The sequence below is a fragment of the Avibacterium paragallinarum genome, assembly GCF_011765605.1.
Taxonomy (GTDB): domain Bacteria; phylum Pseudomonadota; class Gammaproteobacteria; order Enterobacterales; family Pasteurellaceae; genus Avibacterium; species Avibacterium paragallinarum.
The window spans coordinates 510,475-625,817 of record NZ_CP050316.1 but is presented as its reverse complement, the minus strand read 5'-3'; the positions used below and the strand labels follow the sequence as shown (position 1 = coordinate 625,817).

General features: G+C 41.4%; 98 protein-coding genes, 1 tRNA gene, 3 pseudogenes and 3 riboswitches (1 of these 105 running past the window's edge). Of the genes and pseudogenes, 40 read left to right on the top strand and 62 right to left on the bottom strand.

The genetic code is table 11. The features are described 5' to 3' along the window. Positions 1 to 19: 19 nt before the first annotated feature. From HBL79_RS03140 to HBL79_RS03085, 12 genes are all read right to left on the bottom strand, one after another. The gene (locus HBL79_RS03140) at positions 20 to 1,153 is read right to left on the bottom strand and encodes an HlyD family secretion protein (protein WP_035685689.1); all 1,134 of its coding nucleotides are present in this window, start codon (positions 1,151 to 1,153) and stop codon (positions 20 to 22) included. 2 nt (positions 1,154 to 1,155) lie between these two features. Next, positions 1,156 to 1,560, bottom strand: coding sequence for a DUF3302 domain-containing protein (locus HBL79_RS03135; RefSeq protein ID WP_367646199.1), 405 nt, complete (start codon positions 1,558 to 1,560; stop codon positions 1,156 to 1,158). Positions 1,561 to 1,669: 109 nt separating this feature from the next. Next, positions 1,670 to 4,189: a translation initiation factor IF-2 gene (infB, locus tag HBL79_RS03130; RefSeq protein ID WP_035685692.1), complete on the bottom strand. Its 2,520-nt coding sequence runs from the start codon at positions 4,187 to 4,189 to the stop codon at positions 1,670 to 1,672. Between the two features lie 16 nt (positions 4,190 to 4,205). Next, entirely contained in the window at positions 4,206 to 5,705 is a 1,500-nt protein-coding gene (gene nusA / locus HBL79_RS03125) for a transcription termination factor NusA (RefSeq protein ID WP_035685694.1), read from the bottom strand. Between the two features lie 23 nt (positions 5,706 to 5,728). After that, positions 5,729 to 6,184 carry a ribosome maturation factor RimP gene (rimP, locus tag HBL79_RS03120; RefSeq protein WP_035685696.1) on the bottom strand — a complete coding sequence of 152 codons (456 nt, stop codon included), beginning with the start codon at positions 6,182 to 6,184 and terminating at the stop codon, positions 5,729 to 5,731. 122 nt (positions 6,185 to 6,306) lie between these two features. Beyond that, positions 6,307 to 6,383 (bottom strand) — tRNA-Met (locus HBL79_RS03115). 117 nt (positions 6,384 to 6,500) lie between these two features. Continuing rightward, positions 6,501 to 7,232, bottom strand: a complete 732-nt coding sequence (locus HBL79_RS03110) for a BUD32 family EKC/KEOPS complex subunit (RefSeq protein ID WP_035685699.1) — start codon at positions 7,230 to 7,232, stop codon at positions 6,501 to 6,503. A gap of 21 nt (positions 7,233 to 7,253) precedes the next feature. Continuing rightward, positions 7,254 to 8,696: an alanine/glycine:cation symporter family protein gene (locus HBL79_RS03105; RefSeq protein WP_035685701.1), complete on the bottom strand. Its 1,443-nt coding sequence runs from the start codon at positions 8,694 to 8,696 to the stop codon at positions 7,254 to 7,256. 309 nt (positions 8,697 to 9,005) lie between these two features. After that, positions 9,006 to 10,118, bottom strand: a complete 1,113-nt coding sequence (locus tag HBL79_RS03100) for an SEL1-like repeat protein (protein WP_082082231.1) — start codon at positions 10,116 to 10,118, stop codon at positions 9,006 to 9,008. A gap of 43 nt (positions 10,119 to 10,161) precedes the next feature. After that, positions 10,162 to 10,932, bottom strand: a complete 771-nt coding sequence (locus HBL79_RS03095; protein ID WP_035685703.1) for a tetratricopeptide repeat protein — start codon at positions 10,930 to 10,932, stop codon at positions 10,162 to 10,164. 375 nt (positions 10,933 to 11,307) lie between these two features. After that, positions 11,308 to 12,222 (bottom strand): N-acetylglucosamine kinase, encoded by a 915-nt coding sequence (gene nagK / locus HBL79_RS03090; protein ID WP_035685706.1) that lies wholly within the window; start codon positions 12,220 to 12,222, stop codon positions 11,308 to 11,310. A 68-nt stretch (positions 12,223 to 12,290) separates the two neighbouring features. Further along, complete coding sequence (locus HBL79_RS03085; RefSeq protein WP_035685708.1) at positions 12,291 to 13,019, bottom strand: phosphatase PAP2 family protein; 729 nt, start codon at positions 13,017 to 13,019, stop codon at positions 12,291 to 12,293. Between the two features lie 70 nt (positions 13,020 to 13,089). Between HBL79_RS03085 and ribA the strand changes: the two genes are divergently transcribed. The 4 genes from ribA (at position 13,090) to accA (ending at position 15,582) form a co-directional block, all read left to right on the top strand. Next, on the top strand, positions 13,090 to 13,746 hold the full coding sequence (gene ribA, locus HBL79_RS03080; protein ID WP_035685711.1) for a GTP cyclohydrolase II: 657 nt from the start codon (positions 13,090 to 13,092) through the stop codon (positions 13,744 to 13,746). A 145-nt stretch (positions 13,747 to 13,891) separates the two neighbouring features. Then, positions 13,892 to 14,047 (top strand): hypothetical protein, encoded by a 156-nt coding sequence (locus tag HBL79_RS03075; protein WP_156127771.1) that lies wholly within the window; start codon positions 13,892 to 13,894, stop codon positions 14,045 to 14,047. 64 nt (positions 14,048 to 14,111) lie between these two features. Beyond that, positions 14,112 to 14,339, top strand: coding sequence for a hypothetical protein (locus HBL79_RS03070; protein ID WP_035685713.1), 228 nt, complete (start codon positions 14,112 to 14,114; stop codon positions 14,337 to 14,339). Between the two features lie 289 nt (positions 14,340 to 14,628). After that, a complete protein-coding gene (gene accA / locus HBL79_RS03065; RefSeq protein ID WP_035685716.1) occupies positions 14,629 to 15,582 on the top strand; it encodes an acetyl-CoA carboxylase carboxyl transferase subunit alpha in 954 nt (317 codons plus the stop codon). 53 nt (positions 15,583 to 15,635) lie between these two features. On the opposite strand, the gene HBL79_RS03060 is transcribed toward accA, so the two are convergent. Further along, complete coding sequence (locus HBL79_RS03060; RefSeq protein ID WP_035685719.1) at positions 15,636 to 16,595, bottom strand: AEC family transporter; 960 nt, start codon at positions 16,593 to 16,595, stop codon at positions 15,636 to 15,638. Positions 16,596 to 16,660: 65 nt separating this feature from the next. Then, entirely contained in the window at positions 16,661 to 17,278 is a 618-nt protein-coding gene (locus HBL79_RS03055; protein WP_035685722.1) for a riboflavin synthase, read from the bottom strand. An 82-nt stretch (positions 17,279 to 17,360) separates the two neighbouring features. Here HBL79_RS03055 and HBL79_RS03050 point away from each other — a divergent pair, with 82 nt between their 5' ends. Beyond that, on the top strand, positions 17,361 to 18,755 hold the full coding sequence (locus tag HBL79_RS03050; RefSeq protein ID WP_035685725.1) for an MATE family efflux transporter: 1,395 nt from the start codon (positions 17,361 to 17,363) through the stop codon (positions 18,753 to 18,755). 9 nt (positions 18,756 to 18,764) lie between these two features. Beyond that, positions 18,765 to 19,808 carry a Gfo/Idh/MocA family oxidoreductase gene (locus HBL79_RS03045; RefSeq protein WP_046097412.1) on the top strand — a complete coding sequence of 348 codons (1,044 nt, stop codon included), beginning with the start codon at positions 18,765 to 18,767 and terminating at the stop codon, positions 19,806 to 19,808. A gap of 446 nt (positions 19,809 to 20,254) precedes the next feature. On the opposite strand, the gene rplY is transcribed toward HBL79_RS03045, so the two are convergent. After that, positions 20,255 to 20,542: a 50S ribosomal protein L25 gene (rplY, locus tag HBL79_RS03040; protein ID WP_017805712.1), complete on the bottom strand. Its 288-nt coding sequence runs from the start codon at positions 20,540 to 20,542 to the stop codon at positions 20,255 to 20,257. A 240-nt stretch (positions 20,543 to 20,782) separates the two neighbouring features. On the opposite strand from rplY, the gene HBL79_RS03035 reads away from it, so the two are divergent. Then, positions 20,783 to 21,391, top strand: a complete 609-nt coding sequence (locus HBL79_RS03035) for a DedA family protein (RefSeq protein ID WP_017805714.1) — start codon at positions 20,783 to 20,785, stop codon at positions 21,389 to 21,391. A 48-nt stretch (positions 21,392 to 21,439) separates the two neighbouring features. Here HBL79_RS03035 and uvrC read toward each other — a convergent pair whose 3' ends face one another. After that, the gene (uvrC, locus tag HBL79_RS03030; RefSeq protein WP_035685730.1) at positions 21,440 to 23,272 is read right to left on the bottom strand and encodes an excinuclease ABC subunit UvrC; all 1,833 of its coding nucleotides are present in this window, start codon (positions 23,270 to 23,272) and stop codon (positions 21,440 to 21,442) included. Positions 23,273 to 23,430: 158 nt separating this feature from the next. Further along, positions 23,431 to 23,519: riboswitch (TPP riboswitch) on the top strand. A gap of 76 nt (positions 23,520 to 23,595) precedes the next feature. Between uvrC and HBL79_RS03025 the strand changes: the two genes are divergently transcribed. The 3 genes from HBL79_RS03025 to HBL79_RS03015 are packed head-to-tail and all read left to right on the top strand — an operon-like array spanning position 23,596 to position 26,017. Further along, a complete protein-coding gene (locus HBL79_RS03025) occupies positions 23,596 to 24,309 on the top strand; it encodes an ABC transporter ATP-binding protein (RefSeq protein WP_035686008.1) in 714 nt (237 codons plus the stop codon). Beyond that, positions 24,309 to 25,064 (top strand): ABC transporter permease, encoded by a 756-nt coding sequence (locus HBL79_RS03020; RefSeq protein WP_046097413.1) that lies wholly within the window; start codon positions 24,309 to 24,311, stop codon positions 25,062 to 25,064. The genes HBL79_RS03025 and HBL79_RS03020 overlap by 1 nt, the downstream gene beginning before the upstream one ends. Before the next feature lie 8 nt (positions 25,065 to 25,072). After that, a complete protein-coding gene (locus HBL79_RS03015; RefSeq protein WP_035685733.1) occupies positions 25,073 to 26,017 on the top strand; it encodes an ABC transporter substrate-binding protein in 945 nt (314 codons plus the stop codon). A 289-nt stretch (positions 26,018 to 26,306) separates the two neighbouring features. Here HBL79_RS03015 and kdsB read toward each other — a convergent pair whose 3' ends face one another. From kdsB to HBL79_RS12590, 6 genes and pseudogenes are all read right to left on the bottom strand, one after another. Beyond that, positions 26,307 to 27,089, bottom strand: a complete 783-nt coding sequence (gene kdsB, locus HBL79_RS03010) for a 3-deoxy-manno-octulosonate cytidylyltransferase (protein ID WP_035685736.1) — start codon at positions 27,087 to 27,089, stop codon at positions 26,307 to 26,309. Beyond that, the gene (locus tag HBL79_RS03005) at positions 27,086 to 27,268 is read right to left on the bottom strand and encodes a Trm112 family protein (protein ID WP_035685738.1); all 183 of its coding nucleotides are present in this window, start codon (positions 27,266 to 27,268) and stop codon (positions 27,086 to 27,088) included. The genes kdsB and HBL79_RS03005 overlap by 4 nt, the downstream gene beginning before the upstream one ends. Positions 27,269 to 27,430: 162 nt before the next feature. Continuing rightward, positions 27,431 to 28,441: a tetraacyldisaccharide 4'-kinase gene (gene lpxK, locus HBL79_RS03000; RefSeq protein ID WP_035685740.1), complete on the bottom strand. Its 1,011-nt coding sequence runs from the start codon at positions 28,439 to 28,441 to the stop codon at positions 27,431 to 27,433. A 15-nt stretch (positions 28,442 to 28,456) separates the two neighbouring features. Then, entirely contained in the window at positions 28,457 to 30,205 is a 1,749-nt protein-coding gene (gene msbA, locus HBL79_RS02995; RefSeq protein ID WP_035685742.1) for a lipid A ABC transporter ATP-binding protein/permease MsbA, read from the bottom strand. A gap of 218 nt (positions 30,206 to 30,423) precedes the next feature. Then, positions 30,424 to 32,354 (bottom strand): annotated as a pseudogene (locus HBL79_RS12595) (DNA internalization-related competence protein ComEC/Rec2). A 45-nt stretch (positions 32,355 to 32,399) separates the two neighbouring features. Then, a pseudogene (locus tag HBL79_RS12590) lies at positions 32,400 to 32,888 on the bottom strand (DUF4131 domain-containing protein); the annotation flags it as partial. 177 nt (positions 32,889 to 33,065) lie between these two features. Further along, a riboswitch (TPP riboswitch) is annotated at positions 33,066 to 33,163 on the top strand. A gap of 208 nt (positions 33,164 to 33,371) precedes the next feature. On the opposite strand from HBL79_RS12590, the gene thiM reads away from it, so the two are divergent. From thiM to HBL79_RS02970, 4 genes are read left to right on the top strand one after another with little or no spacing between them, the layout of a single operon-like run. Continuing rightward, on the top strand, positions 33,372 to 34,175 hold the full coding sequence (thiM, locus tag HBL79_RS02985; protein ID WP_035685744.1) for a hydroxyethylthiazole kinase: 804 nt from the start codon (positions 33,372 to 33,374) through the stop codon (positions 34,173 to 34,175). An 11-nt stretch (positions 34,176 to 34,186) separates the two neighbouring features. Beyond that, positions 34,187 to 35,005 carry a bifunctional hydroxymethylpyrimidine kinase/phosphomethylpyrimidine kinase gene (gene thiD / locus HBL79_RS02980; RefSeq protein WP_035685746.1) on the top strand — a complete coding sequence of 273 codons (819 nt, stop codon included), beginning with the start codon at positions 34,187 to 34,189 and terminating at the stop codon, positions 35,003 to 35,005. Continuing rightward, complete coding sequence (gene thiE / locus HBL79_RS02975) at positions 34,998 to 35,660, top strand: thiamine phosphate synthase (RefSeq protein ID WP_035685748.1); 663 nt, start codon at positions 34,998 to 35,000, stop codon at positions 35,658 to 35,660. The genes thiD and thiE overlap by 8 nt, the downstream gene beginning before the upstream one ends. Next, positions 35,661 to 36,881 (top strand): NRAMP family divalent metal transporter, encoded by a 1,221-nt coding sequence (locus HBL79_RS02970; protein ID WP_035685750.1) that lies wholly within the window; start codon positions 35,661 to 35,663, stop codon positions 36,879 to 36,881. It abuts the gene before it with no gap. A gap of 108 nt (positions 36,882 to 36,989) precedes the next feature. Here HBL79_RS02970 and HBL79_RS02965 read toward each other — a convergent pair whose 3' ends face one another. The 3 genes from HBL79_RS02965 to HBL79_RS02955 all read right to left on the bottom strand — a co-directional run bounded on the left by HBL79_RS02965 (position 36,990) and on the right by HBL79_RS02955 (position 43,432). Beyond that, entirely contained in the window at positions 36,990 to 40,895 is a 3,906-nt protein-coding gene (locus tag HBL79_RS02965) for a S6 family peptidase (RefSeq protein WP_035685752.1), read from the bottom strand. Between the two features lie 79 nt (positions 40,896 to 40,974). Beyond that, positions 40,975 to 42,348 (bottom strand): DNA repair protein RadA, encoded by a 1,374-nt coding sequence (gene radA, locus HBL79_RS02960; RefSeq protein WP_035685755.1) that lies wholly within the window; start codon positions 42,346 to 42,348, stop codon positions 40,975 to 40,977. Continuing rightward, positions 42,341 to 43,432: a CYTH domain-containing protein gene (locus HBL79_RS02955; RefSeq protein WP_035685759.1), complete on the bottom strand. Its 1,092-nt coding sequence runs from the start codon at positions 43,430 to 43,432 to the stop codon at positions 42,341 to 42,343. The genes radA and HBL79_RS02955 overlap by 8 nt, the downstream gene beginning before the upstream one ends. Before the next feature lie 155 nt (positions 43,433 to 43,587). Here HBL79_RS02955 and HBL79_RS02950 point away from each other — a divergent pair, with 155 nt between their 5' ends. From HBL79_RS02950 to HBL79_RS02930, 5 genes are all read left to right on the top strand, one after another. Continuing rightward, the gene (locus HBL79_RS02950) at positions 43,588 to 44,268 is read left to right on the top strand and encodes a TIGR00153 family protein (protein ID WP_035685763.1); all 681 of its coding nucleotides are present in this window, start codon (positions 43,588 to 43,590) and stop codon (positions 44,266 to 44,268) included. A gap of 29 nt (positions 44,269 to 44,297) precedes the next feature. Continuing rightward, the gene (locus HBL79_RS02945) at positions 44,298 to 45,560 is read left to right on the top strand and encodes an inorganic phosphate transporter (protein WP_035685767.1); all 1,263 of its coding nucleotides are present in this window, start codon (positions 44,298 to 44,300) and stop codon (positions 45,558 to 45,560) included. Between the two features lie 69 nt (positions 45,561 to 45,629). Further along, on the top strand, positions 45,630 to 46,328 hold the full coding sequence (gene can / locus HBL79_RS02940; protein ID WP_017805734.1) for a carbonate dehydratase: 699 nt from the start codon (positions 45,630 to 45,632) through the stop codon (positions 46,326 to 46,328). 53 nt (positions 46,329 to 46,381) lie between these two features. After that, positions 46,382 to 47,479, top strand: coding sequence for a 5-(carboxyamino)imidazole ribonucleotide synthase (gene purK, locus HBL79_RS02935; protein WP_035685770.1), 1,098 nt, complete (start codon positions 46,382 to 46,384; stop codon positions 47,477 to 47,479). Between the two features lie 170 nt (positions 47,480 to 47,649). Further along, complete coding sequence (locus tag HBL79_RS02930) at positions 47,650 to 48,840, top strand: amino acid aminotransferase (protein WP_035685773.1); 1,191 nt, start codon at positions 47,650 to 47,652, stop codon at positions 48,838 to 48,840. A gap of 115 nt (positions 48,841 to 48,955) precedes the next feature. On the opposite strand, the gene rpsO is transcribed toward HBL79_RS02930, so the two are convergent. Continuing rightward, positions 48,956 to 49,225, bottom strand: coding sequence for a 30S ribosomal protein S15 (rpsO, locus tag HBL79_RS02925; RefSeq protein WP_017805737.1), 270 nt, complete (start codon positions 49,223 to 49,225; stop codon positions 48,956 to 48,958). Positions 49,226 to 49,398: 173 nt separating this feature from the next. Here rpsO and HBL79_RS02920 point away from each other — a divergent pair, with 173 nt between their 5' ends. The 3 genes from HBL79_RS02920 (at position 49,399) to HBL79_RS02910 (ending at position 53,142) form a co-directional block, all read left to right on the top strand. After that, entirely contained in the window at positions 49,399 to 50,493 is a 1,095-nt protein-coding gene (locus tag HBL79_RS02920; protein ID WP_035685775.1) for a sugar diacid recognition domain-containing protein, read from the top strand. 123 nt (positions 50,494 to 50,616) lie between these two features. Continuing rightward, complete coding sequence (locus tag HBL79_RS02915; protein WP_035685778.1) at positions 50,617 to 51,993, top strand: GntP family permease; 1,377 nt, start codon at positions 50,617 to 50,619, stop codon at positions 51,991 to 51,993. A gap of 12 nt (positions 51,994 to 52,005) precedes the next feature. Then, positions 52,006 to 53,142 (top strand): glycerate kinase, encoded by a 1,137-nt coding sequence (locus HBL79_RS02910; RefSeq protein WP_046097414.1) that lies wholly within the window; start codon positions 52,006 to 52,008, stop codon positions 53,140 to 53,142. A gap of 185 nt (positions 53,143 to 53,327) precedes the next feature. Here the strand turns inward: HBL79_RS02910 and ruvB are convergent, their stop codons facing one another. The 8 genes from ruvB to HBL79_RS02870 form a co-directional block, all read right to left on the bottom strand. Continuing rightward, complete coding sequence (ruvB, locus tag HBL79_RS02905) at positions 53,328 to 54,335, bottom strand: Holliday junction branch migration DNA helicase RuvB (RefSeq protein ID WP_035685781.1); 1,008 nt, start codon at positions 54,333 to 54,335, stop codon at positions 53,328 to 53,330. Between the two features lie 13 nt (positions 54,336 to 54,348). Further along, entirely contained in the window at positions 54,349 to 54,963 is a 615-nt protein-coding gene (gene ruvA / locus HBL79_RS02900) for a Holliday junction branch migration protein RuvA (protein WP_046097415.1), read from the bottom strand. A gap of 87 nt (positions 54,964 to 55,050) precedes the next feature. Next, the gene (ruvC, locus tag HBL79_RS02895; RefSeq protein WP_035685784.1) at positions 55,051 to 55,611 is read right to left on the bottom strand and encodes a crossover junction endodeoxyribonuclease RuvC; all 561 of its coding nucleotides are present in this window, start codon (positions 55,609 to 55,611) and stop codon (positions 55,051 to 55,053) included. Between the two features lie 75 nt (positions 55,612 to 55,686). Continuing rightward, positions 55,687 to 56,427: a YebC/PmpR family DNA-binding transcriptional regulator gene (locus tag HBL79_RS02890; protein ID WP_035685786.1), complete on the bottom strand. Its 741-nt coding sequence runs from the start codon at positions 56,425 to 56,427 to the stop codon at positions 55,687 to 55,689. Between the two features lie 453 nt (positions 56,428 to 56,880). Then, positions 56,881 to 57,324: a dihydroneopterin triphosphate diphosphatase gene (gene nudB / locus HBL79_RS02885; protein WP_035685789.1), complete on the bottom strand. Its 444-nt coding sequence runs from the start codon at positions 57,322 to 57,324 to the stop codon at positions 56,881 to 56,883. A gap of 125 nt (positions 57,325 to 57,449) precedes the next feature. After that, complete coding sequence (gene aspS / locus HBL79_RS02880; protein ID WP_035685792.1) at positions 57,450 to 59,228, bottom strand: aspartate--tRNA ligase; 1,779 nt, start codon at positions 59,226 to 59,228, stop codon at positions 57,450 to 57,452. An 88-nt stretch (positions 59,229 to 59,316) separates the two neighbouring features. Beyond that, positions 59,317 to 59,613 carry a type II toxin-antitoxin system RelE/ParE family toxin gene (locus HBL79_RS02875; RefSeq protein ID WP_017805749.1) on the bottom strand — a complete coding sequence of 99 codons (297 nt, stop codon included), beginning with the start codon at positions 59,611 to 59,613 and terminating at the stop codon, positions 59,317 to 59,319. Further along, positions 59,614 to 59,904 (bottom strand): type II toxin-antitoxin system RelB/DinJ family antitoxin, encoded by a 291-nt coding sequence (locus HBL79_RS02870; RefSeq protein ID WP_035686016.1) that lies wholly within the window; start codon positions 59,902 to 59,904, stop codon positions 59,614 to 59,616. Between the two features lie 191 nt (positions 59,905 to 60,095). On the opposite strand from HBL79_RS02870, the gene cmoA reads away from it, so the two are divergent. Beyond that, positions 60,096 to 60,821: a carboxy-S-adenosyl-L-methionine synthase CmoA gene (gene cmoA / locus HBL79_RS02865; RefSeq protein ID WP_035685795.1), complete on the top strand. Its 726-nt coding sequence runs from the start codon at positions 60,096 to 60,098 to the stop codon at positions 60,819 to 60,821. A 120-nt stretch (positions 60,822 to 60,941) separates the two neighbouring features. Here cmoA and HBL79_RS02860 read toward each other — a convergent pair whose 3' ends face one another. From HBL79_RS02860 to sstT, 5 genes are all read right to left on the bottom strand, one after another. After that, complete coding sequence (locus HBL79_RS02860; RefSeq protein WP_124994836.1) at positions 60,942 to 61,895, bottom strand: porin; 954 nt, start codon at positions 61,893 to 61,895, stop codon at positions 60,942 to 60,944. Then, on the bottom strand, positions 61,840 to 62,022 hold the full coding sequence (locus HBL79_RS02855; protein WP_124994837.1) for a hypothetical protein: 183 nt from the start codon (positions 62,020 to 62,022) through the stop codon (positions 61,840 to 61,842). Before HBL79_RS02855 ends, HBL79_RS02860 begins: the two co-directional genes overlap by 56 nt. Before the next feature lie 222 nt (positions 62,023 to 62,244). Next, positions 62,245 to 63,312 carry a porin gene (locus HBL79_RS02850; RefSeq protein ID WP_046097416.1) on the bottom strand — a complete coding sequence of 356 codons (1,068 nt, stop codon included), beginning with the start codon at positions 63,310 to 63,312 and terminating at the stop codon, positions 62,245 to 62,247. Positions 63,313 to 63,584: 272 nt separating this feature from the next. After that, positions 63,585 to 64,697: a porin gene (locus HBL79_RS02845; protein WP_035685801.1), complete on the bottom strand. Its 1,113-nt coding sequence runs from the start codon at positions 64,695 to 64,697 to the stop codon at positions 63,585 to 63,587. 533 nt (positions 64,698 to 65,230) lie between these two features. Continuing rightward, the gene (gene sstT / locus HBL79_RS02840; RefSeq protein WP_017805756.1) at positions 65,231 to 66,475 is read right to left on the bottom strand and encodes a serine/threonine transporter SstT; all 1,245 of its coding nucleotides are present in this window, start codon (positions 66,473 to 66,475) and stop codon (positions 65,231 to 65,233) included. Between the two features lie 326 nt (positions 66,476 to 66,801). On the opposite strand from sstT, the gene HBL79_RS02835 reads away from it, so the two are divergent. Next, complete coding sequence (locus HBL79_RS02835) at positions 66,802 to 67,236, top strand: LexA family protein (RefSeq protein ID WP_017805757.1); 435 nt, start codon at positions 66,802 to 66,804, stop codon at positions 67,234 to 67,236. 146 nt (positions 67,237 to 67,382) lie between these two features. Beyond that, a complete protein-coding gene (locus HBL79_RS02830) occupies positions 67,383 to 67,637 on the top strand; it encodes a DinI-like family protein (protein ID WP_017805758.1) in 255 nt (84 codons plus the stop codon). A gap of 180 nt (positions 67,638 to 67,817) precedes the next feature. Here the strand turns inward: HBL79_RS02830 and pgi are convergent, their stop codons facing one another. From pgi to HBL79_RS02810, 4 genes are all read right to left on the bottom strand, one after another. Continuing rightward, positions 67,818 to 69,464, bottom strand: coding sequence for a glucose-6-phosphate isomerase (gene pgi / locus HBL79_RS02825; RefSeq protein ID WP_035685804.1), 1,647 nt, complete (start codon positions 69,462 to 69,464; stop codon positions 67,818 to 67,820). Positions 69,465 to 69,747: 283 nt separating this feature from the next. Beyond that, the gene (gene alr, locus HBL79_RS02820) at positions 69,748 to 70,830 is read right to left on the bottom strand and encodes an alanine racemase (protein ID WP_035685807.1); all 1,083 of its coding nucleotides are present in this window, start codon (positions 70,828 to 70,830) and stop codon (positions 69,748 to 69,750) included. Positions 70,831 to 70,834: 4 nt separating this feature from the next. Further along, positions 70,835 to 72,250 carry a replicative DNA helicase gene (locus tag HBL79_RS02815; RefSeq protein WP_017805761.1) on the bottom strand — a complete coding sequence of 472 codons (1,416 nt, stop codon included), beginning with the start codon at positions 72,248 to 72,250 and terminating at the stop codon, positions 70,835 to 70,837. Between the two features lie 224 nt (positions 72,251 to 72,474). Continuing rightward, positions 72,475 to 73,062 (bottom strand): VOC family protein, encoded by a 588-nt coding sequence (locus HBL79_RS02810; protein ID WP_035685810.1) that lies wholly within the window; start codon positions 73,060 to 73,062, stop codon positions 72,475 to 72,477. A gap of 90 nt (positions 73,063 to 73,152) precedes the next feature. Between HBL79_RS02810 and argS the strand changes: the two genes are divergently transcribed. Then, positions 73,153 to 74,886 carry an arginine--tRNA ligase gene (argS, locus tag HBL79_RS02805; RefSeq protein ID WP_035685813.1) on the top strand — a complete coding sequence of 578 codons (1,734 nt, stop codon included), beginning with the start codon at positions 73,153 to 73,155 and terminating at the stop codon, positions 74,884 to 74,886. Positions 74,887 to 75,103: 217 nt separating this feature from the next. Here argS and modC read toward each other — a convergent pair. The 3 genes and pseudogenes from modC to modA form a co-directional block, all read right to left on the bottom strand. Next, a pseudogene (modC, locus tag HBL79_RS02800) lies at positions 75,104 to 75,784 on the bottom strand (molybdenum ABC transporter ATP-binding protein); the annotation flags it as partial. After that, positions 75,771 to 76,493, bottom strand: a complete 723-nt coding sequence (modB, locus tag HBL79_RS02795; RefSeq protein ID WP_035685819.1) for a molybdate ABC transporter permease subunit — start codon at positions 76,491 to 76,493, stop codon at positions 75,771 to 75,773. The gene modB and the pseudogene modC, both read right to left, overlap by 14 nt. A 29-nt stretch (positions 76,494 to 76,522) precedes the next feature. Beyond that, positions 76,523 to 77,287 (bottom strand): molybdate ABC transporter substrate-binding protein, encoded by a 765-nt coding sequence (gene modA / locus HBL79_RS02790; protein ID WP_035685822.1) that lies wholly within the window; start codon positions 77,285 to 77,287, stop codon positions 76,523 to 76,525. A 195-nt stretch (positions 77,288 to 77,482) separates the two neighbouring features. Between modA and HBL79_RS02785 the strand changes: the two genes are divergently transcribed. Both HBL79_RS02785 and gltS read left to right on the top strand, forming a co-directional pair. Then, positions 77,483 to 78,271, top strand: coding sequence for a TOBE domain-containing protein (locus HBL79_RS02785; RefSeq protein ID WP_035685825.1), 789 nt, complete (start codon positions 77,483 to 77,485; stop codon positions 78,269 to 78,271). Positions 78,272 to 78,459: 188 nt separating this feature from the next. Further along, positions 78,460 to 79,665 carry a sodium/glutamate symporter gene (gene gltS, locus HBL79_RS02780; protein WP_035685828.1) on the top strand — a complete coding sequence of 402 codons (1,206 nt, stop codon included), beginning with the start codon at positions 78,460 to 78,462 and terminating at the stop codon, positions 79,663 to 79,665. 82 nt (positions 79,666 to 79,747) lie between these two features. On the opposite strand, the gene HBL79_RS02775 is transcribed toward gltS, so the two are convergent. Together HBL79_RS02775 and HBL79_RS02770 are read right to left on the bottom strand one after the other, a co-directional pair. Continuing rightward, entirely contained in the window at positions 79,748 to 82,753 is a 3,006-nt protein-coding gene (locus HBL79_RS02775) for a chondroitinase family polysaccharide lyase (protein ID WP_035685831.1), read from the bottom strand. Positions 82,754 to 82,766: 13 nt separating this feature from the next. Beyond that, positions 82,767 to 83,831 carry a porin gene (locus HBL79_RS02770; protein ID WP_035685833.1) on the bottom strand — a complete coding sequence of 355 codons (1,065 nt, stop codon included), beginning with the start codon at positions 83,829 to 83,831 and terminating at the stop codon, positions 82,767 to 82,769. Positions 83,832 to 84,129: 298 nt separating this feature from the next. Between HBL79_RS02770 and HBL79_RS02765 the strand changes: the two genes are divergently transcribed. Together HBL79_RS02765 and HBL79_RS02760 are read left to right on the top strand one after the other, a co-directional pair. Continuing rightward, positions 84,130 to 84,936, top strand: a complete 807-nt coding sequence (locus HBL79_RS02765) for a sulfite exporter TauE/SafE family protein (protein WP_035685835.1) — start codon at positions 84,130 to 84,132, stop codon at positions 84,934 to 84,936. A gap of 11 nt (positions 84,937 to 84,947) precedes the next feature. Then, a complete protein-coding gene (locus tag HBL79_RS02760; RefSeq protein ID WP_035685837.1) occupies positions 84,948 to 85,496 on the top strand; it encodes a Crp/Fnr family transcriptional regulator in 549 nt (182 codons plus the stop codon). A gap of 43 nt (positions 85,497 to 85,539) precedes the next feature. On the opposite strand, the gene bioB is transcribed toward HBL79_RS02760, so the two are convergent. The 4 genes from bioB to thiB form a co-directional block, all read right to left on the bottom strand. Beyond that, the gene (gene bioB / locus HBL79_RS02755) at positions 85,540 to 86,553 is read right to left on the bottom strand and encodes a biotin synthase BioB (protein WP_035685839.1); all 1,014 of its coding nucleotides are present in this window, start codon (positions 86,551 to 86,553) and stop codon (positions 85,540 to 85,542) included. A 51-nt stretch (positions 86,554 to 86,604) separates the two neighbouring features. Next, entirely contained in the window at positions 86,605 to 87,246 is a 642-nt protein-coding gene (gene thiQ, locus HBL79_RS02750) for a thiamine ABC transporter ATP-binding protein (protein ID WP_035685841.1), read from the bottom strand. 110 nt (positions 87,247 to 87,356) lie between these two features. Further along, positions 87,357 to 89,009: a thiamine/thiamine pyrophosphate ABC transporter permease ThiP gene (gene thiP, locus HBL79_RS02745; RefSeq protein ID WP_233570688.1), complete on the bottom strand. Its 1,653-nt coding sequence runs from the start codon at positions 89,007 to 89,009 to the stop codon at positions 87,357 to 87,359. Then, positions 88,973 to 89,977, bottom strand: coding sequence for a thiamine ABC transporter substrate binding subunit (gene thiB / locus HBL79_RS02740; RefSeq protein ID WP_035685843.1), 1,005 nt, complete (start codon positions 89,975 to 89,977; stop codon positions 88,973 to 88,975). The genes thiP and thiB overlap by 37 nt, the downstream gene beginning before the upstream one ends. A gap of 48 nt (positions 89,978 to 90,025) precedes the next feature. Beyond that, positions 90,026 to 90,115, bottom strand: a riboswitch (TPP riboswitch). Between the two features lie 625 nt (positions 90,116 to 90,740). Here thiB and glnE point away from each other — a divergent pair. Beyond that, on the top strand, positions 90,741 to 93,695 hold the full coding sequence (glnE, locus tag HBL79_RS02735; protein ID WP_035685845.1) for a bifunctional [glutamate--ammonia ligase]-adenylyl-L-tyrosine phosphorylase/[glutamate--ammonia-ligase] adenylyltransferase: 2,955 nt from the start codon (positions 90,741 to 90,743) through the stop codon (positions 93,693 to 93,695). Here glnE and pepT read toward each other — a convergent pair. Further along, entirely contained in the window at positions 93,692 to 94,948 is a 1,257-nt protein-coding gene (gene pepT, locus HBL79_RS02730) for a peptidase T (protein ID WP_035685852.1), read from the bottom strand. The two genes, glnE and pepT, sit on opposite strands and share 4 nt — an antisense overlap. 200 nt (positions 94,949 to 95,148) lie before the next feature. On the opposite strand from pepT, the gene potA reads away from it, so the two are divergent. From potA to HBL79_RS02690, 7 genes are all read left to right on the top strand, one after another. After that, positions 95,149 to 96,264, top strand: a complete 1,116-nt coding sequence (potA, locus tag HBL79_RS02725) for a spermidine/putrescine ABC transporter ATP-binding protein PotA (protein ID WP_035686021.1) — start codon at positions 95,149 to 95,151, stop codon at positions 96,262 to 96,264. Beyond that, positions 96,251 to 97,111 (top strand): spermidine/putrescine ABC transporter permease PotB, encoded by an 861-nt coding sequence (gene potB, locus HBL79_RS02720; protein WP_035685855.1) that lies wholly within the window; start codon positions 96,251 to 96,253, stop codon positions 97,109 to 97,111. Before potA ends, potB begins: the two co-directional genes overlap by 14 nt. Further along, complete coding sequence (gene potC / locus HBL79_RS02715; RefSeq protein ID WP_035685858.1) at positions 97,111 to 97,884, top strand: spermidine/putrescine ABC transporter permease PotC; 774 nt, start codon at positions 97,111 to 97,113, stop codon at positions 97,882 to 97,884. Before potB ends, potC begins: the two co-directional genes overlap by 1 nt. A gap of 132 nt (positions 97,885 to 98,016) precedes the next feature. Then, positions 98,017 to 99,093, top strand: coding sequence for an extracellular solute-binding protein (locus HBL79_RS02710; RefSeq protein WP_035685860.1), 1,077 nt, complete (start codon positions 98,017 to 98,019; stop codon positions 99,091 to 99,093). A gap of 381 nt (positions 99,094 to 99,474) precedes the next feature. After that, positions 99,475 to 99,798: a winged helix-turn-helix transcriptional regulator gene (locus HBL79_RS02700; RefSeq protein WP_035685863.1), complete on the top strand. Its 324-nt coding sequence runs from the start codon at positions 99,475 to 99,477 to the stop codon at positions 99,796 to 99,798. Positions 99,799 to 100,289: 491 nt separating this feature from the next. Then, complete coding sequence (locus tag HBL79_RS02695) at positions 100,290 to 101,927, top strand: NAD-dependent malic enzyme (protein WP_035685866.1); 1,638 nt, start codon at positions 100,290 to 100,292, stop codon at positions 101,925 to 101,927. Positions 101,928 to 102,026: 99 nt separating this feature from the next. Further along, positions 102,027 to 102,986: an AEC family transporter gene (locus tag HBL79_RS02690; RefSeq protein ID WP_035685871.1), complete on the top strand. Its 960-nt coding sequence runs from the start codon at positions 102,027 to 102,029 to the stop codon at positions 102,984 to 102,986. Positions 102,987 to 103,046: 60 nt separating this feature from the next. On the opposite strand, the gene HBL79_RS02685 is transcribed toward HBL79_RS02690, so the two are convergent. The 5 genes from HBL79_RS02685 to HBL79_RS02665 all read right to left on the bottom strand — a co-directional run bounded on the left by HBL79_RS02685 (position 103,047) and on the right by HBL79_RS02665 (position 108,545). After that, positions 103,047 to 104,156 carry a Gfo/Idh/MocA family protein gene (locus HBL79_RS02685; RefSeq protein ID WP_035685874.1) on the bottom strand — a complete coding sequence of 370 codons (1,110 nt, stop codon included), beginning with the start codon at positions 104,154 to 104,156 and terminating at the stop codon, positions 103,047 to 103,049. A gap of 20 nt (positions 104,157 to 104,176) precedes the next feature. Continuing rightward, positions 104,177 to 105,010 carry a carbohydrate ABC transporter permease gene (locus HBL79_RS02680; RefSeq protein WP_035685878.1) on the bottom strand — a complete coding sequence of 278 codons (834 nt, stop codon included), beginning with the start codon at positions 105,008 to 105,010 and terminating at the stop codon, positions 104,177 to 104,179. Position 105,011: 1 nt separating this feature from the next. After that, entirely contained in the window at positions 105,012 to 105,890 is an 879-nt protein-coding gene (locus tag HBL79_RS02675) for a carbohydrate ABC transporter permease (protein WP_035685882.1), read from the bottom strand. Between the two features lie 178 nt (positions 105,891 to 106,068). Continuing rightward, positions 106,069 to 107,415, bottom strand: coding sequence for an ABC transporter substrate-binding protein (locus tag HBL79_RS02670; protein ID WP_035685886.1), 1,347 nt, complete (start codon positions 107,413 to 107,415; stop codon positions 106,069 to 106,071). Between the two features lie 29 nt (positions 107,416 to 107,444). Next, positions 107,445 to 108,545 (bottom strand): ABC transporter ATP-binding protein, encoded by a 1,101-nt coding sequence (locus HBL79_RS02665; RefSeq protein WP_035685889.1) that lies wholly within the window; start codon positions 108,543 to 108,545, stop codon positions 107,445 to 107,447. Positions 108,546 to 108,701: 156 nt separating this feature from the next. Here HBL79_RS02665 and HBL79_RS02660 point away from each other — a divergent pair, with 156 nt between their 5' ends. Together HBL79_RS02660 and HBL79_RS02655 are read left to right on the top strand one after the other, a co-directional pair. After that, entirely contained in the window at positions 108,702 to 109,418 is a 717-nt protein-coding gene (locus HBL79_RS02660) for a FadR/GntR family transcriptional regulator (protein WP_035685892.1), read from the top strand. Next, entirely contained in the window at positions 109,405 to 110,472 is a 1,068-nt protein-coding gene (locus HBL79_RS02655; protein WP_035685896.1) for a Gfo/Idh/MocA family protein, read from the top strand. The genes HBL79_RS02660 and HBL79_RS02655 overlap by 14 nt, the downstream gene beginning before the upstream one ends. Before the next feature lie 64 nt (positions 110,473 to 110,536). Here HBL79_RS02655 and HBL79_RS02650 read toward each other — a convergent pair whose 3' ends face one another. The 4 genes from HBL79_RS02650 to lpxM form a co-directional block, all read right to left on the bottom strand. Further along, the gene (locus tag HBL79_RS02650; RefSeq protein ID WP_035685899.1) at positions 110,537 to 112,024 is read right to left on the bottom strand and encodes a carbon starvation CstA family protein; all 1,488 of its coding nucleotides are present in this window, start codon (positions 112,022 to 112,024) and stop codon (positions 110,537 to 110,539) included. Between the two features lie 170 nt (positions 112,025 to 112,194). Then, on the bottom strand, positions 112,195 to 114,381 hold the full coding sequence (gene dnaX / locus HBL79_RS02645; RefSeq protein WP_046097417.1) for a DNA polymerase III subunit gamma/tau: 2,187 nt from the start codon (positions 114,379 to 114,381) through the stop codon (positions 112,195 to 112,197). A 37-nt stretch (positions 114,382 to 114,418) separates the two neighbouring features. Then, positions 114,419 to 114,961: an adenine phosphoribosyltransferase gene (apt, locus tag HBL79_RS02640; protein ID WP_035685904.1), complete on the bottom strand. Its 543-nt coding sequence runs from the start codon at positions 114,959 to 114,961 to the stop codon at positions 114,419 to 114,421. 82 nt (positions 114,962 to 115,043) lie between these two features. Continuing rightward, positions 115,044 to 115,343 carry the final stretch of a lauroyl-Kdo(2)-lipid IV(A) myristoyltransferase gene (gene lpxM, locus HBL79_RS02635; protein WP_035685907.1) on the bottom strand. It continues 654 nt past the right edge of the window, so the window shows 300 of its 954 coding nt (coding positions 655–954); the start codon falls outside the window, past its right edge — the gene reads right to left on this strand; the stop codon is at positions 115,044 to 115,046.

Sequence of the window (115,343 nt, the reverse complement as noted above, 5' to 3'; positions counted from 1 at the left end):
TTTTCTCTTAATTAAGTGGTTAATGATCGAGGTATAAATAGTTTTTCCAACTATTCATTCTCAATAAAATTTTTCGCATCATTGCTAAATGATGTGCGTGTTCCGTATAAACGGCAACTTCAGCACTCACGCCATAAGGGAGGGAATAGGCGGACATATCGCTTTTCATTTTAAGTAAAACGAGAGCTTTGGCTTCTTCTTTGATAAAAGATTCCGTATATAACGTGCCATTTGCTTGAAGCTCGTGTTCCCCAATGGCAGGCAAAACAGAAACAACTTCAGCTTGAAAAGTTTTCCCCGGAATAGCTGGGAAAACAATTTCAGCCTCGTCACCAACGGATAATCGCAACAGTGAATTTTGTCTAAATGCAGCCACATACATTCGATCTTGATGATGCGTAAAGGTCATTACGGGACGAATGGGCAACGTTGTTGCGGTCATTCCAACTTTTAAGAGGTTTTGAGCAATAAAGCCGTCCGTTGGTGCAACAACGACGGTAGAATCAAGGTTAAATTGTGCTTGTTTCAGTGCAGCTTGAGCTTTTGCGATATTCGCGTTCTCATTTTCATATTTTGTCGCAAAGGCATTTTCAACCTTTGTTAAATTTGCTAAAGAAACCGAATAATCCGCCTTGGCGGTGTAATATTCTTTACGTTTCAGATCCAGTTCTGACTGGCTTGCTGCTTTGGATTTGATTAACTGTTGATAGCGTTCAAACTCTCGCTTTTTTTGTTCCATTGTGGCTTTTAAGGCTTCAACGGTTGCTTGTGCTGCCTGTTTTTCCGCCGCTAAATTACTCACAGTTTGAACCGCTAATGCCAACTCCGCACTACGTTGATCCACCATAGCTTGGTAAGGGGTAGGATCGATTTTAAATAGTACTTCCCCTTTCTTAACAAGTTGGTTTGCGTTTACAGGGTTCACTTCAATCACCTTGCCGCCAACGTTAGGTATGATAGGCGTAGAAATATAATATTGCGTCGCTAATTTGGTATGCGGGTGGTTATAATTCATCACCAATAACATTGATAATAAAAGGATAACGCCGCCAAGCACCGCAGTTGGAACGCTCCATTTATTGAGGGGAATTTTAAATAATTTAAAAATCCCTACACACAGAGAGGCATAAATAACTAGAATCAAAAGTTCCATAATTAAGCGTTCTCCTCAAATTTCAATGTTGAAGAAGCTGAAGCCATTTTTTCTAGTTCGTTACGCAACTGCATTACGTCCTGCTCTAATTGGGCATTTTTAACCTCTAAATCAGTCAGTTGTTTATACACTTCGTTATTAAAGGTTTCTTGGATTTTGGCATCTTTTTGATGATTGCCATTCCCCCAGCCTTTTTCTTCGTCCCATAGCGTTGCCCAGATCCAAAGGAAGGGCCAAATAATATGAAGTGTAAATAAACTGACCCACCCAGCATAATGCAAGGCTTCTAAATGAGGGTGATTGCGTTTTTTCGCGATTTCATAGGGAATATCGTGAATGACAATAATTCCATAAAAAATGGCGATACAAGCAAAAATGAGAAAAAATAAGGCAATATAGTCCAACATTATTTCTACTCCACTGGTTAAACTCACAAGAAAGCTGCTCTTTGTCTAAACAAAGAACAGCTTCCATACTCAGCTAGCAATCACTGCCGTCAATAAAGTTGTGAAGAAATTAAATTGAACGTTTAATTTCAACCACTTCAAAGACTTCGATTTGGTCGCCAACTTTGACATCGTTGTAGTTTTTCACACCAATACCACATTCCATACCACTACGCACTTCGGCTACATCATCTTTAAAGCGGCGGAGCGATTCCAATTCGCCTTCAAAGATTACCACGTTGTCGCGTAATACACGGATTGGGTTATTACGTTTCACGACCCCTTCGGTTACCATACAACCTGCGATTGCTCCAAATTTCGGATGGCGGAAGACATCACGCACTTCAGCAAGCCCGATAATTTCTTGTTTAAATTCAGGTTGTAACATTCCGCTCATTGCCGCTTTGATTTCGTTAAGTAGTTCATAAATAATTGAATAATAACGTAAATCAATGTTTTCGTTTTCAATAATACGGCGTGCTGACGCATCGGCACGAACGTTAAAGCCGACAATAATCGCGTTTGAAGCCGCCGCAAGAGTGGCATCAGTTTCGGTGATTCCGCCCACACCTGAGCCAACCACGTTCACTTTCACTTCTGGTGTTGAAAGCTCTTGGAGAGCTTGAACGATCGCTTCAACCGAGCCTTGAACATCGGCTTTTACAATCACGTTCAATTCTGCCACATCACCCTCAGCCATATTGCTAAACATATTTTCCAGTTTCGCTTTTTGCTGACGAGCGAGTTTCACTTCGCGGAATTTACCTTGACGATACAATGCCACTTCACGGGCTTTTTTCTCATCACGCACCACCGTGGCTTCATCACCCGCTGACGGCACGCCCGATAAGCCTAGCACTTCCACAGGAATTGATGGGCCTGCTTCTGAAATTTCTTTACCGTTTTCATCACGCATTGCACGCACACGACCATATTCAAAGCCACAAAGTACAATGTCGCCTCGGCGTAATGTGCCTGATTGAACCAAAATGGTAGCAACTGGCCCACGACCTTTATCGAGGTAAGATTCGATCACCACGCCCGTTGCCATTCCGTCTTTCACCGCACTGAGTTCTAATACTTCAGATTGCAATAAAATTGCATCAAGCAATTCATCAACGCCCGTTCCTTTTTTCGCTGAAACGTAAACGAACTGCGTATCGCCCCCGAACTTCTCGGCGATCACTTCGTGTTGCAATAATTCTTGCTCTACGCGATCTGGGTTGGCTTCAGGTTTATCAATTTTGTTCACTGCCACCACAATTGGCACGCCTGCTGCTTTTGCGTGTTGGATCGCTTCGATAGTTTGTGGCATCACACCGTCATCAGCGGCAACAACAAGCACTACGATGTCTGTTGCTTTCGCTCCACGCGCACGCATTGAGGTAAATGCCGCGTGTCCTGGGGTATCTAAGAAAGTGATCATTTTGCCGTCATCAGTTTCAACGTGGTATGCACCAATGTGCTGGGTAATTCCCCCCGCTTCGCCCGCTGCCACTTTGGCTTTACGAATGTAGTCAAGTAAAGAGGTTTTACCGTGGTCAACGTGTCCCATAATGGTAACTACTGGTGCACGGGTAACTTTCTCCGCATTGACATCGCGATCGCCTAATACGGATTCTTCAAGCTCGTTTTCTTTACGCAGGATTACTTTATGTCCCATTTCTTCGGCGACAAGCTGTGCGGTTTCTTGGTCGATCACTTGGTTGATGGTGACCATTTCGCCCATTTTCATCATTGTTTTGATGATTTCAGTAGCTTTCACTGCCATTTTATTGGCAAGCTCTGCCACCGTAATGGTTTCTCCAATCACCACATCACGGTTTACTGGTGCGGCTGGTTTGGTGAAGCCTTGTTGTAGGCTGCTACCTTTTTTACCTTGTTTACCTTTCGCACCTTTACCCGCTTTAAAATCTTTGCCATTTTTGCGGTTAGCTTCACGATCGTTTTTGCTGCTTTCTTCTTCACGTCCGCCTTTTTTCGCTTTGGCAACTTTATTTTTACCTCGTCCACGATTTTCATTACGGCGGATTTCTTCGTCTTCCGCTTCACGGGCATAGCTTGAGGTTAAATGTTCATCAGTATAATCATCAGCCGTATTTTCGCTGCTTTCCTCTGCGTCAGCCAAATCTGCATAACGTTTTGCTTCTTCTGCTGCTTTGCGAGCTTGCTCTTCCGCTTTTTGACGAGCAAGTTCATCAGCTTTACGGCGTAATTCCGCTTCTTCCGCTTTCAGACGTTCTTTTTCTTTGTCTTCTGCTTTCGTTGCTACTTTTTGCTCTTTTTTTGCATTTTCAGTAGCTTTTGCTTTTTCCGCTGCTGCCTTTTCTGCGGCAGCTTTTTCTTCCGCCGCTTTTCTTTCTGCTTCTTTCTTCTCAGCTTCTTTGCGTTCCGCCTCTTGCTGAGCTTTTAAGCGAGCCTCTTCTTCAGCACGCTTTGCCGCTTCCGTTGGAACAGTGCGTTTTTTACGCACTTCCACTTGAACAGCTTTACTTTTTCCGCTACTAGTTGTTGCACTCACCGTCGTTTTTGTACGACGCTGTAGACTTAATTTTTTCGGTGTATCCGATTTTTTTACTTCATCTACCATAATTTTACACCTCTACTTATGCTTCTTCACTGAACCAACAAATTTCACGTGCCGCCATAATTAACGCTGCGGCTTGATCGGCATCGATTTCTTCAATATCCGTTAAATCATCGACACTTTGTTCAGCAAGATCTTCTAATGTGGTAATTTGTTTTTCAGCCAATTTCACTGCGATATGACGATTCATACCCTCGAGTTCTAACAATCTATCTTCAATTTTGGCTTGTTTTAATGCTTCTTCTTCCGCCAATGCCATTGCGGTCATTACATTTTTCGCTCGGGTTTGCAATTCTTCAACCAGATCTTCATCTTCCAAACCGTCAATCGCGGTGAGTTCGTTCACTGGCACATAAGCCAATTCTTCTAAATTAGAGAAGCCTTCTTCAATCAGAATATGGGCGAACTCTTCATCGATCTCCAACGCCTCCATAAATAATTTCAGCACTTTATTATCTTCGGCTTGGTGCTTCTCATTTAACGCGGCAGTTGTCATCACATTTAGTGTCCACCCTGTTAATTGAATGGCTAAACGCACATTTTGCCCATTGCGTCCAATGGCTTGTGGTAAGTTTTCTTCTTCAACAGCAATATCCATTGAATGATTATCCTCATCAACCACAATCGAAGTTACGTCCGCTGGTGCCATTGCGTTAATCACAAACTGAGCTGGATTATCGTCCCATAACACAATATCCACACGCTCCCCACCAAGTTCATTGGTGATGGCTTGCACACGTGAACCACGCATTCCCACACAAGCCCCCACAGGGTCAATGCGTTTATCATTGCTTTTCACCGCAATTTTTGCTCTCGCCCCTGGATCACGAGCCGCACCTTTAATTTCGATCAGCTCTTCACCAATTTCAGGCACTTCAAGGCGGAACAGTTCAATTAACATTTCAGGTTTAGCACGGGTAACGAAAAGCTGAGCACCTTTGCTTTCAGGGCTCACTTTATATAGCACGCCACGCACGCGATCGCCTGGTCGGAAATTCTCACGCGGTAACATATCTTCACGCAAAATCACCGCTTCCGCTGATTGCCCTTCTTGTTTCAACTCTAAAATGATGTTATCACGGTTTACTTTTTTCACTGTACCCGTAACAATTTCACCTTCATTAGCACGGAACTGCTCAACCACTTTATTACGCTCTGCTTCGCGAATTTTGCTGCTGATAACTTGGCGTGCGGTTTGCATTGTGATGCGATCAAAAGCTACAGATTCAATTTGATCTTCAACATAATCACCAAGTTGAATCGCTGGATCTTCAAATTGTGCCGCTTCTAAAGTAATTTCTTTGGTTGGATTGGTTACGTCTTCCACCACTAACCAGCGGCGGAAAGTATCAAACTCGCCCGTTTTTGGATCAATCACAACGCGAACATCGATCTCTTGCTCATATTTTTTCTTGGTAGAAAGGGCAATGGCACTTTCTAAGGCTTCAAAAATTTTCTCACGCGGTAATAATTTTTCATTTGAAACTGCTTCAGCAGCCAATAAAATTTCTTTACTCATTCGTTTTTTCTTCCTGTTTCATCTTAAAATTTAGGAACAACGTTGGCTTTTTGGATATTGCCAAACACTAACACTTGTGGCTGACCTTCAACAATCAACGTCAGCATATCATTATCAATTTTCTCTAAAACGCCCTGCCATTTACGGCGATCCAACACTGGCATTCTGAGATGCACGAGGATCTCTTGCCCAATAAAACGTGCATATTGGTTTAAGGTAAATAATGGGCGATCTAACCCCGGCGATGACACTTCAAGGTTATATTTATCGGCGATCGGGTCTTCCACGTCTAAAATGGCACTCACTTGACGGCTCACGTCTGCACAATCATCAACGCTCACGCCACCTTCTTTGTCAATATAAAGACGCACAGTTAAAAAACGCCCCATTCTTTGACATTCGATCCCCCACAGCTCACAGCCGAGATCTTCCACTGAATCTTGCAGTAAATCGCGTAATTTTTCTTCTAACGTTGCCAAAACAACCTCCTAATACAAAATCAAGACGTAAAAAAAGGGCTAATCAGCCCAGTTCTACATCTAAATTGCTCGTACAAAAAAACCCCAAAATTGGGGTTCTTTTTACTGAACTTTCTATGAATTGGTTGCGGGGGCTGGATTTGAACCAACGACCTTCGGGTTATGAGCCCGACGAGCTACCAAGCTGCTCCACCCCGCGTCCGAAATATGTGGCGTATTATACGGATAAAAAGAAAAATAGCAAGGCTTTTCTCTAAAAGAATATGAAAAGGAACAACGCGAAAAAATCCCCCTCAAAAAGCACCGCACTTTTCCTTTAGGCTTTCGCCAACATTACATCAAACAAGCGATAAATAGCGATCAAATCCATTCTTGCCACAGGCTTAAACGGCAACAGCAAATAATACAACCAGCGATTTTTTTGGATAAACGACAAGGTATGCTGCCATACTTCTGGATCACAATATTGCTGATATTTATCCACCACAAAATACATTTCTTCTTGATCGATCACATCAGAACGCCCAAGGCTGTGAATAAAAACGAGGCTATCACGCACTTTTTTACACATTAAATTGGTCGTTTTTGAACGGGCTTCAAAATCAATAAAACGCACACGCCCTTGCTCCCACGTCATATCGCGTAAGGCGGGGCGACCGTGGACTAAATTCTGCCGATGTAAATCTGCCAAGGCTTTTGCCCCATCAGCCAAAATCGCCAATTTTTGCTGTGCGGTTACGCTTTCCTCTTCTGCCCATTGGCTCAAGGTTTTCCCCGCATCTTGCAACACAAAAAAATCTTCCCCCGCTAGCACAACCTTTGGCACGGGAGCATTTTGTGCCATTAAATCTTGCAATGCGGCTAATTCATTAGCGAAAGCCCGCTTAGGCTGTGGCTTTAAAAATCGCCACACGCCTTTGACTTGTTCAGGTTGTTTCAGCCAGTAGTGCTGATTTGCATAATCAAAACACCGGATACGCTGACCTTTATGCTGTTGCAAAAGATCTTGCACATATTGCACAAAATCCGCTTCTACGAAATCTGTCATTACCCTGCCTCAACCACAAAATTAACGCCAAACATCAGGATTTACACCACGTTTAATCAATTCTGGATATTGCTCAATTTTAAATTCAGGCTCTTTCACGCCCGCTTTAATTTGACGCTGATAATCTTTCAGCAATGTCCAAACGATTGGCGAAAGCAACACGATAGACACCAAATTGATTAATGCCATTATCGCCATCACCGTATCCGCAAAGTTCCAAACCACATTGCCAGAATTGACCGCACCGAAATAAACGAAAAATAGCACGATTAAGCGGAAAATTAGCACCACCAACGGGCGATTTTTCAGGAAGCGGATATTGCTTTCAGCATAGGCATAGTTCCCAATAATAGAAGAAAAAGCGAACAGTAATAAAATGAACGCAAGGAAATGCAAGCCAAATTCCCCAACGTGATATTGCAAGGCATTTTGCGTTAAAGAAATGCTTTTGAGCGATTCGCCACCGTAATTATCCGATAATAAAATGATGATCGCCGTACAAGAACACACCACGATAGTATCCACAAACACGCCGAGCATTTGAATAAGCCCTTGACTGACGGGATGTTTCACATCGGCAGAAGCCGCCGCATTCGGGGCGGAACCCATACCCGCTTCATTCGAGAATAACCCACGTTTAATCCCCATTAGCATTGCTTTCGAGAAAATCGTGCCGAACATTCCGCCAGCCATCGCATCAAAAGAGAAAGCACTATGGATAATATTGCTAATTACGGTTGGGATCATTTCAATATTCATTCCCATAATGATCACAGCCATAATTAAATAAAACAATGCCATTACTGGGACAACACGTGCTGATACTTTACCGATCCGCTTCACCCCACCAAAAATAATTGAGGCTGTTAAAATCACTAAGCCAATTCCTACATAGCTTGGTGTCCATTTCCACGCATTGCCTGTGGCTTCTACAATCGCATTAGATTGCACTGCATTAAAGGCAAAACCAAAAGTAAAAATTAACGCAATGGCAAAGCACGCCGCCAAGCTGCGAGAGCGTAGCCCCTGTACAATATAATAAGCTGGGCCGCCGCGACTTAAACCGTCTTTATCTTTCAGTTTGAAAAGCTGAGCGAGGGAAGATTCTGCAAAAGCACTCGACATTCCAATCAATGCCGTTACCCACATCCAGAACACTGCACCTTCGCCACCAATGGCGATCGCCGTCGCTACACCGCCAATATTCCCCACCCCAACACGGCTCGCCAGCCCTGTTGCAAAGGCTTGGAATGGCGTTAAAGATTGCCCGTCAGAAGAGCGTCCAAACCACATTTCACGCAAACTTTGCGGAAACAAACGTAGCTGCACAAGCCCTGTAGTCAGCGTAAAGAAAATCCCCACACCGAGCAATGTAATCACCGTAATATCCCATAACGGCCCGTCAAAATGTTCTACAAACCAGGTTAGCCCAGCTTCCACGTTACTAATAAGTTGATCAAACATCACTTCTCTCCTTATATCTTAGAAAGTACGCATTCTAATAGATTTTATATAAAGAGAGAACAATTAGGATAAAAAAGAGGATAAAAATTTAAAAAATAACAAAATGATAAAAACGCCTCTAGAAAACACCGCACTTTGTTAGATCATATTTAATCACATCACAAAAATGAAGTAGCGTGGAAAGAAAAAAGCAAGGTCACCACCTTGCTTTATATCTCATTATTAACGCTTATTTTTCTTCTAGCTCCATTTGCATGTCACACCCCATATCTAATCCCGCTTCGCAGATAAGGCTAATTTTGCTCGCATTTATTTTCCCTCATTTAACATATGATACACATTACACCCTTTTTGTTCTCCATTCTCACAAGCTTTGCCCGCCCACATTTTGGCAAGATTTAAATCTTGTTTAACGCCTTCCCCTAAGGCATACATTATCCCCAAATTAAGTTGAGCATCTGCATATCCCTGCTCTGCCGCTTTTTGATTCCATTTCACAGCTTGGAAATCATCTTGTTTTACCCCTTCTCCTTTATGATACATCACCCCCAAATTATATTGAGCCTGTGCATCTCCCTGCTCTGCTACTTTTTGATACCATTTAAACGCTTGGAAATAATCTTGTTTTACCCCATGTCCGTTGTCATACATCACCCCCAAATTATATTGAGCCTGTGCATCTCCCTGCTCTGCTGCTTTTTGATACCATTTAAACGCTTGGAAATAATCTTGTTTTACCCCTTGCCCAGTGCGATACATCTGCCCCAAATCATATTGAGCTTTTATGTGTCCCTGCTCTGCCGCCTTTTGATACCATTTGAACGCTTGGAAATCATCTTGTTTTACCCCTTGTCCAGTGCGATACATCTGCCCCAAATTATATTGAGCTTTTATGTGTCCCTGCTCTGCCGCCTTTTGATACCATTTGAACGCTTGGAAATAATCTTGCTTTACCCCTTGTCCAGTGCGATACATCTGCCCCAAATTATATTGAGCTTTTATGTGTCCCTGCTCTGCCGCCTTTTGATACCATTTGAACGCTTGGAAATAATCTTGCTTTACCCCTTGTCCGTTGTCATACATCAACGCCAAATAAAATTGAGCCCTTGCATATCCCTGCTCTGCTGCTTTTTGATACCATTTAAACGCTTGGAAATATTCTTCTCTACTTTCGTATGCTAGAGCCAAAGCACTCTGTGCCATCACATTCCCTTGCTCTGCTAATGGTTGAGCCAAAGAAATAGCCGTATCAAATTCGTTCTTTTTAATAGCCTCCACTACTCGCAGTAATTGTTCTCCACCCGATAAAATAGCTTGCTGAACAAGCTCAGCATCATTGGTTTTCGCATACCCCATTTGCGAGATACTAAATACAGAAAATGAAAAAAGAGCGGTGGTTAATAATGTTTTTGTGAATTTCATTGTATTTTTTCCCTTAAAACTATATTAAATTCAATACAAAATATTAATCTATTTTATTTAGTTCACGATACACATTGCATCCTTTCTGAAAACCATTAGAACAAGCTTTACTTGCCCACATTCTGGCAACCTCCAAATCTTGTTTCACTCCTTGTCCAGCACCATATATTACAGCCAACATTGCTTGGGCAGGGGCATATCTTTGTTCAGCAGCTTTTTGATACCATTCAAATGCTTGAGTATAGTTCTGTTGCACTCCTTGTCCATCATAATATATATTTCCCAAAGAAAATTGAGCTACTGAATATCCTTGTTCTGCCGCTTTTTGAATCCATTTAAACGCTTGAAAATCATTTTGTTTTACTCCTCGACCATAGTGGTACATAAATCCCAAATTTAACTGCGCTTGTGCATTCCCCTGATCTGCCGCACGTTGAAACCATTTAAGTGCTTGGAAGTAATCCTGTTTTATCTCTCCTTTCCCTTTTTTATATATTAATCCTAAATTTAATTGAGCTGGCATTACTCCTTGCTCTGCCGCTTTTTGATACCATTTAAACGCTTGAAAATAATCTTTCCGAACTCCTCGTCCATTTTCATACATTACCCCCAAATTGTATTGAGCTTGAGCATCTCCCTGCTCGGCTAAAGGTTTCCATAATTGAAATGCGGTAGTAAAATCACCACGTTCAGCTGCCTCAAAGCCTTGTTGGAACTGTGTTTTTGGATCTGAAACCGCATATGCCATTGGCGAGGCACTTAATACAGAAAATGAAAAAAGAGCGGTGGTTAATAACGTTTTTGTGAATTTCATTGTGTTTTCCTTATAAAGTGATTTAAACCAATGATTGAAACGACAAGGCAAAGAGAAAGGTTTTCACAAAGAAAAAAGCAGTGAGAATATTCCCTTCTCTCTGTTGTACATATTTCAATCGAAGTAACAAGATTTTTTCCTTTCAGCAAAGGGTTTTGTTCTCTCTGTAAAGAGAGAACAACAGGGAGTATACTCCCTTGAAATTGTTGAATATTCAGCCTAATTGTAAGAGAGGGAGATGATGAAAAATGGCTTAAAAAACCACCGCACTTTTAAGAGAAAATGCCTGTTTTATAAGCTGATAAGAAAACGAAAAAAACCGAGCGAGGTTTTGCCCCGTTCAGTTAAATTTGCTGAAAAAGTGAGGGGTTATCTTTAACGAGAAAGAAACAACGCCGCTGCCCCACGCACGCCGCCTGAATCGCCGTATTTGGCTTTTTTAATTGCTGGCACTTTGGCACTTCGCATTAAGTGGTTGGGGAGGGCTTTGGGTAAGGCTTGGTAGAGATAATCAAAGTTCGACAAGCCGCCGCCTAGCACGATGAGATGGGGATCAAGGGCGGTGATGATGTTGCCGATGGAAATAGCAGCGAGTTCCACAAACATTGCCACAAAATCCACCGCACTTTGCTCTTGGGCGTAAAAACGTTGAATAATTTCTTTGGCAGATAGGCTTTCCCCTTTGAGATCGTGGTAAAGCATTTCAAAGCCTCGCCCTGAAAGATAGGTGTCTAAACAGGCGGAATTGCCACAGCCACATTGGTAAATCGGGGCGTTATCCCAGCCGAGCAATTTTAATGCGTGGTAGTTGAGCTGCATATGCCCTAGCTCGCCTGCCATTCCAATTTGCCCTGAATAGATTTTGCCGTCAATCACTAACCCGCCGCCAAAGCCTGTGCCAAGAATGAGCCCTAGCACGCTAGAATATTGCTGATTTTCCTCCGCCCACGCCTCAGATAACGCGAAGCAATTTGCGTCATTTTCCGCCCGCACTTCACGTTCTAAACGCTGGCTTAAATCTTGTAAAATGGGTTTGTTGTCTGCTACGCGAATGTTGGTTATTTCTGCCAAGCCCGTATCCTGATTCACAAACCCCGGCAAGCCTAAGCCCACCGAGCCTTGCGAACCAAATTTTTCATCGGCTTTTTTCACCAAATTCACAATGGTATCAAGCCATTGTTCGTAGCTTTCTTTTGGTGTATCCACCCGTTCGGAATAGTGCTTTTCTAATTTTTCATCGAAAACAGCCAGCTCAATTTTCGTGCCGCCAATGTCGAAACCGTATAACATTTTCTCCTCCAGATAAAAACTTTCTCAAAATCCTACCGCACTTTATATTTTATGCGAATCACTGCCGTTTACTGATTTTTCGGCTGAAAAATACGCCAACGAGGTAGCAAGACGAACAGCACGCAATGGAAAAGCCACGCGATCAACACCGAAACCAGTACATCAACAGGATAGTGCATTCCTAAACGCAAACGGCTAATCAGCATTAACACTGCCCACAGGGTGATGCCTGCGGTGAGCCATCGCATTCCTTTATTGTTACGTCCAAGCAACTGCCCAAAGCCTACGGCGAGCATTAACCAAGTGGCAGCGAAAATGCTGTGTCCAGAGGGGAAAGAATAGCCTGTTTCTTTGCTACGGTGATGTACTAAATACATATCAATTTGTTTATCTGCATAATAATCTAAGACGATTTGTTCACGCACTTTGCGAGGTTGATCGTAAAAATATTCAGGGCTGATACTTGATTTTTCCGCCAATTGCACAATAAAAGGACGAGGTTCTGCAAACACCGTTTTGAGCACCGATTTCACCCCTTGGGTTACCCCAACAGAAATCGCCATCACTGCAATCACCGCAAGGGCTTGTTTTTTATCCGCAATACAGAAAAAATACGCAACAGCAAACACGCAACAAGTGATAATGGCATAAGGCTGGCTTCCTGTTTCTGTTAAAAAATAAAGAAACGTATCAAAAGCTGTGTTATGTTCATCCCCTTGCCAATGCCAATTTATTAGCCACATAAAAAAAGGCACAAGGCAAAGCAATAAGGTATATAATGAAAGGCGTTTTAACATTTTAATCACTCCATAAATTTGAGTGCATAGTTTAGCATTATTCAATAAAAAAAGAATGAAGGATTTAGCGATGACAAAAATTCAACGCGTTACCGAAGCCAATTTACCGACCGAATTTGGGATTTTTCGCATTGTGGGCTTTGAGTTTCCCGACACTAAAAAAGAACACGTTGCCTTAGTAATGGGCGATATTTCAAACCCTGATGAACCTGTTTTAGCCCGCATTCACTCCGAATGTTTAACGGGCGATGCGTTGCATAGCCTGAAATGCGATTGCGGTTTTCAGCTTGCCACCGCACTACGTCAAATTAGCGAAGAAGGCCGTGGCGTGCTGATTTATCACCGCGAAGAGGGGCGTGGCATTGGCTTAATTAACAAGATCCGAGCTTATTCCTTACAAGATCAAGGAATGGATACCATTGAAGCTAACCTTGCTTTGGGCTTTGCCGCAGATGAGCGTAATTTTGAAGTTTGTGCGGATATTTTTGATCTACTCGGTGTAAAGCAAGTTCGCCTGCTCACCAACAACCCTAACAAAATTGATACAATGAAAAAAGCTGGGATCAACGTGGTGGAACGCGTTCCGTTAAACGTAGGCGAAAACCGTTACAATACGGAATATTTAGACACCAAAGCAAAAAAAATGGGGCATTTCATCGTGCATAACAATCAAAAACACTTGATGACTTGCCCACATTGTCAGGAAGAAATTCCACAAAAAAAATGACCGCACTTTAGGCTATGAAGTAAATGGCTCAGTATTCTGAGCCATTTTTGCGATCACTATCGCAAATTTTACATACGCCAATTCACAACATAATATCGTCTCGTTAGTCTATTCTCATTTTTAAGTCGATACCGTTTTAAACATAATGCAAATTCAGTTTTTAGAAAGCACATTTGAAAATATTCGACACACCAGTTTACCAAAATCTGGACTAGTTTTTGTAACGAAAGAAAGTGCTGAAGCAATGGCTAAATCCCTACTTAATTATAAAGTGGAAGTGAAAAATGAGTGGGTAGATTAGAACTAACGAAACACAGCCAGAAATTGATTCTGAAATCTTAATTATTCACCATAGAAACTAAAAAATGTTCAATATTTTCAAAAAACCTTATGAAAAAGGGACATTAGAAGCGTGGGCGAAAATGTGTGATGACATAGCAAAAGTTGCTATTTTAGCCGTACCTGTGATACTTTATAACAACGATCCCTTTTTGCAAAAAGTCATTAACCTCATTGCACTCGCCATTAGTGCATACAGTACAATATGGAGTGCAAGAATTTGTCGTAAACTCACAGAAAACAAGGAGGACTAAATGGGATTAACCGTCGGATTAATTATTCTTGCCATTGCAAGCCTTACCTTTGCAATTAAAATGAATAATCAACTTAAAACCAAATAAGCCAAAGCTCGCAATAGCGGGCTTTTTAATTAAGGGGAATTTTCCTTAATTAAAAAATTTTACAAGTCATCAAACCAGCTAAACACAAAAAACACTACTTTTTTGCTGAAAAATACATAAAATAGACGGCACATTTGCACCCTGAATAAAATATTGTTAAAGTGCGTGGCAAATTTTGCCGAAATAAAACTAGGAAGAATGAATGAGCCAAGAATATTTAGATTTTGAACTCCCGATCGCCGAATTAGAAGCGAAAATTGAATCCTTGCGTGCGGTTGCGGGGCAAGACAGCGAAATCAATCTTGATGATGAAATCGCTCGCTTACAGAAAAAAAGCGAAGAATTAACCAAAAAAACCTTTGCCAATTTAGATGCGTGGCAAGTTTCGCGTATGGCACGCCACCCAAATCGCCCTTATACCTTAGATTATATCGAACAAATCTTCACCGAATTTGAAGAGCTAGCGGGCGATCGTGCCTTTGCAGACGATAAAGCCATTGTGGGTGGTTTAGCCCGTTTAGACGGTAAACCCGTTATGGTAATTGGACACCAAAAAGGACGCAGCGTAAAAGACAAAGTTAAACGCAACTTCGGTATGCCTGCACCCGAAGGTTATCGCAAAGCCTTGCGTTTAATGGAAATGGCGGAGCGTTTTAAACTCCCGATCATCACCTTTATTGACACACCAGGGGCATACCCTGGGGTCGGTGCAGAAGAACGTGGTCAATCCGAAGCCATCGCTCGCAATTTGCGTGAAATGTCGATGCTTAAAGTGCCAATTATTTGTACGGTGATTGGTGAAGGTGGCTCAGGCGGTGCATTAGCCATTGGCGTGGGCGATAAAGTGAATATGTTGCAATACAGTACTTATTCCGTGATTTCCCCTGAAGGCTGTGCTTCCATTTTATGGAAAAGTGCCGACAAAGCCTCCACTGCTGCCGAAGTGATGGGACTCACTGCACCACGCCTACAAGAGCTAAAACTTATCGATAGCATCATACCAGAGCCATTAGGCGGTGCACATCGTGATTATGAACAAATGGCACAAAATCTAAAACAGCGTTTACTGGCTGATTTGGCTGATTTAGAAATTCTTGATCCAGATACCCTACTCGAACGCCGTTATCAACACTTAATGAGTTACGGATATTGCTAATACAAAAAAGTGCGGTTTTATCACCGCACTTTTCTTTATTTCAACTTTTACCATTATACCCAACCAATTTGATGTAAAATCACCAAACCTATCGCTGAAATAAACATTGAGGCAAAGCTAGTGATACCAATAATATTGGCTGCTGTGTTTGCATTTCCCCCCATTCCTCTCACCATTGCATAAGCAGCCGCTGCCATTGGTGTCGCATTCATTAAAAATATAACACCTAGATTCACTCCACTAAATCCGCATAATTTTCCTAACCATACCATAAAGATTGGAGCAATAATCAATCTCCCAACACTTGCCCATAAAGAAATACCCGAAATTCGATATAACGCTTTAAGTTCAATATTTACCCCTGCACAAATTAAGGCTAAAGGTAAGGTCATACTCGCTAAATACTGTGTTGTGGTTAAAATAAATTTAGGTATGGTGAATTTTAAATAACTGGCTATAAAGCCCAACAATATGCTAATAATCAATGGATTTTTCACAACATTTATGATCATTTGTTGAACATTTACTTTGCCATTAGATAAGGATCTGCTCAAAGTAATTACTCCGAGTATATTATATGCTATTGCTGTGGTCGCCGCATAAATGGTCGCGGGAACTAATGCTGCCTCACCATAGGCATTCAGGCAAAAAGCAAGACCTAAAATACTACAATTTCCACGATACACGCCTTGTACAAAAGTACCACGCTCTCTTTTATCTGCCACAAATTTTTCTGCAAAAATTTCAGCTAGAAGGAAAAGTAATAACGTGCCGAATACACATACCCAGATCATCATTAACTGCTCATTTAAATGCTTAATCGGGTTCTGAAAAACATTCAAAAATAATAACGCAGGTAAGGTAATTTTGAACACGATTCCCGTAGCCTGCTGACTAAACCTATCATCAATAACGTTACGTTTTCGCAAAAATATTCCAAGAATTAACAAAAATAAAGTGGGTAACGTTACACTAATGGAAAATAATATTGATCCCCAGAAATCATTCTGCATTTTGCACTCCTAAAAAGTGCGGTGAAAAATAACTATATTTTTCACCGCACTTCACTTTTTCTATATCATTGCTTTTCTCTATAGCGTAAATAACGCTCCACCGTATCGACAATAGCTTGTGTTTGTGGGTCGATTTCAATATTGACGAAATCCCCCACTTCACGCTTACCAATGAATGTACGATGAAGTGTTTCAGGAATAAGGTTCACACAAAATGCATTGCCTTTCACTTCCCCTATGGTCAGGCTGATCCCGTCAATGGCAATAAACCCTTTGGTGAGAATGTATTTCATCAAGCTAGGCTCAGGCAACTCGAACCAAATTTGCAGGTTATTCTCTGAAACAATACGCTGAGAAACCTTAGCTGTGGTGTAAACGTGGCCAGATAAAATATGCCCCCCAATTTCATCACCCATCTTCATAGCACGTTCAATATTCACAAAATCACCTGCTTGTAACCGCCCCAAATTGGTGATACGGAGCGTTTCCGTCATTAAGTCAAAACTCACTAACGGGCCTTCAATTTTCGTTACGGTTAAACATACACCGTTATTTGCCACTGAAGCACCGATTTCTAGATTTTCCATCAATTCCTGTGGCATTTTTACGGTCTGTGTTCTAAAATGCGATTTTTCGTCAATAGAATGAATTTGGGCAATGCCCTGCACAATTCCTGTAAACATAATTAACTCTCTTATTCTTAAATAATCATCGCCGATCATTCGGTTAAAACTTGCAATAGTATATAACAAATTCGGATATTTTATGTTATTTCGTTTTATTCAACGCCATCAATTAGAAATACAAAAATTATTAGCTATCGCCTTTCCTATTTTACTTGCTCAATTTGCCCAAAATTCAATGGGCATTGTCGATACCATTATGGCAGGGCGTGTCAGTGCGGCGGATATGGCTGCCGTTTCTGTGGCTGGATCAATTTGGTTTCCGTTAGTTTTAATGGGGCACGGCTTACTGCTTGCATTACCGCCCATTATTTCTTATCTCAACGGCTCAGGACAACGTCATCGTATCGCTCATTATGTACACCAAGGCTTGTGGGTGGTGGTATTAAGCTGTCTTCCTATTGGCTTAATTATTTATTTTAGCGATTATGTCATTAGCCATATGGGAATGGATCCGAAATTAGCACAGATTACCATTGATTATTTGCATATTATGCTTTGGGGCTTACCCGGCTATTTATTAATGATTAATTTTCGTTGCCTCAATGATGGCATTGCCAAAACTAAACCTGCAATGGTGATTACCTTTGCGGGATTACTCCTCAATATTCCGCTCAATTATATTTTCATTTATGGCAAATTCGGTATTCCCGCTTTTGGAGCGGTGGGCTGCGGGATCGCAAGTGCAATCGTCAATTGGGCGATGTGTTTGATGATGATCGCCTATTCTCATCAAGCAAGAAATCAACGAGATCTAAAAGTTTTTCAAGGGCTTATTGAGAAACCGAATATCACCACATTAAAAAAAGTGCTAGGTTTAGGCTTTCCTATCGGCATTGCATTATTTTGTGAAGTGGCATTATTTGCCCTTTCCTCGCTTTTGCTCTCCCCTCTGGGTACGGAAGTGGTGGCAAGTCATCAAATTGCTTTGACCACAAGTTCCTTTATTTTTATGCTACCGATGTCTTTGGGAATGGCAACCACAATTTTGGTCGGGCAACGTTTAGGCGAGGGGTTGTTAAAACAAGCCAAAGCCGTTTTTTATTCAGCCCTAATCGTTGGGTTAAGTTTGGCTTGTATCACAGCATTAATTATTGTGCTATTTAATCAACAGATCCCAAGAATTTATGTTTCCGATCAGCACGTTATTTTAATGGCGAGCCATTTGCTCTTAATCTCCGCCCTTTATCAATTTTCTGATACCATTCAGGTCATTACCGCAGGTGCATTGCGTGGCTATAAAGACACGAAATCTATTTTATACATCACGATGTTTTGTTATTGGGGGATTGGTATGCCACTAGGTTACCTTTTATCTCGTACGAATTGGCTAATTCCAAGCATAGGTGCGGCGGGATTTTGGGTTGGATTTGTGGTTAGCTTAACCGTTGCTGCTGCATTGCTTATACAGCGTATAAGCAAAATCCAGTCATTACCCGAACAACGTATTTTGGAAAAATTAACAGAAATACAATAGGAAATTAAAATGCAAAAAATTCATATCGCTATTGCTGGCTTTGGAATGTCTGCCAAAACGTTCCATATGCCATTTTTAGATCTCGATCCTCGCTTTCAGGTTTGTAAAGTGTTTGAGCGTCAAATGGAAAATGCCAAAAAAGCCTACCCTTATCTTGAGGTGGTACATCACTTTGACCAATTACTCACTCCAGACATTGATTTAGTGATTATTACAACGCCAAATCTCACCCATTATGAAATGGCAAAAAAAGCCATTCTCGTGGGAAAACACGTGATTGTAGAAAAACCCCTTGCTATTTATGCCAAGCAAGCAGAGGAACTTGATTTACTCGCCAAACAACATAATGTAATGCTTTCGGTTTATCAAAACCGCCGTTGGGATAACGGTGCATTAACAGTGAAAAAATTGCTGAAGCATAAGATGCTTGGCGACATTGTTCGTTATGAAATGCGTTATGAACGTTTTAGTCAAAAACCTAACAGCAAAGCGTGGAAAGAAACGGGCGAATTTGGTACGGGATTAGTTTACGATCTGGGCGTGCATTTAATCGATCATTGTGTGGATTTATTCGGAATTCCTACCGCACTTTATGCGGATATGACCGCTCAACGTCCCGATGCAAAGTCAGAAGATAATTTTGACATTATCTTTTATTATCCCGATAAAAAAGTTGTACTCTCCGCTACAAAATGTGCAAGAGAACCCGCCCCCTATATTATTCTACAAGGCACGCAAGGTAGCTATATCAAACCAACAATCGACAATCAAGAAGCCTTATTATTAAAAGGCATTAAGCCTCAAGGTCATTGGAATGCTGAACCAGAAAAAGATTGGGGGTTATTGCATACCGAAGTGAATGGAATGATTATTCGTAGCTCAATAGAGAGCGAACGCGGTAACTACCAAGCCTATTATGACAATATTTATACAGCACTCACAGAAAAAGCCCCGTTACAAGTTACCGCTCAACAAGCAATTCAAGTCTTAAAACTGATTGAGCTTATTTATCAAAGTGCAGAAGAGAAAACAAGAATAAATATCACAAAATAAATAATAACAATTCTCATTAATTAAAACATAGAGTTTCTCTATAATTTTCTCACATCTCACTAAATATCAGCAAAAGCCAAACTAGAGGCGATTAAAGTGACAAGTTTAAGTTTTTTCATTGAAAAATCCTCTTAAATGAAAGAAATAAGTAAAAAGGAATGCCATTTATACCAATTTAGGGGGGGCAAGAGATTTTTATGTTTTTTTGCGATAAAGAAGGGATTTTTATAAAAAATGTCAGTTTTTATACAAAAGAAAATAGCTTAACTCATTAAAAATAACTTCATTTTCACCAAATCGCCGTGATTGGTAAAGCTAAAATAGCCCCATATTACTTCTGATAATTTAATGAAAATTAAATAAAAAAAATCTGCATCTTAGTTAAGAAAATAAATTCAGCCTAAGATGCAGACAAATTAAATATAATTTAATTCTGATACCAAAAATTATACGCGTTTGAAATCAACGTGAACCAATTTTGGTTTGAATGGGTGGCGTTGCATTGCTTGCACTTTTACTGCCACTTCTTTTCCATCGATCACAAGAGTAATTACCTCAGAATAAAAAGTCTCGTGAACTTGTGCATTATTCACCTCATCGTGTCTTAAGGTGATTGAAATAGGTTCTTCTTTCCCACCATAAACAATCGCAGGAATTTGCCCATTATGACGCAGGCGGCGGCTCGCACCCTTACCTTGCGTAGTACGCACTTCAGCGTTAAATTTGAATGACATAATTGTATTCTCTTAATATAAAAGTTAATCGAAAAAATTGCAGGCGACCCAGCAATTCCACAAAATCAAGCTTAAAGAAAACTTTAAGACGGTGAATTATAATAAATATGTCAATATAAGGCAAATGGAAATCCCTTTGTTTCTATACTTATATATTTTTAATGGCTATTTTCACAAAAAAAGTTACAATAATCAGAATGTTGAACTTCAATTCTCTAACAAAATCAATGCGGATTTGATATGGAATTTTTAATTAACTTTTTTACTGACTATGGTTATTTAGCTGTTTTATTTGTTTTAATTATCTGTGGCTTTGGTGTGCCAATCCCCGAGGATATCACGCTTGTTTCAGGAGGGGTAATTTCTGGTTTAGGCTACACAAATCCACATATTATGCTGATAGTCAGTATGTTTGGCGTATTACTTGGTGATAGCACGATGTATTGGTTGGGGCGTATTTATGGCGTAAAAATTCTACGTTTCCGTCCAATCCGCAAAATCCTCACATTAAAGCGTCTGCAAATGGTGCGTTCCCAGTTTGATAAATATGGCAACCGTGTTCTATTCACGGCACGTTTTTTGCCTGGACTTAGAGCACCTATTTATATGGTTTCAGGCATTACCCGTCGTGTCAGTTTTATCCGCTTTGTGTTTATTGATTTCTGTGCAGCAATTATTTCTGTCCCCATTTGGGTTTACCTTGGGCATTTTGGTGCGAGTAATTTAGAGTGGTTACACGCCCAAATTCAAAAAGGGCAACTCGTTATTTATCTCATCATTGCAAGTATTGCACTATTTCTCTTTTGGAAATGGAAAAAAAGTCGAACCAAAAAGACAGCGCAAGAATAATCTCAATATTACCGCTTTATAGAGCGGTAATACTATGATGAAAATTTTTTAATCCCCTCGCATTGTTTCAAAAATTTTTTCTGCAAGAGATTGAGAAATGCCAGGAACAGATGCAATTTCATCAAGGCTCGCTTTTTTCACGCCTTGCATTCCACCAAGGTATTTCAATAGGGCTTGACGACGTTTTGCGCCAACGCCTTCGATAGTTTCTAATCCGCTTTGGGTGAAGGCTTTTTGGCGTTTTTTGCGGTGTCCGCTGATGGCGTGGTTATGGCTTTCATCACGGATATGTTGGATTAGGTGCAAGGCAAGGCTGTCTGGCGGCAAGTTGATTTCGCGATCTTGCTTGCTGATGATGAGCGTTTCCAAGCCTGCACGGCGATCCACACCTTTCGCCACACCAATTAAGTGCGGTCGTTTTTTGTCCCATTTTACCTTGAGCTGTTGGAACACTTGTAAGGCTCGGTTAAGCTGTCCTTTGCCACCGTCAATAAAGATTACATCAGGAATTTTTTCTGCGTCCAGATCTTTATCATAGCGTTTCAATAAGGCTTGCTCCATTGCGGCATAATCATCACCGCCTGTAATGCCGGTGATATTAAAACGGCGATAATCAGATTTCAGCGGCCCATCTTGATTAAACACCACGCAAGAAGCGATGGTTTGTTCGCCCATTGTGTGGCTGATGTCAAAACATTCCATTCGTTGGATTTTTTCAATGCCAAGCAAATCTTGCAACGCTTGATAACGTTCGTTAATCAGCGTGGATTGTTTCAGTTGGGTAACCAACGCCGCTTGGGCATTCATTTGTGCCAGTTGCAAATATTTGCTTTTTTCCCCTTTGGCACTGTCTTGAATCTGCACTTTTCGCCCCGCTTGCTCTGATAACAGGCTTTCTAGCTGGGCTTTTTCCGCGAGTTTGTGATCCACAATAATGCTGTTCGGCACGCTTCGCCCTTGATGAGCCTGTAAATAAAACTGTCCGACAAAGGTGGCGGTGAGTTCGGATAAATCCGTATTGGCTGGCACTTTTGGAAAATAACTACGGTTGCCCAAAATCTTGCCTTGTCGAATAAACAGCACTTGTACGCAAGCGATGCCCAGTTGGTAGGCAATGGCGATAATATCAATGTCATCAAGGCGATCATTGCTGACGAATTGTTTTTCGATTACCGCTCGCACCGCTTGAATTTGATCACGAATGCGTGCTGCTTCTTCAAAATTTAACCCTTGGCTCGCTTGTTCCATTTTGGCGACAAGGTGATCCAGCACTTGCTGATCCTTGCCTTGCAAAAAAAGGCGAGCGAAATTCACTTGCTGTTGGTAATCCTCATCAGAAATATAGCCCGCTACACAAGGGGCGGAGCAACGCTCAATTTGATATTGCAAACAAGGGCGTGAGCGGTTGCGATACACCGAGTTTTCACATTGTCGCACGGGGAATAATTTTTGTAATAATGATAGGGTTTCCCGCACCGCCCCCACATTGGGATAAGGTCCAAAATATTCCCCCTGAATTTTCTTACTACCACGGTAAGCGGTAATTCTAGGGTGGCGTTCTTTGGTGAGAAGAATGTAGGGGTAAGATTTATCATCACGCAACAATACGTTATAACGCGGCTGGTAGGTTTTGATGTAGTTATGCTCGAGTAGCAAGGCTTCTGTTTCGCTTGAAGTGATGGTGGTTTCAATGCGATGAATGGCTGCCACTAAAGCTTCCGTTTTTTTACTCGACACATTGCGACGAAAATAGCTCGACAGGCGTTTTTTTAAATCTTTCGCTTTGCCCACATAGATCACCTGATCCTTCGCATCATACATTCGATAAACACCAGGCGATTGCGGTACATTAGCCAGAAATTGTTTAGGGTTAAAAGTCATTTTTCTTTGCGTAGCGTTCAATAATGGCGGCTAACATACACCATTTCAGCGGGATTTTCATCAATTTCATTTTTTCATTCGCGAAAACCAATGTTCAAAACTGTGATCGCAATCACGGTTTTATTTTTGCATTGCAAACGTTTTTTTTATACACTGAAGAACATTAGTCGGGGTGCTGTTAAGCTGAGATGATACCCGTGAACCTGATACAGTTAATACTGACGTAGGAAACTAACAATGCAAAATACTTATTCTTTTTTCTCCATTATTCCCTCACCATTTCCTCGTTGTGTTCCCTTTTTTAACCTTGTGCGTTAAAAATGATGAATGCGATTGAAATTCGTGATCTCAGGTTGCATTTCGATAATCAACCGCTGTTTGAGCATTTCCATTTTTCCGTGGAACAAGGGGAATGGGTGGCATTATTGGGTGCGTCGGGCATCGGGAAATCCACCTTATTGCGAGCCATTGCAGGGCTAGAAACCCAAGCCATTTCGGCGGGTCGTATTCAGTGTCAAGGTAAAGTCGCGTGGCTCGCTCAGCAAGATAGCCTTTATCCTTGGCTGTCCATTTTGGATAATGTGCAGCTCTACCAACATTTAACCCAATGCAAAACAAAAAATAGCGAAAAAAAAGCCCGCACTTTATTAAGTGCGGTCAAAATGGAAGCACATTTACACAAACCTTGCTACCAACTTTCTGGCGGGCAACGCCAGCGTGTCGCCTTGGCTCGCACCCTAATGCAAGAGGCGGACATTATTTTAATGGACGAGCCATTCTCCGCCCTAGATGCGGTAACTCGCTTGCAATTACAACAACTTTCTCACCAACTGTTGGGCGATAAAACCGTGCTGCTGATTACGCACGATCCGCAAGAAGCCCTGTTTTTAGCGGATAAAATTTATATTTTACATCAGCAACCCGTGCAACTTTCTCCGCCAATTATCCCGCAAGGTCAGCCACCAAGACACTTTGAACAACAAGCCCTTTGGCAATTACAACAATCTTTATTCGAACAATTAATGGAGCGTGATTAATGTTTTGTTACAAAGATCTTGTGCGATTTTTCGCAATCACTCTTTGCTTTGCTCTTTGCTGGCAAGGGGCGATTACCCTTTTTCACATTCCGCATTATTTGCTCCCCGATCCCATTTCAGTAACGCAAGAATTGACTTCGCAATGGGCATTATTATTTTTGCACGCCAAAGTTACCCTGTGGGAAATAGTATTAGGCTTAGTGCTAGGCTTTCTCTTTGGGTTAAGTTCCGCCCTTTTGCTGGCCTCCTCCGCCACCCTATCCGCCTTTTTATTGCCGATCTTCATCGCCTCACAAGCTATTCCTGTGTTCGCCATCGCCCCGTTGCTCGTTTTATGGTTCGGCTATGGCATTGCGTCAAAAATCGCAATGACCATTTTGATTATTTACTTTCCCGTTACCGCTGCCTGTTACGACGGCTTACGCAACACGCCGAAACAATGGCTGGAGCAAGCACAATCTTTCGGGATCAGCTCTTGGCAACAGCTCTTCCGCGTACGCTTACCCGCCGCTCTGCCTGCTCTCGCTTCAGGCTTACGCATCGCCGTTACCGTTGCACCGATTGGAGCGATTGTGGGGGAATGGGTCGGCTCATCGCAAGGCTTGGGCTATTTAATGTTACAAGCCAATGCACGCGTTCAAATTAGTTTAATGTTTGCGGCGTTATTTATTCTGATCGCCATCGCATTATTGTTGTATTTCGCGGTAGATCGATTTTTACGCCGTGCTATCCCTTGGGCATCGCATTTACGTTAGGAGAAAAAATGAAAAAACTATGCCATTTACTCAGCTTTATTTTAGCTTTCACCCTCAGTGCAACCGCACAGAGCAAAGAAAAACTGACCTTATTGCTTGATTGGTTTGTCAATCCCGATCACGCTGCCATTATCGTAGCACAGCAAAAAGGCTTTTTTGCTGCCAATGATTTAGAGGTGGAAATCGTTGAACCAGCCGATCCCTCAATGCCGCCGAAGCTCATCGCCGCGGGGCAAGCGGATTTAGCCGTAGATTATCAGCCGCAATTACAAGTGCAAGTCGCCGAAGGGTTGCCTTTAGTGCGTGTCGGCACGCTGATTTCCACCCCACTCAATAGCCTTGTGGTGCTAGAAAGTAGCAATATTCAGCAACTCAGCGATCTGAAAGGCAAAAAAATCGGCTATTCCGTCAGTGGCTTTGAAGATGCCTTGTTGAAAGCAATGCTCCATTCGGTGCAACTTTCTTTGTCTGATGTGGAATTGGTGAATGTAAATTGGTCTTTATCGCCCGCTTTATTTAGCGGTCAAGTAGACGCGGTGATCGGGGCTTTCCGCAATTTTGAGCTTAATCAAATGGATATGGAGAAAAAACCAGGACGTGCTTTTTACCCCGAAGAACACGGCGTGCCGTTGTATGACGAGTTAATTCTCATCGCCAATAAAAACCGCCTTTCACCGCAAAAACTGCGTGCTTTTTTGACCGCACTTGAACAGGCAACGGTATATGTGTTAAATCACCCAGAGCAAAGCTGGCAAGCCTTTATCAGCTACAAACCTAAAGATTTGGATAACGAACTCAACCGCTTAGCTTGGCGAGATACCCTGCCTCGCTTAGCCTTACGCCCAAGTGCGTTGGATAATGTTCGCTATGAAAAAATGGCAACATTTATGCAACAACAAGGCTTAATCAAACAAGTGCCCAAATTAGCAGACTACGCCATTCAAGTGGAGTAAACAAAAAACAGGCGAAAAAACCACCGCACTTTTATTGCCTTGCACGGGGGACGGGGGTTATTAGCCCCATTCAGTTAAAGCAGAAAATCGCAACGAGGCTCAGAGAAATAAACGCCATATAATCCATATGGCGTATTTTGACTATTTCATTTTACTAAACCGTGCGAGGCGAATTTATCCCAAACTCTGCGAGAACAAAAAGAGCTACAAAGTGGCTCTGATAAATAAACGCCATACTGCTCATTTGGCATTGCATAACGCTATACAGATTATTCAGCGTAACATACTGCTACGCAGAAAAATCTGTCGCGAAAATTGACCGCACTTTTTCTAAATCTTCTGGTGTATCCACGCCTACTGCAGGCACTTCTTTGGCTAAATCAATATGAATTTTTTCGCCATACCACAACACGCGAAGTTGCTCTAAAGATTCGATATTTTCCAACGCGGTAGGCTGCCATTGGGTATATTGTTTGATAAACCCTGCTCGGTAGGCATAGATCCCAATATGGCGTAAATACGGAGTTTGCAAGGTCAGTTGCGTTTTTTGTGCGTCCGATAAGCCCGCAAACTGGTCGCGATTCCAAGGGATCGCCGCTCGGGAAAAATACAGCACGCTGCCCGTTTTATCCGCCACCACTTTCACCACGTTCGGGTTAAACAACTCTTCCGCCTCATTTAACGGCACGGCAAGGGTTGCCATTTTTACCCCATTATTTGCCAGATTATCTGCCACTTGTTGCACGATCACAGGTGGGATCAACGGCTCATCACCTTGAATATTCACCACAATTTCATCATCGGACAGGGCTAATTTTTCCATCACTTCCGCTAAACGCTCAGTCCCTGAGTTGTGGCTAGCAGAGGTCATACAAACTTCACCACCAAAGGCACGCACGGCATCAGCAACCACGTTATTATCCGTTGCCACCACTACACGATTTGCCCCCGATTGCTTCGCTCGTTGCCAAACGTGAGCAATCATCGGCTTGCCCGCAATCTCCGCCAAAGGCTTGCCAGGTAAACGGCTAGAAGCAAAGCGGGCGGGAATAATTACACTAAATGCGGTCATTGTGCGTTCTCCGTAGGGTTTAAGGGAATGGCTCGCTCGGCTAATAAAACGGGAATGCCGTTTTCGATGGGATATGCCACTTGTTCAAAAGTGCAAATTAACTGGTTGTTTTCTTTATGATATTTCAAGCGACCTTGACAAATTGGGCAGGCTAAAATATCAAGTAATTTTTCATTCATTATTCTTTCCTTTTCGCTATTTTTCCTTTTCACAATTTTCACCGAAGCAATCGGCAATGTGAAAGTGCGGTCTGTTTTTCTTGCGTTTTTTATGCATTACCGCCGTTTAAATTTAAAATAAGGCGAGGCTTTAATGCGAAATAACGCCATATTATTTTGAGATCAAAGGGCGATATTTTGCTGATTTTCTTTTATTCGCTGTATTAAATCTGCGATAAACCCTTGGCTCTCATCAGAAGCAATCTCCGCGTCCACTGGCACATACCACCAATTAGGTTGTGCGAAAGCTTGGCATTTCACTGCGTCTTTTTCCGTCATAAAGAGCGGTCGGTTTTTATCGAATTTTTCAAATAGATCCAATGTGTAGGCTTGGTGATCCTGAAAAGCGTGGCTCTCTGCCACCACAATATTTAACCCTTGCAACATTGTAAAAAATCGTTGTGGATTGCCAATTCCTGCCACGGCGGTGATCCCTTGCTGTGCAAAATCTGCCAAAAGACGCGTTTCCCCTGTTTGCAAATGAATGGCATATTTAGGCATTAAGGTCATTACACTTAAGCTAAAAGGCGTTGCCCCGCCGTTATTGATGATCCAATCCACTGAATTTAAGCGACTTGGCGGTTCTCGCAATGGGCCTGCGGGCAGAACACAACCGTTGCCGAACTGGCGTTGTGCGTCAATCACCACAATTTCTTTATCGCGTTGCAATTTATAATGCTGTAAGCCGTCATCGCTGATAATGACATCACAAGGGAAATGCTTGAGTAAATGTTCAATCGCCTGCTGACGGTTCGGCGAAACGCACACGGGAGCATTAGTGCGTTTGGCAATTAATAAGGGTTCATCGCCCGTTTCAATGGGGTTATCTTGCACGGCAACTAAACGCGGGTAATGGGTGGCTTTACTGCCGTAGCCGCGAGAAATCACGCCCACCTTCACTCCTTGTTGCTGTAACTGCTGTACTAGCCAAATCACCACTGGGGTCTTTCCATTACCGCCTACAGACAAATTCCCCACGATCACTACAGGCACAGGGGCTTTGTAAGAAGCCAAGATTCCCCGTTGATAAAGGGCTTTCCTCAGCTTTGTGATCAGCCAAAAAAGTAAGGCAAAAGGCGACAATACCCCTTTGAGCAACACCGCTTTTATATCGGATTGATACCAAAAATTCATTATCGCCTCGTTGTGTTAATGGTTAAACTGCATTTGGTGTAGCTGTTTATACGCCCCATTCAATGCCAATAATTCTTGGTGCGAGCCTCGCTCTTTGATTTCACCGTGTTCGATCACCAAAATTTCATCGGCTTTTTCAATGGTGGATAAACGGTGAGCAATAACTAAAACCGTGCGTTCTTTTTGCAATTCTTCCAGCGCTGCTTGGATTGCTCGCTCTGATTCCGTATCCAACGCCGAAGTCGCTTCATCTAAAATCAGTACAGGGGAATTGCGTAACAAAGCACGGGCAATGGCTAAACGCTGGCGTTGTCCGCCCGATAAACTCGCCCCGTTTTCCCCGATCACGGTATCCAACCCTTGATCTAATTTTTCAATAAATTCCATTGCGTGAGCGGCTTTAGCCGCTTTAATGATGTCCTCACGGCTGTATTTATCCGCTGCGGCATAGGCAATATTATTGGCAATGGTGTCATTAAATAAATGCACCTGTTGCGACACCACCGCACAATTTTCACGCAAGTTATTTAGGCGATAATCCTGAATATTTACGCCGTCTAAGGTAATTTCGCCTTGCTGAATATCATAAAAACGGGTAACGAGATTAGCAATGGTAGATTTCCCAGAGCCAGAACGCCCCACCAATGCCACTGTTTTGCCTTGCGGAATGTCAAAAGAAATATGATTTAACGCGGGGTGTTCTCTGCCTTGATAGCTGAACGTAACCTCTTTGAAAGAAATATTTCCTTTGGCTTTTTCCACTTCATAAGTGCCGTTATCCTTTTCTGTTTCCATATCTAAAATGGAAAACAAGGTTTGACAGGCTGCCATTCCGCGTTGAAATTGTGCGTTCACATTGGTGAGGGATTTCAACGGTCGCATCATCGCCAACATTGAAGAAAACACCACCGTGAACGAGCCTGCGGTTAAATTTTGGCTCATAATTTCAGGCACTGTGGCTAAATACAGCACCGCCGATAAAGCAAATGAAGCGATAATTTGCACCACGGGATCGGAAATGGCATCAGCCACCATCACTTTCATTCCCTTGCGACGCATATCGTTACTCACTTTATTAAAGCGTTCTTCTTCCAATTTTTGCCCGCCGAAAGACAACACGACGCGATGCCCTTTCAACATTTGTTCCGCGGCGGAGGTGAGTTCGCCCATTGAATTTTGCATATTTTTGCCTAATTCACGGAATTTTTTCGACACCATACGAATCAGCACCGCAATGATCGGCCCAATGATAAATAGCACGAGGGAAAGTTGCCAACTGGTATAAATCATCACCCCAAGCAAAGAAATAATGTATGCCCCCTCACGCACAATGGTAACCAGTGAACCAGAAGAGGAATTTGCCACCTGTTCGCTGTCGTAGGTGATACGAGAAAGCAATTTTCCTGATGAGTTTTGGTCAAAAAATGGCACGGGCATATACATTAAATGGCGGAATAAGCGGCGGCGAATGGTCATCACCACTTTGCCCGAAACCCAGCCTAAGCAATAGGTTGAAACAAAACTGGTTACGCCACGCACCATTATCAGCAACACCACGATAATAGACATCATTCGTAAAAAGCCCACATCGGCTTTTCCGAAGCCGTCATCAAGCAACGGTTTAAGCATTTGAATTAATGCCGCGTCCGCCAACGCATTGAAAACCAATGTAGCGGCAGCGGCAATCAGCCCCGCTTTGAAAGGGGCGATAATCGGCCATAAACGTTTGAAGGTTTGTAGCGTAGTTAAATCTTTATCTTGCATAATTGAAGTTATTTAAATTAAAAAAACCTCGCCATTCTACCCTTATTTTTCCTACAAGCCAATTATCATCATTTGATTTAACCTTGCGAGGCACGACAACGCGTTACCTCATTTCCCCTATTTCAATGAAAAATAGAGCAAGACAACAATCCAAATCGTACTTTGATACAGAATAACGTCCTGTGATTTGAAATCAAACCACGGTAACACTTGCACGGCTACAATAATTCCCGATACCAAGGGGAAAACGTTCCCCGTGCGGTGTCAATGCTGATATTTTCAGGCGGTGGTTTCTTGGCTGAAAAAGAAAGGAGAATTTGTCCAAAATCTGCCGTATTTAACACCGCACTTTGCTGTGCTTGCAAACGTGCTAACACCGCGTAATGCGGGAAATGCCAAGGGTTTCCCCGTCCACTAGAAATCAACGCAATGCTAGGTTGCAAGGTTTTCACCAATGCCTCGCTGGTAGAGGTTTTGCTGCCGTGATGTCCGACCTGTAACACGTCAATTTTCCCTGCCTTGTAAATAAACTGTGGTTCAATTTGGCTTTCCGCGTCGCCTGTGAGCAACACTTTATGCCGCCCATCATCGATCAACAGCACGCACGAATCATTATTTTCCGCTCGTTTCACCACCTTTTGCGGTGAAAGGGCTGAAATCTGCAACCCTTGCCACTGCCATTGCGTTCCCGCGAAACAAGAAGTGCGGTGCGTTTTTCGCTCGATTTTTTCCGATGACGTAATGAGCGTCGCATTGGGATAAGCCCGCAACACCGCTTCAGCCCCGCCTGCGTGATCATTGTCGTCGTGGCTTAAAATAAGGTAATCCAGCACAATACCCTGCCGCCGTAAATAAGGCAAAATTTCTAATTCTGCCATACTTCCGCCACGCCAGGCTGCGCCCGTATCATATAAAATGCCACGCTGATTTTTCACGATCAAGGTGGCAAGCCCCTGCCCCACATCAAGGGTTTCAAGCCGCCAAGCGGGTTGCCGAAAATGGGTTACCAACAAATTTCCGCCATTGACGAGAAAAATAAGCACCAGTACAACACCTAGCTTTTTTAAGCATAATACTGAGGGGATTTTGTCAGGGTTTAACCTCCATTTCCATTTTGCCAAAGTGCGATCCTGAACGAACGGAATGGATTTTTGCCTATTCAGCGAGTGATTTTTCTGTACCTGCCATAAGCCAAAAACATAGCTCAGCCCCAATGCACACAGCCCAAGCCCGATCCATTGCGATTGCGTTTGGGAAAGATCGATCCATTTATGTTGCCAATTTGACAGAAAAACGGTGATCTTTTCTGCCAATTCATTTGCTCCTTGCCAAGAAGAAAATGTGCCGTTACTGAGTACCGCAAATAGCACGAGCGGAACAAGAAAAAAGCTGAACAACGGTACAGCAAAAACATTCGCGATCATTCCCGCTAAAGAAAAACCGTGAAAAAGTAAAGCTGAACGGGGGTAAACACTAACAATAAGCCCAGTTGCAAATGCAACAATGCTACGCACCAGCGTAGTATGAGCTTACCGATTATTGCCCCTAAAGAGAACGGGCGATCCTGCCTGACTAAATCAGTTCGTGGCTGAAACAAATCCAACGGCACATATTGATACCATAAAATCAAACTTGCTACCGCCCCTACTGATAGCCAAAAACTCACCGATAGCACCATTAACGGCTGGCAGAAAATCAGCACTGCTACCACCCGCTGAAAATATTGCCAAGGGGTGTGATAAAAACGCAACCCTCGCACTAAACACACTAGCCCCAATGCTACCAACGCCCGCAGGGTGGGAATAGAAAATCCCGCTAAATAGGCATAAATCAACGCGATTATTGCCCCAATAAAAAGCGGAAACATCGGCGTGATCCAATAGGTCGGCAAGCAAAATTGTATCCCTCGAGCAATGCCAACGCCAAGCAACATTGCCAAGCCAATATGTAGCCCTGAAATAGCGATAAGATGAGCGGTATTGGTTTTTTGGTAGATTTGCCAATGAGTTGGCTGCAACCACGCCCGTTCACCAAATCCTAACGCCAGCAATAGCCCTTGCATTGAGAGGGCTTGAGTGTGCTGAAATGCGGTTTGTAACCTTGCTTCCCGCCAAGAAAAATCTTCCGAAATTTTGACCGCACTTTTCACCCTTGCATAGGCGGTAATCCCCTTTGAAAAATACCATTTTTGCCGATCAAATCCCCCCTCATTTAGCCGACTAGACAATGGACGTAGGGATAATTCCGCTCGCCAACGCTGTCCGACAGCCACTTTTTCCGCCCTTTGCCATTGCACATAAAGGCGTTGTTCAGGCAGGGTTTCATCAAGCTGAGCGGTGGCGATAAGGGTTTGATAATCTTGCTGATGTAGTACTTCGACAATGCGAATTTCCCGCTCAATGCGTTTTTCAAGCCCCGCAACGGCGTGAGCCTGCTGTAAGAGCTGCTGTGCCTGATAATGAAAATCCGCAAGGCATAGCACAAATATCGCACCATAGGCGAAAAATTTCGCTAGTCCTTGACGCTTAATCCAATAGGCAACGCCACAGCCCACCACCGTAATCCCCGCCAGCCACGCACTTTGCTTTGGCTCAAGCAAAAAAGATTGCGGCACAAAAAGCAAGGTTAAGCCCGCGGCGATCACAAGCCATAACAGGGTATCGAGCCTCAGGCCAATGTTCATCGCGTTCAGCCATTTCCACTTTGACATAAAAACACTATGAAAAAAGCACCGCACTTTGACAAGGTGGCAATTTCATTTTTGCGATCTAGCTCGCAAAATTAAAAAATACTTGGCAAATTTGCGAGAAATTGTGTGTGTATTCATTGTATTCATTGCCATTTCTTTGTAGAGTAAGGGAATTAATAGTCGGGGTGCTACTTAAAAAAGTGGCTGAGATGATACCCGTTGAACCTGATCCAGTTAGCACTGACGTAGGAAACTAATGATGAAAACAAGCCTAAATTTATACCGCACTTTATTTCTCTCTTTTTTATTTTTCGCCATTTCGTATTTGTCTTTCACCGTTGTTCAATAACGCAAAGGGGGACGTGTTTATTTTCACTACGTTTCACATAATGCGATCACCTTGTCGCCTTGTTGTGCAAGCAACGGCTCATCGTGCTACCCTATTTTTATTTCAAATCATCTTCACAGGAGAACAAAATGGACTTTAATTTAATCGCAAAAATTCGTAAGCAGAACCCACTTATCCATAACATCACCAATATTGTGGTCGCCAATTATGTGGCAAATGGCTTGCTCGCACTGGGGGCTTCGCCGATTATGGCGGACGCGGAAGAAGAAATGGCAGATTTGGCTAAATTTAGCTCCGTTCTAGTCATTAATATTGGCACGCTGGATTCTTACAAAGTGAAAGCGATGCTAGCAGCGGGGAAAGCGGCAAACCAAGCGGGCATTCCCGTGGTGTTAGATCCCGTTGGCGTAGGGGCAACTGCCTATCGTAAAGCGGTGGTGGCTCAACTGCTTTCGCACATTAAATTCACTGCCATTCGTGGCAACGCGGGGGAAATCGCCCAACTGGCTGGCATTCATTGGTCGGCGAAAGGGGTTGATGCGGGGCAAGGTGAAAGCGATGTGGCAGAGATCGCCAAAGTTGCCGCTCAACAATATCAATGCGTTGTGGCAGTGAGCGGTGAAGTAGATTATCTTAGCGATGGAAAACAGCTCGCTACCATTCACAACGGCACGGCAATGTTCCCGAAAATTACGGGATCAGGCTGTTTGCTTGGGGCGGTGATTGGGGCGTTCTTAGCGGTTCAGCCTGATCAACCATTTAATGCTACCGTGCAAGCTTGTACTGCCTATGCGGTGGCGGGAGAATTGGCAGCCGAGCCATTAGGAGCGAAAAAATATGGTCAATTTTATACCGCACTTTTAGATCAGCTTGGTGAGCTTGAAGATCAGCAAGTGGCTCAATATGCCAAGGTTTATTACACGGATATTTAGGAGGAGGCACAATGACGAAAATAGCCCAAGCCCTGACGATTGCGGGGTCTGACAGTGGTGGCGGAGCGGGCATTCAAGCGGATCTGAAAACCTTTCAAATGCAAAAGGTGTTTGGAATGAGCGTGATCACCGCCGTTACCGCACAAAATACTCTTGGTGTAACCGATATTCACCTCGTGCCAACACAGAGTATTCAAGCCCAGTTGCAAGCCATCGTGGCGGATTTTTCCCCTAATGCAGTGAAAATTGGAATGCTTGGCACGGCAGAAATTATCACGACCGTAGCGACCTTTCTAAAACAGCATTCATTGCCTAATGTGGTGCTCGATCCCGTGATGATCGCCAAAGGTGGGGCGAGCTTGTTGGAACAATCTGCCATTCAAGCAATGCGAGAGCAACTCTTGCCACTCGCTGATGTGCTTACCCCAAATTTGCCTGAAGCGGAAGCCTTAACAGGGCTGAAAGCGGAGGATTCAGCCAGCCTGCAACGCATTGCCGAAACCCTACAAAAAATGGGGGCAAAAACCGTGATCATTAAAGGCGGCCATCAGCAAAATTCGCAAAGTGCGGTGTGTAAAGATGTGATTTTTACCCCAACTTACGCTTTTGAGCTGGAAAGCCCTCGCTTCAACACGCCACACACGCACGGCACGGGTTGCACCTTTTCCGCCTGTTTAACAGCAGAACTTGCCAAAGGGCAATCGCTAGAGCAAGCCTGCAAAACGGCGAAAGCCTTTATCACCAGTGCGATTACGCACCCATTACATATCGGACAGGGCCACGGCCCAACCAACCATTGGGCATATTCACAGGAGCAACAAAATGGATAAATCAATTTTACGTTGTTATTTAGTGGCAGGCACGCAAGATTGCCGCCATTTCCCCACTTATGCAAGCAATCCGCAACAGGCATTATTAACCCGTTTAGAACAAGCCTTACAAGCGGGCATTACCTGTTATCAATTTCGTGAGAAAGGGCAATTTTCCCTGCAAGATCCGCAACAAATTGAGCAATTAGCCCGCCAATGCCAAGCCTTGTGCCAACAATATAACGTGCCATTTATTATGAATAACGATGTGGCATTAGCGGAAAAATTAAACGCCGATGGCATTCACGTTGGGCAAAAAGACACCGCTGTAGAGCAATTAGCCCAGCGACTTCAAGGCAAAATGTTAATCGGCTTATCGGTAAACACCTTAGCACAAGCACAACGCCATAATGATTTTAACGGCGTGGATTATTATGGGTGCGGTCCAATTTTCCCGACCTTTTCTAAAGCAGACGCTTCCCCCGATGTTGGCATTGATTTCGTGCATTACCTACGCCAACAGGGAATAAACAAGCCATTAGTCGCTATTGGCGGCATTAAAACCGAACACGTTGCCCCATTATTACAAGCTGGTGCAGACGGTGTGGCGGTGATTTCGACAATTATGCAATCAAAAAATCTCATCTCAACAGTACAAAAAATTTTAGGAGAATAAATGATCGCCAAATTTCCTTCATTACGCCGTTTAGGTCCTGGAATGATCATGGCGTGTTCCTGTGTGGGCGGCTCTCATATTATCGCCTCCACACAAGCGGGGGCATATTATGGTTATCAATTAGCGGTACTGATCGTGTTAGTCAATATACTAAAATATCCATTCTTTCGTTTTGCCTTTGATTATAGTGCGACACAAAATAAAAGTGTGTTGCAAGGCTATGCGGAAAAAGGCAAAAGCTATTTATTGCTTTTTCTCTGTTTTAATCTATTTGCCACAGTGGTGAATATTGCTGGCGGAACGCTTTTATCCGCAGTGTTGCTCGCAATGTTACTGCCTTTTAAGATGGATCTTAACTGGCTCAATATTATTGTTCTGCTCAGTTTCTTGGTCGTTTTATTTTATCGCCAATATCAGCGATTAGATAAGGTATCGAAAAGCATTATGCTACTGCTTTCGGTGATTACTACCGTTGCGTTATTTCTTGCTTTAAACAAATCGCCAACGGTTATAGATAGCAAGTTTGTTGCTCCCAATGCTTGGAGTTTCTCAGCCATTCCTTTTTTGATTGCCTTAATGGGCTGGATGCCAGCACCAATGGAACTGAGTATTGCCAGTTCATTATGGGTGGTACAAAAAAATCGGCAAGATCCTAACTATCGGAAAAATCATAGCATTGATTTCAATACAGGTTATATCACAACCATTATTCTCGCATTAATGTTTATGGCATTAGGAGCATCAGTGCAATATGGACAATCTCTTGCCCCTTTAAGTGGGGGAAAATTTATTCATCAATTTGTTGAAATGTATGCAATTAGTATTGGCGAATGGACACGCTGGTTTATCGCCTTAATAGCTTTTATTTGTATTTATGGCACAACTATTGTTGCTGTTGATGGCTATTCGCGTTGCAACTTACAAAGCGTTCAATTACTTTATTCAGGAGCAAACGCCGATGTCAATAATGAAAAAGGCTTACGCTATTTTATGCTATTTGCTTGCTTGGTTAGCTTTATCATTATTCAATTTTTTAGTAGCTCCATAGGAAAAATGATCCCCTTTGCGATGACAGCCTCTTTTATCTCTGCTCCGATTTTTGCTTGGCTCAATCTAAGCTTAGCCCGCCAACTCGTCCCAAAATCTAGCTTATTATTCCTCGCAAGGCTTGGTTTGGTCTATTTACTGGTGATGATTATAGTGTATTTTTGGGCTACATAATATATTGTCATATGAATGTAGAACACACCGTAAATGCTCAATCATATTTTAAAATTAAACATATAAATAACCCCATAACAAATTATGGGGTTATAAATGACTGAGGATTTAAAAAATATAACCTACATTTAGGCTAAGTTCTTTGGCACTAGAAGACTCACGCCCCCTTTCATAGGTCAATGCAGTTCTTACATACCATAGCCCCAAATTCATATTTAGCCCAGCTTGATATTGAATACTACGGTTAAATTGTTGCTGTAATCCGTTATTATTCACCAACGCTGCATTATTAAATACTTTACGGTTTGCATCAAAATAATGAACTGCAATACTTGGTGTAATGAAAAATTCATTCCACAACCAAGTTTTCGATAATTCCGCTCCCATCTGGTAATTAACTAAATTTAAAGACCTAGTGCGAATTTCGGCGCCCTTCAATTCATAATTCACCGAACTCAAATGGTGATAATGTAATCCCGCAATAGTTTTGAAATCTACATACCCTAAAGCCCATTTTTTACCTATCACCGACCCTACACTAACGATATTACGTTTAAAATTAGCCGTTTTGTCGTCTAACGTAATAGTGTTATTTGAACGACCATAGCCCAGATCTAAGGCTACAAATAATCCTTGTGTATTTTGCACTGTTGCATAAACGGTCGCTTGTGAATAGACTGTTTTACCCCTTGCATTTTCATACTCAATACTTGATCGCGTTTGTGATACCACACCACCAAGACGAATTCCCTGCTCATTCATTGCACTTTCTGCACCCAACTCTGTATAAGTGCTGCGTTGCTCATAAGCACGGTAATTATCCGATTGATAATTCGCTTTCTGTACATCTAAATTCGTCCATACTTGGGCTTGACTCCCCCTTTCTTGAAGATAATGTTGATTTAAACGCTGATCATTTTTTAATGCCACATTCACTTGAGCCGAAAGCTCCGACAATGCAGTGTTTGATATACGGCTAATTAACTCAGATTGCGTTAAATTTGCTGCCTCAGCCTTTTTACGCTCTTCTTCTTGACGCTTCGCCTCTTCCGCTGCTTTACGTTCTTCTTCCTGACGCTTCGCTTCTTCTGCTGCTTTACGTTCTTCTTCCTCAATTTCTTTTTCTACAATAGGGTTATATAGACGAAATGTCCCCCCATCCTGAATCAAGTTATAACGGTAAGCACCAATATCCGCATAACTATTTTGCAATGTTACGGTTAAATTTTCAGATGAATTAGCTGTTATTAAGGTTAGGCGATCTTTGCTACGCTGTGGTTCATTGCCAATATCATTCACTACAAGTAGATGATTACCTGATGCTTTTCCGTTTACCACAACTTTATCGCTGTTTAATGTAGAAAAGTTAGTGCGGTAATAAAATTTTCCATTTCCGCTTAAATCACCATTAACGGTTAAGGTATTAAATGGTTTGTCATTCTGACTAAGTGTGATTTGTGAATTCTGGTCTAAATGTAAATTTCCTACCGTACTATCACCCGTTAATGTCCAATGTGCTTCGGGAGATAACGAAGTTCGACTCGAATTCTCTCCTTGAATTGAACCAACAAAATCCGTTTTCCCTAAGTTTAACTGACTTTGTTGCGTTAAAGTAATATCCCCTGTTAATGCCATTCTTGGAATCGTTGCCAAAGTCTTTTCATTATAATTTGGGGAATCACAACTGACACTTCCTGTATAATCAGAACGTAAACAAACTTTTTGCCCCGATTGATAACCCAAATTCAATATCGCATTATCGGTTGCACTAATATTTGCATCTAGGGAAGAAACACTTCGCCCTACAGTGAGTGTAGAATTATTGGCAACAGAAATATTTTTCGCTGAGAAATCACGATTAATCCAATCATCTTCAAAAATCACCTCACGATTATTCAACACATCACGAGCGTGCGGGGTTGGTATGCCTTCTAAGATAACCTTTCCACCTTTGATAGAAAGGTCACCATTAAGATTCATTCCGCCAGATAATAAGAGTACCGAATCATCTCGTGCTGGCTGGTAGTTCACATTAAGCACACCGTTTGGTTTATCCGCTGATTTTTCTCCTAAATATCCACTAAATGCTGTAAACAATAGTTGCTGATTTTTGCGTTCTAAAATCGTTTCTACTGCACTAGCACGATCACTGCCTAAATATTCCCAACTATCTGAACTAGCTTGGTTTGTAGGGTAATAACTTCCGGCTTTGCCACCTGATTTTAAAGCGAAATAATCCTTTCGCCCGCTTATAGCATATTCATAAATGTCAGAGCCAGCTTTTCCCCAATTTCCCCAAGTTAAATCTTGTTCGGAAACCGTTACACCTGTTAAGGTTAAATTCGATGATTTATCCGTGCGATGATTAACAACTGTCGCACCATCATCAGAATGCTGGATACGTTTAAAGCTGAGATCATTACCATTTAAATCTAAACGTCCGCCACGAAAACCAAAATACAATTTATTCGGATCAATTTGATCCGCACTTTGTAAAATCAAGGTCGGACGCCCACTTACCACACCAACCTGATTAAATGCCTGTTTTCGACCTTGCTCATCTTCCTGCTGATCTAAAATGACAGTTCCATCACCGATACTAATGTCTCCTAGGTTATTTCCCACACCTTGAACCAATAAAGTTCCTGTCCCTAACTTTGAAAGACGATCGCCTTCAGGATTAGCTATTTTCCAAGTTACTGTTTTATCCTTAGCAACCAAAACGCCACCACCTAACCACGTTTGGTTCGTTTCAGGCTTCACAGTAAAATTTGTATTGAAATAGAGTGCTCCAGCTCCCGCATTAATGTTGTCTTTAACTAATAAAACACCCCCATCTACACCATCAAAAATCACACTTTTCCCATAATCTAATGATGGACGTTCTTTATCTGTATCTTGTGATTTTAAAGATTCATTTCTTAAAGGCACAGCCAATGCGGTGCTTTCTCCCGCTTTAATACTACTGGTTTCAGGGTGAAGAGCATCAACACTCCATTCCCAAACTTGATTTTGTTGCGTATTCTGAATAGTCCCCGCCTTGGCTCTTTCTTGTACAGCATTAACATAAGAAGGGCGTGACAATGACCAAATGTTCCCATAACCATAATCAGATTTTAGAACACCTACAATCACCCACTTTTTCTTTTGAGCATCATACCCTAGTAATGCAGAACCACTATCACCACTTCGTCCATAACTTACCATTGGCCCATAAATAGAACCAAATAAGGTTATTGGCTTATCCGTGATCCGTTTCCCTTCTGGCGTGATCGTTCCATTTGCCACAACATTAGTCGCATTAGCTTCACTCATTGTGTGAGTGACACCACCTATAACATACTTATATGCACTACTCAAACTGATCGTTTTGCTATTATCTTCCGCACTTTCTTGAACCTCTTGTTTTCCTGAACCCACTCGTATATAAAGAGGAAAACGCGTTAAATCCGTCAAAATTTTTGTATTTTCTTTTCCATTTGGCGTTAATACATCGGTCAGTTCTGCGGGAGCTACCTCCGTTACCATTTTATGTAAACGAGGGATATGATAATCTTTATCTTGCGAGTTTGAATAAGTGACCCCATCCCATTCATCGGGAAAATTGTTTCGATTAACCAAAAGGTAAGAAAAATGGTGAGAATCTGGGTTTGTATCTTCTCCACCAAATAAAACTTGAGAATATCCGACATTATGCCGAACACTAGTTATAAAGGAAGGATCGATTAAATTGGCAAATGCCCCATTCTTATTTGCTGTTTTGAGATCAGGCATAGGAATATTATCTTTCAACATAATGCCTACATCTTGACCGTTTTTGTCAAAAATATGAATGTTTGTCGCACCGATTGAAAAGAGACCTTTATTTTCACCAAAATCACGAAAATATTGGTAATCAACATCTCCCCTTACTCGAGATGCCTCCGCGTTCAACGCCACAATAGCTAAACTAATGCCTAATTTAATTGGATTAGAAAAAGATTTAAATAAAAGATTAGATTTCTTAAAGTTCATTGAATTTTAATTAGTTATAAGCAATCTTGCATTATAACTAATTAAATCGCAAAATACCCCCCTCAGAAAGAGGTATATTCTATATATTATCTAAAATATTTAACGCATCAATCAATTTTTTCACGGTAAAAACCTGCATATTTTTGACCGCACTTTTCGGTTTATTGGCAAACGGGACGATAGCACGGGTGAAGCCGTGTTTGGCTGCTTCGGAAATTCGTTCTTGTCCGCTTGGTACGGGGCGGATTTCCCCCGCTAGCCCCACTTCGCCGAACACCACCAGATCTTTTGGTAATGGACGATTTCGGAAGCTAGAAATCAATGCCAGTAATAAGGCCAAGTCTGCACTGGTTTCACTCACTTTTACGCCACCTACCACATTGACAAACACGTCTTGATCAGACATTTGCAAGCCACCGTGACGATGTAGCACCGCTAATAATAAAGCGAGGCGATTTTGCTCCAATCCCACCGCGACCCGTCTGGGATTAGCCAGCATTGAGTGATCCACCAAGGCTTGAATTTCCACCAACAGCGGGCGTGTTCCCTCCCATAGCACCATTACAGAACTTCCCGCCGTTTCTTCTTCGCCACGGCTTAAAAAAATAGCAGAAGGGTTTTTCACTTCTCGCAAGCCCTGTTCCGTCATCGCAAAAATGCCCAATTCATTCACTGCACCAAAGCGATTTTTGTGGCTACGCAAGGTGCGAAAGCGGCTATCCGACTCTCCCTCTAATAATAACGAGCAGTCAATAGCGTGTTCTAACACCTTAGGTCCTGCCAGCGTGCCGTCTTTGGTAACGTGTCCAACCATAATGATGGCGACTTGGCGAGTTTTCGCATAACGGGTCAAAAAAGAAGCACATTCCCGCACTTGGGAAACGCTCCCAGGTGAAGATTGAATATCCGAAAGGTGCATTACTTGAATGGAATCCACCACGATGATTTGCGGTTTAAGCTGATCGGCCAAATGGCAAATTTGCTCTACGGAGGTTTCTGAAAGCATATTTAAACGATCAGTTGGCAAGCCAAGACGGTTGGCACGCATTGCCACCTGTTGCAAGGATTCCTCGCCCGTAACATAAAGTGCGGTCATATTTTGAGCCAAACCACACATCACTTGCAATAACAGGGTACTTTTCCCCGCCCCAGGGTGTCCGCCGATTAAAATAGCACTGCCCGGCACGATCCCCCCGCCTAGTACACGATCAAGCTCATAAAACCCACTGTGAAAACGTGGCACTTCTTGCAAACTGATGTCGGCGAGGGTTTGAATTTTCGCCTGCGTTTCCCCCGCATAACCGCTAAAACGATCAGCACGGTTTGATTTAGCAGGGGCAAGACGTACTTCCGTAATCGTATTCCAAGATTTACAGGCGTTACACTGCCCTTGCCAGCGGACATATTCCGCACCACAATCGCTACACACATAGGCGGTTTTCGCTTTAGCCATTTTGTTCCTCCTCATTATTGGAATAAGTCAGTGAAAGCAAATCGAGCATTCGGTACAGATAAAAAACCGATTGCAATAAAGTGAATAATTCTGCGATTACTTGGGCGTTATTTTTGCTTTCACTGTGCAAGGTGATCAAAGCTTTACATTCCGCTAAACATTGCTGACTACTTGCCACCAAATTCAGCCAATGCCCCTTTAATTCCTCGCTCAGCCCTTGTTGATTAAAGGCATTTTCTAGGGCTTGGGCGTTTTCAGTATAAAAATGATAAAGATTGAAAAACGCCCCGATACGTTCCACCGTGCGTAAAAAATCCTCAGTGAAATAGGCTTGTCCTAAGGCGAAGGTTTCCTCAATTAAGGCTTGCTCAAGATGAAAAAGTGCGGTCAGTTTTTGCGTGAATTTTTCTGTGCCTTGGGCAAAATCCAGAAAATCCCGCCATTTGTCTAGCCAATTTTGTGCTTTAACAAGGCGGTTTTCTGCAAGCTGATAACCACGTTGGGCTTTACTCACCGCACTCAGGCGTATCCCATTATCTAACGGCAAGGCTCGCACAAAAGCAAGCAAATCAGCCACTTCGCCTTGCTTTAATTCAAACTCCACCTCGTGAATTTCCGCTTGTTTCTCCCCCGCGATGATTTTGCCTTGATCTATCGCCACTTCAATTAGCGTGGAAACAGGGGAAAGTGCGGTATGAATTTGCAGGGTTTTTCGTGCGAAATCCGTCGCAAAAATGGGCTGTAATTGCAAGGCTTTCCACGCAGGATCGAGGTGATATTTTTCCACTAACAATGCCAAATCAGGCGTTTCATTGGCTAATGACACATTATATTCAGGGCGAATATGCAAGCCCCCCATTGTGCGTCCTTCCGTTTTTAAAGTGAGGGTAAATTGTTGATTTTCTTTACGAACTCGCAACCCCATTTTGTTCTGAGCAAAAAATCTATCCGCAGTATCATAATAGGTATTGCCGAGGAAAAGCGTGTTTTGCTCTTGCACATTGCTTTGTGATAATAATGCTTTTTCCACAGACGCCATCGCGGAATGGGCGATTAATAGTTTTAATTCAATTTCTGTACTCATTTTGAGTATTCCTTCTAAACATCAGCAAATTTTTTCATATTATCTAATAATTTGCTTGTTTTTTCGATCAAATATAGTGTATTTTTACGCCGCATAGGTTAATCCTAGCCATATGCACAAAAAATTATCAACCTAACCCCTAGAAGGAGTTATCTATGGCAGTAAATAATATCTTAGGATTATTTGCTCATTCCCCTTTAAAACCATTGGCTCGTCATTCAGCAAAAGTTACTGATTGTTGTAAATATCTCATTCCTTTCTTTGAATACACCTTTCAAGGTGATTGGGAAAATGCAGAGAAATTACGCCAAAAAATTTCTGAAACAGAACGCCAAGCCGACAGCTTAAAACGAGAAATTCGTTTAAAATTACCTCGTGGGCTGTTTATGCCAATTGAACGCACGGATTTATTAGAATTGGTTACCCAACAAGATAAGTTAGCAAATTATGCCAAAGATATTGCGGGTAGAATGGTAGGGCGTCAATGCTCTTTCCCAAGCAAAATGCAAGAAGATTTTATGAAATATGTCGCTCGCAGTATTGACGCAGCAGAGCAAGCTCATTTGGTGATTGATGAAATGGACGGTTTACTTGAAACGGGTTTCAAAGGCCGTGAAGTCCAATTTGTGAATCGAATGATCCAAACCTTAGATGAAATTGAAGATGATACAGATCAAATGCAAATTAAATTACGCCTAATGTTACGCTCAATGGAAAATGAATTTAACCCAATTGATGCAATGTTTTTATACAAAATCCTTGAGTGGATTGGCGTACTTGCTGATCAAGCCCAACGTGTGGGTTCGCGAATTGAGTTAATGCTGGCTCGTTCATAATTGCTACTAATAAACATAGGAAAAAAACTATGGAAATTATTCAACAATATGGCTCTTTATTAGTGATTATCACGGCGGTTTTTGGCTTCTTTATGGCATTTGGCGTTGGTGCGAATGACGTTTCAAATGCAATGGGAACCTCTGTGGGTTCAGGCACAATCACCGCCAAACAAGCAATTATTATTGCAATGATCTTTGAATCAGCTGGAGCTTACCTTGCTGGTGGTGAAGTAGCCGAAACCATTAAAAGTGGAGTAATTAATACCGTTGAATTCGTTTCAAGTCCTGAAATATTAGCACTTGGGATGATGGCATCCTTATTTTCGGCTGGACTTTGGTTATTACTCGCATCAAGAATGGGGTGGCCAGTATCCACAACTCACACAATTATCGGAGCAATTATTGGCTTTGGCTGTATTACAATCGGACCACAAGCAGTTGATTGGGGAGAAGTCAAAAAAATTGTTGGTAGCTGGTTTATTACCCCAGCGATCGCAGGCGTTATCGCTTATGGCATCTTCTTTAGTATTCAAAAACTTATTTTTGATACAGAAAATCCGCTCAACAATGCAAAAAAATATGGTCCTTATTATATCGGCGTAACAATTTTTATCCTTGTTATCGTAACAATGATTAAAGGGTTAAAACACGTTGGGCTACACCTTTCAACCTTTGAAACCACGGTTATTTCTCTTGCTATCAGCGGTGTCGCGGTGATAATCAGCCATTTTTACTTCCGTAGCGAACGGTTTAGTCAAACCGTAAGCACTGGCTCTTTCGGCACTGTGGAAAAAGTATTCAGCATTTTAATGCTACTCACCGCTTGTGCAATGGCATTTGCTCACGGTTCAAATGATGTTGCCAATGCTATCGGGCCACTTTCTGCCGTGGTGTCGATTGTCGATAATCACGGGCAGATCTTAGCGAAATCGCCATTGGCTTGGTGGGTGCTTCCACTTGGTGCTGGCGGAATCGCCTTAGGGCTTGTGGTAATGGGCTATAAAGTTATGGCGACTATTGGTACAGGGATCACCGATCTCACTCCTAGTCGTGGCTTTGCCGCACAATTTGCAACCGCAACTACTGTGGTATTAGCTTCAGGCACGGGCTTACCGATTTCCACCACACAAACCCTTGTGGGTGCGATTTTAGGAATCGGCTTTGCACGCGGTATCGCAGCGTTAAACCTCACGGTAATCCGCAACATTGTCGCATCTTGGGTAATTACATTACCTGCTGGGGCATTCTTTGCCATTATTATTTACTACATACTTCAAAGTATTTTCATCTAACAAAATTAAGTGCGGTAAAATAATACCGCACATTCTTAACACATTATAAAAAAGACCGAATCCCAATTAATGAAAAAAATTGAACAACTTTTTGCCAATAACTATAGCTGGGCAACACGAATGAAAGAGGAAAATTCCGATTATTTTCGTGAACTTGCCGATCACCAAACCCCAAGCTATTTGTGGATAGGCTGTTCGGATAGCCGTGTTCCAGCTGAGAAGCTCACGAATCTTGGACCAGGTGAGCTTTTTGTACATCGCAATGTGGGTAACCAAGTGATTCACACGGATTTAAATTGTCTTTCTGTAGTGCAATATGCCGTTGATGTACTTGATATTGAACACATTATTATTTGCGGACACACCAACTGCGGTGGGATTAGAGCTGCAATGGCTGAACAAGATTTGGGGCTGATTAATAATTGGCTGTTGCATATTCGCGATATTTGGTTCAAACACAGCCATTTGCTGGGTAAATTGCCGCCTGAAAAGCGTGCGGATATGCTTACGAAACTGAATGTGGCGGAACAAGTTTATAATCTTGGGCGTTGTTCAATTGTACAATCGGCGTGGAAGCGTGGCAAAAAATTGTCGCTACACGGCTGGGTTTATGACGTAAACGATGGTTATTTGATTGATCAAGGGGTGATGGCAACCAGCCGTGAAACCCTTGAAATTTCTTATTTGAGTGCAATTTCACGTTTGTTAAAAGAAAATGACAATGACGTTGCACATTCAGAAAAGTCCGAAGACAATACAGAAAAATAGGTGAAAAACACACCGCACTTTGATTTTTACACAACATCATCAAGGATTTCACAATGCAAAAAAGTGCTTTATATCCAACGGTTTATGTTTTAGGCAATGGGCAACTTGGGCGAATGCTCCGCTATGCAGGTGCACCTTTAGATATTGAGGTTAAACCTCTTGCATTCGATACCCCCTTGTTTGAACTAGAAGAAAATAGCCTAATTACCGCTGAAATTGAACGTTGGGAAACCACACCACTGACAGAAAAACTCGCCCGCCATTCGCAATTTATTAATCGTGCTGTTTTTGGTTTAACAGCCGATCGCCTTTCGCAAAAATCCTTACTTGATGAATTAAACCTGCCTACTTCGCCTTGGTGCATCGTAGAAAGTGCGGTGCAATGGGAGGACATTTTTCAGCATATTGGTGAGAAGGTGGTCGTCAAACGCCGTACGGGGGGCTATGATGGGCGTGGGCAGTGGATTATCACGCCTGAAAACAAAAACATCATCACCGAAGACTTATTCGGGCAAGTGATCGCAGAAAAATTTATTCCCTTTGACGGCGAAATTTCCTTAGTCGGTGTAAGATTTAAAAACGGAGAAACCCGTTTTTATCCCGTAACCCATAATTTGCAACAAAACGGCATTTTACGTTATAGCGTTGCCGATCCTTCGCTTCCGCAGCAATCCCTTTTTCAACAACAGGCAGAAGCAATGTTGGCAAAAATTATGCACAAGCTGAATTATATCGGCGTGATGGCGATGGAATGTTTTATTATCGGCGAAAAATTATTGATTAATGAACTTGCCCCTCGCGTGCATAATAGTGGACATTGGACGCAACTTGGCTGTTCCATTAGCCAATTTGAGCTACATTTACGAGCGTTGTTGAATTTGCCAACGCCAGAATTGATTAGCACAATGCCCACGGTGATGATTAATCTAATCGGCACGGCACATAATCCACAATGGCTAAATCAACCATTTAGTCAGCTTCATTGGTATGGCAAAGAAGTGCGAGCGGGGCGTAAGGTGGGGCATATCAATTTAGCTCATTGCGATAAAAACCAGCTTTGTGAATTGTTAGATCGCTTTGCTCAAACCTTACCTGAGGATTATCAATCTGGCTTACATTGGACAAAGAAAAAATTGAAATCCTCTAATTAATTTGAGGAATTTTTGAAAAATAATCGGCTTTATCAGGTTAAAAGAAGATTCATTTTAATAAATACTTGCGAACTACTCATATTCTCAAGTATAACATTGCAATAGCTGTTTTTTTGTTTCTCAAAAAACGTCTAATTATGTACAACACAACTTCAAGAAGGATATTCACGATGTTTGAAAATATAAATGCAGCACCAGCCGATCCTATTCTAGGATTGGGCGAAGCATTCAAAGCTGATAACCGTTCAAATAAAATTAATTTAGGCATTGGCGTTTATAAAGATGCTAAAGGCAACACGCCAATTATGAAAGCTGTTAAAGCGGCAGAGCAACGTTTGCTTGATGTAGAAACCAGTAAAAATTACCTCGCGATTGATGGCGTGGCTGATTTTAATGCTCGCACTCAAGTTCTACTTTTCGGTGAAAGCTCGCCTATCATTAAAAATCAACGTGCTAAAACCGTACAAAGCCTAGGTGGCACAGGGGCATTACGCATCGCCGCCGAATTTATTAAACGGCAAACCAAAGCACAAAATGTGTGGATTAGCACGCCAACTTGGCCAAATCACAATGCAATTTTTAATGCTGTTGGCATTACCATTCGCGAATATCGCTATTATGACGCTGAACGCAAAGCCTTAGATTGGGACAATCTCATCGCAGATTTAAGTAATGCAGGCGAAGGCGATGTGGTGTTATTACACGGTTGCTGCCATAACCCAACGGGCATTGATCCAACCCCAGAACAATGGCAACAACTAGCTGAAATGTCGGCGAAAAACGGCTGGCTACCGCTCTTTGATTTTGCTTATCAAGGCTTTGCCAATGGCTTAGAAGAAGATGCTTTCGGCTTGCGTACTTTTGCGGCAAACCATAAAGAATTACTGGTAGCAAGTTCTTATTCGAAAAATTTCGGGCTTTATAATGAACGCGTTGGAGCATTTACCTTAGTTGCAGAAAATAAAGAGATCGCCGCTACTGCCTTAACCCAAGTAAAATCCATCATTCGTACCCTCTACTCTAATCCAGCTTCGCACGGTGCTTCAACTGTTGCATTAGTCTTGGCAGATCCCACATTACGAGAAGAATGGACAAACGAATTAACCGAAATGCGTGATCGCATTAAAGCAATGCGTCATCAATTCGTTGAATTACTAAAAGAATATGGTGCAAAACAAGATTTCAGCTTCATTGAGGAGCAAAATGGAATGTTCTCATTCAGTGGCTTAACGCCTGAGCAAGTAGATCGTCTAAAAGAAGAATTTGCGATTTATGCGGTTCGTTCAGGGCGGATTAATGTTGCGGGAATTACTGAAGAAAACATTCGTACCTTATGTGAAAGTATTGTAAAAGTGCTTTAAAAAATACCGCACTTTATAAATAAATTAAACCCTGTATTATACAGGGTTTAATTTATTCTCAGCCTACATAAAAAATGCTCAATAAATTGAGCGTTTTCTTGTTCTAATTTGGAAATTAGCGACGTAAACCTAAACGAGCGATTGTTTCGCTGTATTTAGCTAAATCAGTACGTTTTAAGTAGTCTAATAATTTACGACGACGAGAAACCATACGTAATAAACCACGGCGACCGTGATGGTCTTTTTTATGCACTGCAAAGTGTGCTTGTAAGTGGTTGATTTGTGCAGTTAATAATGCAATTTGAACTTCAGATGAACCAGTATCTTTTGCATCACGACCAAATTCAGCAACGATAGCTGCTTTTTTTTCTGTGCTTAGAGACATATTAAAATCCTCAATAGTAGGGTTAGTCATACATCAAACGCCGATCTCTAATTCAGCGCCGACAAGGAGCAACAATTGTAGCGATTAAGAGAAAAAATGCAATAAATATCTTGGGTAAATAAGCATTTTAATTATATGATTTAGCCAAGTTTGATTTCATTTTCAGGTGGATTATGGAACTTGATCAGCAAGTTGCACAGAAAATTGTGCAACGGGCAATGAATATTATTCCAAACAGCGTCAATGTAATGGATAAAAACGGGGTGATTATTGCTTCTGGCGATACTTCCCGTTTAAAGCAAAAACATACGGAGGCGGTGATTGCAATTCGAGAAAATCGGGTTGTGGAAGTTGATGAGTTTCTTTCGCAAAAATGGAATCAAGAAGCCAAGCCTGGTATCAATATTCCGATTAATTATCTCGGTAATATTTTTGGTGTTGTGGGGGTATCAGGCAAGCCAGAGGAAGTACGTCCTTATGCTGAATTAGTAAAAATGACGGCGGAATTAATTGTTGAACAGCACATTTTAATTGAGCAAGAACGTTGGTCGCATCGTTATAAAGAAGAATTTATTTTACAGTTAGTCAATCATTCACAGAAATACCCCCAGCTTGCTCAACAGGCAAATTTCTTTGGCATTGATTTATCCCTTGATTATGTGGCAACGCTGATTAATTTGTGCCATTCCAATCAAACTCAATTACAAGAATTAGTCAGCTACTTGCAACAGCAAAATGTGCTTTTTGCTATTCATTCTTTGGATTCCATCTTGATATTATTACCCGCAAATGAACGTCAAAATAAAATGTTGTTGAAAACCTTTGTGCCAGCACATTGGAGTCCTCATCAATATAAGATTGTGGTGGGCGGTTTTTTAGGTGGAAATGAAAGGTTGGAGCTTTCTTATAAAACAGCATTAAGTACGCTAAGTTATGGATTAAAATTTTTCCCGAAAAAATCGATTTATTTTTTTGAACAATACCAGCTGCCTGTTTTATTAGATGATTTAACCGATTCTTGGCAAGCAAAAGAATTGTTAAAACCTATTAATAAACTTTATGCGCAAGATACCAATCAACAATTACGCAAAACGCTGCAACAATATTTTTTATCAAATTGTGATCTCACTCTCACCGCACAAAATTTATTCATTCATATTAATACACTGCGTTATCGGCTTAACAAAATTGAGCAAATAACCTCTTTGTCTTTCAATAAGATAGATGATCTATTTGTGTTTTATTTAAGCATATTGTTTAAAAAGTAATTTGTATTTTTCTATAAATTATTATGGGTTTTCACCCTAATTTTTGTATTTTAAGATAAAGCATTTTCGCAGAGAAAAAACAATAATGTAATCGATGATTAATCATATAAAAGGAGAAATGATATGACGGGCATCGCACTCATTGTTAGCTTTATCCTTGCTATCCTTATTATGATTTTTATGATAGCGAAATTAAAAGTTCACCCTTTCCTCGCATTAATGAGCATTTCCCTTGCTTTAGCGCTTATTGCGGGCATTCCTCTCACTAAAATTCCAGCAATGGTTGGAGCTGGTTTTAGTAGCACATTTAAGAGCATCGGTATTGTGATTATTTTCGGTGCGATTATCGGTATGGTGCTAGAAAAAACAGGCGCAGCCTTAAAATTAGCAGATATGGTTGTTAAACTGGTTGGACAAAAACGACCAGAACTGGCTATGCTTATTATGGGCTGGGTTGTTGGTATTCCAGTGTTCTGTGATAGTGGCTTTGTTGTGTTAAACCCAATTCGTGAAGCAATTCAGAAAAAAATCGCCGCTAATCCCGTTGGTACTGCGGTTGCACTGAGTGCAGGGCTTTATGCCGCACACGTTTTTATTCCGCCAACACCAGGGCCAATTGCTGTGGCAGGTGGATTAGGTTTAGAGCATAATTTATTATTGGTCATTCTTATGGGGATTGCAGTATCCATTCCTGTTTTGATTGCAAGTTATCTTTTTGCCAAATTTATTGGTAAGCGAGTTATTTTGCAAGATGATGCTAATGATGAACTGATTGCTCAAGGTTATGAGGCCTTATTGAAAAAATATGGCACTTTACCTAATGGCTTTTTAAGTCTTGCGCCGATTTTTGTTCCTATCATTTTAATGGCACTAGGTTCAATCACTAAAATTTCAGGTGTAACAGGGGATATTGCTAATTTCATTTTATTCTTAGGCAATCCGATTATTGCCTTAGGAATTGGATTAATCTTTGCCATCATTCTTATTTTTCAATGTGGCAAAATCAGTGAGTTTGAAACCTTAACCAACGACACTCTAAAACTCGTTGGCCCAATTCTGTTTATTACAGCAGCTGGTGGCGTATTAGGCAAAGTGATTGTTGAAGCAGGGTTCGTAGAATATATTAAAGAAAATGCGCATATTATTAGTAGTGCGGGTATTTTCTTTCCATTTATTATCTCAGCGATTTTGAAAACCGCACAAGGCAGCTCTACCGTGGCAATGATCACCACTGCGGCAATTATGGGAATGTTCAATGTTGATGATTCTCTAATGAGCGCATTAGGCTTAACCAGTGAAATTGCTGCGGCGCTGACCGTAATGGCGATTGCAGCAGGGGCAATGTGCGTTTCTCACGCGAATGACAGTTACTACTGGGTGGTAACAAACTTTAGTAAAATGACACCACAACAAGGCTATCGCACACAAACCACATTAACTTTTATTATGGGAATTGTGGGGATTAGCACAGTTTATGTCCTTTCCTTGGTTTTACTTTAATAGGAATTAACAATGAAAATACTCATTGCACCGGATTCATTCAAAGAAAGTTTGACCGCACTTGAAGTGGCGGAGGCGATTGAAATTGGGTTTCGCAAGATTTTTCCGCACGCACAATATTGTAAAATCCCAATGGCTGACGGTGGTGAAGGCACGGTGCAATCTTTGGTGGACGCGACGCAAGGCAAGCTTATCCAATGTACGGTTACCGCCCCTTTGGGCAATAAGATTGACGCATTTTGGGGGCTTTCTGGTGATGGCGAAACTGCATTCATTGAAATGGCGGCAGCTTCGGGGTTGCATCTTGTACCAATGGAAGTGCGTAATCCATTGAAAACCACCAGTTTTGGCACGGGAGAATTGATTTTGAACGCCTTAAATTATGGGGTGAAAAAAATTATTCTCGGCATTGGTGGGAGTGCAACCAATGATGCTGGCGTGGGAATGTTGCAAGCCTTGGGTGCGCGCTTTCTCAATGCTGAAAATCAATCTTTGGGCTATGGCGGCGAACAGCTAATTCACACCGCTCATATTGATTTAAGCCAGCTTGATTCACGTTTAGCACGAGTACAAATTGAAGTGGCTTGTGATGTGAATAATCCATTATGTGGTGAAACTGGCGCATCTGCCGTGTTCGGGCCGCAAAAAGGGGCAACCGTGCAAATGGTGCAACAACTTGATGCAGCACTTGCTCATTTCGCCGAGAAAGTACAGCAACAGCTTGGTATTAATATCGCCAATCAATCTGGTGCAGGAGCGGCTGGCGGAATGGGCGGTGGATTATTGCTGCTACCTAAAGTGCGGTTGAAAAAAGGCGTAAATATTGTGTTAGAAACCTTAAATTTTAGCGTTCAAGTGCAAGATGCCGATTTGGTGATTACGGGCGAAGGGCGAATGGACGGACAAAGTGCTTACGGAAAAACGCCAATTGGTGTCGCCAAAACTGCTAAGCAATTTGGCAAACCTGTGATTGCTATCGTAGGCTGCCTGCGGGAAGATTATGAAGTGGTGTATGAGCAGGGCATTGATGCGGTCTTTCCGATCATTCGTCAGCTTGATAGTTTGGAAAACACCTTGCGTTCAGGGAAAGAGAATCTGATTTCAACAGCGCAAAATATCGCCAGATTTTATCAGTTAGCGATGAAATAACAGAATAGTGAAAAGACAAGTGCGGTGTAAAATTTCAGATTTTTCACCGCACTTTATTTTTGGGCATAAGATACGTTTTTCTACCAACTTTTCTACATTAACGTCCTGTAACTTACTACTTTATTATCTCGATAAAGCTTACGAAAAAACGGAGCACTTCCCTACTCCATCGTCTTTTTTCTTCCCTAATCAGTCAGCTTATCAATTCCCAAATGACGATAGGTTCGCAATGTGGCGATACGTCCTCTTGGGGTGCGTTGTAAAAAGCCTTGTTGGATTAAATAAGGCTCAAGCACATCTTCAATGGTTTCACGTTCTTCACCAATGGCGGCGGCAAGGTTGTCTAAGCCCACAGGGCCACCGTCAAAACGTTCAATAATGGCGCTTAATAATTTGCGATCCATAAAGTCGAAACCTGCGGGATCAACATCTAACATTGAAAGGGCGGATTTGGCAATTTGTGCGGAAATTTGCCCTGCATTTTTAACATCGGCGTAATCTCTCACACGGCGTAATAAACGGTTGGCAATACGCGGTGTACCACGAGAACGACAGGCAATTTCTTGCGCCGCATCTTGTTCAATGGCTAAGTTTAAACATTGCGCACTGCGTGCCACAATGGACGTGAGATCTTCTACGGAATAAAATTCTAAGCGTTGCACAATGCCAAAGCGATCACGCAAAGGGGAAGTGAGCGAGCCAGCTTTGGTGGTTGCGCCAATTAATGTAAAAGGGGGCAAATCCAGTTTAATTGAGCGTGCCGCTGGACCTTCACCAATCATAATATCGAGCTGATAATCTTCCATTGCGGGATACAGCACTTCTTCAATGGCTGGGGAAAGGCGGTGAATTTCGTCAATAAATAGCACATCGTGCGGTTCAAGATTGGTCAGCATTGCCGCTAAATCGCCTGCTTTTTCAAGCACTGGCCCTGAAGTGGTGCGGATATTTACTCCCATTTCATTCGCCACAATATTGGCAAGGGTGGTTTTCCCTAACCCCGGTGGGCCGAAAATCAATAGGTGATCGAGTGCATCTTGACGTAGTTTGGCGGCTTGGATAAAGATTTCCATTTGTTCGCAAACTTGCGGTTGCCCCACATAATCGGTGAGTAATTTAGGGCGAATAGCACGGTCAATAACTTCTTCATCGAATTTTTCTGTTGCACTTACAATTCTATCTACTTCAATCATTACAATGCCTTATTTATAACGATGCCTTTAGTGCTTCACGAATTAACTGCTCACTATTGAGATCTGGGTTTGCGACTTTCTTCACCATTTTTTCAGCTTCACTCGCTTTATAACCTAGTGCAACTAATGCGGCAATTGCATCATCAATTTGAACATTTTCTTTACTTGATGATTTTTCTGCCACTGGTAAATGGGTGCTTTCAATAAAGAAATCACCTTGTGGTAAATCCTTAAATTTTCCTTTTAATTCAACTAATAAACGTTCTGCTGTTTTTTTTCCTACCCCTGGAATTTTAACTAATTTAGATAATTCCTCTCGCTCAATCGCATAAGCAAATTCATTAACTGACATTGCGGATAAAATTGCCAACGCTAGTTTTGGTCCAACGCCATTAGTTTTAATTAATTCACGAAATAAAGTGCGGTCTTGCTTGTGGGAAAATCCAAACAGCAAATGTGCATCTTCTCGCACGACTAAATGGGTAAATAAGGTTGTTTGTTGCCCTGTTTCTGGCAAGTTATAAAAGCTTGTCATTGGCAATAAAAGCTCATAGCCCACACCTTGTACATCAAGCAAAATTTCTGGTGGTTGCTTTTCGACTAATAATCCTGTTAAACGGCCTATCATAATTTTCCCTTAAAAAAGATTTGTCATAGGATAAAGTAAAACTGGATAAATATCCAGTTTTAAACGATAAATTTTCACGCTTAACTATTATAAACGGAAACGCCCACGACTATATCTTGGACGCAAAAGTGCGGTGTTTTTTCCCGCTGTTTTTTGCATATTCTGATTAATTTGCGATAAATGGGCGAAAGAGTGAGCGTGTGTAATCGCAATCGCTAAGGCATCGGCGGCATCGGCTTGCGGTTTCGCAGAAAGGTTTAAAATACGCGTAACCATTTCTTGCACTTGAGTTTTATCGGCTGCCCCTGTGCCAACCACCGTTTGCTTAACTAAGCGTGCGGCGTATTCAAACACAGGTAAATCGTGGTTCACTGCAGCGACAATCGCCACACCGCGAGCTTGTCCAAGTTTTAATGCAGAATTGGCATTTTTCGCCAAAAACACTTCTTCAATGGCAAACATTGTGGGCTGAAATTGCGTGATAATTTCGCTTACTCCCGCATAAATGCGTTTCAGACGTGTAGGCATATCTTCTGCTTGAGTGCGAATCACTCCGCTGCCTAAATATTCCAATTTAAGCCCCATTTGGCGAATCACCCCATAGCCGGTTAAACGAGAACCAGGGTCGATACCTAAAATAATTGCCATCTTTTTTCCTAAATGAAAAAGGTGCTGAAGATCACGCACCTTTTAACTTATCGCTGATCAAATCAATGTGAGAAATTAAAGCAATGCTGCCACTTCATCACTGATTTCACCGTTGTGATACACATTTTGCACATCATCACAATCTTCTAGCATTTCAATTAAACGCAATAATTTTGGTGCAGTTTCCGCATCAAGATTTACCGTAGTTGATGGGATCATTGTAACTTCCGCTTCTTGAATTTTAAATCCAGCCGTTTCAATGGCTTCACGCACGGCACTTAAATCTTCCCACGCGGTGTAGATTTCAAAACTGCCGTCTTCTTGTGGTTGAATATCGTCAGCGCCCGCTTCGATCGCCGCTTCAGTTAAAGCATCTTCATCAGCTTCTGCGATCAAAATCAAGCCTTTTTTGCTGAATAAATAACCTACCGAGCCTTCTGTCCCTAAGTTCCCGCCACATTTGGTAAAACTTGGACGAACCTGTGAAATGGTGCGATTTGCGTTATCACTTAAACATTCTACCATTACCGCTGTACCACCTGGACCATAGCCCTCATAAACTTTGGTTTCCATATTGGTGTCATCACCACCGCCCACACCACGATCAATCGCACGGTTGATGGTATCACGCGTCATATTATTAGAAAGGGCTTTATCCACCGCCGCACGCAAACGCGGGTTAGCACTGGTATCGCCACCACCTAATTTTGCAGCGGTAACTAATTCACGGATTAATTTAGTAAAGATTTTGCCACGTTGAGCATCTTGGGCGGCTTTACGGTGTTTAATATTCGCCCACTTACTATGTCCTGCCATTTTGTTTCCTTCTGTTTTTGTGATCTTTTTGATCTTGAGTTTAATTAAATTTGTTTGTTTTTATAAATCGGGTTTCGCCGTTAGCGACTTATGTTCACCGCAATAGGCGTTATATCATTTAGTGCGTAGTTATTGCTACTATCAAATCTCGCCCTACCCCCTCTTTGCTAAAGAGGGGGGGATATGAGCGTATTATTAACGCATTTTGAGCTATAACTACTAAATTCCCCTCTTTAGCAAAGAGGGGGCTAGGGGAGATTTGGCAGAAGTCATTCCAGCCAAATAATCAATCAGCCCTTATTTAACAAATAACCAGCTATCAACAGTGATTATATTTATTCTAATTTTGAAGTGCGGTCAAAAATACTCTTATTTTTTCACCGCACTGTTCCCCTCTTTAACAAAGAGGGGTTAGGGGAGATTTGGCAGAATTTATTCCAGCCTAATAATCAATCAGCCCTTATTTACCAAATATTTCTCAATCGCTGTGGCGTTATTCGGCGATTTTGTCATTTGCACGGCCTGCTGTGGGGAAACCCATTTAAAAGCCAAATGCTCGCTTAATTGCGGTTCAAATTCCTCTTCCACCGCACACAAAAACCAATGTTCGCGACAGTGGGTGATATTCGGTGCGTATTTATAGCGGAAATGGGGAAAAATTTCAAATTCTACCCATTCATTACAATCAAAAAGTGCGGTGGAATTTTCAGAAATTTTTAACCGCACTTCTTCCCAAAGCTCGCGAATAGCCGTTTGCCTCGGCGTTTCGCCATTTTCCATTGATCCCGTTACTGATTGCCAAAATTCGGGATCGTCTTTGCGTTGCAACATCAGTACGCGATGCGTATTTTTAGCATAGATAACAACAAGAATGCTATGGGGATTTTTGTAGCTCATCTATTCCTATTTCTCCATAACACTGTTATCTAATTCAATACCTATCTAAATTGTTTCGTATTTTTGGGGCGTATGCGATACGCCCCTGCGTCCATTTCAAAAATAATTTTATAGGTTATAAAAATTTATTTTGCTTTTTCTTCTTTTACCATTACCGCAATGTCTAATTCCTGCAATGCCTGCGGGTTCGCATAGCTTGGGGCTTCGGTCATTAAGCACGCGGCGGCGGTGGTTTTCGGGAAGGCGATAACATCACGAATGTTGTCGGTTCCGGTTAAAAGCATCACTAAACGATCTAAACCAAAGGCTAAACCTGCGTGTGGTGGTGTGCCGTATTTTAAGGCATCAAGCAAGAAGCCGAATTTTTCTTGTTGTTCTGCTTCGTTAATGCCAAGAATGCGGAATACAGTTTGTTGCATCACAGGATCGAAAATACGCACAGAGCCGCCGCCCACTTCGTAGCCGTTAATCACCATATCGTAAGCATTTGCCACGGCTGCCGTTGGATCTTGCTCTAATTGGCTCGGGCTGAAATCTTTTGGTGAGGTGAACGGGTGGTGCATTGCGGCAAGGTTGCCCTCTTCATCACGTTCAAACATTGGGAAATCTATCACCCAAAGCGGTTTCCATTCGTCCAAGCGGGTTAAACCTAAATCACGCCCTAATTTTAAGCGTAACGCCCCCATTGCGTCAGTGGCAACGTTCCATTTGTCTGCACCGAAGAAAAGAATATCGCCGTTTTGTGCTTGCACACGGGTTAATAGGGCATTTAGCACGTCTTCAGAGAGGAATTTTGCGATTGGGCTTTGCACGCCTTCTAAGCCTTTTTCAAGCTCATTAACTTTCAACCAAGCTAAGCCTTTTGCACCATAAATGCCAACAAATTGGGTGTATTCGTCAATTTGTTTACGGGTAATGCTTGCACCATTTGGCACGCGGATCACGGTTACGCGCCCATTTGGATCATTTGCAGGGCCACTGAATACTTTGAAATCCACGTCTTTGACTAAATCTGCCACGTCCACCATTTCTAATGGGTTACGCAAATCAGGCTTATCTGAACCGAAACGTTGCATTGCTTCCGCCCAAGTCATCATTGGGAATTTACCGAGATCTACGCCTAAAATGTCTAACCATAATCCGTGGATCATTTGTTCCATAATTGCACGCACTTCAGGGGCGGTTAAGAATGAAGTTTCCACATCAATTTGGGTAAACTCAGGCTGACGATCCGCACGCAAATCTTCATCACGGAAACATTTTACAATTTGATAGTAGCGGTCAAAGCCAGACATCATCAATAATTGCTTAAATAATTGTGGCGATTGTGGCAAGGCGTAAAATTTACCTTTATGCACACGGCTTGGCACTAAATAATCTCGTGCCCCTTCTGGCGTGGCTTTGGTGAGCATTGGGGTTTCAATATCAAGGAAACCGTGATCGTCCATAAAACGGCGAACAAAGCTGGTGATTTTCGCACGGGTTTTCAAACGCTGTGCCATTTCAGGGCGGCGTAAATCTAAATAGCGATATTTTAAACGTTGCTCTTCCGTATTATTTTGATTGAAATCCAACGGCAACACATCAGAGGCATTGTAAACAGCAAGGGATTTCGCCAACACTTCCACTTCACCCGTTGCCATATTTTTATTGATTTGATTTTCAGGGCGGGCAATCACTTCCCCTTTAATTTGTACGCAGAACTCATTACGCAAGCCTGCCGCAGCAGTGAGTGCTTCTTGATATTTCGGGTCAAAGCAGACTTGTACAATGCCTTCACGATCACGCAGATCGATAAAAATCAAGCCCCCTAAATCACGGCGTTTATTCACCCAACCACTTAATGTTACTTCTTGCCCAATGTTTTCACGGTTTAACGCCCCGCAATAATGAGTTCGCATCATAATATTTTTCCTTATTGAAATCTTAAAAAAGTGATAACCGCAAGATTATAGCGGAAATCTTGGGGGGATAGAATTGTTAATTAAGAAGTTATGCAAAAACTTCTGAATGTGTATTTAGCCGAACTAATTTTAGGCATTGCTGTTCAATTTTATAAATTAGCACGAGATCATTGAGAATGTGGCAATCCATATAACCTTTCAAATTGTTTTTAAGCGGATGATTTTTATATTCGGCGGGTAAAGTCAGTCCATTTGTTAAGCAGTGCATCACTTCCAAATAGCGGGGATGAACAAATAAGTGCGGTGCTTTTTTGGCTAGTTGTACCAAATCGCGCTTAAATTCTTTCGCCATTTCAATTTCCTTAATTGGCAACGGCTGGTTCATTTATTTTTTCTCTTCTGCTATTTGTTGCAATAAGGTGGCAAGATCGGTTTTATCATCAAGAGAGAAACGCTCAGCCGTTCCACTTTCAATTTCATTCATTGCCGCTAAAGTTTTTGCATTAGGTTGTAAATAATTCAAACTCAAAGGAATTGCTTTGGTGGTAGCAATTTCAGTTAAAAACATATTAAACACTTGTGATGGAGTAAGGCCATATTGAGCAATCACTTCAAATGCTTCTGTTTTTAAATGTTGTGGTAAACGAAAATTCACCACGGCATTATTGTTCGTCATTGTAGTCATAATCAATCTCTCACTGGTTAAATTGATTGCATTATATTGCATATACAACGTCATTACAAATTAAGATTAATACATTTCCATTTGTGAGAACCGCAGTCTTGCTCTAAAATGCAGGCAAAATAAAGTGCGGTAAAAATTTTGTGAATTTTCACCGCACTTTGCTAACCCATTTAGGATAAATAATGAGTAAAGATACCATTTTTTCTGCCCCGATTAAGAATTTGGGCGATTTTACTTTTGATGAAAATGTGGCGGAAGTGTTCCCTGATATGATCCAGCGTTCCGTGCCGGGCTATTCTAATATCATCACGGCTATCGGAATGTTGGCGAGCCGTTTTGTAACGCCAAATTCTAATGTGTATGATTTAGGTTGTTCTCGTGGTGCGGCAACCCTTTCGGCAAGACGCAACATTCATCAGCCCAATGTGAAGATTATTGGGGTGGATAATTCGTTGCCGATGGTGGAACGTTGTCGCCAGCATATTCAGGCTTATCATAGCGATGTTCCTGTTGAAATTTTGTGCGATGATATTCGTAACATTGAAATCAGCAATGCCTCAATGGTGATTTTAAATTTCACTTTACAATTTTTGCCTCCGCAAGATCGCACCGCGTTGTTAGAAAAAATTTATCAAGGGCTAAATCCGAATGGGGTGTTAGTGCTGTCGGAAAAATTTCGTTTTAATGATGAAAAAATCGATGAATTATTGATTGATTTACACCACGAATTTAAACGTGCCAATGGTTACAGCGAGCTAGAAGTGAGCCAAAAACGCACCGCACTTGAAAATGTGATGCGTACTGATGATATTGAAACGCACAAAGTGCGGTTAAAATCCGTGGGATTTTCTCATATTGAATTGTGGTTTCAATGCTTTAATTTTGGGTCTATGGTGGCGATAAAATAAGGAATATATTTTATTTTTGAATAAAAAAATCTGCACCTTAACCAGTTAGTTGTTTAGTCCAACTTTTGAGGTGCAGACATTAGCGTAGCTTTTTTATATGTTAAGTGATCGATTCCGCAATTAGAAGTAAACGCGTAAACCTACACCATAACGGTTGTCTTTGGTTTTGGTTCTACCGTTAGCTGTAGCCACTGTACCTTTTGCTTGTGCGAATTGTACGTAAGATACAACATTTTTAGATAACTCATAGTCTGCACCAACAATATAGGTATTACTTAACACTTTTCCATAGGTGCCAGTTAAGGATTTTGCTGCATTACGTTGCCATTGTGCAAACACTTTTGATTCTGGTAGCACTTGATACTCCGATGCAACTAAAAGATAACGAGCTTTTGCAGAAATATTTGCATCTTTATGTTTAATATGGGTTTGTCCATATTCAACACCAAATTTTGCATCACCAAAGCCTAACTGGGTCGCTAGACGCCAAGATTTATTTTGGAGACCTGTTGCATTAGCATTGCTCGCTGTTGCTTCTGAATTATCATATTTTGCTACAGTATAACCTGCATTCACATCTAAGGTTACGCCACTGAAATCAGCCCCATAGAATGCACTTACACCATAACCATTTTTTAGATCAGTTGAATTTGTATTTTTCTTCGCTTCACCAAAAACATAATCTGCACCAAAGCCTAATGTTTGTCCTTCAGCAATTTGGAAATCTGCAGAACGGAAAGACACAACTTTATCTCCACTGTCAAGCAAGTTGTTATTTCCACTTAAGAAATAAGCGTTATCATTTAATTGAACTTCATCGCCTATCGTGTTTTGTTTACCAAAAGAAACGCGACCTACCCCTTCTTTTTCGAGGGCTAACCATAATTTGTCCGTTACTGGATTATCAAAAGTACTTCCAGTATTTCCGCCATCTTCAAAGGCATCATCGTTATCAAAACGTAAACGTGCATAACCTAAGGCTTTCAAACCGTCACCTAAATCTTGTTGTGCGGTGAAGTTAATGCGAGATGCGAGATTCGTTATTACGTAAGTCTGTACGTTGGTCTTTGCCAAATTTACCTAATACTACATCAAAGTAACCGCCCACACCAACTTGTGTGCCTTCATTACTGTACACTGTTGCAGCACTTGCTGAAGTTGCAACTGCAGCAACTGCTAATGCCAATAATGTCTTTTTCATAACTAAATCCTCTTTAAACTTATAACATTGTTATAACAAAGTTAAAATCAAACTAAAATTAAAAAATAAAAACACCACTCCTTTCGGAGTGGCGGCACATTCTAACAAAAAAAGCCACAGATGTTAAAGGAAATTTACAGTACATAAAATTCAAAATAATGCGGCATAAAAAAACCACGTATTTAAACGTGGTTTTTCTGTAAGTTAAGGTTGATTTCGCAATTAGAAGTAAACGCGTAAACCTACACCATAACGGTTGTCTTTGGTTTTTGTTCTACTTCTACTGTCAGCGTCTGTATCTCTTGCTTGTGCAAATTGTACGTAAGATACAACGTTTTTAGAGAACTCATAATCTGCACCAACAATGTATACATTTTGTAGTTTTTTGTCATATGCACCAGTAAGTCCTTTTTTTGCATTACGTTGCCATTGTACAAACACTTTTGATACTGGTAACACTTGATACTCAGCAGCAACTAAAAGACGACGATATTTTGCAGTATCTGCTAAATTTTTAGCGTGACTTTGACCATATTCAACACCAAATTTTGCATCACCCAAACCTAGTTGAGTTGCTAAACGCCAAGATTTTCTAGGGTTAGCATAGTCGTCTGGATTATCTTGATATGTGTTATCATATTTTTCAACAGTGTAACCTGCATTCACGTTCAAGGTTACACCACCAAAATCCGCCCCATAGAATGCACTTACACCATAACCATTTTTAAGAGCAACCGCATTCTGATGTTTCTTCGCTTCACCAAAGACATAATCTGCACCAAAGCCTAATGTGTGCCCTTCAGCAATTTGGAAATCTGCAGAACGGAAAGAAACTGCTTTTTTACCACCAGTAAGGAGATTATTATTTCCACCTAAGAAATAAGCATTATCATTTAATTGAACAGCGTCACCAGTCGTATCTTGTCTACCAAAAGAAACACGACCTACCCCTTCTTTTTCAAGAGCTAACCATAATTTGTTTGCTACTGGATTACCAAAAGTATTTGTCGCTGCATTTGAGTCTTCAAATACACCCTCTTTAAAATCATCAAAACGTAAACGAGCATAACCTAAGGCTTTGAAACCATCACCTAAATCTTGTTGTGCGGTGAAGTTAATGCGAGATTCGTTATTACGTAAGTCAGTGCGTTGTTGTTTACTAAATTTACCTAATACTACATCAAAGTAACCACCCACACCAACTTGTGTGCCTTCATTGCTGTACACTGTTGCTGCGCTTGCTGAAGTTGCAACTGCGGCAACTGCTAATGCTAATAATGTCTTTTTCATAATTGAATCCTTTTCAGAATTATAAAGTTGTTATAACAAATTTAGAACCAAGTTGAAACTTTAAAGAAAATAAAATATCCAACTTCACTTCTTTCGAAGTTGGCAACATCTTAACAAAAAATATGCAGGTGTCAAAGAAAATTCCTAAAAAGCTCATTTCATTTAGTGATCAAGATCACAATTTTAAATAAAAAATTTCCTCTACTTACTTCTTTATGCAAAAGAACCCCATTCACAACAATCTTGCGAACGGGGTCATAAATAACGTTAAATTAGAAAAGCATACGAACACCTAAGCCAACAAGACGGTTTGATTTCCCGTTCTTGTTAAGTATTTTTCCATCTTTATCTGTGACTTTTCCTTTTCCTCCTTCAAGATAAACAGCAACGGTGTTAGTAAAACGATGATCAACCCCTAAAGCCCAACCTGTCATTTTGACCACATCGCCATTTGCTTTCTTTCCTTTTCCAAAATAGTATTCACCATACACGGCATTTTGTTTAGTGGCATCAACTTTCACGCCAACCAAGAATCGATCATTTTTATTTAATGCTAAACCGCCTACACTGCCTCCAATTTTTTGGAAGCCAATCCGAGAACTTTCTGCTTTTTGATTTCCTTTTTTCCCTGCTTTTGCAAATGCCCAGTCAATACCAAAGGTTACAATGGAATGTTTCACATCTATCCCTAAACCACCACGTTTGAGTTTAAACTCATCTTCTTTTTTACCTGTTGAACTATGGGTTACTTCTGTATAAGCTGATCCTGCACGAACATTTAATCCATTAAACTTGCCATCATAAAATACGCCGAAACCGTAGCCTTTTCCTTCATCTGCTTTTGTTTCACCACTCGCCCCTGAGATTGCACTTGATTTCGAACTATCTGCATTCCCAAAATAATAATCTGCAGACACCCTCACACCATTAAATGGTACAGAAATAAAATGTGCTACTTTACTATGTGCATCAAAAAAAGAGTTCGCCCCTAAATCATAAGAATAATTTGCTTTCGGGACAAGATCACCTAAATGGAGTTGTTTACCGAAAGTTAATTCCCCTATGTCTTTTTGTTTAATTCCTGCAAAAAAGCGGTGGGCTCTTAAGTCAGATCCAATACTTTGTTCTGAGCCATCTTTCTTAGAAAAACGAAACTCAACAGCCCCATAGGTAGAAAAGCCATTGCCAATTTCTTGAAAAGCTCTTACGCGGACACGAGAGCCTGCATCTTGCAAATCAGAACGTTTACCTGAATCATTACGTAATTCAAAATGCATACGACCATCAATATCAATTTTCGTACCTTCTTTTTCATAAATGACCGCAGCATTTGCTGCACTTGAAAACATTGTTATTACAGCTAAAGCGATAAGTGTCTTTTTCATAATAAATTTCCTTTTAATTGAGCTATATATAAAGAAAAATAAATTTTTCTTATCTGATATTTTACTAAATAACATATCAGATGTTCGGAAATATAAACGATATCATTCTGTCTGTCAAAATTATGTCCCACCGCCCAAATAGACAAATAATAATATAAAAATCAATTAGTTATAATATTTTTCATTAAATATTAATGATGTATATAAAGAGAATACTTTCAGTTTAAATACTCACTTTTGCTTTAACTATTTTATAACCTTATGAATTATAAGTATTTTCTTTATTTCTAACTAAAAAAGGAAAGTTGCATAAAAATCTGCTCACAAGCTGGTACTTTTTTTAATTCCGTGATAAATATCACATTTTATCAAATTCAAAACAGCAAATTTTCTCTAATTGTATCAAAAAGCTACCTTATACATTGCTTACTTTTTAAGAGGTGATAAAAATAAACCTACGATAAAAATCGTAGGTTCTTTGAAATGTTTATCATAAACAGTGAAAGACAAGTTGTTTTGTAATTAAAAATCACTTACCCTTGTTTTGCATTTTCTTCTGCGATGCAAGCTGCCGCAGTAAATACAACATCCGTTGAGGAATTTAATGCGGTTTCTGCTGAATCTTGTAGCACCCCAATAATAAAGCCCACGCCCATTACCTGTGCTGCAATGTCGTTAGAAATACCGAAAAGACTACAAGCAAGCGGAATAAGCAACAATGAGCCACCTGCAACACCAGAAGCTCCGCAAGCACAAACACTAGCTACTACGCTTAATAGTACGGCAGTTGGGATAGATACTTCTACACCTAAAGTATTCACTGCTGCTAACGTTAATACGGTAATGGTTATCGCAGCACCAGCCATATTGATAGTTGCCCCTAATGGAATCGAAACAGAATAAGTTTCTTCTTTTAAATTCAAACGTTTCGCCAATGCCATATTCACTGGAATATTAGCAGCTGAACTACGCGTAAAGAATGCCGTTAATCCACTTTCGCGTACGCAAGTCCAGATAAGTGGATATGGATTACGTCGGATTTTCCAATAAACTAAAATTGGGTTCACCACAAATGCAGTAAAAAGCATAGCTCCAATTAATACAAACAATAATTGGATATAGTTCAATAATGCCCCTAAGCCTTTATCCGCAAGGGTTTCAGCCACCAAGCCAAATACTCCAATTGGTGCAAAGCTAATGATGAAGTAAACAATTTTTGAAACACCTTCAGAAAGATCGTTCATCACATTTTTGGTCGTATCAGAAGCGTGACGTAATACCACCCCTAAACCAATCGCCCAAGAGAGAATTCCAATAAAGTTAGCATTAAATAAGGCATTAATTGGGTTATCCACCACATTTAACACTAATGTGCCTAAAACTTGCGAAACCTCACTTGGTGGTGTTAACGAATTATCTTGAGTTTGCAAAGCAATCTCTGTTGGAAATGCAAAGCTAAATAACACCGCAGTTAATGCAGCAAGAAATGTACCTAATAAATATAAAATCACCACAGATTTCATATTACTTTGTGCCCCAATACGTTTGTTGGCAATCGCAGAAATTACCAATAAGAAAACTAAAATCGGTGCAACAGCACGCAATGAACGGACAAAAACTTTACCTAAAAAGCCAACTTTTTCCGCTATACTGAAACCTAATACGCCTTGCAAGCTGGGCGAAATTAATGCGATAAGCAAGCCTAACAGTAAACCAATAGAAATACGTTTGACTAAGCTTCCTTGAAAAAATAGTGAATATAAACGAGATGTGTTCATAATAATTTACAATGTTGTGTCTAAACTGAGAATGCTAACGGATATTGCAATCGCAGATTATTGTTAATATTTGGATCTAATTCAGCTCCCCCTAGCGTTATAAAGATAGCCTAAATTTTTATGAAAGAAAATATAAAATCGGAAATTTCCCCCTATTATTCACATAAATAATGAAATTTTTTCTAAAAAATTAAATAAAACATATTCCCTTCTAAAATGTTTCTTTTATATATAGAAAAAATTTTTACTTTCCCCTATTGACCAACTGTACAAAACAACAGTATCATAGAGCTGTATAAACAACCAGTAAACTTTGGAGAACTACGATGAATTCTTTCACCCAACAAGTTCAGCTATCTTATCAGCCAATGCCATTCCTAACAGACAATGGTTCCTTTGCCTCTACATCAAATAGAAAACTTGATCTAAACCTTTACTGTATTAAACACCCACAAAAAACTTGTTTTATCCAAGTGACTAACCCCCATATGCTCGCTTGGGGAATTGAAATCGGTGATATGCTTGTTGTTGAGAAAAGTGAACACCTAAGCATAGGAGATTTAGTGGTAATGGAACAAGATCATAAATTCTGCATCTATGAGTTTGTTGCCTATAGTGGGAAAGAATTCATTTTCCTCCCTCTTGATGCGAAAATGAATAGCATAAAATGCGATAAATGGGCAACACTTCCTATTATTGGGATAATTACTAATACTATTCATCAAATAAAATCTAACAAGAAAACAAGATTTGCAGCTTAGCTTATAAATAAAGTGCGGTGTAAATTTTTAGCATTTTTACTAATATTTTCGTTTAAATTTAAAAGGTCGTAAAAAGTAAACATCGTACAGTAAAGCAAGCTGAGATCATTTCAAAATTAAATAACCATAAAACAAGAGAGGATACAATGAAACAATTAGATATTCGTTTTATGAAAGAAAATGACAAAGCACGCCAAGAATACCAACTAAAAATCATTGCTAAATTGCAAGAAATTTTACCCAAAAAAATTAGTGAAAAATTTGACGACGTTCAAATTCGTATTCGCTTTTCTAGTGCAGCTGGCGTAGAGATTTCTGGCTTTAAAAATAAAGAAGAAAAAGAACGCCTAATGGAATATTTAGAAGAATTGTGGAATGATAATTACCTATTGGAAGACTAGCATTTAATAAATTCATCTACATAATACCTCTCGTAAACGCTTCCCCAAATACGAGAAAAATGATATTTATCACAATATCACTATTTAGTAATGAAAAAACTGCTTTTAATGCAATATTAAAAGCAGTTTTCTATGATGATTAAATGTGATTAATTTTCACACACCTTAGGTAACACCATTTTAACGCCACGCCTTATACTGATTGATCAACCCATTAGTTGAACTATCGTGGCTGGTAATTTCGTTGTTATTTTCAAGCTCTGGTAAAATGCGGTTGGCGAGCTGTTTACCAAGCTCTACGCCCCATTGGTCAAAGCTGAAAATGTTGAAAATTACACCTTGCGTGAAGATTTTGTGTTCGTACATTGCAATGAGTGCGCCCAAGCTAAATGGGGTGATTTTTTGCAATAAGATTGAGTTGGTTGGTTTGTTACCCGTGAACACTTTAAACGGCACGATGTCTTTCACTTCTTCAAGGGTTTTGCCCGCTTTGACAAATTCCGCTTCCACTTCTTCTTTGGTTTTGCCGAAAGCAAGGGCTTCAGTTTGGGCGAAGAAGTTAGACAATAATTTCAGATGATGATCTGAAAGTGGGTTGTGGGTTTGCGCTGGAGCAATGAAATCACAAGGAATTAAAATTTTACCTTGGTGAATTAATTGATAGAACGCGTGTTGTCCGTTTGTCCCAGGTTCGCCCCAGATAATTGGGCCTGTTTGATAATCCACCACTTTGCCATCACGTCCCACATATTTTCCGTTTGATTCCATATTGCCTTGTTGGAAATAAGCAGCGAAACGGTGTAAATATTGGTCGTATGGTAAAATCGCTTCGGTTTGTGCACCAAGGAAATTGGTATTCCACAAGCCCACTAAGGCAAGGGTGGCTGGAATATTTTGTGATAATGGCGTGTTGCGGAAATGTTTATCCATTTCGTGTGCACCCGATAATAACGCTTCAAAATTTTCAAAGCCAATAGAAAGGGCAATAGATAAGCCAATGGCTGACCATAAGGAATAGCGTCCGCCAACCCAATCCCAGAATTCAAACATATTTGCGGTATCAATGCCGAATTTTTCCACTTCTTTTGCGTTAGTAGAAAGGGCGGCGAAATGTTTTGCGATGTGAGCTTCTTCTTTCGCACTGGCTAAGAACCAATCACGGGCAGAATTTGCGTTGGTCATTGTTTCTTGGGTGGTAAAGGTTTTTGATGCCACTAACACAAGGGTGGTTTCTGGGTTCACTTTTTTCAAAGTTTCCGCAATATGCGTGCCGTCCACGTTAGACACAAAGTGCATATTGAGGTGGTTTTTATAAGGACGCAAGGCTTCCGTTACCATATAAGGCCCTAAATCCGAGCCGCCGATGCCGATGTTAATCACATCAGTAATGGCTTTGCCTGTGTAGCCTTTCCATTCACCTGAAATCACGCGATCGCAGAAAGATTTCATTTTCGCCAGCACCGCATTCACTTCTGGCATTACATCTTTGCCGTCCACTAATACTGGTGTATTTGAGCGATTACGAAGTGCGGTGTGTAAAACGGCACGATTTTCCGTGCGGTTGATTTTTTCCCCAGTGAACATTGCTTCTGTGGCTTCTTGCAAGCCACATTTTTCTGCTAATTGACGTAATAACCCTAAAGTTTCTTGGGTAAGGTTATTTTTTGAGTAATCCACCAAAATCTCGTTATCAAAGGTTAAAGAATAATCTTTAAAACGATTCCGTTCTTGTGCAAATAGTTGCTGGATTGTAGTTTCGCCTAGGTTGCTTTTGTGTTGTTCTAAGGCTTTCCACGCGTTAGTGGTAGTTGGGTTGATGTTTTTCATTTGAGTTTCCTTCTTAATAGTAAAATAAATTCAAATTTAATCAGTTAAATAACCTTATAGCAATTCAGGTTTCGCCCTGAAGGGCAACCTACTTTTCTTTGCTTGTGCAAAGCAAAGTAGACAAAAGAAACACACCCTTGCAGCGTTGCTTTTCCTCATTCCAGTCAAATTTTTCGGGCGGCGAAAAAAGGGATTTTGCTTCGCAAAATTACAATTTTTTTCGCCTAAAAATTTAACTTCCATTCGGGCAACGCTGAAAGGGAACCCAAAATGCTACACATATTTAATCAACATATTCCGTCAAAACTCGTGGGGTGAGTTTTGTTATTAATTCATAACTTAAAATGCCGCTTATTGCTGCGATTTCTTCGATAGGCAATTCCTTACCCCATAAAATCACTTCATCGCCCACTTGATCTTGGCTGTCTGCCCCAAGATCCACCGTGAGCATATCCATTGATACTCTACCCACAATCGGCACACGGCGACCATTAAGATAAACGGGTGTTCCCATTGGCATATCTCGCGGATAGCCATCGCCATAGCCAATGGCGACTACGCCAATTTTGGTGTCTTTTTCGCTGATCCATTTTCCGCCATAACCCACAGGTTCGCCCTTTTTATGCTCACGCACAGCGATCAGCGAGGAGGTGAGCGTCATCACGGGAGTTAAGCCATATTCTTGGCTCGGGGTATTATTGGGGGAAATGCCGTAGAGAATAATCCCCGGGCGAATCCAATCTAAATGAGAATCTTGCCAGAATAAAATTCCCCCTGAAGCGGCGATACTTCGCTCCCCCTCTTTGCCTGCGGTAGCTTGTAAAAAGGCATTCAGTTGTTTTTGCGTATAATCGGATTCCATCTCATCGGCTCGGCTAAAATGGCTGACAAAACCAAAGTGCGGTTCGATATTTTCACATTTTTCTAATTGTTGGCAAAAATACGCTACCTCATCAAGTGCTACACCAAGGCGGTGCATTCCCGTGTCAATTTTCAGCCATACTTTAATCGGATTTGGCAATTTCGCTTGTTGTAACGCCTGTAATTGTTCCGCGTTATGCACGATGGTTTGAATATTATTCACTGCCAAAATAGGCAAATCTTTGTCGTGAAAGAAGCCCTCCAACAATAAAATCGGCTTGGTGATGCCGTTAGAGCGTAAAGTGAGGGCTTCTTCAAGCCGTGCCACGCCGAAGCAATCCACCATATCTTCTAAAGCAGCAGCCACAAACGCCACGCCGTGTCCATAAGCATTAGCTTTCACCACTGCAATCACTTTGCTTTGCGGGGCTTTTTGCTTAATAATCTCAATATTTTGTTTTAATGCCTGTGAACTAATTTTTGCCGTTGCGGGTTTTACATTCATTTTCCTACTCGTGAATATACTCAGGTTGGTCTAACAAATTATCAAAACGCGAATATTGCCCTTGGAATTTCAACCGCACTCGCCCAATTGGTCCATTACGCTGTTTACCGATAATAATCTCAGCAATCCCCTTATCTTCTGAATTGTCGTTATAGACTTCATCGCGATAAATAAACATAATCAAATCCGCGTCTTGCTCAATAGAGCCAGATTCCCGCAAATCGGAATTGACGGGGCGTTTATCTGCACGGTTTTCCAAGGTACGGTTGAGCTGTGAAAGGGCAATCACTGGCACTTCCAACTCTTTCGCTAGGGCTTTCAATGAGCGAGATATTTCCGCAATTTCAAGGGTTCGGTTATCAGAAAAGGCTGGAGCACGCATTAATTGCAAATAGTCCACCATAATAAGGCTTAAGCCACCGTTTTCACGATACACCCGCCTTGCTCGCGAACGCAACTCCGTTGGCGTAAGCCCTGAAGAATCATCAATATATAAATTCGGTTTTTGTTTGAAAATGCCTAACGTGCTACCAATTTTCGACCAATCCTCATCATCTAGCCCTTGCCCTGTACGGATCTTGGTTTGATCCACGCGGGAAAGAGAGGCCAAAGAACGCATCATAATTTGTTCGGCTGGCATCTCTAAACTGAACACTAGCACAGGTTTATCACTCGCCAAGGCGGCATTTTCACATAAATTCATCGCGAAAGTGGTTTTCCCCATTGAAGGGCGGGCTGCCACGATAATCAGATCCGAAGGCTGTAACCCTGCGGTTTTTTTGTCCAAATCAATAAACCCTGTGGTAACCCCTGTTACCCCATTGTGGGTTGCACTTTGGCTCAAGGTTTCGATTTTATCAATGGTTTTTCCCAGAATTTCGATAATATTCTGCGGGCCTTCGTTTGATGTCGTCCGCTTCTCGGCAATGGCAAACACTTCACGTTCCGCTTCGTCTAAAATATCTTTAGAATCTCGCCCTTTGGTTTGATAGCTCATCTCCGCAATGCGGTTACTGACCCCGATTAACTCGCGTAAAATCGCTTTTTCTCGCACAATGTCGGCATAAGCAATAATATTCGCCGCACTCGGCGTATTGTTGGAAAGCTCCGCTAAATAGGCAAAACCGCCCACTTCTTCGCTCACACCACGATTTTTCAAGGCTTCATCAAGGGTTAATAGATCCACAGGTTGATTTTGACGGATCAAATTCATAATTTCTTGGAAGATCAAACGATGTTCAAAAGTATAAAAATCGTCCGCGATAATCCGCTCAGCCACCGCATCCCAATGGGTGTTAGTGAGCAACATTCCGCCGATCACCGCCTGCTCCGCTTCAATGGAATGCGGTGGAACGTTGATTTGTTCTATTTTTTTATCTCGAGCAACATTTTTTTGCCCAGAGGAAGGTTGTTTTGCCATAAATTACTTTTACATCACACTAAAATTTACCGCTTATCATATACCAAATTGCAGTGGGGTTTAAGTAAAAGAACGGGGAAATCCAATTTGTAAAAAAGAAAAGTACTTTATACTGAAATATTTTTCTATCTGTATCAAAAATCTTAATTATTATATTTAAAACTAAATGCAAAAAGAAAATAGCTCAATTTTGAGTATAGTTCCAATTAGATAGAATTTTTGATCTAAGAAATAACTACTCTTTTGATATGATAAGGATGTACTTTAATACAGCAATGATGCCCCTCACTATTCACAAAACTCACAGCAATAGAAGGATTTGCTAATGTTTCCCCCTCTACTTTCGGTGTGCTTATTTTAATGCTCACCTCTGATATTTTATTCCATAGAAAATAAGAATTTATGCGTTCAATCCATTCATTTGTTGTTTCCTTAGGCAAAAAAGGAATAACCACCTCAATATGTTCCCACCCTTCTTGTGGATATTGTTTATTTTTGGGAAAAGGCAGCTCGATAACATCAACAAGCTGATTAGCAATTATTAATGGTTTATCAAGCTGAATTAGGTAGATTTTTCTTCCATTCACCAAATTACTGCTCAAAATTTTACCGCACTTTGTTAATTCACTTAGCCAACGCTGTGCAGACTGTTCTGTATTTACTCGCACGGCTATGTGGTCAATTTCATAATTTTGCAATGGTAATGCCATTTTTTTGGCAAGCTGTAAAATATTTTGCTCAAATTTGACAAATGCATTGTGAGAAAAGAAAGGATTTTCAAATAAAAAAGTACTTCGTTCTGATGTTGTCATATTTTCTTACTTTATTTTTTGTCTTAATAAGGAAAGAACGGTATCATAACGAATTATTTTATTTCCACAATTTAAAATTAAGGATAAACCGTGAATATTCAATCCATTTTATCTGACAAAATTAAGCACGCAATGCTCCAAGCGGGGGCTGATGAACAATGCGAAGCCCTAGTACGCCAATCTAACAAACCACAATTTGGCGATTATCAAGCTAATGGCATTATGGCAGCAGCGAAAAAATTGGGTTTAAATCCCCGTGAATTTGCACAAAAAGTACTAGAACATCTTGACCTTAGCCCTATTGCCGACAAAATTGAAATTGCAGGCCCTGGCTTTATTAATATTTTTCTTTCACCAAGTTGGCTTGCGGATAACGTGCAAACCGCATTAAAAGACGATCACCTTGGCATTCACACGGATAAAAAAGAAACCATCGTGGCGGATTATTCTTCACCTAATGTAGCAAAAGAAATGCACGTTGGGCATTTGCGTTCAACCATTATTGGTGATGCCGTAGTGCGTACCCTTGAGTTTTTAGGGCATAACGTGATCCGTGCGAACCACGTTGGTGACTGGGGAACGCAATTCGGTATGCTTATCGCCTATTTAGAAAAAATGGAAAATGAACACGCTAGTGAAATGGAATTAAGCGATTTAGAAGCCTTTTACCGTGCAGCGAAAGAACATTACGACAACGATGAAGCCTTTGCTGAAAAAGCCCGCGGTTATGTGGTGAAATTGCAAAGTGGCGATGAATACTGCCGCGCAATGTGGAAAAAATTGGTTGATATTACAATGCAACAAAATCAACGCAATTACGATCGCCTAAACGTTACCTTAACAGAAAAAGATGTGATGGGCGAAAGCCTGTATAACCCAATGCTCCCTGCCATTGTAGAAGATTTAAAAGCGCAAGGATTGGCCGTGGAAGATGATGGTGCATTGGTGGTTTATCTTGATGAATTTAAAAACAAAGATGGCGATCCAATGGGCGTGATCGTACAGAAAAAAGATGGTGGATTTTTATACACCACCACAGACATCGCTGCCGCCAAATATCGTTATGAAACCTTAAAAGCCGATCGCGTATTGGTATTCTCGGATACTCGTCAAAGCCAACATATGCAACAAGCGTGGCTGATTACCCGCAAAGCAGGTTATGTGCCAGAGAGCTTCCAATTAGAGCATAAAAACTTTGGAATGATGCTTGGCAAAGATGGCAAACCCTTCAAAACCCGTAGCGGTGGTACAGTAAAATTAGCGGATCTTCTTGACGAAGCCATTGAGCGCGCAGATAAATTAATTAGCGAAAAAAGCACCGCACTTTCTCCTGAGGAAAAATCAGCCGTAGTGGAAGCGGTGGGAATTGGTTCAGTGAAATATGCGGATTTATCCAAAAATCGCACCACCGATTATGTATTTGATTGGGATAATATGTTAAGTTTTGAAGGCAATACCGCGCCTTATATGCAATATGCTTACACGCGTATTCGTTCCATTTTCAACAAAGCGGGTATTAGCCCCGCACAGCTTGCAGATGCACCAATCAAAGTGGTCGATGAAAAAGAGCGTGCTTTAGCCATTAAATTGCTCCAGTTTGAAGAAGCAATCCAACAAGTGGCAAAAGAAGGCTCACCACATATTCTTTGTGCTTATCTTTATGAATTGGCTGGCGTGTTCTCAAGTTTCTACGAACATTGCCCAATTCTTAACAATGAAGATGAAAGCATTAAACTCAGCCGTTTAAAATTGGCCTTACTCACAGAGAAAACCTTAAAACAAGGGTTGGATCTGCTAGGGATTAAAACCGTAGAGAAAATGTAATCTTATAAAACCTTTCCTAAAAAATACCGCACTTTAATGTGCGGTATTTTTTGCAAATATTTCTTCAACAAACAATCAAAAATACCATCTCATAACTTATGCCAAGAGGAGAGATTTCAGTTTCTTTTCATAAGGTTACAAAATCATCGCTATGGTTGTTTAAGTAAAAAATGGGGCTGGCGTAGATTGTCCCCAAAGATTATATTTATTCCGCCATTTTCCATCGCTTAAATAATGGGCTGTTTAGTAGGTTGTCTAAACGATCATAGGCTTTTACATTGCCTTGATCTAATAGCACAACCTGCTGAGCCAAACGCTGTAATTCCTCAAGGCTGTGAGTAACATATAAAATAGGAATGGAAATATCATGTGCGAGTTTGTCCAGATAATCCAATAATTCCCTTTTACGCGGAAGATCCAACGCGGAAAGCGGTTCATCCATTAATAACATATCGGGCTTGGAGAGCAAGGCACGTCCAATAGCAACGCGTTGTTTTTCGCCACCAGATAAGGTGATCGGGTAGCGTTTTAGCAAGGGTTCAATGCCGAGTAGTTGCACGACGCGTTCAAAGGTTTCTCCGTCAGTTCCCTTTTTCATTCCGTAGCACAAATTCCCCTTGACTCGATAATGCGGAAATAGGCGGGCATCTTGAAACACATAGCCCATTTTCCGTTGGTTGGGCGGGAGGCAAATTCCTTTAGCACAATTCACTAACTCACGTCCATTCAAGCGAATGTAGCCCGCGTCAGGCTGTAATAATCCGCTGACGAGGTTAATCAAGGTGGTTTTGCCCGAGCCAGACAAACCGAATATGCCCGTAACACCTTGATTTGGCAAGGTTAAATCCGCTGAAAAGTGAAGTTTGCCTAATGTTTTTTGTACATTAATTTCTAACATCGGATTGTCCTAAACGTTTTTGTGTGTATTTCGCAAGCCATTCGGAAAGCAATAAGGAAATGAGGGCAATCACAATGGCGATCACACATAAGCGAGCCGCTGCCCCTTCCGCCCCTGGTGTTTCAATAAAGGAAAACATCGCAAGGGGAATGGTTTGGGTAACTTTTGGAATGTTAGACACAAAGGTGATGGTCGCCCCAAATTCACCCAACGAGCGGGCAAAGCCCAAAATCACCCCTGCGAGGACACCGGGCAAAGCTAGGGGCAAGGTGATGGTAAAAAAGGTTCGTACGGTGGAAGCCCCTAGCGTTCGAGCGGCTTGCTCTAATTTAAAATCCACATTTTCTAAAGCTAAGCGAATGGATCGCACCACCAAAGGAAAAGCGACGATCGCCGAAGCCAATGCCGCCCCATACCAATTAAAGCCAAAGCTAAAGTCGAACCACTGCAATAAATATCGCCCAATGATCCCGTTTCGCCCCATTAAAATCAGTAACAAATAACCCACCACCACAGGGGGCAAGACGAGGGGTAAATGGATAATTCCGTTTAATAGCGACTTTCCCCAAAAATGTTTGCGAGCCAGCAACCACGCCACAAAAATGGCTAGTGGCAAGCCTGCCAAAACGGAAACCACCGCCACTTTCACGCTCAACGCGATGGCATTCAGTTCCCCTTGAGAGAGGTGAAAAAAATCCATTCCATTCATTACAAATTATCCATTCCACAAACGAGCGACTATTTCACCATAAAACCAAATTTTTGGAAAATCGCTTTTGCTTCATCCGATTTTAAATAGGCTAAAAACGCTTCGCTCTCAGGGTTATTATGCCCTGTAACAATGGCAGCGGGATATTCGATCGGAGCGTGCGAATCCGCAGGAAAGGTGGCAACCACTTTCACTTTTTGGCTTGCGACGGCATCTGTAGCATACACAATGCCTAATGGCGATTCCCCTTGCTCTACCAAAGCTAAGGCAGCACGCACATTGTTTGCTCGAGCCAATTTATCTTCAACCCCAGCCCATTGATTGAACGAAGTAAGCGCCTCTTGAGCATATTTCCCTGCAGGAACGTGTGCAGGATCGCCCACTGCTAAATAACTGCCATTGAGATCCGCTTGCCATTGCGGATTTTTAACATCAAGCTGTGCAATTTGGCTGTTTTTCGGTGCAATCATCACCAACGCATTTTGCACTAAATTGGTTCGTGTTTCAGGCACAATGCTATTTTTCTCTGCCAAAAAATCCATCCATTTTTGATTAGCTGAAACAAACAGATCAGCGGGCGCACCCTGTGAAATTTGGCGTGCCAACACCGAAGACGAGGCAAAGGAAAAATCAATTTCTTCCTCAGGGTGAGCTTTCAAATAGCTGGTTTTCGCCGCCTCCAACACATTCGTCATTGAGGCTGCGGCAAAAACCGTAAGTTTGGCTTGTGCCGAAACTGAAAGCATTGCACAAGCGGCAACGATGGAAAGCAGTAGGGTTTTAAATTTAAACATTTGTGTTTCTCCTTATTTAGCTATATAAATAAAATTATATAATGAGATAAAAAAGAAAAGCTACATAAAAAAGCCAACTTCCCGTAAAATATCACTAAATTTCCCCACTTTTAGCGGGATTAATGGACTAATTGCTCCTACGAAAGAAAAATGAATTCAGAGATACGCTAGAAAAGTTTAAGTAAGGAATAAACAATGCAAGACAGCGAAGTGCTACTCACCATAAAACTTCAACAACAGCTTTTTGTCGATCCCAAACGCATTCGCCTGTTGCGTGAAATCCAACAATGCGGTTCAATCAACCAAGCCGCCAAAAATGCCCAAGTGAGCTACAAAAGTGCGTGGGATCACCTTGAAGCAATGAACAAAATCAGCCCTCGTCCTCTACTCGACCGCAATATTGGCGGCAAAAATGGCGGCGGCACATCACTCACCCCCTATGCGTTACGGCTATTACAACTTTATGATTTACTTGAACAAACCCAACAACGAGCCTTTGAAATTTTACAAAATGAGGATATCCCCCTTGACAGCCTACTTTCCGCAACCACGCAATTCTCACCACAAAGCAGTGCGAGAAATCAGTTTTTGGGCAGCATAAAATCCCTTACACCCCAGCAATATTATTATGATGTTGAAGTGGAGCTGGCTCAATCTAAGCTACTAATGCACGTTTTTATCACACAACAAAGTGCGGTACGTTTACAGCTTGATTTAGGCAAAGAGGTGCTATTAATGGTAAAAGCACCTTGGGTAAAACTCGTTACTGATGTTGAACAATATGCTCAAAACCTTTTCAATGCAACGGTGGACAATGTTATTAATGGCAATCAACAACGAGAAATAGAACTTTCTCTCAGCGGTGAAAAAAATGGTAAAGAAAAATGCTATGCCAGTTTAACGAGTACCGAACAAATTCCTTCAACCCAATCTATTCGATGCCACATTGATCCTGCTCAAATTGTGCTACTGACATTAAACTAAGCAAAAAATACCACCTTTTTATAAAACAGAAAATGCAGTTGTAGAATATACAACTGCTTCATCTAAAATTTCCTAGCCTCTCTCATTGAGAGATCTCTGTCACAATCTTATAAATCTACACTTGATTTTCATTTTATTAACATTAATATAACAAAAGAACATCTTTTTCTTATCATTGGGAGGTTTCAATGCTCATCATTAAAGTAGGTATGTTCCAAACACTCGCATTAGCTGTCGTTGCTATCTATGTGGGAAAATTTATCCGAGAACAATTTCCCATTCTAAAAAAATACTGTATTCCAGCCCCTGTTATTGGCGGCACACTTTTTGCGATATTCACAACACTTTTCCACTCTTTTGAACTATTTTCGCTACAATTTGATTACAAAACCATTAATACTTTCTTTTACAATCTTTTCTTTGCTGCAATGGGATTCGCAGCAAGTACCGCATTATTGAAACGAGGTGGAAAATTAGTCCTTATTTTTAGCCTTTTAGCCGCCTTACTTTCTATTTTGCAAAATATTCTATCACTCGGCATTGGTATAAGCTTTGGAATGGATCCGCTTGTTGCGTTAATGTCAGGTTCTATTCCTCTCACTGGTGGACACGGCAATGCGGCTGCATTTGCTCCAATTGCCGAACAAATGGGGGCAAATGGAGCGATTGAAGTTGCCGTGGCAGCAGCTACTTTTGGCTTGGTCGCCGGTTGTGTGCTGGGCGGCCCATTAGGTCGAGGATTGATTAAAAAACATCAGCTTGCTGATGCCCCCTCCTCAAACACTGAGTCGCAGAAAAAAGAGGAACGCCCTTTACCTACACTGAGTTATCGTCATACTAGCCAAGCAATATTTTTGCTTTTAATCGCTTGCGGATTAGGGCAGACGCTTTTTTTCGTCACTAAAACCCTTTTCCCTAGTGTCAATATTCCTATTCACGTAATGAGTATGCTAGGTGGGTTACTTTTACGTTTATTCCTTGATAGAAATTCACGTGATCATTATGCCCTTTATGAAAATATTGCGATTATCGGGGAAGTTTCATTAGCCATTTTTGTTTCTGTTGTCATTACCACAATGCAACTTTGGAAATTAGCTGATCTTGCCTTGCCTTTACTTACCATATTATTACTCCAAGTCTTATTGTGTTATTTATTTTGTGTTTTTATTACCTTCCGATTATGTGGCAAAAACTATGATGCCGCCATTATCGCAACTGGACATTCAGGTTTTGGATTAGGTGCGGTTCCAGTTTCAATGACAACAATGACCGCGGTTTGTAATCGCTATCATTATTCACAAATCGCTTTCTTCGTTGTGCCTTTAATCGGTGGATTCATTAGCAATATCAGTAATGCACTCATTATTACATTTTTCCTAAATATTGCGGGATAATGCGAAATTAAATTTCAAATACGTAACAAAAAAACACCGCACTTTTAAAGTGCGGTGTTTTTTATTGCTTGTTTATTAATGGTTATTTCACTGCGACTAAATGCACTTTACAAGGTGTGGCATCAGTAGTATGAGTAGAAACCATTGTAGCCTTTCCTTTTAATTCAATGTTCGCACATTGACTCGCTTTCTCAAGTTTCCATTTTCCTTTTACCGTAACCGTAGAATACTGTGGTTGCGATGGGGATTTACGCCAAGAGCGAGAATAAATACTCACTTCCACTTGTTTGCCGTCTTTCACTTGATCTTCTTCAGTGCCTTGATAGAAAGCTAAATCCGGGTTCACAATAGATAAATCTAACGTATTTTTACCCTGCTGTGCCATTGCCATCAAAGGTTTATCTGCACCAAGTATTATTCCACCCACATCCTTTTGCAAAGCATCAAAATAAGCATAGCCTTCCTGACCACTTCGATTATCTCGGACAGCGTGCAGTTTGCTATTATGGGATAGTTTTTGATATGCCACACTTTCTTCCGATTTTGGCGTAATCAGTACCGCATATTCATATTTTCCATCTTTTGGTGCTTTGCCGTGTTCCAGTACAGCTGTCGCAAATTTTCCTTTAGTTGGCTTATCATTACGTTCATCAACAGATTCTTGATTTTGATAATACAATGTCAGCGTCTGTCCTTCAGGAACATAATAGCGGTTACCCGCTGGATCAGCTAAAGTTACAGGGCTTTGCATTTCCTGCACTGAACCTAAGGTTGCGATTGATTTTCCATTTACAAATATTGGCTTAAGATCATCCACATTATGTTGGAACAATGTTGTTTCTGTTTTGTGCTGACTATCTGCATTTTGAACATCTGTTCCCAACGCAATAATCTGATTATCAAACAAGAAATAAGATTTTTGTGCAAACAACGATTCTTGCTGATACTTACTATGCCCGCGTAATTTCATTGCATACATACTATTATTATGCAAATCTGTCCCACCGGCGTAAGTTTCTGTTGATAATAGCATTTCTTCAAGACCCGCTGAAGGAAGCTGGGCTAGCTTCGCCCGCAATTCGGCATAAGGGAGATGAATCGTGGTCGTCCCTGGAAAACGATTCCAATCCCAACCGTCATAGCGATAGCCACGATCATTAAAATGCTCAGGAATGATTTCTAATGCACCGTAAGACATATAACGTCCATATAAGTTATTTTTCTCATAGGATTCATTACCGACTAAATAACGGCTAAATCCTCGTGCAATGGCAAGCCAAGAAAGTTTTGGATCATCTTGGTGACGACGCTGAACCACCATCGAGGCGTAATTCATTGTCCAAGCTCCCGTAGGTTCTGCCGCAGCGGGAACACCTTCAAATTCCTCTTTATGTTCTAAGGCAGCATAAATAGAAGCAAAAGTGCGGTTAATTTTTTCGCCCGTTTTTTCATCTCCGATCAAAGCAAACCATTTAAATGGTGAAGAGGCGATAGAGAATTTTCCCGTTGGGTGACGTCCACTTATAACAATTGGGATATTGCCATTTTTAGTGTAAACCCACATTTTATACAGCACATCATCAAGACGTTTTTTAGCTTCTTGAGTGAGTGCATAAGGTGTTCCACTAATTGCATAAACAACAGGAGAAAGCCCTGTAAACGCATCTTTTCCATAGGCTGTATAATGCTGTGAATGGTGGAACATTGAACCATCAGGCTTAAACCCGCCGGCAACCCCTTGAGATTGTAAAACAGTCGTACTCAACCAATGAGAAAACTGTTTTAACAGCCCTGCACGTTGATTTTCATTAGGTAATAATAAAATACTTTTTAACATCCATTGCAGTTGCGTATTAAGAATATCTACATTGGCTTCTACAATACTGCTATCTGGTTCAAAAATGCGTCCAGCCCCACTAAACCACGCCATTGCACCCTGTGCTTGCTCAAGCAGTCCTTGCTGAGATAATAAATCCCTCATTAAGAACCAGGCATCAAAAATTTCTCGATTCTGATACCCCATATGGCTCACAATTTGAATACTGCTCCCTCGCACAAAACCTTGGTCAAATAGATAACGAGTCGCAAGTAAGAATTGATTTTCTAATTGCTGACGTTGTTCTGGCGTAAGTTCGCCCATTCGTAACGCTTTTGCACTTTCCAGCATCACTTTTCCTAGCTCTCTCATTGAAATGGAATTCAGTAAAAAAGCTTGCTCTTGCTTGCTAAATACCTGATCATTTTTCATAAATTTTTGACGAGCAGGAAAATCTAAGATTGCCCCTTGAATTACCCCATCTTTTTCACTGATATTAAAAGCTTGGTATTTTTTCAAAATCGCTGAAAAATCCACCGCACTTTTCTTCGTTTCTGAAATATTGAGTACTTGTTCAAAACGCTGATAAATACTTTCAATTTTTGGATCAGAATGAAGTTTGGCATTAAAATCTAAATGTGGGTAAATTTGGCTCAAACGTTGATCATTCATTAATAAGGCATTCCAGTTTTTATTTACTGCGGTACTTGCCGTTGGATTAACAAAATCTGCTTGATAATCAGGAATCGGGTAGCGATTATCTACAGGGACATTAAATAAAAGCTGATCTAGGTACAATGTTCCTGCTTCATTCGGTGCTGTAATTACGAGTTTATCTAAAGACAGCACTTTTCCACCAGGCATATCACGAAATGGTACTGCAATACCTCGCCAGCCAGTAAAGTCTAAATTGATTTTGAATGACTTTTTCACTTTCCCCTGTTGCTCAAAATCAAATTGTAAAGGCTGTTTGAACGGCTTATCATTGTAAAGCCACAACATAAAAGTTTGTGGCAAAATTGCATCATCTTTTGATAAATCAATTTGTTGGTTGAAAACCAATTCACTTTTAGGCTGAAATTGCCAGCGTAGAGATTGTCGCCCATCTTTATAACGCAATTGGCTTGGTGCAACCTGCCCGCCATTAATAGTCATAGAATCAGGGAGTTTTTCCCCCTCAAAGAAATCCCAAACATAGTAATTTGCACTTGCCGTTCCCATCATTAAACTAGCAGTCAAAAAAGTTAAACGAGATAATAATGTGACTTTCATATTTTACCCTTACTTAAAATAGCAAACGGAAACCCGTATAATATTGATTTACATATTTATTATGTACATTGATGTCACCAATATTGCGATCTCTTGCAAATTCAATAAACGTGATGAAATTTTTAACAGGTCGGTAATCTACCCCTAAAGTATAGCCTTGGTTAATTTGTTCGCCCCGTTTCTCATAACGGAATTGACTATAGCCTGCAAAGTCAGCTGTAACGAAATATTTTGCTGCCAGAAAATGTCTTTTTTCTTTGACTTGTTTACTATCGAGATAGCTGGCATATTGCAAATCTTTCAGCTCACCATAATTATATGCGAACTCAAAATCACGATATTTCACCTCTGCTGTAACACGCCAAGCATCACGATGTATATTTTGTCCAATCCATTTTTTATTTACTCCCGTGCTATCTGGAGCGGAGAATTCATAACTGTCATAATTATCACGGGTATACCCTGCTCTAAAACGAATACGCCAATCATCATTTAATTTATTTGTATAAAATAAAGCGAGACCATAACCATTTTGCAAATTCTTTTTGGAATTCATCTTCTTAGTTGCTGAACCCAATAAATAATCGGCTCCAAATTGAAAACCCGCAAACTCTATGGTACGGAAATGAATTCCTTTTTCCATTGCAGCTCTAAGCGGATTACGTCCGCCGCCACCTAATTGCCAGTTACCAAACATCACTGCATCACCATTAGTTGCAAAGCGTCCAAAATATAAGCGTCCAATTGATTTTTGCTCTACACCCAAAAATAGTTGCCCAACACGAGGATCACCAAAACCAGAATGATTACTCCCACTCGAATCTTGACCATTAAAAATTATTCTCGTTTGCCCGATTAATTTCCAATCTTCCCCTAGTTTTTGACCAAACACAAAATCTATTCGAGAACCACGATCTCGTAAATCCGTACGTTGCCCCTCTGTGTTGGCTAGCATTGGTCTAAATTGTCCATTAATTTGCACACTTGTCCCCTCTTTTTTATAAATTTCTACTGCATTTACTGTAGTTGCAGTGACGGATAAGAGAGATAATGTCAGAAAAGAAAATGTCTTTTTCATATAAAAATAATCCTTATTCTTTATGGATAAACACAGGCAAATTTCATCATTCTGTGACGAATCTGAACCTTTCGTATTATGTTCAAACTGGTTAAAACAACATAAAAAATAACTAGAATTGAGCATTCCCCCTAATGATATGAAAAGCATTTATTAATAAAAAGAAGAAAAATACAAAAACAAGATCTAGATCACAAAAATATTAAAACAATATTTCATATAATTAATTATGATACTGATCATAAGTACCACACTGCTTAATATTTCATAATAGAAAGAAAACAGAACAGGAAATGCTATGGATCTCTTTCTGATTTTCATTCTTATATTATGCGGTGCTCTAACGAATCTCATTTCAGCATTATTTGGAATTGGTGGTGGAGTGCTTATTGTCCCTATACTGCATACTCTCTTCCCGAATATGCCTATACAAATGATCTCTGCTACCGCTCTTACCATTGTGATGGGCTCAGCACTAATTAACCTTTGCTACTTCTATAAACTAAAAATTTATATTAACAAAAAGAAATTACTGCTTTGGTCTCTCTGTATGATTGTTGGCGTTCAGATGGGCTTTTACCTTAGCTTTAATGTTTCCGACAATCTTATTATTACTGTTTTTATACTTGCATTGCTTACCCTTTCAATTAAAACATTCTTTCCATTTAAACGTAAAGGGCAAACGCACAGAAGTGAGCCAATAAATGACAATTTTCGTGGTAGTTTTTTTTGCTTTTTCGGCGGAGGAATTGCTGGGCTCACAGGAATTGGTGGAGGATCAATTATGTCTCCCCTCCTAAGCCAGCTTCCTAGTATTAATATAAAAAACGTTGCGGTTTATACAAATTATATGATGGTCATTGGCGGTATTGGCAATCTCTATGGCTACCTAAGTAAAACACCCGACTTTTTTATTCCCAATTCATTTCAGCTAGGCTATGTAAATTTTTCTATTGTATTTATTATGGTATTAAGCTCCTTTGCTATGAGCTTCCTTAGTATGAAAATCCGAGGGATTCTCAAAGACGAACTTGCAAATAAACTCTTAGGTATCATACTATTTTTACTTGCTTTATATATGCTGATACTAAACTGGCTTAAATAGGAAAATAAAATATGGATATATATCGTGATTTCAATCAATGTCAGCTCTCCAATTCATATAAAGTAGAGAAAGGTATCCCTATCTATCATCAAGGAGATACCGCCCAATCGTTCTATTTTATTCAACAAGGTTTAATTGGTTTATATCACACCCTTGAAAATGGCAAAGAAAGCCTTGTTAGAATTTATAAGTCAGGCGATTATTTTGGTTTTCGCACGCTATTTGGAGACAAAAAATACCACTGCACAGCAAAAGTATTAATGGAAGCGGAAATCATCAAAATTACTCCACTGAATATTGATCATTTTTTCTTAGAAAATCCTGCAACTATCCGTTTATTATTTCAGCTATTATCTAATGAACTAAGAGAGGCTGAAGGTCGTTTAGCAAAAAGTGCGTATTTAAAAAGCCTAGATCGGGTAATAGATAGTATTTATTTTCTCAAAGAAAATTTTCCTGAATATCATTGGACGCATCGAGAAATCGGGGAATATGCTGGTTGTGAAACAGAAACCGCCATTCGAATCAGCCGTGATTTACGCAAAAAGAATTTATTGTAATCCATAAAAATAGCAGCCTTGATGCTGCTATTTTTGCGGAGTATTATGCGTCTTCTTTTACCCAACGATTTTCCTCTGTTTCGGGTTCAAGATCGAGTTTCGCCATTAACAGTTGATCACCGTCTTCCTCAGGGTTTTCGGTAACAAGCAATTTATCGCCATAGAAAATGGAGTTTGCCCCTGCCATAAAACACATTGCTTGCATTTCTTCTGACATGCCTTGACGACCTGCGGATAAACGCACATAGCTTTTCGGCATTACAATGCGAGCCACGGCGATGGTACGCACAAATTCCGTCCAGTCTAATTCTGCCGCTTCCGCTAATGGCGTGCCTTCCACTTTCACTAATTGGTTGATTGGCACGGATTCAGGTTGCGGATCAAGATTTGCAAGGCTGGCAATAAAGGCCGCACGCTCTTTGCGAGTTTCGTCCATTCCCACAATGCCACCACAACACACTTTTAAACCCGCCTTACGCACTTTGCCAAGGGTATTTATCCGATCATCAAACTGACGCGTACCAATGATTTTTTCGTAATGTTCTGGAGCGGTATCAATGTTGTGATTGTAATAATCCAAGCCCGCATTTTTCAGATCTTCCGCCATTCCATCTTGCAATAAACCGAATGTACCGCAAGTTTCTAGGCCAAGATCTTTCACCGCTTTGATGATCGTGGTGATCTTTTCAATATCCTTAGGTTTTGGCCCTCGCCACGCCGCCCCCATACAAAAACGGCTCGCGCCACGAGATTTCGCCACTTTGGCTTTTTCCACAATTTCTTCAATATCAAGCAGTTGCTGATTTTGTACGCCCGTGTGATAACGAGCCGATTGCGGGCAGTAACCACAATCCTCTGGGCAACCGCCCGTTTTAATCGACATTAAGGTGGAAAGTTGAATGGCTCGCGGGTTGAAATTTTCCCGATGTACCTGTGCCGCACGATACACAAGCTCTAAAAAAGGCGTTTCAAATAAGGCTTCCACCTTACACACCGACCAATATTCAAGGGTTGGGTGCGGTGTGAGTGAAGGAATTTGAATGGTTGTCGTTGTCATAAAGTATCCTTGTTTTAAAAAGTGCGGTCTATTTTAGACATAATTTTTCCGTTATGGTAATGATTTATTGCAAATCCTACCATTTTGCACGGAAATAATGCGATCAATTTTACCTTTAAGCTCATCGGGCTGGTGCGTAACAATAAGTAGGGTTAATTTTTTTTGCTGGCATAACGCATCTAATAAACTCAGCATTTCTTGCCGTAACGCGGGATCTAAGGCGGAAAAGGGCTCATCGAGCAATAAGATCGGTTTGTCCCGCAATAAGCAGCGTGCTAAGGCGACCCGTTGTTTTTGTCCGCCAGAAAGGGCATTGGGTGAGCGGGTTAAAAAATCTGCTAAGCCCACGGCATTCGCCGCCGCTGCCACTTGGGATTTTTCTTGCGAGTTTAGGCTCAAACTTGGTTTTAACCCCAAGGCAATATTTTGTTCTACAGTGAGATGTGTGAACAAATTATTATCCTGAAACAGCATCGAAACAGGGCGTTGATAAGGGGCGGTGAAGGTGTGATTTTGCCCGTTGAGCCAAATTTCCCCTTTATCCACCAGTTCAAAGCCCGCGATTAAATTGAGCAAGGTGCTTTTGCCCGCTCCACTCGCACCAATAATCGCCACTTTTTCTTGAGCCTGAATGTGCAGTTGAAAGTGCATTGTTTGGTTGGGGTAATGAAAATAGCTATCTAGTTTAATCATTCGTGATCCAAATAGGTTGAAATTAATCTTAACGCCTTTTATCGCGTGATTGGTTGCATTCAGCTCAGCGGGCAAAAATTCAAGCACTCTAACGCGTTAAAAGTGCGGTGTTATTTTGCCCCTGTTTTTTCTTCCGTCTTAGGGCGTTGTTGTTCGATAAACACAAATAATGCCCCGCATAATAGTAATAAAATCAAGGCAGTAACACTAGCCTCTTTGACGCGATAAGCCCCTAGTTGCTGATAAAGCAAATAAGGCAATGAGGTAAAATCTTGGCTACCAAATAATGCAATGGCGGTGAAATCCCCCAAAGATAAGGCACAGGCAAGTGCAAAGGCATACCGCATTGGGGCGTTTAACGCCTGCCATTCCATTATCCGCCAACGTTGCCAACCTTGCACGCCAAGAGATTGGCACAGCCGTTCATATTGCATATTTTGATACATCGGCACAGCGAGAGTTCGTACCACAAAGGGCATCGCCATAATGCCGTTGCAAAATGCCACGATTAAAAATAAATGCCATTGCTGAAAATCAATGTCTTGCAAGCGGATAAATAGCCCCAATGCCACCACTAAGGTGGGAATCGCCAGCACGATCATTCCAATATTGGTGATGAAATTGGCACGATAAGCGGCGTTTAGCCAAGCCAATCGGCGAGCAAATAAGAGCAATGCCATTGATAATAAAATTGCAACAAATGCGGCAGTGGGAGCAAGGGTTAAAGAGAATGTTAATGCACGCCAAAGGGGTGCATTTCCCCACAGCCCACGCCAAACTTCCCATTGTAAACCTGAAACCAACAGCGACAGCAAAGGGGAAAAAAGAAAAACCAGCACGATACTCAGAAAAAAAAGTTGCCAAATTTGCACCGCACTTGATTGTTTCTCTCGCCAAAAAGCACGAAAGTTAAGCGAGGCTTCGGGCTTGCCATTAAACACCGTGCTAATAATGATTAAACCAAGGCAAAAACCGCATTGCAACAAGGCAAGCATTGCGGCTTTTGGGAGATCAAATTCAAATAAAATCGCTTGATAAATCGCCACTTCGAGCGTGGTATAACGCGGCCCGCCGCCAAGGGTTAAAACCAGTGTAAAACTGGTGAAGCACAGCATAAAAATCAAGGCGAATGCGGGGATAAATTGCGACCGCAAATAGGGCAATTCGATTAAGCGAACAAACTGCCAGCCGCGAATATTAAGTTGCGAACTCAGTTGCCGTTGTTGATTGGGAATGCTGGATAAGGCTTGCAAAAATAAACGGCTCGCAAGGGGGATATTGAAAAAGAGATGGGCGATCAAAATGCCACTCAAGCCATAAATATTCGGTTGCCAATCAATGCCTAATGCGGCAAACAGATGAGCTAGCCAGCCTGAATGTCCATAAATCCCCAATAATCCTAACACTGCCACTAAGGCTGGTAACACAAAAGTGAGGGAAAATAATTTTAAAATTAAGGACTTACCACAAAAGGGCTGATAAAAAAACGCCCGTGCGAACAGCACGCCAATCAGCACCGAAAGCAACGCGGATAAAAACGCCTGCCCGAAGCTGAAAGCGATAACGTGTCGAATATAGCTATCTTGCCAGAGGGCTGACCATTGATAATCACGCCCAATGTTTAGCACCGCACTTAAGGCAAAGGCGTAAAATGCCACTAACAGCACAATCACGCCAAGCCCTCCCACCACAGCGGTGAGAGGGAAGTTTTGCCGATAACGGCGAATTATTGCGTTAAGCTGGCTTGCCAAGTGTTCGTCCATTGTTTGATTTGTTCCGCATTCGCTTGACTACCCAGCGTTTTCTTGCTGCTTTGGGCTTTTTTCAAGGCATCAAAATGCGGTTCAACGGCTTCATCAATCACAGCGAACATCACATTTCTTGGTGAAATTTGTTGCTGTGCCGTTGGTGTAACAAGGAAGCTCATAAATTCATCAGCACAGGCGTTTTCGTGGTTCGCCACTCTCGCCGCTGTTTCAATTTGCAACACTTGCCCTTCGCTGAAATCCGTCGCGGCATAATTTTCATCTTTATCATTCAATAAATGGTAAAGCGGTGAGGTGTTGTAGCTGAACACGAGATCCGCCTCGCCTTTCAAAAACACCCCATAGGTTTCCGACCAACCTTTGCCTACCGTAACCGTATGGCTGGCGAGAGTTTTCCACGCTTTCGCTACGTCATCGCCATAGACTTCATTCATCAAAATCACCAAGCCTCGCCCTACACTACTGGTGCGAGGGTCTTGATAAATCACGCGAAGTTGTTGATTATCCACCAATTCTTTTAAACTTTTTGGCGGATTTGGCAATTTGTCTTTACGATACACAAAGGCATACGCACCGAAATCATAGGGTAAAAAAACGTTATCTTGCCATTTGACGGGTAGCGAAAGTTTATCCATCGCCACCTTATTTGGAACAAATAATTGCGTTTTATTCGCTTCATCAAGCATTGTGCCGTCTAGCCCTAACACGATGTCCGCTTTGGTTTTCTTGCCCTCTAAACGTACGCGGTTAAACAGCGTTCCCGTGCTATTAAACGGCACATAATTCACTTGGCATTGCGGATGGGCTTGCTCAAACAAGGCTTTCACTTTCGGGCCTGCTCCCCAATCGGCACTAAAGCTGTCATAGGTATAAACATTCACCTCTTGAGCGGCAAAAGTTTGCACCGAAGCGAAAAGTGCGGTCAAAAATGTGAGCGAAAATAATTTAGAACGATGAAATTGCATAGTTTTTCCTTAAAATAATAAAGAATGACCAGCAATATTGACGCAAAAAGCGGAGAAAAATTAGTTTCCTACGTCAGTATTAACTGTATCAGGTTCACGGGTATGATCTCAGCTTATCAAGCACCCCGACTAATTTGAGTGTACACTCGGTTGCATTATAGCGGAATTCATTTTACTTTCATACAAAGCGTTAAGCTGAAATAATCCAGCAAAGGAAAACAACTCTATGTAGGTAAAAAAGCGTTTAGCAATCCCTAAATCTACCTGAAATAATAAAAAAGCACGGAACTTTCCAAAACTAAATTTATCGAAAAATCCCACCGCACTTTTAAAAATCCCTTCTCCCCGTGTAAATTGCCCTCATTCCAATAAAATTTTTAGAAAAGTAACGCCGAGCGAGAGCGAAGCGAACATCAGGCTTACTTTTCGTTAAAAAAATTTTATTGGAATGAGGAAAAGCAATTTAGTCGGGTATCTTTTTCTTTGCTTACTTTCTTTTGGATAAGCAAAAGAAAGTAAGTCGCCAACGGCGAAATCCGTTATATATCTCAAAGAAAAACGCAATTTAATAACATTTAGCATAAGGGCGTATGCGATACCCCCTACAACGCTCGAAAACAAGCGAGAAGCGAACATCAAGCATTATTTTTCTAAAAATCCTATCTCCACTCAGGCAATTTACACGACGAAATAAAAATTTCCAAAATAACAAAAATTTCTTTATAGTTATCCGCATGCCCCCTCATTTTGTAAAGGATTTGCTATGACAATCGCCACTTCACATCTTGATAATACGCTCAATCAACTCGCTGAGCTGTTATGTCACCATTTTCCTGATGACTATAACGCTGAGATTTATCAGCGGATTGCGGAAGACAAAAACGATCCCGCAAGCCAAATCGGAAAACTCGCTCAAGGCATTGCGATGTCGGATTTTGTGGCAGAAGTCTTTAAAAAACAACCGCACTTTTTGCACCAATGTTGGCAGCAGCTTCCCCATTTAGAAAGTACGGATTATTATCGCCAAGCCTTGCAAACCTTGCTAAGTGATGTTGTGGACGATACGGAATTTCACCGCCAGCTTCGTTTATTTCGTCATCGTGAAATGGCAAAGCTCAGTTTGTGTCAAAGCTTGAATTTCGCCACCGTAGAAGAAATTTTTATTCATCTTTCTCAACTGGCAGAAAGCCTGATTATTGCGGCGAGAGATTGGCTGTATGCGAGAGCCAGTGCGGAAATGGGAACGCCAATGGATAGCCAAGGCAATCCGCAGCAGCTTTACATTTTAGGAATGGGCAAATTGGGGGGCTTTGAGCTGAATTTTTCTTCTGATATTGATTTGATTTTCACCTATCCTGAAAACGGGCAAACGCAAGGGGCAAGGCGGTCTATTGAAAATAGCGTCTTTTTCACTCGGCTTGGGCAACGCTTAATTAACGCGTTAGATCAATATACGCCTGATGGTTTTGTGTATCGTACCGATATGCGATTGCGTCCCTTTGGGGAGGCGGGAGCGTTAGCCCTGAGCTTTAATGCGATGGAGCAATATTATCAAGAGCAAGGGCGTGATTGGGAACGTTATGCGATGATCAAGGGGCGAATTTTAGGGGCTGATCCGCACGATCCTAATGTAAAAACCTTGCAAAATTTGCTCCGTCCTTTTATTTATCGCCGTTATATTGATTTCAGCGTAATTCAATCTTTACGCGAAATGAAAAGCAAAATTGAGCGAGAAGTTCGCCGCCGTGGTTTGGTGGATAACATTAAATTAGGGGCGGGGGGCATTCGTGAAATTGAATTTATCGTGCAAGTGTTTCAGCTGATCCGTGGCGGGCGAGAAGCCAGTTTGCAACAACATTCATTGTTGAAGATTTTGTCTGAGTTGGAAAGGTTGGCACTGCTTAATTCGCAAGAGCGACAAGATTTACAAGATGCTTACCTTTTCCTACGCCGAGTGGAAAACGTGCTACAAGCCATTGATGATAAGCAAACGCAAACCTTACCAGAAAAAGCCCTTGATCGTGCAAGGTTAATCTTCTCTGCTCAGCATTACACCCAATGGAACGCACAACATCAGCCGATTGAAGTGAATCACCCGATTGAAAATTGGGTGGATTTTTATGCCTTGGTGCAACATCATCAACAAAAAGTGCGGTGTGTTTTTTCACAATTAATTGGTGAGGAAAATGAAAGCGAGCCACAAGAAGCCAATCAGTGGAAGGATTTCCTTGAGGAAGATTTAAATGAGGACGATGTGCGGCAAATGCTGTTACAAAATGGCATTAATCCAGAGGAAAATGCCCCGCTTTTACAACGGCTTAATCAATTTAGAATGGAACTTCCCCGCCGCCCGATTGGCGTGCGTGGGCGGGGTGTGTTGGCTCAGTTAATGCCGATTTTGCTCAATCAAGTTTTCTGTCATCAAGCCTATCAAACCTTGCTGCCAAGAATGTTGGATATTGTGGAAAAAATCCTCACTCGCACCACTTATTTAGAATTGCTGGTGGAAAATCCGCAAGTTTTAAATCAGTTAATCGAGCTGTGTTCGCAATCGCAACTTATCGCCGAACAAGTGGCTCGCCACCCGATTTTGCTTGATGAATTGTTAGATCGCGAGGCTCTGCTCAACCCTGTCCATTTCAGCCAATATCCTGCGGAATTACAGCAATATTTGCTCCGTTTGCCACAAGATGATGAAGAACAATTTATTGATGCTCTGCGTCAATTTAAGCAAAGTACCCTACTTCGCGTTGCTGCCGCCGACATTCTGGGGGCGTTGCCAGTGATGAAAGTGAGCGATCATCTCACCTATTTAGCCGAAGCCATTATTGACGCGGTGGTAAATTTAGCGTGGCAACAGGTTTCCGCTCGTTTTGGTGTGCCAGAGTTTCTCGCTCCGAATGAAAAAGGCTTTTTGGTTGTTGGCTATGGTAAATTGGGCGGGCTTGAGTTGGGCTATAAATCGGATTTAGATCTTGTTTTCCTTTTTGATGGAACTCAAACGGGGCAAACCGTCGGCGGGAAAAAAGTGATTGATAGCAATCAGTTTTATCTCAAGCTTGCTCAAAAAGTCATCAGCATTTTTAGTATGAATACGAATGCGGGCATTCTTTACGAAGTGGATATTCGCCTACGCCCTTCAGGTGATGCGGGATTGCTCGGCTGTTCGCTCAAGGCATTTGAAAATTACCAGCTTAACGAGGCGTGGACGTGGGAAAAACAAGCCCTTGTGCGAAGCCGTGCTGTTTATGGTGAGCTTGAACTTCGCCAGCGTTTTGAAGACATTCGCCATCGGGTTCTCTCCGCTCCGCGAGATCTCGCACAGCTTAAGCAAGACGTGAAAGCAATGCGAGAAAAAATGTATCAACACCTCGCCTGCTCTCATTCTGAAGAATTTCATATTAAAACCGACAAAGGCGGTATTACGGATATTGAATTTATCGCCCAATATTTGGTGCTGGCTTACGCCCCGCAGTATCCCGCCTTAACAAAATGGTCGGATAATGTGCGGATTTTTGAGGCAATGGCAGACGAAGCTATAACACAAAGTGCGGTGCTAAATTTTAACGTTTCTGAACAATTAAAAAATGCTTACACCCAATTACGCAACCGTATTCACCACTTAAATTTACTCGGGCTACCCGCGGTGGTAAACCAAGAGGAATTTCGCCAACAACGAACTTTTATTGAACAGGTTTGGCAAGAGTTGTTTGATTAATTTGCCATTTTATTGGCTAGCTCAACAAGCTTAACAATCACCCTTGTGGCGTCCCACATACCTTCAAGGGTGATAAGCTCTTGTTTACTATGGAAATTGTAACCACCTGTAAATAGCATTGGGCAAGGAATTGATTTTTCTGCCAATTTTGCTCCGAGATACCCTGAACGAATTGGGGTGAGAATCGGCTCAATATCACATTGCTTCATTGCTAAATCGGCAAGTTGGATAGATTTTGGTTGCTGTCTGATGACTTCACCCATATTGCCGTATTGATCTTCAATGCTTAACTGAGCTTTCTTCCTTAAGCGTTTTTTGCGGTTAAAATCCACGATCATCATCGCTAAAAATGCTTTGCGTTGTTCAAAACTCACGGCATCAAAATCGCAAATTAAATATCGCATTTCCACTTTTTCAATGTCCCCCGTTAAACTTTCTAAGTGAAAAAAACCTTGTTTTCCTTCTGTTTTTTCGGGAATATCTTGAGCGGGTAACCCTTTTTGAAATTCGCACGCAAGGGTTAAGGCATTGCACATTTTTCCCTTCGCTAGCCCTGCTTGAATATTACGACCATAAAGAACAACAGTGGCGGTGGCAATATTTATATTTTCATAACCGAAACTCCCCACGCCCTCACCTGCAAGACAATACGCCCAATCACAAACAAATTTCTCAAAAGGAAAATATTTCATTCCTTGTCCAATTTCTTTATCTGGCACAAAAGCAACACGAATATTACAATGGGGCATTCTGTTCTGACGCAGAAAATAAAGTGCGGTCATAATTTCAGCCATTCCTGCTTTATTCTCTGCCCCTATCACGTTTTTCCCATCACCAACAATCAACGTTTTACCAATCAATTTTTGCAAAAAAGGGTGATATACCGGGCTGATAAATTCCTCACCAATACCAAGAGAAATATCCCCACCACGATAATTTTCAATAACTTCAGGTAATGCGTTTTTGCTACTGCATTGAGGCGATGTATCAAGGTGGCTAATAAAGCCAATGGTTGGCATTTTAGGGCTAAGGTTAGAGGGCAAAAATGCAGTAAGCACGCCTTGCTTGTTCAACTCGATTTCTTGTAATCCTAAGGCTGAAAGCTCTTGTTGTAGAAATTTAGCTAATTTAAGCTGCCCAGAAGAGCTAGGACACGTCTTGGCATTAAATTTTGATTGTGTATCAAAACTGACATAATTAAAAAAACGTTCTAGCAATCCTCGTTTATATTGTTCGTGATTTTCCTCGTGCATTCTTCACTCTCCCTTAAAATATATTTTTTCATTCTAACCTTTCAAAAATCTGCCGCATTGATATATAACAAGATTAAAGGCAATTTTTTTCGGTTAAACACGATTAATTACTTTTCATTATGGAATGATCGCTATATCATTAGCACTTATTTTTATCTATGTATGTTGCAATCAATTTCTTAGGGAGAAAACCAAAGCTAGTGGAAAATTCAGTTCAAACCAAGCCGATTATTGAGCTTCGTTCTTTAACCAAATCTTATGGCGACAAAACGATTATTAATGGTTTAAATCTTACCATTAACAATGGCGAATTTTTGACAATTTTAGGGCCATCAGGCTGTGGTAAAACCACGGTGTTACGCTTGATTGCAGGATTAGAAGATCCTAACGGCGGTAAAATTATTCTGGACGGTCAGGATATTACTGACGTGCCAGCAGAACGCCGTTTTGTTAATACCGTATTCCAAAGCTACGCACTGTTCCCACATATGACCATTTTTGAAAATGTGGCATTTGGTTTGCGTATGCAAAAAGTGCCGAATGCGGAGATTAGACCCCGTGTAATGGAAGCCTTGCGTATGGTTCGTTTGGAGGAAATGGCAGAGCGTAAGCCGACCCAGCTTTCAGGCGGGCAACAACAGCGTATCGCTATTGCAAGAGCGGTGGTAAATAAGCCTAAAGTGTTGTTGTTAGACGAATCCCTTTCCGCATTAGATTATAAATTGCGTAAAGAAATGCAAAATGAACTGAAAGCTTTGCAACGTCAGTTAGGCATTACCTTTATTTTCGTTACCCACGATCAAGAAGAAGCCTTAACAATGTCTGATCGTATTATCGTGATGAATAAAGGCAATATTGAACAAGACGGTACGCCACGCGAAATTTACGAAGAACCTAAGAATTTATTTGTGGCACGCTTTATCGGTGAAATCAATGTGTTTGATGCCAAAGTGATCGAACGCGTGAATGAAAAAACCGTTAAAGCCAATGTGGAAGGAAGAGTGTGCGAAATTTACACCGCACTTCCTGTTAAGCCAGAACAGCATTTAAAAGTGCTTCTGCGTCCAGAAGATATTCTGATTGAAGAATTAGACGAAAACGAGCAATCTAAAGCGATTATTGGGCATATTTCTGATCGTAACTATAAAGGAATGACTTTGGAATCTAGCGTTATTCTTGATCACAATAATATGAAAGTGCTTGTTAGCGAATTTTTCAATGAAGACGACCCGCATATGGATCACTCCATTGGACAAAAAGTTGCCCTCACTTGGCACGAAGGCTGGGAGGTTGTGTTAGACGATGAAGATAGCTAATAACAAATTCCAAAAAATTACCATTGCAATTATTTTTGCTTGGTTAATTTTCTTTGTGCTTGCACCAAACTTATTGGTGCTTGCGGTGAGTTTTTTAACTCGTGATAGCAGTAATTTTTATGCTTTGCCTTTCACCTTTGAGAATTACACCCGCTTATTTGAACCGCTGTATGCACAAGTAGTGTGGAATTCCCTTTATATGTCAGGTATCGCCACCATTATTTGCCTAATCATCGGCTACCCTTTTGCCTTTATGATTAGTCGAATTAAAGAAAAATACCGCCCAATTTTGCTTTTTTTAGTGGTATTGCCGTTCTGGACGAACTCTTTAATTCGTATTTACGGAATGAAAATTTTCCTTGGTATAAAAGGGATCTTAAACAGCACTTTGCTTACCCTTGGCATTATCGATGAGCCAATTCGTATTCTTAATACAGAAGCAGCTGTGATTATTGGTTTAGTGTATTTATTATTGCCATTTATGATTTTGCCATTGTACGCGGCTATCGAAAAATTAGATCATCGCTTGTTAGAAGCTGCCAAAGATCTAGGGGCGAACAGCTTCCAACGTTTTGTTAAAGTGATTATCCCTCTCACAATGCCAGGCATTATTGCGGGTTGCTTATTAGTATTATTACCCGCAATGGGAATGTTCTATGTGGCTGACTTATTAGGCGGTGCGAAAGTGTTACTGGTGGGTAACGTGATTAAGAGCGAATTCTTAATTTCGCGTAACTGGCCATTTGGTTCAGCAATTAGTATCGGTTTGACTATTTTGATGGCGTTACTCATTTTTGTATATTACAAAGCAAGTAAATTAATGAATAAGAAAATGGAGTTGGAATAATGAGCCGTTTACTGCGTAATGTCTTTATGTTGGTGGTGTACGCTTATTTGTATATCCCAATTATCATTTTAGTTACAAATTCCTTTAACGCAGATCGCTATGGTTTAAGCTGGAAAGGCTTTAGCTGGAATTGGTATGAGCGTCTATTCAATAATGATACGCTTATTCAAGCTGCCTTCCATTCCGTAACCATTGCGTTCTTTGCTGCCACATTAGCAACCATTGTGGGCGGATTAACCGCGATTGCCCTCTATCGCTATCGTTTCCGTGGCAAACAAGCGGTGAGTGGAATGCTGTTTATCGTGATGATGTCGCCAGACATTGTAATGGCAGTTTCGTTATTGGCATTATTTATGATCGTGGGGATTTCTCTCGGTTTTTGGTCGTTACTTTTAGCACATATCACCTTCTGCTTGCCTTATGTGGTAGTTACGGTATTCTCTCGCTTAAAAGGATTTGACTCAAAAATGCTTGAAGCGGCAAAAGACTTAGGGGCAAGTGAGGTTACTATTTTGCGTAAAATTATCTTACCTCTCGCCCTTCCTGCGATTGTTTCAGGTTGGTTATTAAGCTTTACCATTTCCCTTGATGATGTGGTGGTATCTTCTTTCGTTAGTGGCGTAAGCTACGAAATCTTACCACTGAAAATTTTCTCATTGGTGAAAACAGGGGTAACGCCTGAAGTGAACGCCTTAGCCAGCATTATGATTATTTTCTCGCTAAGTTTAGTCATTCTCAGCCAAATTGTGGCGAAGAAAGATAAATCCGCGTAAAAATAAAATAAATGCTTCACAAATAAGCAGAGACAAAATAGAATACGCCTTGACGCTGTCAAGGCGTTTTTTTATTCATATTTTGCCAAAACAAAATATGCCCCTAACCCTCTTAACAGGAGAATGATAGAAATGAAAAAATTTGCAGGTCTTTTCACAGCCGGAATGATCGCAGTTACTTTAACAGCTTGTAATGATAAAGACACAAAGAATGCGGACACCAAAGCACCAGCTAACGATACCGTATATCTTTACACTTGGACAGAATATGTTCCAGATGGTTTATTAGACGAATTTACCAAAGAAACTGGCATCAAAGTCATTGTTTCAAGCCTTGAATCTAACGAAACAATGTACGCGAAATTAAAAACACAAGGTGAAGCCGGCGGTTACGATGTTATCGCACCTTCAAACTACTTTGTGTCAAAAATGGCACGTGAAGGTATGTTAATGCCATTAGATCACAGCAAATTACCTGTTATCAAAGAATTAAACCCAGATTGGTTAGACAAACCTTACGATAAAGGCAATAAATATTCTTTACCACAATTATTAGGTGCACCGGGTATTGCCTATAACACCAATGATTACAAAGGTTCAGACTTCACCTCTTGGGGCGATTTATGGAAGCCAGAATTTGCAGGTAAAGTACAACTCCTTGATGACGCACGCGAAGTTTTCAATATCGCATTGTTAAAACTAGGTCAAGATCCAAATACACAAGATCCTGAAGTAATTAAACAAGCTTACGAAGAGTTATTAAAATTACGTCCAAACGTACTTTCTTTCAACTCTGACAATCCAGCTAACTCATTCATCTCTGGTGAAGTGAATGTGGGTCAATTATGGAATGGTTCTGTGCGTATCGCGAAAAAAGAACACGCACCACTAGATATGGTGTTCCCGAAAGAAGGACCTGTGCTTTGGGTTGATACGCTTGCAATCCCAGCCACTTCTAAAAACCCAGAGGGTGCGCATAAACTTATCAACTATATGTTAGGTGCAAAAACCGCTGCAAAATTAACCGAAGAAATTGGCTACCCAACATCGAATGTTGAAGCATTAAAATTACTTCCAGATGAAATCACTAAAGATCCTGCCATCTACCCAACCGCTGAAGTGTTACAAAACAGCTACTGGCAAGATGATGTAGGTGACGCGGTTCAATACTATGAAGAGTATTACCAAAAATTAAAAGCAGCGAAATAATTTTCTCTAAACAAAAACCTCGCGAAATGCGAGGTTTTTTTATTTTCTTAAATCAAAGTGCGGTCAAAATTTTATCCCATTTTTTACAGCTTAAATGAATGGGCTAACACAAACAATTAAGCCTTCATTCAAATTCAATCGACAATAAGACGCAACAAAACCTAATACACAACTTAACAAGTGTTTAACCCAACACCGAAATCCGCTTTTGAAGATGTTCCCCTTTGACTGCTTCATCAACCATTGCGATGGCATAGTCTGCATAGCTGATATAGCTTTCGCCTTTGTCATTAAGGGTAAAAACTTCGCCCGCTAAGCGGTAATCAAAAGAAAGTAAGCACCTTAAAGTGCAGTAATTACTAAAAGGAAACTAATGTGAGTATGACTGATAAACCCCTTCCCCCTTGCGAAGTTGAAATTACCCTAATGATGATGAGCGATCGTTGGCGAGTATTAATTATTCGCGAATTATTAACAGGAACAAAACGTTTTGGCGAGCTACGAAAAGCCTTAACGGGCATTTCGCAAAAAGTGCTGACGGCGAATTTGCGAGCGATGGAAAGCCAAGACTTACTGACCCGCAAAGTGTATGCCGAAGTTCCTCCACGAGTGGAATATACCCTTAGTGAAGATGGACAAAGTCTAAAACCCATTCTTGACGCAATGGCATTATGGGGCGAGAACTATCGAAGTAAATACCGATAGATATTGGTGATTTTTACTATGCAATAGTCGTTTATATTCAAAAATGCAAAGTTACCTATTTACTAAGTATCACAGCATAATTTATGCAGTTCTCAATTTATTGCTTTACCTTATTTTAAGCTTAACGGCTATCATTATTTTCTTTCTAGTGATTATTCGTATTCATTAAATAAAAGTTCAGTGCTTTTTCGATCCATTTTTATAAAAAATAATCCCAAAAAGCACTGCACTTTATCTCTAATTTAATCAACAAATCATTTGATATTTATTTCAAATCGTATTTATCAGAAATAAAGATCCAACCATATCTCAAACAAATAAAAAACCACAAAAAACCATTTAAATTCAATATCTTGCAAAAAAAAAAAAAAAAAAAAAAAAAAAAAAACCCAACACTCCACTTGAAAGCTATTTTTCTCAGGAATATACTGATTAAAAATTGAGTGTTCTACTTATCCGTCATCGATTACAAATAAATAAGGAGTTATAAAATGAGCAAAACCCCAACAATCCTCACCAATCCCCTCACCAATAAAGGCACGGCATTCACCCTTGAAGAGCGTGCGAAGTTAGGTTTGACAGGGCGTTTGCCTGCGGCGGTGGAAACCTTAGAGGAACAAGCAAAACGGGCTTATGCACAGCTTTCTCGCTATGAAAAGCCAATGGAAAAATACATTTATCTCGACCAACTGCACAATCGCAATGAGGTGCTATATTACCGCTTGCTCACTGATCACTTAGCGGAAATGTTACCTATTGTTTATGACCCAACCGTTGGCGATGCCATAAAACAATGGAGCCGTGATTATCGCCGTTCCCGTGCGGTGTATTTAAATGTTAATCGCCCTGAGGACATCCGTGCTTCTTTTGAGACCCTTGGCTTGGGGGCAGATGATGTGGATTTGATCGTCTGTTCCGATGCGGAAGAAATTCTCGGCATTGGCGACTGGGGCGTGAACGGCACGGACATTTCTGTCGGTAAACTTGCTGTGTACACCGCTGCCGCGGGGATTGATCCAAGCCGTGTGATTGCGGTGAATTTAGATGTAGGTACAGACAACGAAGCCTTGCTCAATGATCCGACCTACTTGGGTAACCGCCACGCGCGTGTGCGTGGGGAGCGTTACGATCATTTGATTAATGAATATCTCAAAATCGCCTCAGAAATGTTCCCAAATGCGCTCTTGCATTTTGAAGATTTTGGCCCGTCCAACGCACGCCGCATTTTGGTTGAAAACCGTGAAAAATATCGTATTTTTAATGATGATATGCAAGGCACGGGGGCAATCGTAATGGCAGCAGTGATTTCAGGTTTGAAAGTCACCAAGCAAAACTTCGCTGAACAACGTCTTGTGGTTTATGGGGCGGGAACGGCTGGTACAGGTATGGCGGATCAAATCAGTGCCGCAATGGAACGCAACGGGCTTTCTCGTGAGGAAGCGAAAAAACGCGTTTGGTTGATTGATATTAACGGCTTGGTTACCGATGATATGCCGAACCTGCCGAATTATCAGCAAGAATACGCACGTCCTGCGGCAGAAGTCGCCGATTGGGGGCGTGAAAACGGCAAAATCGGCTTATTGGAAGTGGTGAAACAAGTGAAGCCAACCATTCTAATTGGCACATCAACGGATCACGGGGCATTTACGGAAGCGGTGATCAACGCCTTGTGCGAAGGGGTAGAACGCCCGATTTTATTACCACTTTCCAACCCAACGGAACGCATTGAAGTGATGCCACAAGACGCTATTCCTTGGTCGCAAGGCAAAGCCCTCATCGCAACGGGAATCCCTGTCGAGCCTGTGGAATACAACGGCACAGCCTTCCACATCGGACAAGGCAACAACGCCCTGCTCTACCCGGGGTTAGGCTTAGGCGTGATTGTGTCAGGAGCGAGCCAAGTTACAGACGGAATGCTTCTCGCAGCGGCGGAAGCCGTAGCCAGCCAAGTAAATCCGCAAGATTTAGGGGCTTCGCTGTTGCCACCAGTGGACAATTTGCGTGCTTCTTCTGCCACCGTTGCCGTTGCGGTTGCAAAACAAGCGGTGAAAGATGGCGTTGCCACTAAACACAGCGACAACTGGGTGCAAAGTGTGCAAGACGCAATATGGCAAGCGGTTTATCGCTAATCGGGTTATTCACAATGCCGTCTTGATTGCAGACGGCATTTTCTCACGAAAAAACACCACACTTTATTAGTTAAGTCATCACCATAAAGGAAAAAAACGATGCTTTTTATCACCGCACTTGAAAGCGTATTATCCATCGTCCTCATCATCGCATTGGGGTTCTATTTACGCCACAAAGGCTATTTTGCCGACAGCTTCGCCAGCAATATTTCTAAACTGATAATGAACATCGCCCTGCCCGCCTCGATTTTCGTTTCCGTCCTAAGCCACCTTGATCGACAGCGTCTATTTTCCCTCTCCGACGGCTTAATCTACGGAACTGCTGCCACATTAGTGGGCTATTTCATTGCGTGGCTAATGACAAAATGGCTCAAAGTGCGAGCAGGACGGCGAGGGGTTTTCATCAATACGATCGTCAATGCCAATACCATTTTCATTGGCTTACCCCTCAATATCGCTCTATTTGGCGACAACAGTATGCCTTATTTTTTGGTGTATTATGTGCTGAACACCGTTTCCACTTGGACATTCGGAGCGTGGCTCATTGCTCGCGACAGCAGCCAGCCCCAAACAAAGCAAAACGCCCGCTTCAATTGGAAAAAATTATTACCGCCGCCGCTGCTTGGCTTCCTTATCGCCCTACTCTTTTTATTGATGAGCATTCCAGTGCCGAATTTTATCCACAGTGCATTAAGCTATGTCGGGGCAATGGTAACGCCACTTTCCTTGATTTACATCGGCATCACGCTCTATGACGCAGGGCTGAAAAGTATCCGTTTTGACAAAGATACCCTCGCCGCCCTCATCGGCAAATTCGCCATCGCTCCTGCGATTATGGCAAGCCTTATTCTACTCGGCAACGCGTGGCTACCCCTCCCTAGCATTGAAGCCCAAACGCTGATTTTACAATCCGCCGTTTCCGCCCTTGCAATCCTGCCGATCTTAGCCAATCAAGCCAAAGGTGATGTATCCTTCGCCACCAATATTGTTACTACTAGCACATTATTATTTATTCCGATTGTGCCGATAATTGATGCATTATTAGAATTGTTAAATTAGTAGAGTCTATCCATAAAAATTTCTCCCATCTCAATAAGAGAGGGAGAAATAATCAAGTTGCTACCTTTTTTGTATGATTTCGCTTACTTCCACCTTACGATTTTCATAACGAGATTTTGTACAAGCATCCGCAGTGGCAATCGCCGCTCTTGCTGCCTCTCCTGTCAATAATTTCTCAAATTCTTGGCTTGGTTTCATACCGTGCATAATATCGTTTAAGTATTTCATTTCCTTACGCATTACCGAATTGAGCCACAACGGTGTGCGTTTGCCGGGGTGTCCATATTGAATTGCTCCGTCCATTTCGGTTCCCATATAAATACGCGTGCGGTCATCGTCTTCTTCTTGGCTTTCGTGGATTAAAAAATGGCTGTCTTTGCCGTTTACTCGCAATGTGCCGCCACAGTGGAACATATCCAGCTTAATCGCTCCTTTTTCCCCCTGAATAAGCACATAATGTTCCCCCCAGCGAAACGCCGATCCCCACTCTAATACCGCAAATCGCCCATCTTCAAATTCCATATTCACAAATAACATATCATCTTCATCACCAAATCCTTCGCCTTGATGAGCCACGTTACCTGCTGTCATCGTTACCGTTTTCGGCATTCCCCCCATTAAAAACTGCACGCAATCTAATTCGTGGATATGATGATACAAATGTCCGCCCGATTTCGACCGCACTTTCTTCCACGACACATTCGGTTGTAAATCTTCCCAACCATTGCGTGCGGTGTGGCAATAAAGCACCTTGCCGATCACGCCTTGATTAATCAATTCTTTGGCATAATGCACACCATTGAAGAAATTCATAATATGCCCTGCCATAAAAATCACGCCATTATCTTCACAAGCTCGCACCATTTCATCACAATCTTGATAGCTTAATGCAATAGGCTTTTCGCAAAAAACGTGTTTTTTATATTTTGCCGCCAGCAAAACAGGTTCTTTGTGTAAATAATTTGGCGTTGCTACGATGGCACAATCCACGTCAGGGCGATTAATCGCTGCTTCTAAAGAATGGGCTTCATCACAACCCAATTCTTGTGCAACGGCGGTTCCGTTTTCAGGATCATAAACCACCGTTACCCGTGCATTTTCGGTTTCATTCATAATTCTGGCTAAATCTGCACCAAAATAGCCGACCCCAATAACTGCATAATTTTTCATATTATTTTCCTCAATAAATGTTATTTGACTGAGCCTTCTGAAAGCCCACCTGCAATTTTGTTTTGAATAAAGGTGAAGAACAGCACGGACGGTAACACCACCAATACGGAAGCTGCCATCATATCGCCCCAATCTAAGATTTCCGCCCCGTTTAATGAACGCAATGCCACTGCCACCGTCATTTTGCTGGTGTCATTGACGAGAATGAGGGCATATAAAAACTCATTCCACGCATTAATAAAGGTGTAAATGGCGGTTGCCACAATGCCGGGTGCAACCAGCGGTAATACAATTTTAAAGAATACGGTGAATTTATTTGCCCCATCAATGCGTGCGGCTTCTTCAATTTCGATCGGTACGGTACGGAAAAAGCCCACCAATAACCACACCGCATAAGGCACACTAAATGAGAGATAGACCACAATCAGCCCTGTCATTGTGTTAGTTAATCCCACTTTTGCCATTGCGATGGAATAAGGAATAGCAAGTAAAATCGGTGGAAAAATATAAGTGGTAACCAACAATTTCGACATTATCGCACCCAATTTTGGGAAAAATCGTACGATACCGTAAGCTGCCATTGCCGAGATAATAATCGCAATCAGCGTGGTGATTAAGGCGATAAACAGACTATTTTTAATATTAACGATGAAATGTAAGTCATTGATAACGTGTTCAAAATAATCCAACGTAAAGATTTTTGGCAAGAACCTGGTTGGCTCGCTGGTAAGTTCTCCTTTGCCTTTAACCGATGAAATCATAATCCACACTAAGGGAAACACCGCAATAATCGTGGTGATAATGAGGAAAAGATGTGCGGCAATATCACCTAACATTGATTTTTTCGTTTTCATTTTATTCCCCCTCTTTTTCCCAACGGCTAATCACTTTGAAATAGATAAAACAAACTAACAGTAGGAAAAGGAACAACAGCACTGTTACCGCCGAAGAGCGTCCGAGCATTTTAGTTCCCCAGCCCATATTGTAAGCATAGATTGGTAATGTCATTGTTGAGTTAGCTGGCCCACCACCCGTGATGAGATAGATAATGTCAAAGTTGTTAAACACCCAAACTGTGCGTAACACCACTAATAATCCAATCACCACTTTGATATGTGGAAGTGTAATATGGCGGAACACTTGCCACGCATTCGCACCGTCAATCTTCGCCGCTTCGTATTGTTCTTGTGGTACGGTTTGCAAGGCGGATAGAACATTCACCATAATCAGTGGTGCACCAAACCAAACGTTAATAAACACCAAACTGATAAACGCCCAAGTGCTATCAGAAAGAAAGTGCGGTGCAATTTCCATCAGATTTAATTGCACTAAAATATTCGGCAAATAGCCATAAACGCCGTTTAAGATCCATTGCCACGAAAAGGCAATCACGATAGTTGGAAACGCCCAAGGAATAATCAAAAGGATTTTATAAAGCCATTGTAGATGACGAATGCGATGCAATGCCATTGCGAGGGCAAAGCCAACTAGCACTTGTCCCACGAGAGAAAAAAGTGTCCATAAAATCGAATGGGAGAATGCCAGCCAGAAATTAGGATCATTGATCACAGCAATGTAATTATCAAAACCGACAAACTTCCAATTCGGCATAATCAGATTTTTGTTGGTAAAGCTATAAAAGATGCTCGAGAGGAAGGGATACACAAACAGCACCGAAACCACAATCATCGCTGGCAACACAAAAATCCATCTTGTATAGTTTTTTTGATACATAAAGCCTCCTTCTCAATTATTGAGAATGTGCGTAGTCGTTTGTTTTTGTAGTCGTTTAAGTTCAAAATAAGACAAGGCAACAAGCCGTAGACAGTACAAGAGTACAGCAGGGCGAAGTAACGCAGTATTATTTTGAAATCAAACGACTATGAATCGGGCGGCGAACCGCCCCTAATTCTTATTGCGAAATGGTTTCAAATAAGGTGTTGAGCTGTTGCTCTGCTTTTTTCGCTGCCACCATCGGCTCTGTGCCATTCACCACAATATCTTGGAACATCGCTTCAATAATATGTTGGTTCGTCAGCAAGCCTGCATATACATTTGGGCCATACTCATAACCAATCGCAGAACCAAGATTCACCGCCTCTTGGATCACTTTCTCCGCGTGTTTAAATTCTTGGCGAATCGGTAAATCTTTATAGGCAGGGTCGTCATCAACGCCCGTAACCGCTGGCAACATTCCGACTGGCACGGCATTTAAGAACTGAATATAGCGATCTTTTTGGTAAATGCTTTCGATAAAGGCTTTAGCGATCTCTGGGTGTTTTGAGTTTTTCCATACCACAAGTGGAAAACTCAAGGTTTCAGACGCACCTTGCGGATCATTAATATTCCGTTTTGGTACAGGATAGGCATCAATATAAGGTAAAAGATCAGGTGAGTTCGCTTGCACCCCACCAATATGGAAGCCCGAATTGAAATCAAACGCTGCTTTGCCTTGATAATATAAGGTCGCTTGTTGCAAAATGTTGTAGTTTACGGCATCTTTCGGTGAGGTTTCTTTGTACATTTTCACCCAATAATTAATCGCTTCTTGGGCTAATGGGCTAGTCAAATCCACTTTATGATCTTTGCTCAACAACGTACCGCCACCGCTTCGGATATAAAGATCAAGGAAAATTGTTGCCACATAATCATTCGTTCCCATCGGCACAGAAAGCCCATAAACGCCATCTTTGGTTAAAGCTTTCGCCGCTTGATAAAGCTCTTCCCACGTTTGTGGCACGCTCAAGCCATTTTTCTCTAACAAATCTTTGCGAACCCAAAGCACTTTAGCGTGTGAATAAAGCGGAATGGAATAATTATTTTCCCCCACCGTCCCCTCTTTAATCGCATTAGCAGAAAAGCGATCACGCCCAATTTTATCAATCACATCATTAATCGGCGTAAGGGCATCAACATTGATCATTTCGAACACTTGATTCGGCAAGGCGGAGCTTAAATCAGGCACATTGCCCGAAGCTAATCCCGTTGTCCATTTAGTATAAAAATCATTCCACGAAAATGTCTCAATTTTGATCCGCACTTTTGGATTTTTCTGCATAAAGTCATTTGCGGCTTGTTGGATCACTTCTAAGCGTGGACCTTGTGTAAAAGAATGCCACATCGTGATATTGCCCGCTAATTCAGCAGGATCATTTGTTGCCACCGAACTCGCTACCTGTTTTTCATCTTTACAACCATTTAGCACTAACGCACCTAACACCACCGATGCGGCTACGGTTAATAATTTTTTCAGTTTCATAATTCACCTCATTGTTATCGGAGGAGCAATTAAAACAACGCTTGCTCGCTGATTGGATCAAAAAAATGTGCCCGTTTCATATCAAAGGCTAAGGTAATTTGTTGTTCCATTTCAATTTTTTGTCGTGAATGAACAATCGCTTTAATGGGTTGCTCACCTAGTCGGGTATGCACGATATATTCCGCACCAAGCAATTCCGCCACATAAACGGGAGCGGTTACCCTTGCATTTTGATAAGAGCCAAGCAACAGCGGTTCGTTGGTAATATTTTCAGGACGAATGCCTAAAATCACCTCTTGATGTTCCTTACCCAACGCCACTAAATGCTGCCAAATCTCGTCAGGAATGGCTAATTGCTGCTGATCTGCGGTCAAAAACGCCCGATTTTCCAACCGCCCTTTTAAAAAGTTCATCGTTGGTGCACCAATAAAGCCTGCCACAAACAAATTGGCTGGACGATCATAAATTGCTTTTGGCGATCCGATTTGTTGCACTACGCCCGCATTCATCACCACAATGCGATCCGCCATTGTCATCGCTTCCGTTTGATCGTGCGTGACATAAATGGTGGTGGCATTGAGTTTTTTATGAATGCGAATGATCTCCGCCCGCATATTACTGCGTAGCTTGGCATCAAGATTGGACAAAGGCTCGTCCATCAAAAATACTTTTGGTGAACGAACAATGGTGCGTCCTAATGCCACTCGCTGCCGTTGCCCACCTGATAAGGCTTTCGGTTTACGATCTAGTAAACCATCTAGCCCAAGTATGGCTGCCGCTTCACGCACTTTGCGATCGATTTCCGCTTTGGCAACATTGCGTAACTTCAAGGCAAATGCCATATTTTCATAAACCGTCATATGCGGATAGAGGGCATAAGACTGAAAAACCATCGCAATATCCCGATCCTTTGGCTCAACCTCATTGACACGGCGATTGTCAATATAAAAATCCCCTTCTGAAATGGCTTCCAGCCCTGCGATCATTCGCAATGTGGTTGATTTTCCACAACCTGAAGGCCCAACTAACGCAATAAATTCTTTATCTGCCACCTCAAGATTAAAATCTTTCACCGCCTCAAAACCGTTGCGATAGCGTTTATAGATATGTGTTAGAGAAAGTGTTGCCATAATCTCTCCTTTTGGTTTAATTGTTCAATTATTCACTGACAATGCCATTAAAATAAGTTACTATTTAATCAATTAAGAGATAAGACATCAGATGTCTTAAATTTAGATATATGATGTCTTATTCTGTACAATATTTCTGCGATAGAGATCACAAAAATGACAAAATCTGAAAAAAAAGTGAAAAATCTCGCTTTGCAAGAAGAAATTAAGCAACTGATTTTAGATCGTGGCTTAAAAGAAGGGGATTTAATGCCTACGGAAAATGAGCTAATGGAAACCTTAGCTGTTAGCCGTTCTAGCTTGCGTGAAGCGATTAAGTCATTGGAAGCCTTGCATATTTTAGATATTCGACACGGTGTTGGCACATTCATTAGCTCCTCTTCGCTCACCCCGATGATCCACAGCCTCGCCTTTCACACTCAGTTGCATTTGCAGAACAATATGAAATATCTGCTAGATATTTTAGATGTACGAGAAATTTTACAATACGGTTTTGCCCCTCTTGCCATTGCCCATATCAATGAACGCCACATTGAGGAATTACAGTCAATGAGCCTTGAGTTACAACGGCTTGCACGCAAAGAGCAATTTTCACTGGAACTGGAATATCAAATTCATCTGCAAACTTATCAAGCCATTCAAAACCCGTTATTACTGCAATATTTAGATGCCTTTTGGCAAATCTTTCAACAGCAAGAAGCCAATTTACCGCCGCCACAACTTTCACCAACAGATATTGCCTTGCAATATCGAGAATGGGTAGATGCGGTTGAAGCCCGAGAAGTCGATCGGTTTCAGCACGCCCTGTTACGCTATTTCCGAGCCTTACGCCAACGCTTACAACAAAAGGAGAAAGAAAATGGATCAAATTAATGTTGCTTTAGTCGGCTGTGGCTTTTTCGGACAACAGCTCGCCGCAATTTTTAACCAATCCCCAGCCAAACTCGTGGGCGTAACCGATTTGCAAATTGACCTTGCACAAAACTTAGCAGAAAAGCACCGCACTTTTGCTTACGCCGATTTAGCCAGCTTATTGGCTCAACAAAAAGTCGATTTGGTCTTGATTGCCACCTATAATCAAAGCCATCGCCAGCTTGCCGAAATCGCCATTCAACAAGGCTGTGCGGTTTTTATTGAAACGCCTTTTACCATCAACGCACAAGACGCAACGGATTTACTCCAACAAGCCAAAGCCAAAAATGTCCCATTGTTTATCGGGCATTGCTTGCGAGTATTACCCGGTTTACAACAAGCCAAACAATTTTTAACTCAGCAACGATTAGGTAAAATTACTGTTGTACGAGCCAATCGCCAACGTTGGATCAACCCAATTTATCAAAAAGATTGGTGGAAAAATGATATTCAACTCACTGGTGGTAAACTCTTTCACGAAATTCACGAACTGGATTTATTAGCGTGGCTGATTGGTGAGGTGGACGCTGTTTTTGCTCAATCCACCAATCGTGCCCACCTTGAAACACCCGATCATCACGACATTATTCAATTATTACTCCAATTTAAAAACGGCGTATTCGGCTCGCTGGAAATGGGTACAGCCTATCGCTTGCCTAAATGGGACATCGCTATTCACGGTGAACTAGGCTCAATGCTCATCAATTTCTTTACCTCAACCGTAACACTCACCTTTGCTAACGGCAACCGAGAGCATTTCAATATGTATAATGAATTTGAAGCCGATCTTTCATTGCGTGAAAGTAGTAAAGGCATTCAGAAATATGGGCAACCTAATGAACATTGCCCTTATTGGATGACCCGTGCGATTGAGCTTGAAGCCGAGAGCATTTTTCAGCACTTATTCGCCAATAAACCGAGTGTACTCAGCGAGTTGCCTGCAAATGCAATTTATATTGCCAGTGCGGCAATGAGATCAATGCAAAATAAATCTTTGGTTTATATTGATAGCTAAATTTCTCAGAAAAAAAACCGCACTTAAATAAATTAAGTGCGGTTAAATTTTTGCGTATTTTTAATTAGCTTTTAACAATTTCTGAATCAGGATCACCGTTGGAAATTGGTTTTAACAAAGTAAAGAAACAAATCACTGCTAATACTGTTAAACCTGTGCCAACCCAAACAGATACATCGTAGCTTAAGCCTAAACCGATTTTCGCGTAAGCAAGGAAAGTAGCTGATACCATTGTCATAAAGATCGCCGGAATAGTACAAATCCAGTGGAATTTATGATAACGGTATAAATAAGCCGCGGCTGTCCATAACATTACCATTGCGGTAGTTTGGTTTGCCCAGCCGAAATAACGCCAGATCACTTGGAAATCAAGTTTAGAAATAATGAAACCTAACACGAATAATGGAATTGCGATCATTAAACGTTTCACTAAGCTACGTTGATCGATTTTGAAGAATTCAGCAATAATCAAACGTGCAGCACGGAATGACGTATCCCCAGAGGTAATTGGTAAGATCACCACACCAAGTACCGCTAAGATACCACCAAAGTAGCCAAGCATATGGGTTGCAGAATCATACACCACTTTTGACGGTGTGCCTGCTGTGATCGCCTCATTCATTAATGCTGGGCTATCGTAGAAAGTTAAGCCTACCATACACCAAATTAAAGCAATTACGCCTTCACCGATCATCGCACCATAGAAAACAAAGCGACCTTCTGTTTCGTTTTCCATACAACGTGCCATTAATGGAGATTGTGTTGCGTGGAAACCAGAGACCGCACCACAGGCAATGGTTACGAAAATTAACGGCCAAATTGGTAAATCTTTTGGATGCATATTTTCAAAGAATTTAGAGAAACTCATCTCGCCAACCGTGTGGAATAAAGCTTTATCTTCAAACAATAAGGCAAATAGCATTCCGAAAGACATAAATAGCAATAACGCCCCGAACAGTGGGTAAATGCGACCAATAATTTTATCCACTGGCACTAAGGTGGCAATGATGTAATAACCAAAGATGATTGCCGTCCAAACTAACAAGGTGCTTTTCATTTCTAAGTTAAACATTTCACCCACATTATCCACCGTTAGGTTGGTTAATAAGCTGGCTGGTGAAATAACGAACACTACCCCAACAAGGATTAATAATACGAGGGCGAGTGCATTCATAAAATGCTTAACGGGTACACCTAAATATTTCCCTGCAAGGTTAGGCACAGATTGACCGCCATTACGAACACTCAACATTCCGCAGAAATAATCGTGGACTGCTCCTGCGAAAATGCAGCCAAAAACGATCCATAGCATTGCAACAGGCCCGTACAACGCACCAAGGATTGGACCGAAAATCGGACCCGTTCCTGCAATATTTAATAATTGAATAAGCCAGATTTTCTTTTTAGACATCGGCACATAATCCACGCCGTCTGCCATTGTGTGAGCAGGTGTTGCACGGTTTGGATTAATTTTGAACACACGTTCAACAATCCTACCGTAAATAAAATAACCGAGTAGCAATAAAACTACACAAGACAGAAACCATAACATAAAGAACCTCATAAAAATTTAAAGATAAAATTCCGTGCGAGAGTTTAACAAGAGTAAAATTTGTGTAAATATATTGTTGCAATTTCTGTGATCTTCCGCACAGTTTTTATTCATAAACATAGAGAGAAAACAATTAGATAAATAATAAATACCTATTTTTAAGCATAAATTCAAACTGGACGAATACTTTCTAGCTCCAATATGCCATTAAATTCTTCACAAAAACGTTGTAATTTTTCATCGTGTTGTAAAGCATTGCGGGCTTGTTGGCTTAGTTCGAGGTAGATTTTTTTGCGATGTTCCGTTGGAGTGAGTTGTGTGGAATGCGGGCTGGTTTCTACGGATAAATGAATTTCTTTACCGTAAAATTGGCTTAACGCATTTTGTAGCTGGGTTTGGAGTTTTTCGTTATTGAGGTGTAGCTTATCCTGTGCCAAGCCAAGGGTGAGCTGTGTTTCATCTTGCTGAAGAATAAAACTATTCATCGCCATTTGCTTTAACAAACCTGAAATGCCTAGCTGTTCGATGGTTTCTGTCCATTTATCCTGTGCTTTTGCCATCGTGAGAATTTTTTCTTTCAGCTCTGGGGTGCTGTTATCCAAAATGGCTTTACGGATCTCCGACGGACTGGCACTTTCTTGATCTTTTGCCATTTCGGGATTACGCCAATTCCAACGATAATTTTCATCAAGATTGATGTCTTCTTCATTTTCGCTGTCTGAGGAAAAATCATCCGAATTTTCCACCGCACTTTGATTTCTTGGCGGATTTACTGGCGTTGTCATTGCAACAGGCGTTGCTTTTTCTTGCGATACCGCCTGAGGCTTCGCTCGAGTAAATTTGCGTTCAACCACTGGCAAAGAGATCGCGGCGATATCTAACTGTGGTTCAGCGTTTTTTTTTTCTTGAATTGGCGTGCTAGAAAGCTGATCTAAGGCATTCAAGGCATCTAACGCAGGATTGCCTAAGCTTTGCACTGAAGAGGGTTCGATCGGCGATGGGATCGTCGTCGCCTGTGGCATAGCCGTGGTGGCATGTTGTGGATTTATCGGCTGAGGCGTTTTCCCTCGCTGTGCGATCCCTGCGGGTGAAACCACGGGCATTTCAACTAATTTGCCGTGATTTTCGACCGCACTTTTTCCCACGCCATTTATTTCCGCCGCTTTTTTCCCAGCCATATTTTGCACGCTACCATTTGTTGCACTACTTGTTGCCGTGCTGTTTTCCGTGCGGCTATGTGCAGAATTTGCTTGGCTATCCGCAATAGAGGCGGTATTTATTAATTTTGGGTGGAATGCAAGGGCACGTAAGAGAACCATTTCCGCGCCCATACGCTGATTGGGTGCAAACGCCAGCTCTTTTTGCCCGCTTACAATAATTTGATAGAAAAATTGCACATCTTCGGGGGAAATATGCTTCGCCAAAAAGCCGATATGGCTTTCATCGCTGATCTGCGGTTGTGGCAATAATTGGCACATCGCAATTTGATGTAGCGTTTCTGCCACCACTTTGAGCAACTCGAGCCAATCGCCACCGTTATCTGCCACCGCTTGAATGGCTTTCATTAAGGCTTCGCCGTTGCCTTGCTGTAAGGCATATAAAATCTCGATGGGCTGATTGTCATCAAGTAAGCCCAGCATTGTATTAACCGCTTCAAGACTGATGTTGCCGTTGCTCATTGCAATGGCTTGATCGGTTAAACTTAGGCTATCACGAATGCTACCTTGTGCGGCTTTAGCTAATTTTTCAATGGCAAGGCGATCAAAAGGAATTTTTTCTTGCTGTAAAATAAATTCTAAATGATCGGCGATCTGTTGCTGATCCAAGGCTTTCAAATGAAATTGAATGCAACGAGATAAAATCGTTACGGGAAGTTTTTGCGGATCAGTGGTCGCCAAAAGGAATTTCACATACTCAGGTGGTTCTTCAAGGGTTTTCAATAACGCGTTGAAAGAATGACGGGAAAGCATATGCACTTCGTCAATCAAATAGACTTTGTAACGCCCTTGCACGGGTTTGTATTGCACATTGTCAAGCAATTCGCGGGTGTCTTCCACTTTGGTGCGTGAAGCGGCATCAATTTCAATGAGATCGATAAATCGCCCTTCTTCAATGGCTTTGCAATGTTCGCATACACCGCAAGGCTCAGCGGTTACGCCATTGACACAATTTAACCCTTTGGCGAATAAACGAGCAATTGAGGTTTTGCCCACCCCTCGCGTCCCTGAAAACAGGTAGGCGTGATGTAGGCGATTTTCATTTAATCCGTTAGCAAGTGCTGTAAGAACAGGTTTCTGCCCTACCACATCGGAGAACTTTTGCGGTCGCCATTTTCTTGCTAAAACTTGATAACTCATTTTTGCTCGTTTTATCCTTAAAAATTAATGATGAGAATTAATGCCCTTCAAAATTAACCAACGAAAACGGCACAACCCCTAACTGGCGTAAACGCTGTTCGCCGCCAAGCTCAGGTAAGTTGATGACAAACGCGGCATTTTTCACTTCACCGCCTAAGCGTTCAACCAGTTTTACCGTTGCTTCCACTGTGCCACCTGTAGCTAATAAATCGTCAATAATCAAGACATTATCGCCCGCTTGAATTGCATCAGTGTGAATTTCAAGGGTGTCTTGTCCATATTCTAATTGGTAAGATTGTGCGATGGTTTCGCGTGGCAATTTGCCTGGTTTACGCACTAATACAAAAGGCACATTCAACGCTAATGCCACAGGCGCACCAAAAATAAAGCCGCGGCTTTCTGTGCCGATCACTTTACTGATGCCTTTTTCTTTGTACTCCGCCACGATTAAATCAATGGTCGCTTTGAACGCTTCTGGCACTTCCACAAGGCTTGTAATATCACGAAAAATAATGCCTTCTTTGGGATAGTTTGGAATTGATTTAATTGATGATTTAATCAGTTCTAATTGTTTATTCATTTTATTACCTAAAGTGCGGTCAGATTTTCGACCGTTTTTTCATAAAAAAGAGCGGCACGCATATTACCACAGATTCCGCCATTTAACGATAAATATCCGCACCATCTTTTCGGGTTTTTAGCAAACGCAAAATCCAAACATATTGTGCGGGCGTTGGGGTAACAAATTGCTCAATTTCTTTGTTCATTTCCCTAGCCATTTGAGCGGGATCATCGCTCATTGCCATTGGCGGGTGAATTTCCATTTCATATTTTCCCCGCTCGGCGTTATAGCGCGGAAACATAGGGATCACCACGGCTTTTGCCAATTTTGCCATTTTATTCAAGCCCGGCAAGGTGGCTTTATAAGTGGCAAAAAAATCCGCATATTCACTTAATTCTTC

Bases quoted from the DNA above. Each gene is read 5' to 3' on its own strand.
- HBL79_RS03140 (WP_035685689.1), bottom strand. From the start codon at position 1,153: ATGGAACTTTTGATTCTAGTTATTTATGCCTCTCTGTGTGTAGGGATT.
- HBL79_RS03135 (WP_367646199.1), bottom strand. From the start codon at position 1,560: ATGTTGGACTATATTGCCTTATTTTTTCTCATTTTTGCTTGTATCGCC.
- infB (WP_035685692.1), bottom strand. From the start codon at position 4,189: ATGGTAGATGAAGTAAAAAAATCGGATACACCGAAAAAATTAAGTCTA.
- nusA (WP_035685694.1), bottom strand. From the start codon at position 5,705: ATGAGTAAAGAAATTTTATTGGCTGCTGAAGCAGTTTCAAATGAAAAA.
- HBL79_RS03110 (WP_035685699.1), bottom strand. From the start codon at position 7,232: ATGACAGATTTCGTAGAAGCGGATTTTGTGCAATATGTGCAAGATCTT.
- HBL79_RS03105 (WP_035685701.1), bottom strand. From the start codon at position 8,696: ATGTTTGATCAACTTATTAGTAACGTGGAAGCTGGGCTAACCTGGTTT.
- HBL79_RS03100 (WP_082082231.1), bottom strand. From the start codon at position 10,118: ATGAAATTCACAAAAACATTATTAACCACCGCTCTTTTTTCATTTTCT.
- HBL79_RS03095 (WP_035685703.1), bottom strand. From the start codon at position 10,932: ATGAAATTCACAAAAACGTTATTAACCACCGCTCTTTTTTCATTTTCT.
- nagK (WP_035685706.1), bottom strand. From the start codon at position 12,222: ATGTTATACGGTTTCGACATTGGCGGCACGAAAATTGAGCTGGCTGTT.
- HBL79_RS03085 (WP_035685708.1), bottom strand. From the start codon at position 13,019: ATGTTAAAACGCCTTTCATTATATACCTTATTGCTTTGCCTTGTGCCT.
- ribA (WP_035685711.1), top strand. From the start codon at position 13,090: ATGACAAAAATTCAACGCGTTACCGAAGCCAATTTACCGACCGAATTT.
- HBL79_RS03075 (WP_156127771.1), top strand. From the start codon at position 13,892: ATGCAAATTCAGTTTTTAGAAAGCACATTTGAAAATATTCGACACACC.
- HBL79_RS03070 (WP_035685713.1), top strand. From the start codon at position 14,112: ATGTTCAATATTTTCAAAAAACCTTATGAAAAAGGGACATTAGAAGCG.
- accA (WP_035685716.1), top strand. From the start codon at position 14,629: ATGAGCCAAGAATATTTAGATTTTGAACTCCCGATCGCCGAATTAGAA.
- HBL79_RS03060 (WP_035685719.1), bottom strand. From the start codon at position 16,595: ATGCAGAATGATTTCTGGGGATCAATATTATTTTCCATTAGTGTAACG.
- HBL79_RS03055 (WP_035685722.1), bottom strand. From the start codon at position 17,278: ATGTTTACAGGAATTGTGCAGGGCATTGCCCAAATTCATTCTATTGAC.
- HBL79_RS03050 (WP_035685725.1), top strand. From the start codon at position 17,361: ATGTTATTTCGTTTTATTCAACGCCATCAATTAGAAATACAAAAATTA.
- HBL79_RS03045 (WP_046097412.1), top strand. From the start codon at position 18,765: ATGCAAAAAATTCATATCGCTATTGCTGGCTTTGGAATGTCTGCCAAA.
- rplY (WP_017805712.1), bottom strand. From the start codon at position 20,542: ATGTCATTCAAATTTAACGCTGAAGTGCGTACTACGCAAGGTAAGGGT.
- HBL79_RS03035 (WP_017805714.1), top strand. From the start codon at position 20,783: ATGGAATTTTTAATTAACTTTTTTACTGACTATGGTTATTTAGCTGTT.
- uvrC (WP_035685730.1), bottom strand. From the start codon at position 23,272: ATGACTTTTAACCCTAAACAATTTCTGGCTAATGTACCGCAATCGCCT.
- HBL79_RS03025 (WP_035686008.1), top strand. From the start codon at position 23,596: ATGAATGCGATTGAAATTCGTGATCTCAGGTTGCATTTCGATAATCAA.
- HBL79_RS03020 (WP_046097413.1), top strand. From the start codon at position 24,309: ATGTTTTGTTACAAAGATCTTGTGCGATTTTTCGCAATCACTCTTTGC.
- HBL79_RS03015 (WP_035685733.1), top strand. From the start codon at position 25,073: ATGAAAAAACTATGCCATTTACTCAGCTTTATTTTAGCTTTCACCCTC.
- kdsB (WP_035685736.1), bottom strand. From the start codon at position 27,089: ATGACCGCATTTAGTGTAATTATTCCCGCCCGCTTTGCTTCTAGCCGT.
- HBL79_RS03005 (WP_035685738.1), bottom strand. From the start codon at position 27,268: ATGAATGAAAAATTACTTGATATTTTAGCCTGCCCAATTTGTCAAGGT.
- lpxK (WP_035685740.1), bottom strand. From the start codon at position 28,441: ATGAATTTTTGGTATCAATCCGATATAAAAGCGGTGTTGCTCAAAGGG.
- msbA (WP_035685742.1), bottom strand. From the start codon at position 30,205: ATGCAAGATAAAGATTTAACTACGCTACAAACCTTCAAACGTTTATGG.
- thiM (WP_035685744.1), top strand. From the start codon at position 33,372: ATGGACTTTAATTTAATCGCAAAAATTCGTAAGCAGAACCCACTTATC.
- thiD (WP_035685746.1), top strand. From the start codon at position 34,187: ATGACGAAAATAGCCCAAGCCCTGACGATTGCGGGGTCTGACAGTGGT.
- thiE (WP_035685748.1), top strand. From the start codon at position 34,998: ATGGATAAATCAATTTTACGTTGTTATTTAGTGGCAGGCACGCAAGAT.
- HBL79_RS02970 (WP_035685750.1), top strand. From the start codon at position 35,661: ATGATCGCCAAATTTCCTTCATTACGCCGTTTAGGTCCTGGAATGATC.
- HBL79_RS02965 (WP_035685752.1), bottom strand. From the start codon at position 40,895: ATGAACTTTAAGAAATCTAATCTTTTATTTAAATCTTTTTCTAATCCA.
- radA (WP_035685755.1), bottom strand. From the start codon at position 42,348: ATGGCTAAAGCGAAAACCGCCTATGTGTGTAGCGATTGTGGTGCGGAA.
- HBL79_RS02955 (WP_035685759.1), bottom strand. From the start codon at position 43,432: ATGAGTACAGAAATTGAATTAAAACTATTAATCGCCCATTCCGCGATG.
- HBL79_RS02950 (WP_035685763.1), top strand. From the start codon at position 43,588: ATGGCAGTAAATAATATCTTAGGATTATTTGCTCATTCCCCTTTAAAA.
- HBL79_RS02945 (WP_035685767.1), top strand. From the start codon at position 44,298: ATGGAAATTATTCAACAATATGGCTCTTTATTAGTGATTATCACGGCG.
- can (WP_017805734.1), top strand. From the start codon at position 45,630: ATGAAAAAAATTGAACAACTTTTTGCCAATAACTATAGCTGGGCAACA.
- purK (WP_035685770.1), top strand. From the start codon at position 46,382: ATGCAAAAAAGTGCTTTATATCCAACGGTTTATGTTTTAGGCAATGGG.
- HBL79_RS02930 (WP_035685773.1), top strand. From the start codon at position 47,650: ATGTTTGAAAATATAAATGCAGCACCAGCCGATCCTATTCTAGGATTG.
- rpsO (WP_017805737.1), bottom strand. From the start codon at position 49,225: ATGTCTCTAAGCACAGAAAAAAAAGCAGCTATCGTTGCTGAATTTGGT.
- HBL79_RS02920 (WP_035685775.1), top strand. From the start codon at position 49,399: ATGGAACTTGATCAGCAAGTTGCACAGAAAATTGTGCAACGGGCAATG.
- HBL79_RS02915 (WP_035685778.1), top strand. From the start codon at position 50,617: ATGACGGGCATCGCACTCATTGTTAGCTTTATCCTTGCTATCCTTATT.
- HBL79_RS02910 (WP_046097414.1), top strand. From the start codon at position 52,006: ATGAAAATACTCATTGCACCGGATTCATTCAAAGAAAGTTTGACCGCA.
- ruvB (WP_035685781.1), bottom strand. From the start codon at position 54,335: ATGATTGAAGTAGATAGAATTGTAAGTGCAACAGAAAAATTCGATGAA.
- ruvA (WP_046097415.1), bottom strand. From the start codon at position 54,963: ATGATAGGCCGTTTAACAGGATTATTAGTCGAAAAGCAACCACCAGAA.
- ruvC (WP_035685784.1), bottom strand. From the start codon at position 55,611: ATGGCAATTATTTTAGGTATCGACCCTGGTTCTCGTTTAACCGGCTAT.
- HBL79_RS02890 (WP_035685786.1), bottom strand. From the start codon at position 56,427: ATGGCAGGACATAGTAAGTGGGCGAATATTAAACACCGTAAAGCCGCC.
- nudB (WP_035685789.1), bottom strand. From the start codon at position 57,324: ATGAGCTACAAAAATCCCCATAGCATTCTTGTTGTTATCTATGCTAAA.
- aspS (WP_035685792.1), bottom strand. From the start codon at position 59,228: ATGATGCGAACTCATTATTGCGGGGCGTTAAACCGTGAAAACATTGGG.
- HBL79_RS02875 (WP_017805749.1), bottom strand. From the start codon at position 59,613: ATGAACCAGCCGTTGCCAATTAAGGAAATTGAAATGGCGAAAGAATTT.
- HBL79_RS02870 (WP_035686016.1), bottom strand. From the start codon at position 59,904: ATGACGAACAATAATGCCGTGGTGAATTTTCGTTTACCACAACATTTA.
- cmoA (WP_035685795.1), top strand. From the start codon at position 60,096: ATGAGTAAAGATACCATTTTTTCTGCCCCGATTAAGAATTTGGGCGAT.
- HBL79_RS02855 (WP_124994837.1), bottom strand. From the start codon at position 62,022: ATGAAAAAGACATTATTGGCATTAGCAGTTGCTGCAGTTGCAACTTCA.
- HBL79_RS02850 (WP_046097416.1), bottom strand. From the start codon at position 63,312: ATGAAAAAGACATTATTAGCATTAGCAGTTGCCGCAGTTGCAACTTCA.
- HBL79_RS02845 (WP_035685801.1), bottom strand. From the start codon at position 64,697: ATGAAAAAGACACTTATCGCTTTAGCTGTAATAACAATGTTTTCAAGT.
- sstT (WP_017805756.1), bottom strand. From the start codon at position 66,475: ATGAACACATCTCGTTTATATTCACTATTTTTTCAAGGAAGCTTAGTC.
- HBL79_RS02835 (WP_017805757.1), top strand. From the start codon at position 66,802: ATGAATTCTTTCACCCAACAAGTTCAGCTATCTTATCAGCCAATGCCA.
- HBL79_RS02830 (WP_017805758.1), top strand. From the start codon at position 67,383: ATGAAACAATTAGATATTCGTTTTATGAAAGAAAATGACAAAGCACGC.
- pgi (WP_035685804.1), bottom strand. From the start codon at position 69,464: ATGAAAAACATCAACCCAACTACCACTAACGCGTGGAAAGCCTTAGAA.
- alr (WP_035685807.1), bottom strand. From the start codon at position 70,830: ATGAATGTAAAACCCGCAACGGCAAAAATTAGTTCACAGGCATTAAAA.
- HBL79_RS02815 (WP_017805761.1), bottom strand. From the start codon at position 72,250: ATGGCAAAACAACCTTCCTCTGGGCAAAAAAATGTTGCTCGAGATAAA.
- HBL79_RS02810 (WP_035685810.1), bottom strand. From the start codon at position 73,062: ATGACAACATCAGAACGAAGTACTTTTTTATTTGAAAATCCTTTCTTT.
- modB (WP_035685819.1), bottom strand. From the start codon at position 76,493: ATGAATGGAATGGATTTTTTTCACCTCTCTCAAGGGGAACTGAATGCC.
- modA (WP_035685822.1), bottom strand. From the start codon at position 77,287: ATGTTTAAATTTAAAACCCTACTGCTTTCCATCGTTGCCGCTTGTGCA.
- HBL79_RS02785 (WP_035685825.1), top strand. From the start codon at position 77,483: ATGCAAGACAGCGAAGTGCTACTCACCATAAAACTTCAACAACAGCTT.
- gltS (WP_035685828.1), top strand. From the start codon at position 78,460: ATGCTCATCATTAAAGTAGGTATGTTCCAAACACTCGCATTAGCTGTC.
- HBL79_RS02775 (WP_035685831.1), bottom strand. From the start codon at position 82,753: ATGAAAGTCACATTATTATCTCGTTTAACTTTTTTGACTGCTAGTTTA.
- HBL79_RS02770 (WP_035685833.1), bottom strand. From the start codon at position 83,831: ATGAAAAAGACATTTTCTTTTCTGACATTATCTCTCTTATCCGTCACT.
- HBL79_RS02765 (WP_035685835.1), top strand. From the start codon at position 84,130: ATGGATCTCTTTCTGATTTTCATTCTTATATTATGCGGTGCTCTAACG.
- HBL79_RS02760 (WP_035685837.1), top strand. From the start codon at position 84,948: ATGGATATATATCGTGATTTCAATCAATGTCAGCTCTCCAATTCATAT.
- bioB (WP_035685839.1), bottom strand. From the start codon at position 86,553: ATGACAACGACAACCATTCAAATTCCTTCACTCACACCGCACCCAACC.
- thiQ (WP_035685841.1), bottom strand. From the start codon at position 87,246: ATGATTAAACTAGATAGCTATTTTCATTACCCCAACCAAACAATGCAC.
- thiP (WP_233570688.1), bottom strand. From the start codon at position 89,009: ATGGACGAACACTTGGCAAGCCAGCTTAACGCAATAATTCGCCGTTAT.
- thiB (WP_035685843.1), bottom strand. From the start codon at position 89,977: ATGCAATTTCATCGTTCTAAATTATTTTCGCTCACATTTTTGACCGCA.
- glnE (WP_035685845.1), top strand. From the start codon at position 90,741: ATGACAATCGCCACTTCACATCTTGATAATACGCTCAATCAACTCGCT.
- pepT (WP_035685852.1), bottom strand. From the start codon at position 94,948: ATGCACGAGGAAAATCACGAACAATATAAACGAGGATTGCTAGAACGT.
- potB (WP_035685855.1), top strand. From the start codon at position 96,251: ATGAAGATAGCTAATAACAAATTCCAAAAAATTACCATTGCAATTATT.
- potC (WP_035685858.1), top strand. From the start codon at position 97,111: ATGAGCCGTTTACTGCGTAATGTCTTTATGTTGGTGGTGTACGCTTAT.
- HBL79_RS02710 (WP_035685860.1), top strand. From the start codon at position 98,017: ATGAAAAAATTTGCAGGTCTTTTCACAGCCGGAATGATCGCAGTTACT.
- HBL79_RS02700 (WP_035685863.1), top strand. From the start codon at position 99,475: ATGACTGATAAACCCCTTCCCCCTTGCGAAGTTGAAATTACCCTAATG.
- HBL79_RS02695 (WP_035685866.1), top strand. From the start codon at position 100,290: ATGAGCAAAACCCCAACAATCCTCACCAATCCCCTCACCAATAAAGGC.
- HBL79_RS02690 (WP_035685871.1), top strand. From the start codon at position 102,027: ATGCTTTTTATCACCGCACTTGAAAGCGTATTATCCATCGTCCTCATC.
- HBL79_RS02685 (WP_035685874.1), bottom strand. From the start codon at position 104,156: ATGAAAAATTATGCAGTTATTGGGGTCGGCTATTTTGGTGCAGATTTA.
- HBL79_RS02680 (WP_035685878.1), bottom strand. From the start codon at position 105,010: ATGAAAACGAAAAAATCAATGTTAGGTGATATTGCCGCACATCTTTTC.
- HBL79_RS02675 (WP_035685882.1), bottom strand. From the start codon at position 105,890: ATGTATCAAAAAAACTATACAAGATGGATTTTTGTGTTGCCAGCGATG.
- HBL79_RS02670 (WP_035685886.1), bottom strand. From the start codon at position 107,415: ATGAAACTGAAAAAATTATTAACCGTAGCCGCATCGGTGGTGTTAGGT.
- HBL79_RS02665 (WP_035685889.1), bottom strand. From the start codon at position 108,545: ATGGCAACACTTTCTCTAACACATATCTATAAACGCTATCGCAACGGT.
- HBL79_RS02660 (WP_035685892.1), top strand. From the start codon at position 108,702: ATGACAAAATCTGAAAAAAAAGTGAAAAATCTCGCTTTGCAAGAAGAA.
- HBL79_RS02655 (WP_035685896.1), top strand. From the start codon at position 109,405: ATGGATCAAATTAATGTTGCTTTAGTCGGCTGTGGCTTTTTCGGACAA.
- HBL79_RS02650 (WP_035685899.1), bottom strand. From the start codon at position 112,024: ATGTTATGGTTTCTGTCTTGTGTAGTTTTATTGCTACTCGGTTATTTT.
- dnaX (WP_046097417.1), bottom strand. From the start codon at position 114,381: ATGAGTTATCAAGTTTTAGCAAGAAAATGGCGACCGCAAAAGTTCTCC.
- apt (WP_035685904.1), bottom strand. From the start codon at position 114,961: ATGAATAAACAATTAGAACTGATTAAATCATCAATTAAATCAATTCCA.